Origin of the sequence: Dactylosporangium darangshiense, assembly GCF_039537565.1 — a bacterium.
Classification (GTDB): Bacteria; Actinomycetota; Actinomycetes; order Mycobacteriales; family Micromonosporaceae; genus Dactylosporangium; species Dactylosporangium darangshiense.
Map to the genome: position 1 here is coordinate 338,643 of NZ_BAABAT010000004.1, position 113,315 is coordinate 451,957.

Below are 113,315 nucleotides of genomic sequence, written 5' to 3' on the forward strand. Positions count from 1 at the left end.
CCCTGGCCGCCGAACGGGGAGTGCACGTGCGCGGCGTCGCCGGCGAGCAGGACGCGGCCCTTGCGGTAGGTGGTGGCCTGCCGCGCGTTGTCGGTGAACCGCGTGACCGTGCGGATGCCCGTCACCTCGACGTCGACCCCCGTCACCCGGCGGATTGCGCCCTGCAGCTCCGCCTCGGTGACCGGCGCGTCGCGGTCGGCCGGCCCGCCGCCGAACTCGGCGACGAGCACGCGCCCCGGCACCGGCCCGAAGGAGTACACGCCGGCGTCGGTGGCGTGCCAGCCCGGCCGCAGCCCCGACGTGCCCTCAAGGTCGGCCAGCGCCTGGTACGCCGTGATCTCCGGCTCTGTGCCCGGGAACTCGAATCCGGCGAGCTTGCGCACGAGGCTCCGCCCGCCGTCGCACCCGGCCAGCCAGCCGGCGCGCAGCGTCCCGCCGCTCGTGTGGACCACGACGGCGTCGGCCTCCTCGGCGAAGCCGGTGATCGCGACCCCGCGCCGCAGGTCGACGCCGAGCTCGAGGGCGCGCTCCTGCAGGATGGCCTCCAGCTGCTGCTGGCTCACGATCGCCATCGCACCGAGCCGGCCGGCGGCGGCCAGGCGCTCGTCGGCGGGGTCGAGGTCGGCGGCGTCGAGCATGATCCCCCCGAAGTGCCCGGCGAACTTCCGCTGCTTCGGTGCCCCGCTCTGCGGCTGGGTCTGCTGGAACGGCGGCTGGGTCTTCTGGAACGCGGCGAACGCGGCCATCGTGGTCTCGGCCGCCTCGCGCAGCGCCGGGGTGAGCCCGCGCCGCTCCAGCGCCTCGATGGTGGGCGCGTTGAGCGACCCCGCCTTGATCGTCTGGTCGATGTCCTCGCGCCGCTCCAGGACCACGACCTGCACCCCGCCCAGCGCCAGTTCGCAGGCCAGCATCAGCCCGACCGGCCCCGCGCCCGCCACTACCACGTCCACCATGTGACCCTCCCCGTACCGAAAACTTGCTGTCGCTATAAAAGTACTGCGGCAGTAAGTTTTCATCAACTATAGTTTTTCGCATGGGTGTCGAGCAGGGGCTGCGCGAGCGCAAGAAGCGCGAGACGCGCCGGTTGATCTCCGACGTGGCGACCATGCTGTTCGTCGAGCGGGGCTTCGACGCCGTGACCGTCGCCGAGATCGCGGCGCGCGCGGGCGTCGCGCCGAAGACGGTCTTCAACTACTTCCCGCGCAAGGAGGACCTGTTCCTGGACCGCCTGGAGGAGCTGTCGGCCATGGTCACCGCGGCGGTGCGGGGGAGCGGCCCGGGCGTCGGCGCGCCCGACGCGCTGCTTGCGCTGGTGCTGGACCTGCTGGCGCAGCGGCACCCGCTCAGCGGCTACGCCGAGCCGGGCTACGTCCACTTCTGGCAGGTCATCATCGACTCGCCGCCGCTGCAGGCGCGCGTGCGCGAGTACGTGCAGGAGCTCGAGGACCTGCTGGCGGCCCTGATCGCGGAGCGTTCCGGCGGTGCCGAGCCCGACTTCCGGGCGCGCTTCGCCGCGGCGGCCGCCGTGAGCGCCTATCGCACGGTCTATCTGGACGGCGCGCGCCGCGTCTTCGCCGGCGAGGACCACGAGGCGGTGGCGGCGGCCCTCGCGTCGCAGTACGCCCGCGCCTTCGATGCGGCGCAGCGGTCCATCGCCGCGTTGTAGGCCGGCGTCAGTAGGCGGCCAGGACGATGCCGGCGCCGAGGACCAGGGGCGCCAGGGCGGTCAGGCCCCAGGCGGTGAGGCGGTCGCGCAGCCGGTCGAAGCGCCACCCGCCGGTGAGCCAGGCGAGCACGATGCCGCACAGGACGATGAGGCCGAGCCCGGTCGCCCAGCGCACGCGCAGCCCGGACGGGTTGCCCGCGTATGCGATCCGCCCGCCCGGCACCATCTCGGCGTCGACCGAGGTGCCCGGCGCCGCGTCCAGCCCCATGAGTTGCGCGCCGTCAACCGTCTCGCGGCCCGGCGCGGCGAAGTCGGCGACGCAGCGGCGCAGCACACCGGAGCCCTCGCAGGCGGTGACCTCGGCGGTGCCGCGCACGCCGTGCCCCATGTCCATCCAGAAGGGTTCGGCGCTGGTCCACGCGAAGAAGCCGGCCAGCAGCGCGACGATCATCATCGCGCCCAGCCCGGCGAGCGGGCCGCGCGGTGCCCGGATCACGCGCTTGGCCGGCGGTGGCCACTGCGGCGGGCGCGCCGTTTCCAGCTTCAGCAGCGTGCCGTTCGTCGGCCACAGCGGGAAGTCGTCCCGGGTCTGCGGGAGCGGGCGACCCGGGCGCGGACGCCTCGCGGGCGTCCGGTCCGCAATGGAAATGGCGGTGGACGGCGCCCGGGTGTGGGCCGGCGGGATTCCCGCGGCCTCGCCCCGCCATCCCCGCCGGGCGGGCATTTCAGTCACTTTTGCATTGGACAACGGGCGATCGCCAACGTTTCGGACGTGCGGCGCGTGTCGGGAGAATCCCACCTGTTCGCCGAACCGCGGCGAGGGTCACTACGCTGCAGGTCATGAGTCGTGTTCTTGCCGCGGTCGCCTGGCCCTATGCCAACGGGCCGCGCCACATCGGTCACGTGTCCGGATTCGGGGTGCCCTCCGACGTCTTCAGCCGCTACATGCGGATGGCCGGCCACGACGTGCTGATGGTGTCGGGCACCGACGAGCACGGCACGCCGATCCAGGTGCAGGCCGACGCCGAGGGGGTCACGCCCCGGGAACTGGTCGACCGCTACAACCGGGTCATCGTCGAGGACCTGCACGGGCTCGGGCTGTCCTACGACCTCTTCACGCGGACCACCACCGGCAACCACTACCAGGTCGTGCAGGAGCTCTTCTCCGGGCTCTACGACAACGGGTACATCATCGCGAAGACCACGCTCGGTGCGATCTCGCCGTCGACCGGGCGCACGCTGCCCGACCGGTACATCGAAGGGACGTGCCCGATCTGCGGGTACGACAGCGCGCGCGGCGACCAGTGCGACAACTGCGGCAACCAGCTCGACCCCGACCAGCTGATCAACCCGCGCTCCAAGATCAACGGTGAGACGCCGGAGTTCGTGGAGACGGAGCACTTCTTCCTGGACCTGCCGGCGTTCGCCGAGCAGCTCAACGCCTGGCTCGACACGCGCGAGGGCTGGCGGCCCAACGTGCTGAAGTTCTCCAAGAACCTCATCGACGACCTGCAGCCCCGGGCGATCACGCGGGACCTCGAGTGGGGGGTGCCGATCCCGCTGGAGGCGTGGCGCGAGCGCGACGACAAGCGGATCTACGTGTGGTTCGACGCCGTGATCGGCTACCTGTCGGCGTCGATCGAGTGGGCCCGCCGCACCGGCGACCCCGAGGCGTGGCGGCAGTGGTGGCAGGACCCGCAGGCCGAGGGGTTCTACTTCATGGGCAAGGACAACATCGTCTTCCACTCGGTGATCTGGCCGTCGATCCTGCTCGGCTACTCGGGGCCGAAGCCGCAGGCCCTGGGCGCGCTCAACCTGCCGACCGAGGTGGTCTCCTCGGAGTACCTGACGATGGAGGGGCGCAAGTTCTCCTCGTCCCGCCGGGTCGTGATCTACGTGCGCGACTTCCTGGAGCGCTACGACGCCGACGCCCTGCGGTACTTCATCGCCGTGGCCGGCCCGGAGTCCAACGACACCGACTTCACCTGGTCGGAGTTCCGCCGCCGCAACAACGACGAGCTCGTCGCGGGCTGGGGCAACCTGGTCAACCGCTCGATCTCGATGGCCGCGAAGAACTTCGGCGAGATCCCGGCGGCCGGCGAGCTGACCGCCGAGGACACCGCGCTGCTCGCCTCGGTCCGGGCCGGCTACGACGGCGTCGGGCAGCTGCTCGCCAAGCACCGGCAGAAGGCGGCGATCACCGAGGCCATGCGGGTCGTCGGCGAGGTCAACAAGTACTTCTCCGACCAGGCGCCGTGGAAGCTCAAGGAGGACAAGGCCCGCATGGGCACGGTCCTGCACGTGGCACTGCAGGCGGTCCGGGACTGCAACACGCTGCTCACGCCGTTCCTGCCGCACGCCGCGCAGCGCATCCACGAGCTGCTCGGCGGCACCGGCGTGCACGCCCCGATGCCCGAGATCCGCGAGGTCGAGGACCTGGACACCGGGCGCACGTATCCGGTGCTGATGGGCGACTACACCGTCGGCGCCAAGTGGGAGCACGTCGAGATCGTGGCGGGCACGAAGCTCGAGGCGCCCACCCCGGTGTTCAAGAAGCTGGACGAGTCGATCGTCGAGGAGGAGCTGGCCCGGCTGCAGGGCTAGAGCTGGTACCAGTGATCGCTCTCGTGGGCGTCGACCACCTCGTTGGCCGGCGCCCACGCCTCGTACAGGCCCCGCTCGACGCAGTGGGCGCCGAGGCGGGCGACCTGATCGCCGTCCGGGCGGGACAGGCGCAGCCGCAGCCAGTCGCCCTCCTGCCGGATGACCGTGCAGCGGGCTTCGCGCCAGGTGGCGCGGGGCACGCGGCGGGCCAGGGTCTCCAGTGGGTAGCGCGCGGCGCGGGTCTTCGCCGCCACCCGGAACTCGCCGGGCGGGTCGACGATCGCCTCGAAGACGTTTTCGCGGTACGTGCCGATGTAGCGGGTCAGCGGCGTGTCGACCGGGAAGTACTCCTGGTCGGACTGGCTGGGCAGCAGGTGACGCCACTGCGGGCCGTGCATGCGGCTCCATGCGCGCTGCTCGGGCAGGTACGTGTACAGCGTCACCTCGGTCCCGTCGCCGGTGTAGGCCACGAGCGAGGTGTTCGCCGGCACCGGCAGCTCGGCCAGGTCGGCGGTGACGAACTCGGGCACGATATGCCGGCCGCTGGGCGCGAAGCCCGTGCCGATCACCGGCGGGCCGAGCCGGTCGTGCGGCGGCATCGTGACGAGGCCGCCGTAGTTGCCGGCCAGCGGGACCTCGTAGTCGTGCGCGTCCACGGCGCGCCAGCGCACCGCGAAGACCACCTCGCCGCTCGACTCTCCCGACAGGATCGCCAGGTCCTCGGGGGTGCGCAGGTGGGCAACGTCGAAGGCGCGGTAGCAGAAGCCGCTGATCGGCCAGCCCTTGAGGTACCCGTGCAGCTGCCGCCCGGAGAGAAACTTGATCATCCGGGTGCCCCGGCGCACGACCGCGGTGCGGCGGATCGGCGCCAGCGCGCCCGCGGCTGACGGCGTCTGGCTCAGCCGGTGGATCGTCGCCCAGTCCAGCGCCCGCGTCACCGGCATCAGCAGCGGCTCGTCCTCCAGCCCGTCGAGGGCCGAGGCGACCTCCGTCGCGTGGATGAAGCGGCGGTACGGCCATCGCGCGCCCGGCCGGGGGTTGGGCAGAAAACCGGGTCCCGGCTGGGTCGCATACACCTCGTATGCTGCCCCCTGCGCGATCTCCTCGGCCGGGTAGGCGACCCCATCGATGGTCACGCTGTGGGTCGCGGACCCTTCCGCGTGTCCGATTACCGTCACTTCCGTGACGCTAGGGGCGGGTGGTTGTGTGGAGGTGAACGGCGCGTTAACGGCAAATCGAGGGTGGCATGCTTGAGCCCGATGAGTGCGAGAAAACACAGTCGCCAGGGCGCATTCCCGCCCGCACCCGACCCGTTGCCGGTCGCGGTGCCCGACAGCCACACCCACATCGACATCACCCTCGAGGGTGACAGCGCCGATGGCCCGTCCACTGTCGAGGAGGCCATCGGGCTCGCCGCGGCGGCCGGCATCGACCGGCTGGTGCAGGTCGGCGTCGACGTCGAGTCGTCCCGGTGGGGCGTCGAGGTCGCCGAGCGGCACCCGGCGGTCGTCGCGACCGTCGCGCTGCACCCCAACGACGCGCCGCGGCAGGCCGACCTCGACGCAGCGCTGCGCGAGATCGAGCGGCTGGCCGCACACCCGCGGGTGCGCGGCATCGGCGAGACCGGGCTGGACTACTTCCGCACCGGCGAGGACGGGCGCAAGGCGCAGCACGAGAGCTTCCGGGCGCACATCGCGATCGCCAAGCGGCACGGCAAGACGCTGGTGATCCACGACCGCGACGCGCACGACGACGTGCTGGCTGTGCTCGACGAGGAGGGCACGCCCGACCAGGTCGTCATGCACTGCTTCTCCGGCGACGAGGAGTTCGCCCGCGAGTGCCTCGACCGGGGCTTCCTGCTGAGCTTCGCCGGCACCGTGACCTTCGGCAACGCCGCGCACCTGCGCCGGGCGGCGGCGATCACCCCGCTGGACGGGCTGCTGGTCGAGACCGACGCGCCGTTCCTCACGCCGATGCCGTTCCGCGGCCGCCCCAACGCCTCCTACCTCATCCCGCTGACCGTGCGCGCGCTGGCCGAGGTCACCGGGCACGACCTCGACGCGCTGTGCGCCGCCCTCTCCGCCAACGGCGACCGAGCCTTCGGCGGTTGGGCGTGACCCTGCTGGGCCCGGCCGACGTGCGGCAGCTCGCCGAACGCCTCGGCATCCGGCCCACCAAGCAGCTCGGGCAGAACTTCGTGCATGACCCCAACACGGTGCGCCGGATCGTGCGGGCCGCCGAGCTCGCCCCCGACGACGTGGTGCTCGAGGTCGGGCCCGGGCTGGGCTCGCTCACGCTGGCGCTACTGGAGAACGGCAACCGGGTCTGCGCGGTGGAGATCGACCCGCCGCTGGCCGGGGCGCTGCCGGAGACGGTCGGGAAGTACGCGCCGGAGCACGCCGACCGGCTGACCGTCATCGCCGGGGACGCGCTGCGGGTGGAGCTGTCCGGCGTCGCGCCGACGGCGCTGGTGGCCAACCTGCCGTACAACGTCGCCGTCCCGGTCGTGCTGCACCTCCTGGCGACCGTGCCCTCGCTGCGGCGGGGCCTGGTGATGGTGCAGAAGGAGGTCGCCGATCGGCTCACCGCGGGGCCCGGTTCGCGGGTCTACGGCGTGCCGAGCGTGAAACTTGCGTGGTACGCGACCTCGCGCCAGGCGGGCAAGGTGCCGGCCTCGGTCTTCTGGCCGGTGCCCAACGTCGAGTCCGGCCTGGTCGCATTTACCGTCCTTGGTGACGATAAATCCGACATACCCACGAGGCCGGAGACGTTCGCGGTGGTCGACGCGGCGTTCGCGCAGCGGCGCAAGACGCTGCGGGCCGCCCTTGCCGGGTGGGCCGGCGGGCCCGTCGAGGCCGAACGCATCCTGCGCGCCGCCGGGGTCGACCCCAAGCTGCGCGGCGAACAGCTCACCGTGGAGGACTTCACGCGCATCGCGAGCCAGCGCCGGCGGGCGGCGGCGTCCGGGTAGGGTGCAGCAGTGACCGAGCCGCTCTTCTCCGAGGACGAGGAGTTCGACCGGCCGCGCCTGGCCGCGCACGGACCGGTCCGAGTGCGCGTGCCCGCGAAGATCAACCTCCACCTGCACGTCGGGCCCGTCCGGTCGGACGGGTTCCACGAGCTGACCACGGTGTACCACGCGATCGGCCTCTATGACGAGATCACCGCGCGCCGCGGCGACACGCTGACGCTCACCATGGAGGGCGAGGGCACCGGCGAGCTGTCGCTCGGCGAGGACAACCTCGTCATGCGCGCCGTGCGGGCGCTGGCCGCGGAGACCGGGCACGATGCGCACGCAAGGCTGCACCTGAAGAAGCAGATCCCGATCGCGGCCGGGCTCGCCGGCGGCAGCGCCGATGCGGCCGCCGCGCTCGTGGCCTGCGACCAGCTGTGGGGCACCGGGCTGTCCCGCGACGACCTCGCCGTCATCGCCGCGACGCTCGGCTCGGACATCCCGTTCCTGGTGCTCGGCGGCACCGCGCTCGGCACCGGCCGGGGCGAGCTGGTCAGCCCGATCCTCACCGGCGGGCACACGTGGCACTGGGTGCTCGCGGTCGCAGAGGAGGGGCTGTCCACGCCGGTGGTGTACCGCGCCTTCGACGAGCTCGGCGGGCACACCAGCGCCGGGCCGCCCGACGGGCTCATGGCCGCCCTGCGCCAGCGCAACCCCGAGGTCCTCGCCAACGAGCTCGCCAACGACCTGCAGGCCGCGGCCCTGCATCTGCGCCCCGAGCTGCAGCAGGTCCTCGACGCGGGGCTCGACGCCGGCGCGCTGGCCGGCATGATCTCCGGCTCCGGGCCGACCTGCGTGTTCCTGGCCGAGGACGCGCGCCACGCCGCGCTCATCGCCGCCGATCTGGAGGAAAGCCGCTGCTGCCGCGCCGTGCGCACCGCGGTCGGTCCTGTCCCCGGCGCACGAGTTCTGTAGATGGCGGTTCTTTAAATGGCGAATATCGTCAACCTGGACAAAGTCTCCAAGGCGTACCCGGCCGGCCGCATCTTCGACGAGGTCTCCCTCGGCATCGACGACAGCGACCGGATCGGCATCGTCGGGCTCAACGGCGCCGGCAAGACGACCCTGCTGCGCATGCTCACGAAGGACGAGGAGCCCGACGCCGGCCGCGTCACACACCGGCGCGACCTGCGCGTGGCGGCACTCCCGCAGAGCCTCGACCTGCCGCCCACGGCGTCGGTCCGGGACGTCATCGTCGGTACCGCATGGCTGCCGGCCGGTTTCGCCGCCGAGCACGAGTGGGCGGGCGACGCCGGCGTGCGCATGGTGCTCAACGGGTTGGGCATGCCGCACCTGGGCCTGGACGCGCCCGTCGGGCCGATGTCCGGCGGCGAGCGGCGCCGCGTCGCGCTCGCCGCGCTGCTGGTGCGCCCGGCCGACCTGCTCATCCTCGACGAGCCGACCAACCACCTCGACGTGGCCGGCATCGCCTGGCTGGCCCGGCACCTGCTGCAGCGCCGCGGCGCCCTCATCGTCGTCACACACGACCGGTGGTTCCTCGACGCGGTGTGCACCAGCACGTGGGAGGTCGCCGACGCGACCGTGCGCTCCTACGAGGGCGGCTACGCGGCCTGGACGCTGGCGCGGGCCGAGCGCGTGCGGGTCGCGGCCGAGACCGAGTCCCGCCGGCAGAACCTGCTGCGCAAGGAGATCGCCTGGCTGCGCCGCGGGCCGCCGGCGCGCACCAGCAAGCCGAAGTTCCGCATCGACGCCGCCAACGCGCTCATCGCGGACGTCCCGCCCGCCCGCGACACCGTGTCGCTGCAGCGCCTCGCCGTGACGCGGCTGGGCAAGCAGGTGTACGAGCTGGACGGGGTGCGCCTGCGGGCGGGGGAGCGGACCCTGCTCGAGCGCGCGGACTGGATCGTCGGCCCGGGCGACCGCATCGCCGTGCTGGGCGCCAACGGCGCCGGCAAGACCACGCTGCTGCGCGTGCTCGCCGGCGTGCGCGAGCCCGACGGCGGCCGGGTCGTGCGCGGCACCACCGTCCGCGCCGCGTTCCTGTCGCAGGAGCTGCGCGAGCTGCCCAACAACCTGCGGCTGCTCGAGGCGGTCGAGGAGGTCGCCAAGCGGGTGCGCCTCGGCGACCGCGAGCTCTCCGCGGCCCAGCTGGCCGAGGTCTTCGGCTTCACCGGCGCCCGCGTCTGGACGCCGGTCGCCGACCTCTCCGGCGGCGAGCGGCGCCGGCTGCAGCTGCTGCGGCTGCTGGCGACCGAGCCCAACGTGCTGCTGCTCGACGAGCCGACCAACGACCTGGACATCGACACGCTCGCCGCGCTCGAGGACCTCCTCGACACGTGGCCGGGCACCCTCGTGGTGGCCAGCCACGACCGCTATCTGGTCGAGCGCGTCGCCGAAACCGTCTACGGCATGTACGGCGACGGCCGGTTGGTGCACCTGCCGGGCGGCGTGGACGAGTACCTCGAGCACGTCACGGACTCCGCCGGCTTCGCTCCCGCCGCCGCGGCCAAGCCGGCCACCGCCGCTGCCGCCGCCGAGCGCCCGGCCGACCTGCGGGCCAGCGAGAAGGACCAGCGGGCGGCCAAGAAGGAGCTCGCCAAGCTGGAGCGGACCATGGACCGGCTCTCCCAGAAGGAGGAGGCGCTGCACGCCGAGCTGGCCGAGCACGCCACCGACTACTCCAGGATCACCGCGCTGGACGCCGAGCTGCGGGCGGTACAACAGGAGAAGGCCGAAATCGAGGAGCAATGGCTCGCCCTGGCCGAGATCGCCGGGTGAGCCCGCCTTAGGATTGCCCCATGGCCGCTCACTTTCCGATCAACCACCACCTCCGGCCGCTGTATCGGCTGCTCAGCGCGTTGGCGGGCCTCTACATGCTGGTTTTCGGCGTGGTCGGCTTCGTGCAGACCTCCGGCGCCGAGTTCTTCACGCGCGACGAGGCCGAATGGGTCCTCGGCCTGCGCACCAACCCGGCGTTCTCGTTGCTGTCGCTCGTCGCCGGCGTGGTAGTGCTCGGCGCCAACCTCATCGGCCGCAACGTCGCGCACCACATCAACCAGCTCGCCGGCGTCGTGCTGACCGTGGTCGGCATGTTCTCGCTGGCCGTCATGCAGACCGAGGCGAACGTCCTCGCCTTCTCGATGGTCAACGTGATCGTCACGTTCATCCTCGCCGCCGTCACCGGCATCGCGAGCCTCTACGACCGGGTCGGCTCGTTGACCGCCGCCCGCGCCGAGGAGGCGCACCGCCACAGCGCCCGCGTGGCGTAACACCGCATCCGCGTGAGGGGCGACATATCGGCCGCCGGCCGATGTTCGCCCCTCGTTCGTTATTTCCCCACGCGGGTGACGAGGGTCGGCTTGCCCTCCATGTTGGACAGGCCGTTCCAGGCGAGGTTGACCAGGTGCGCGGCCACGACCTCTTTCTTGGGCTTGCGCACCTCCAGCCACCACCGGCCGGTCAGCGCCACCATGCCGACGAGGGCCTGGGAGTACAGCTCGGCGAGCTTGGGGTCGAAGCCCCGGCGCTTGAACTCCGCGCCGAGGATGTGCTCCGCCTGGTGCGCCACGTCGTTGAGCACGCTCATGAAGTTGCCGGTCGTGGACATCACCGGCGACTCACGCACGAGGACCCGGAAGCCGTCGGTCTCCGACTCGATGTAGTCCAGCAGGGCGAGCGCGGCCTGCTCGAGCAGCTCGTGCGGGTGCCCGGCGGTCAGCGCGTTGGTGATCCGGTCCAGCAGCGAGCGGACCTCCCGGTCGACGACGACCGCGTAGAGGCCCTCCTTGCCGCCGAAGTGCTCGTACACCACCGGCTTGGACACCTTCGCGCGCGACGCCACCTCCTCGATGGAGGTGGCGTCGAAGCCCCGCTCGGCGAACAGCGCCCGCCCGATCGCGATGAGCTGCTCGCGCCGCTGCGCGGAGGACATCCGCACGCGACCCTTGGTCGGGATCGAGGGCGGCGGGACGGGCGGGCGTGGTTGCTCGTCGTCCTCCGGGCGGTCGGTCACCCGTTCATCGTGCCAGTCGCCACGCGCTTGGCGTCGAGGCGGTCTTGGCGGGGCCAGCGGACGTTGGTCGCCCAGCCGAACTTCTCGAAGATCCAGATCAGCCGGGCATTGATGTCGATCTGGCCCTTGTCGACGCCGTGGCGGGCGCTGGTCGGGTCGGAGTGGTGCAGGTTGTGCCAGCTCTCGCCGAAGGACAGGATCGCCAGCGGCCAGAAGTTGCTGGCCCGGTCGCCATCGCGGGTCTCGAAGGGCCGCTCGCCGTAGACGTGGCAGATCGAGTTGATCGACCAGGTGACGTGGTGCAGCAGGCCGATGCGGACCAGGCCGGCCCAGAAGAACGCCGACAGCGCGCCCTGCCACGACCAGGTGACCAGGCCGGCGATGATCGCGGGCAGCGTCGCCGACAGGGTGACGATCAGCGGGAAGGCCTTGTCGATGCGCTGGATGTCCTTGTCGGCCATGAGGTCCGGGGCGAAGCGCTCGCGGTTGGAGAGCTCGCGGAAGAACAGCCAGCCCACGTGGGCGTAGAACAGGCCCTTGACCAGGCCGCCGAAGGACTCGCCGAATCGCCACGGCGAGTGCGGGTCGCCCTCGCGGTCGGAGAACGCGTGGTGGCGGCGGTGGTCGGCGACCCACTGCGTCGGGTTGCCCTCGATCGCGGTGCTGCCGGCGATCGTCAGCGCGATGCGCAGCCCGCGGTTGGCCTTGAAGGAGCCGTGGGTGAGATAGCGGTGGAACCCGGTCCCGATGCCCAGGCCGCCGATGACGTAGAAGACCGTGCCGAGCACGACGTCGAGCCAGTTCAGGCCCCATCCCCACGCGACCGGGACGGCGGCGACGAGCGCGACGAACGGCAGGACCACGAAGGCCCACAGTGCCACGATGATCCAGGGCTGCTGCTTGCCCTCGGTGAGCGGCTTCGGGCTCCGGTCGGGGCTCTCGCTGGGCGCTGGATCAAGGACCGAAACGGACATGGCACCTCTCAAAAGGAATCGTGGCCGGGCGGGGGCTACGCCTACGTCACCGTAACTTACGGAGGCGTAGGTTGGCCATACGAAGCCCGTGTCAAGTCGATTACCGCTCGCTTCGTGTGATCTTCATCCGGTGTTGCCCTCACTCGATCGGCTGATCAGGTCTTCGGGTGAGGGAACGCGCCCCTCGGGCAAAAGGGGATCGACGCGCACGTTAGGCTTTGGGTGCACGGTGATGGGGTGTGGGGTAACGGCAGCCCGCAGGCCTTTGGAGCCTCGCAGTCCTGGTTCGAATCCAGGCACCCCAGCCACCTGACTACGATGAGGCGCACCGACACCGTCGAGGAGCGCTGCGTGAGAAACGTGATCATCCTGGCCGCTGGCGAAGGCAAGCGGATGAAGTCGTCGGTCCCCAAGGTCCTGCACCCCCTGCTCGGCCGCACGCTGCTCGGGCACGTGCTGGCCGCCGCCGAGCCGTTCCTGGATCACGGCACGGTTGCAGTGGTGGTGGGACACGGCGGGGACCAGGTCCGCGAGCACCTCGCCGAGGTCGCGCCCGAGGTGGTGGCGGTGACCCAGGCGGAGCGGCGAGGGACCGGGCACGCCGTGCGCATCGCCCTGGAGGCCGCACCGGAGCTCACCGGCACCGTGGTCGTGCTCAACGGCGACATCCCGCTGCTGCGCCCCGACACGCTGGCCGCGCTCGTGCACACGCACGAGGCCTGGAAGGCGTCCGCCACGGTGCTCACGGCCGAGGTCGCCGACCCGACCGGCTTCGGGCGGATCGTGCGCAACCGGGGCGGCGAGTTCTCCGCGATCGTCGAGGAGCGCGACGCCACGCCGGCGCAGCGGGCGATCCGGGAGATCAACTCGGGGGCGTACGTCTTCGAGGCCGCCGCGCTGCGCGAGATGCTCGGCAAGCTCTCCACGGACAACGAGCAGGGCGAGGAGTACCTCACCGACGTCATCGGCATGCTCGCCGCCGCCGGCGCGCCGATCGTGGCCCACCGCTCGCCCGACGCCACCGAGACCCTCGGCGCCAACGACCGCGCCGAGCTGGCCGGCCTGCGGGCGATCATGCGCGACCGGATCAACGACGAGTGGATGCGCTCCGGCGTGGCCATCATCGACCCGGCCACCACCTGGATCGACGTGACCGTGAGGCTCGAGCGCGACGCGGTCATCGAGCCCAACGTCCACCTGCGAGGCGCCACGAGCATCGGTGAGGGCGCCGTGATCGGCCCGGACACCTCGCTCATCGACGTGGTCGTCGGCCCCGGGGCGGCGGTCGTGCGCACGCACGCCGTCTCCTCCGAGATCGGGCCGCAGGCCTCCGTCGGGCCATTCGCCTACCTGCGTCCCGGCACACAGCTCGGTCGCAAGTCGAAGGTCGGCACGTTCGTAGAGACGAAGGCGGCCACCCTCGGCGAGGGAGCCAAGGTGCCGCACCTGTCCTACGTCGGCGACGCCACCATCGGCGAGCACACCAACATCGGCGCCGCCACCGTCTTCGTCAACTACGACGGCGTGCGCAAACAGCGCTCCGTGATCGGCGCGCACGCCCGCACCGGCGCCGACAACATGTTCGTCGCGCCCGTCCACGTGGGCGACGGGGCCTACACCGCCGCGGGTAGCGTCATCATCAAGGACGTCCCGCCGGGCGCGCTCGGCGTGTCCCGGGCCCCGCAGCGCAACATCGAGGGATGGGTCGAACGTAAGCGGTCCGGCAGTGCCGCCGCACAGGCCGCCAGGGCCGCTCTCGACGCCGCGGGCGGTGAAGAAGAACACGGAGGCGCCGGTCAAGTGGGCGAAACGCTGCCCCGCGACGAACAATGAGCGCAACCACGAGATCGGGAGCGGGCGACCCCAATGGCCAGCATCAGTTCGGAGAACCGCAAGAACCTCATGCTCTTCTCCGGCCGGGGGTATCCCGCGCTGGCCGAGGAGATCGGTGCGGTGCTGGGGGTCGACCCGACCCCCATGGACGCATACGACTTCGCCAGCGGTGAGATTTTCATCCGGTACCGCGAGTCGGTCCGCGGTTCGGACGCGTTCGTCGTGCAGTCGATGGTCCAGCCGATCAACGACTGGCTGATGGAGACGCTGATCATGGTCGACGCGCTCAAGCGCGGCTCGGCCAAGCGCACCACGGTGGTGCTGCCCTTCTACCCGTACGCGCGGCAGGACAAGAAGCACCGCGGCCGGGAGCCGATCTCGGCCCGCCTGGTCGCGGACCTGCTCAAGACCGCGGGCGCCAACCGCATCCTCACCGTCGACCTGCACACCGCGCAGATCCAGGGCTTCTTCGACGGCCCGGTCGACCACCTGTTCGCCATGAACACGCTGGCCGACCACATCGAGGCCAAGTACGCCGGACGCCCGATCACCGTCGTGGCGCCGGACTCCGGCCGGGTGCGGGTCGCCGAGCGCTGGACCGACCGCCTCGGCGGCTGCCCGCTCGCCTTCATCCACAAGACCCGCGACCCCAGCAAGCCCAACCAGGTGGTGGCCAACCGGGTGGTCGGCGAGGTCGAGGGGCGCGTCTGCCTGATCGTCGACGACATGATCGACACCGGCGGCACGATCGTCTCGGCGTCCGACATCCTCTTCAACGAGGGCGCCGCCGAGGTCGTGGTCGCCGCGACCCACCCGGTGCTGTCCGACCCGGCCTGCGAGCGCCTAGACGTCAGCCGGATCAGCGAGGTCGTGGTCACCAACACCCTGCCGCTGCCGCCCGACCGCAAGGTCGAGAAGATCACCCAGCTGTCCATCGCCCCGCTGCTGGCCCGCGCCATCCGCGAGGTCTTCGACGACGGCTCCGTGACGACCCTCTTCGGCGGCCTGTCCTAGTTTTTTCGGCGGCCGGTCCTGGATCCTCTCTTCGGCGGCCGGTCCTGGATCCTCTTTTTCGGCGGCCTGTCCTGATCCGCCGAAAAACCGCCCCGACCTCGCCCGCGACGAACCCGGCGCTCTATGCGACCAGGGTGAGGAAGTGTGCCAGGGGGTGTGGGCGGGCGGAGCCCCCCACTGGGGAGGGAGCGCAGCGACCGCGAAGCACAGCGTGATCTGCACAACCGGGCGGGGAGGGTGTAGGGGCCCGCGACTGCCTCGGGTAAGCTAGTGCGGTTGCCACGGCGAGGGTGCTCCCACGGGCCGGGCGTGCGGTTCTTGTGTGACCGCCGGGTGCTTATCACCCCGGCGGTCACACAAGAACCAGCATGACGGCCGAGCGGGCTCCGTGATCGACGCGGTGCTCCGGGCCCGTGCCCCGTGCGCCTCCTCGCCCGAGCACCGCAGCAGAGACCAAAACGTTCTGGGACAACTGTTACCGGTCGCGCCGGCCGGTGCCCGCCGCACAAACCGCATCAGGAGTTTTGTCGTGTCCGAGGTAAAGATCAGCGCCGAGCCCCGCACCGAGTTCGGCAAGGGTGGTGCCCGCCGCACGCGCCGGGCCGGCAAGGTGCCCGCCGTGCTGTACGGCCACGGCGAGAAGCCCCGCCACATCGCCCTGCCCGCCCGTGAGTTCGCCGCGGCCATTCGCCACGGCGGCATGACCCAGGTCTTCAACATCGAGATCTCCGACGGCAGCGCCGCCCTGGCCCTGCCGAAGGCGATCCAGCGCGACCCGATCAAGGACACCTTCGACCACGTCGACCTGCTGGTCGTGCGCCGCGGCGAGAAGGTCACGGTCGACATCCCGGTCCAGCTGACCGGCGAGGCGGCCCGCGAGACGCTGGTCATGCACGAGAGCACCACGCTCTCGGTCCTGGCCGACGCGACCAAGCTCCCGGAGCACCTCGAGGCCTCGATCGAGGGCCGGGAGGCCGGCAGCCACGTGACCGCCGCCGACGTGACGCTCCCGGCCGGCGTCGAGCTCGCCGCCGACCCCGGGCTGATCATCGCGGTCATCACGGTCGCGCAGGCCCAGGCCGTCGAGGCCGCTGGCGGCGAGGAGGCCGCGGAGGAGCCCGCGGCGGCCGCCGCCGAGGCCTGATCCAGTTTTGCGCAGGGCCGCGGATCGCCGTCATGGTGACCCGCGGCCCTGTCGTGTGTGTGGAGGAGGGTTTTGGTGACTGACCTCGCGCCGTGGCTGGTCGTCGGGCTGGGCAACCCGGGCCCGGAGTACGCCCGCCACCGCCACAACGTCGGCTTCATGGTCGCCGACCTGCTCGCCCAGCGCGCCGGCCTGCGCTTCGGCCGGCACCGCCGGGTGGTCGCCGACGTGGCCGAGGGCCGGCTGCGCGTCGGCGGCCCGCGCCTGGTGCTGATGAAGCCGCTCACGTACATGAACCTGTCCGGCGGCCCCGTCGCCGGCCTGGCGCAGTTCTACAAGGTGCCGCGGGAGCAGGTCATCGCGGTGCACGACGAGCTCGACATCCCGTGGACCCAGCTGCGCCTCAAGCAGGGCGGCGGCGAGGGCGGCCACAACGGCCTGCGCTCGATGTCGAGCTCGCTGGGCGGCAAGGACTACCTGCGGGTGCGCTTCGGCGTCGGCCGCCCGCCGGGCCGGCAGAACCCCGCCGACTTCGTGCTGTCCGACTTCTCGGCGGTCGAGCGCAAGGAGCTCGACTACTTCGTCGACCGGGCCGCGGACGCGGTCGAGATGATCATCGACCAGGGCCTCGAACAGGCCCAGAACCGGTACCACGCCGACTGAACGGCCCTTTGGTCGAGGCCCTCGTCGATCTGGCGCTCGCCCGCCGGATTCTGGCCTTTCTGGCGCTTGTGGTTCGCGTGGACTCCACCGGGCCGGTAATGTTCCGTCAGATAAGAGTCGGCAAGGACGGTCACGAGTTCGTGACCTTCGAGTTCCGCACCATGCACATCGACGCCGAAGCCCGCCTCGCCGAGCCGCGGCACCTCAACGAAGTCGACGGCGCGCTGTTCAAACCGCGCAACGACCCGCGTCCGGCGGCTTCTGCGCAAGTTTTCGCTCGACGGGCTGCCGCAGCTGCTCAGGTGATCGGCGGCAGCATGTCGCTGGTCGGGCCGCGCCCGCCGCTGCCGGAGGAGGTCGCCGTGTATCCGGACGACGCCCGGCGCCGGCTGGCTGTGCGGCCCGGGATGACCGGCCTGTGGCAGATGTCCGGCCGGTCCGACCTATCGTGGGACGAAGCGGTCCGCCTCGACCTGCAGCATGTGGAAGACCCGGTCGCTCTCGCTCGACCTGGTGATCATGCTGCGGACGTTGAGGGCGGTTGCCCGAGGGCTGGAGCGTACTGAATGACCGACCTACCACCCGCCACCGACGGCGGGTTCGCCCGCTGGCTGGCCCAGCGCGCCGGAGACATGCTGCTCAAGCTGCGCGAGGAGATGGGCTACAGCGATCCTGACGCGCTGCGCAAGGCCGGTGACCGGCTGTCACACGAGCTGCTGGTCGAGCAGCTCGAGCGCTGGCGCCCCGCCGACGCCGTGCTGTCGGAGGAGGGCAAGGACAGCCCGGCACGCCTGCGCGCCGAGCGCGTCTGGATCATCGATCCGCTGGACGGCACCCGCGAGTTCGGCGAGGAGGGGCGCGCCGACTGGGCCGTCCACGTGGCGCTGTACGCCGGCCGCCTGGTCGCCGGCGCCGTGGCGCTGCCCGCGCAGCACTGCGTGCTCGGCACCGACGTCCCGCCGCCGTTCCCGCCGATGCCCGGCGTGCAGGGCGAGCCGATCCGGCTGGCCGCCAGCCGCACCCGCCCGCCCGCGCTGCTCGCGGAGCTGGCCCAGAAGCTGCCGATCGAGCTGGTGCCCATGGGCTCGGCCGGCGCCAAGATCGCCGCCGTGATCGACGGGGCCGTCGACGCCTACGTCCACGCCGGCGGGCAGTACGAGTGGGACTCGGCCGCGCCGGTCGCTGTGGCTCTCGCCACGGGGCTGCACGCTTCCCGTATCGACGGGACTACGTTGGAATACAACCAGCCCGATCCCCGCCTGCCCGACCTGGTGGTGTGTCGGAAAGCATTGGCACCGTCACTGCTCGCCGCCATCAACAGCTGAAAGGTCCCGCCGAACCATGAGCCGCGCGCCCTATCGCGTGTCCCATCTGGACGCCCTCGAGGCCGAGAGCCTCTTCATCATGCGCGAGGTGGTCGCCGAGTTCGAGCGACCCGTGCTGCTGTTCTCCGGCGGCAAGGACTCGATCGTGATGCTGCGGCTCGCCGAGAAGGCCTTCGCGCCCGGACGCATCCCGTTCCCGGTCATGCACGTCGACACCGGCCACAACTTCCCGGAGGTGCTCGCCTACCGCGACCGCCGCGTGGCCGACCTCAACGTGCAGCTGATCGTGGCGAGCGTCCAGGAGGCGATCGACTCGGGCATGGTGCGCGAGTCGGCCGACGGGATGCGCAACCGGATCCAGACGCCGGTGCTGCTCGATGCGGTCGAGAAGTACCGCTTCGACTCCCTCTTCGGCGGTGCTCGCCGCGACGAGGAGAAGGCGCGCGCCAAGGAGCGGGTGTTCAGCTTCCGCGACGACTTCGGCCAGTGGGACCCGCGCAACCAGCGGCCCGAGCTCTGGGCGCTGTACAACGCCCGGATCGCGCCCGGCGAGTCGATCCGCGTCTTCCCGCTGTCCAACTGGACCGAGCTCGACGTTTGGCACTACATCGCCCGCGAGGGCATCGACCTGCCGAGCATCTACTACGCGCACGACCGCGAGGTCGTGGACCGGGGCGGGATGCTCTACGCGATCAACGAGTTCCTGCCGCTCAAGGCGGGGGAGACGCCGTTCGTCGAGACCGTGCGCTACCGCACGGTCGGCGACGCCAGCTGCACCGCCGCGGTGCGCAGCGACGCCGACACGATCGAGAAGGTGATCGACGAGGTCGCGGCCACGCGGATCACCGAGCGGGGCGCGACCCGGGGCGATGACAAGGTGAGCGAGGCGGCCATGGAAGACCGCAAGCGTGAGGGGTACTTCTAAACATGACCGCCGTTCTGGAGACGCCGCAGCAGCGGCAGATGGACCTCCTGCGCTTCGCGACCGCCGGCTCGGTCGACGACGGCAAGTCGACGCTGATCGGGCGGCTGCTGTACGACTCGAAGGCGATCTTCGAGGACCAGCTGGAGGCGGTCGAGGCGACCTCGCGCTCGCGCGGCGACGAGTACACCAACCTGGCGCTGCTCACCGACGGCCTGCGCGCCGAGCGCGAGCAGGGCATCACGATCGATGTGGCGTACCGCTACTTCGCCACCCCGCGGCGCAAGTTCATCATCGCCGACACGCCGGGCCACATCCAGTACACCCGCAACATGGTCACCGGCGCCTCGACCGCCGACCTGGCGCTGATCCTGGTCGACGCGCGCAAGGGCCTGGTCGAGCAGTCGCGCCGCCACGCGTTCCTGTGCTCGCTGCTGCGCGTGCCGCACCTGGTGCTCTGCGTGAACAAGATGGACCTCGTCGACTACTCGCAGGAGGTCTTCGAGCGCATCGCCGACGAGTTCACCTCGTTCGCGGCCAAGCTCGAGGCGCCCGACCTGACGGTCATCCCGATCTCGGCGCTGCACGGCGACAACCTCGTCACGCGCAGCGAGAACATGCCGTGGTACGAGGGGCCCTCCCTGCTGCACCACCTCGAGCACGTGCACATCGCCTCCGACCGCAACCTCGTCGACGTGCGGTTCCCGGTGCAGTACGTGATCCGGCCGCAGTCGACCACGGTGTCGGACTACCGCGGCTACGCGGGCCAGATCGCCAGCGGCGTCATGAAGCCCGGCGACGAGGTCATGGTGCTGCCGTCCGGGTTCACCACGAAGATCACGCACATCGAGACGGCCGACGGGGAGCTGCGCGAGGCCTACCCGCCCATGTCGGTGACGATCCGCCTCGCCGACGAGATCGACATCGCCCGCGGCGACATGATCTGCCGGCCCAACAACGCTCCGGCCGTCGCGCAGGACATCGAGGCGATGATCTGCTGGATGGACGAGACCCGCCCGCTGACCGTCGGCGGCAAGTACGCGATCAAGCACACGACCCGCTCGGCGCGCACCGTGGTCCGCGGGCTGCAGTACCGGCTGGACGTCAACACGCTGCACCGGGACGAGTCCGCGACGCAGCTGTCGCTCAACGAGATCGGCCGCGTGAAGCTGCGCACGACGGTGCCGTTGCTGGCCGACGAGTACCGCCGCAACCGCACGACCGGCGGGTTCATCATCATCGACGAGTCGACCAACCGCACGGTCGGCGCCGGGATGATCATCGAGGCCGGCTGAGCGTCCGGCCGCTACGACGGCGAGCGCGGCGGGGGAACCGGCCGCGCCACCGACACCCGGGCGACGCGTCGCCCCTCCACGGTGCTCACCTGCAGGCGCCAGCCGTCGTGGCGCACGTTGTCGCCGACGGCCGGCACCCGGCCCAGCCGCGCCATGAGAAAGCCGGCCACCGTCTCGTAGGGCCCGGCCGGCAGCGTCAGCCCGGTGCGTTCGGCGAGGTCGGCCAGGTTGAGCCGCCCGTCGACCTCGTCCACCCGCGGCGGCGCGGGCGGCGCGTCGTACTCGTCGTGGATCTCCCCGACGAGCTCCTCGATCAGGTCCTCGAGCGTGACGATGCCGGCCGTCCCGCCGTACTCGTCGACGACGACCGCCAGGTGATGGCCCTCGCGGCGCATCTCCGACAGCGCGGCGAGCACCCGCTTGCTGGCCGGCAGGCGCTTCACCTCGCGGGTCAGGTGGCGCAGCGTCAGGGCCGGGTCGACGGCGGGCAGCAGCGTCAGGTCGCGCACGTGCACGAAGCCGAGCACGTCGTCCGGGTCGCCGGCGATGACCGGGAAGCGGGAGTGCCTGGCTCGGCGTACCGCATGGATGGCATCGGCGACCGTGAGCGCCGAGTCGAGGAAGACCACCTCGGTGCGCGGGACCATGACCTCGCGCACGTGCCCGGTCCCCGTGTTCACCGTGATGAGCGTCCGCAGCTCGGCCTCGGATATCCGCGGCCGGACCGGCGTAGCGTGAAGACGCTCCGCCCAGCGGCTCAACAGGGCGGCCACAGCCTGCCGTATGTTTCCGGGGCCAGGCTCCGGCATGACACAAAGTGTAGGCGTCCCGCTCCCGCTCGTTCATGCGCGACGTGTAACTTTGTTTGAACACGTCGACTTTTGGGAGGTTGTAGTGAAGCTGCTCGTCACCGGGGGTGCCGGCTACATCGGCAGCGTCGTCACCGCACTGCTGCTGGACGCCGGCCACGAGGTGGTGGTGCTCGACGATCTCTCCACCGGCCACGCCGAGGCGGTGCCGGCCGGCGCGACGTTCGTGCAGGGCCGCGTGCACGACGCCGCCGGCGACCTGTTGAACCTGGAGGCCGGCTTCGACGGCGTGCTGCACTTCGCCGCCTTCATCGCCGCCGGCGAGAGCGTGCAGCGCCCGGAGAAGTACTGGGACAACAACGCGGTGGGCACCCTGCGCCTGCTCGACGCGATGCTGTCCGCCGGCGTGCGCAAGCTGGTCTTCTCCTCGACCGCCAACGTGTACGGCGACCCGGACGCGGTCCCCATCCCCGAGACGGCCGCGGTGCGCCCCCCGAACCCGTATGCGACCTCGAAGCTGGCCGCGGACCACGCCCTCACGGGTTTCGCCACCGCACACGGCTTCTCCGCGGTGAGCCTGCGGTACTTCAACGTCGCCGGCGCCCTGCGCCGCCCCGACGGCTCGATGATCGGCGAGCGCCACGACCCGGAGACGCACCTGATCCCGATCGCCCTGCAGGTCGCCGCGGGCCGCCGCGAGAAGCTGCAGCTCTTCGGCGACGACTACGACACCTTCGACGGCACGAACATCCGCGACTACATCCACGTCGCCGACCTGGGCGCGGCGCACCTGCTCGCACTGTCGACGATGGACGGCCCGGGCCACCGCGTCTACAACCTGGGCAACGGCACCGGCTTCTCCAACCGCCAGGTCGTCGACGTCGTCCGCGAGGTCACCGGCCACCCGGTCCCGGTCGAGATGGCACCGCGCCGCCCCGGCGACCCGGCCCAGCTGGTCGCGTCGTCCGACAAGGCCAAGCACGAGCTCGCCTGGACGCCGCAGCACCCGGACCTGTCGACGATGGTCGCCGACGCCTGGTCCTTCATGCAGCGCTGACCCACCCACCCGCGCCCCCCGCCGCCTGACCCGCCTCGCCGCAGGCCGCGCACGCGACCCCGGCGCGCCCGCGCCGGTTCGCCGGCCTCGCACGCGGCTCCGGCGCGCCAGCGCCGGTTTGCCGGGCGGCGGGCTCTGACCGGCACGGCCCACAACTTGGGGTCGCGCGCCGCACGCGGCTCCGGCGCCCTGAGCCGGTTCGCCGGCCTCACGCGGCTCCGGCGCGCCCGAGCCGGTTCGCCGGGCGGCCGGCTCCTCGACCGGCGCGGCCCACAAACGTGAGTCGCGCCGGCGGGCTGGATTATCCGACAAGTCGGGCACTCCGTGCCACGACTTGTCGGATATATACCCTGACAGGCGAAAAATCCGATAAGTCGTGGCGCGCCAGCGCCCGACTTATCGGTGTTCAGGGCGCACTCCGCTGCGCACCCGACGAGTACGTCGGCGCCCGCAGGGTGCGCTCCCGGCGGCCAGCGGCGTTTTGTTTCCACGATCATGCGTTTTCGACCCGCCCGTGGGCCGGTTTTGCATGATCGTGGAGAGAAAACGCCGGTCACTGGGCGTTGAGCTTCTGCCAGGTCGCGCCGTCGGCGGAGAATGCGGTGTAGATGGTGGCCATCTCGTACGCCACGTAGCCGGCCTCCGTGCGGGCCAGGCGCATCGTCTTGTGCAGGCCCTCCAGGTGGTGCCACGACACGCCGGAGTCCGACGAGAGCAGCCAGTCACCGTAGCCGTTCACGATCAGCAGGCGCCCGTCGACCAGGGGGACCAGGTCGCCGCCGATCGTGGCCTGGCCCGCCGTCGGGTGCGCCGCGGCGAAGGTCGCGCCGCCGTCGTCCGACGATGCCACGGCCAGCAGGCGGTCGGCGTCGGGCTCGGGCTGTACCACCGTGGCGTAGACCGCGTGGCCCAGCATCGCGGCCCTGGCGTACGCCGTCGACGGGAAGCCGGGGAACGAGCTGACCTGCCAGGATGCGCCGCCGTCGCGGGTGACCGCCAAGGCCGGGCGGCCCTGCGTGTCGCGGCCGCCGACCCACCACGAGCCGTCGCCCGCGCGGACCGGGGACCACCAGCAGGCGGTGATGGGGGGTTGCTGCGGCACGAGGGACAGCGCGGCGCCGGTCACGGCGGCGGTCCGGGAGCCGCAGGCGGGGGAGTCCAGCGGCACGAGGCGGGAGCCGCCGATCAGCGGGGCGGGCTCGGGCGCCGCCGAGCCGCCGGAGGTCCAGTGCTCGCCGTCCGAGCTGGTGGCGCGCGGGTGGTCGGGGCCGGTGCCGATCAGGGTGACCGCGTCCGCGCCGGCGACGAGGGAGGGCATGCCCGGGACCGGGGAGAGGCTCGTGTGCCAGGTCCGGCCGCCGTCGGTGGTTGCGCTGACCCATGCGGTACAACAGTCCGCCGTCACCAGGAAGCCCCGATCGGCGTCGAGGAACTCGGCGTCGCGGACCGTGCCGGGCAGGTCCTGCGGAAGCTGCGGCAGGCCGTCGATCGTGATGCCCTCGGTGGTCCAGGCGCGGGCCGGGTCGGTCGGGGAAGCGGCGACGACCGGCGGCGCGGTGCGGTCGTCGCGCACGGCGGCCACGGCGACGCCGGTCACGGCCAGGGCGGCCAGGGCGGCGACGCCGGCCCGGGCGGCGAGGCGCCGGCGGCGCAGGGCGTCGGCCCGCGCGGCGATGACGGACAGGGGCGGCTGCTCGATGTCGAGCCGGTCGCGCTCCGCCCGGAGCCGGGAATCGAGCTGGTCAGGCACGGGCCACCTCGTAACCGTCGAGGCGGGCCGCCAGCGCCGCGCGGCCGCGGGACAGGCGGGACTTCACGGTGCCGGCGGGAACGTTCAGCGCGGCGGCGATCTCCTCCACGCTGAGGTCGGCGTAGTAGTGCAGCACGATGACCTCCCGGTAGCTGCGTGGGATGGCGTCGAGCGCCTCGGACAGGTCGGTTCGAAGGTCGGTGTGGTCGGGTGCGATGGGCTCGTGCAGCGGGCGTTCGCGCAGGAGGATCACGTCGAGGACCCGGCGCCGCCGCCATCGTCGGCGCACGACGTTGAGTGCGACGGTGCGCAGCCAGGCCTCGGGGTTGTCGATGCCGGCGAACCCGCGCGGGCGCGCCACGGCCCGCGCGAACGCCTCCTGCACGGCGTCCTGGGCCTCGGTCAGGTCCGTGGTGAACGCGAAGAGCTGCACCACGAGCCTGCGGTAGCAGGCGTGGTACACCTCCGCGACGTCGCCCACGCCCTCAACGATCCCTGGGGCGGCCGCGCGGTTCCCGCGATTCGCGGTCAGTTTGGCAGCACGGTGGCGGACAGGTCTGCCTCCTGCCAGGCGTGCGCGTCCGTGGATACCCTGGCCGGTTCGCCCAGGGACGCGAAGCCGTTGTCGACGGGAGCGATGGCACCGCCCGGGCCCGAGCCGGTCACGAAGCTCTCGCCGCCGTCCTTGCTCTCCAGGAACAGCGTGGCGCCGTCGGCCTGGAACCACAGCAGCAGCGAGCGATCGGGCCGGATGAGGACGCCGAATGGGCGGTTCTCCAGCGTCTTCAGCGACGCCGGGAGCTCGATCGACGTGCGGACCTCGCGCCAGTTCGCGCCGCCGTCGCTCGTGCGGAAGAGCCTGATCTGCCGGGTGTACCGCACGAAGGCCCAGGCATTGTGCCCGTCCTGGCTCACCACGGTCGGCACGTCGATGCCGGCCGGTGCGTCGAGGGTGCGCGCCAGCCAGATCTGGCCCTGGTCGGTGCTCACGGCGACGGCCGGTGCGCCGGTGTGCAGGTCGGCGCCGGTCACCCACCAGCCGGCGGCGGACGGCAGCCCGGACACGACGGTGCGCCTGGCCATGGACGGCTGGCCGATGAGGCTCATCGTGCCGTCGCTCTCGCGGACGCCGAAGAGGTCGCCGTACTGCACCAGCTGCACCGCCCGGTCCGCGGTGCCCAGCGGCAGGTGCTCGCTGGGCCCGATGACCGGCTGCCCGCTGCGCGAGGCCTGCGGGTCGTCGGTGAGCCGGAAGCGCACGTTGGAGCGCGACGCGCCGCTGACCTCGCCGCTGAGCATGAACGTGTCGGGCGCGATGCGGATCAGCTGCACCCCGCTGATCTTGTCCAGCGGGCTGGACCGCAGCGCGTCGAGCACGTAGGGCGTGCGCCGCTCGGCCTTGTCGCCGAACGCGGTGACCTGCAGGCTGCAGCGGCGGGCCTGCGGCGACTCCACGCAGACGTCGACGGCGGCGACCAGGTTGGGCAGGTTGCCGGCGGCGGCGAGCACGGTGATCGTCGACGAGTAGCCGGCGGTGGAGCTCGGCGCGACCGACGGCGACGTGGTGTCGGCGAGGTCCGGGTTGGGGCCCAGGACGTTGGGGGCCGGGCGGCCGAAGATCCCGGCGAGCGCGACCGGCGCGAGGACGGCGAGCGTGCCGACGAGGGCGCCGGCCACCGCCATCCGGTCGCGCAGCCGGACCCGGCCGGCGCGGCGGTAGAGCGCGGTGAAGTCGGGGACCCAGGTGGCCGCCTCGATCTGCGCTCGGAGGGTGCGGAAGTCCAGGTCAGGGCGCATCGCGCACCTCCTGCCCCGGATCGGGGCGCACCTGGACCGGCGTGGTGCGCGCGTGCGTGGGCGGCGGCGGCGCCGGCGTGCTCCGGCGCTGGTCGTCCCCGCCGGCCTCGTCGCTGAGCAGGGTGGCGAGCATGGCGCGGCCGCGGGACAGGCGCGCCTTGACCGTGCCGACGGGCACGCCGAGCGCGTCGGCCACCTCGTGCACGGACATGTCGGCCAGATGGTGCAGCACGATCGTCTCCCGCGTGGCCTGCGACAGTTGCTGCAGGGCGGCGACCAGGGCGACCCGGTTGGGGTCGACGCCGGGCACGCTTTCCACCGGACGGGCGACCCGGCCGCTGCGCACCAGTGTGTCGAACAGGCGGCGGCGGCGCCAGCGGGTGCGTGCAAGGTTCATGGCGACGGTGCGCAGCCACGCCTCAGGGTCGGCGACGTCGAGGAACTGCCGGGGCCGGGCCAGCGCCCGCGCGTAGGCCTCCTGGACGAGGTCCTGCGCCTCGGCATGGTCGCCGGTCAGCGCATACAGGGCGGCGACGAGCCGGCGGTAGTGCGCCTGGTATGCGTCGCGCACGGCCTCACGCGCCTCGAGCTCCTCACCCACACGCCACCTCCCTCACCCGTCACGCTATCCAGACAGACGCCTGTGTGGACCCCACGGTTGCGCCTGACAGAATGGCGGCATGTCGTCTCCCGCCCGGCCCCGGGTGCTTTCCGGGATTCAGCCCACCGCCGACTCGTTCCACTTGGGCAACTATCTGGGTGCCTTGCGCAACTGGGTGGCCATGCAGGAGACGCACGACACCTTTTATTGCGTGGTCGATCTGCACGCGATCACCATGGGTCACGACCCGGTGCTGCTGCGTAAGCGCACCCGGGTGAGCGCCGCCCAGCTGCTCGCCGTCGGGCTCGACCCGGAGCAGTGCACGCTGTTCGTGCAGAGCCACGTGCCCGAGCACGCGCAGCTCGGCTGGGTGATGAACTGCATCACCGGCTTCGGCGAGGCCAGCCGGATGACCCAGTTCAAGGACAAGTCGGCCAAGCAGGGCGCCGACCGCACCAGCGTCGGGCTGTTCACCTACCCGGTCCTGCAGGCGGCGGACATCCTGCTGTACCACGCGGACGCCGTGCCGGTCGGCGAGGACCAGCGCCAGCACCTGGAGCTCACGCGCGACCTGGCGCAGCGCTTCAACACCACGTTCGGCCAGACGTTCACGGTCCCCGCGCCCTTCATCATCAAGGACACGGCCAAGATCACCGACCTGCAGGAGCCGACGGCGAAGATGTCGAAGTCGGCCTCGACCGCGAACGGCCTGGTCGAGCTGCTGGAGGAGCCGGCCCGGATCGCCAAGAAGATCAAGTCCGCGGTCACCGACACCGGCCGCGAGATCGTCTTCGACCAGGCGAACAAGCCCGGCGTGTCCAACCTGCTCACCATCTACGCGGCGCTGACCGGGCGGTCGATCGAGGACCTGGTCGCGGCGTACGACGGGCGTGGGTACGGCGACCTCAAGAAGGACCTCGCCGAGGTCGTGGTCGAGTTCGTCAAGCCGATCCAGCAGCGCACCAACGCCTACCTCGACGACCCGGCGCAGCTGGACAAGCTGCTCGCCGTCGGCGCCGAGAAGGCGCGGGCGGTCGCGGCGCCGACGCTGCGCGCGGTGTACGACCGCATCGGCTTCCTGGCACCCGGCGCTGCCGCGCACTGAGGTGGACAAGACCACCATCGGCGTCGCGATCGACATCCCGCAGCCGTGGGGCGGCGAGTTGACCGCCGCCCGCCTGGCTGCCGGTGACCGGGTCGCGGAGTACGTGCCGGCTCATGTCACTCTGCTCGGCCCGACCGAGGTGAACGCGGCGGACCTGCCCGTCATCGACGCGTACCTGTGCCGGGTCGCACGCGAGCACCCGGCCTTCACCGTGCGGCTGCGCGGCACGGGCACGTTCCGGCCGGTCACCCAGGTGGTGTTCGTGGCGGTGGCGGCCGGCATCAGCGAGTGCGAGCAGCTGCACGAGGCGGTGCTCGCCGCCGAGCCGATCCGGGCGGCGGCCCGCTTCCCGTATCACCCGCACGTGACCGTGGCGCACGACGTGCCGCCGGAGCAGCTCGACGCCGCGTTCGCCGAACTGGCCGGCTACGAGGCGTCGTTCGCGGTCGGGGGATTCACGCTGTTCGAGCACGACGACGGGGGCCGCTGGCGCCCGCATGCGGAGTACCGCCTCACAGCGGACCATTGAGGGGTGGGCACCCTCGACCGGCTCGAGGCCGGCTTTGATCGCGCGGTCGCCGCTGCGCGGCGCCGGTCCCGGATGTTCGACCACGTCTGGCGGGCCCAGCAGCGGTACTTCGACGTCGACGCCGTCCGCCTGGCCGCCGCGACGGCCTACTACGGCTTCTTCGCCGTGTTCGCCATGGTGGTCGTGCTGTTCTTCGTCCTCGGCCAGGTGCTCGGCGGCAACAAGCTCGTGGTCGAGCGGGTGCAGGTCTACCTGCAGGCCAACCTGCCGCAGCTGCACTCCGACGAGATCTTCGCCGGCAGCCAGCAGATCGGCCTGCTCGCCCTCGTCGGCCTGGTCATCGCCGGCGTCGGCTGGGTGGAGAACCTGCGCTCCTCGCAGCGTGCGCTGTGGCGGCTGCAGGAGCACCCGGGCAACGCCATCGTGCGCTGGCTGGTCGACCTCGGGGTGCTCGTCGCGCTCGGCCTGCTGCTGCTGATCTCGATCGGCATCTTCGCCGGGGTGCAGGAGCTGCTGTACTGGCTGGCCGGCGACATGGGGCAGGACCCCGTACGGGTCGCGCTGCGGGCGTCCTCGACCCTGCTCTCCGGCGTGGTCGACGTCTTCCTCGGCGCCGCGCTGCTGCTCGGCGTGCCCCGGCTGCGCATGTCGCTGCGCCGGCTGTGGCCCTCGGCGCTGCTGTTCGCCGTCGGGCTCGGCCTGCTCAAGTCGCTGGGGAAGTGGTACATCACCCGCACCGAGCACAACCCGGCCTACCAGCTGGTCGCGGGCACGATCGGGCTGCTGCTGTACATGTACCTGCTGCACCAGCTCCTGCTGTTCGCCGCCGCGCTCGCCGCCACCAGCCCGCACGGCCGGGTCGTCGACCTCGCCGGCGGCGCGCCGCGCTCCGACGTGCAGGCCGCCCGGCGGGCCGCCGAGCTGGTCGAGCAGGCGGCCGAGACGACCGAGCACGCGGCCGAGATCGCCGCGCACGTCGTGCCGTCCGGCGGTTCGGCGGGTGCGGAGCGCCCCGAACCGTCATGATGGGCGCCGTGGGTGCACTCGTGACTTTGGACCTGCCGGCCGACGCGCCGGCGCTGACCCTGCCGTGGATCATCACCTTCGGCCCGATGAACGAGGAGGAGGAGTGGGAGCCGGTCGTCTGCGGCCCCTACGAGCGGGCGCACGCGCTCGCCCTCGCCGAGGCCGTGGTGGCCGATGAGGAGCTGATGGCGGTCGTGGAGCCGCTGCAGCCGCATGTGACCGTCGCGCAGATCCAGGGCGACATCGCCGCCTCGCGCATGGCGGCCGAGACCGAGGACCTGGAGACGGCGGCGCTGGACGCGGAGCTCGCCGGATACGAACACGATCACGACCACGGCGACGACGACCACGCGCACGAGCCGCCGTCGGTCGACGAGATCCGCGCCGGCTTCGCGCGCATCGCCGCCAAGCTCAGCAGCTGACCTTCCCCATGTCCCGGGCCGGCGCGGCGCGCCCGCGATCGGCCCGGCCTCAACCGCACAAACGCTGCCTCAACCGCACAAAACGGTCATGATGCCGCGAGCGTCGAGAACCCGTCCAGCAGGCGCTGGAGGCCGAACTCGAACAGCTCGTCCTCGGGCTCGGCCTCCATCGCGCTGCCGCGCACCAGGCTCGCCGCCGCCGTGACGAGGTCGGGCAGGGCGGACGGCTCCGCGCCGAGGCCCGCCAGCGCCCGCATGGCCCAGTCGGTGTGCGCGGCCACATGCGGGCACAGCTCGGGCCGCTTGAAGGAGACGATCTCGGCGACCCAGGGGTGGCCGCGGTACATCCGCCACTGCGTCCGGCAGAGCAGCTCCAGCTCGGCGCGCCAGTTACCGGCCGGCGAGGCCGGCGGCGGGTGCTCGGCGAAGATCCCGTCCGCCATGAGCAGCTCCAGGTCGGCCTTGTCCCGCACCCATTTGTAGATCGTGTTGGTGACGTAGCCGGCCCGCTGCGCGACGAGCCGCAGCGACGCGGCCTCGCGCCCGCCCGCGTCCGCCAGCTCGATGCCGGCCCGCACCAGCCGGGAACGGGTCAGCTCGCCCTGCGGCGCCGGTGGCTCCCACCCGGTGGCGATCGCGACGGCGTCCTCGGTGACCCGGAAGCCCCAGCTGCCGCTCACCTTCGTGAGCAGGCCCTCCAGCCGCATGATCTTGAAGGTGCTGTAGGCGATCGCCATCGAGACGTCGAACTCGGCCATGACGTCCTTCGCGGTCGGCATGAACTGGCCGGGCCGCAGTTCGCCGGCGATGATGCGCCGGCGCAGCTCCGCGACCACTTCCGCGGCGAACTGCACCCCGCCACCCCCGTCCACGAGATCAACGCTAGCGAAGCCGGCTGCTCTTGAGGGCCGAAAGGAACCACGCCCACCGGTGCATGGTGGCCGGGATCGGCGGCCAGCCGTTGATCGTGGCCATCAGCTGCCAGTAGCGCTCGGCCCGCGGCTCGATCGAGCGGTCGAGGGCGTCGATGACCTCGTCGCGCAGCCCCGGCGAGTCCTCCCGCCCGGCCGTCTCCGCCCAGCGGGCCATCACCTCGTCGACGACCGTCGCCGGATCGGCCTCGCCGCGGTCCTGCGCCTCGCCGACCAGGTCGACGAACCACTTGATCTCCGGCATCTCAGTCGGCACGACCCGCTTGACGCCCGGCGCGAAGCTGCGCCGGCCCATGTCGCGCAGCCGCTCGCGGAAGTCCTCCTGGCGCAGCATCTCGGCCAGCTCGATCCAGGCGTCGACCTGCTCGTCCGTCGGCTCGTCCGGCAGGTCGGCCGACACGCTGCGCATCCCGGCCTGGAAGCTTCGGGCCTCGTCGCTGTCGGTGACGCCGGTGAAGATGCTGTCGAAGAACTCGCCGACGATGCGCCGCCGCTCGTCCGCGCTCGCCTGCGCGATCTTCGTCAGCCGCTCCAGGTCGGCGGGCGTGGTCTCGCGGCCGGCGACCGCGCGCAGGGCCGCCCGGCGCAGCCGCAGCACCCGGATCTGCGCGCCCAGCGCCTCGGCGTGCGCGGCCGCCACCGCGCGCAGGTCCGTGCCGCGCTCGAGCACCTGGCGGATCGTGGCGAGGTCGAAGCCCAGCTCGCGCAGCGTGCGGACGAACTCCAGCCGGACGATCGAGGCGTGGTCGTAGCGGCGGTAGCCGGACCGCGACCGCTCGGCCTCCGGCACCAGGCCGACGTCCGAGTAGTACCGGATCGTCTTGACCGGCAGCCCGGTGAGGCGCGACAGCTCGCCGATGTTCATGCACCCGATCCTGGACCCTCCAGCGGCTGGAGAGTCAACCGAGCGCTACCTTGCGCGGGTGGAACCTTTGCGGCTCACCCTCCTGTTCCTCCATCTGATCGGCTTCGCGATGCTGCTGGGCGGCTCGATCGCGCAGTACCTCACCGGGAAGCTGCGGATCAACCAGGCCATGCTCTGGGGCGCCATCGTCCAGGTGGTCACCGGCCTGGGGCTCGCCGCCCCGCTGCGTGGCGGCGGCGAGCACGAACCGCCCACCGCGAAGCTCGCCGTGAAGCTCGTGATCGGGCTCATGATCTTCGCCATGGCCTTTTTCTCGCGCAAGCGCGACGAGGTCAACCGCGGTCATTTCCTGGCATTGGTCGGGTTAACGATCGCTAACGCCGCGGTTGCCGTGTTTTGGCGGTAACTGGGGTGTTACAAGATCGATCCCACGAGGCGAGAGGGACCCACGACTGGTCACGGCCCTATAACGCACTCCTCCCAACCGTGCAGCGAAGGCGGGAACTGCACCACCGAGGGCGTACGCTCCCGCGGTGGGTTCACCGCGTTGGGGCGGTGCATTGGGAAGGGAGACCGTCTTGCGCCGAGTGCGTGGGATGAAGGTTCTCGCGGCCGCCGCGGTGGCGTTTGTCGCGTTGGGTACGGTCGCCGCTTGCGGTGACGACAAGGGCAGCACGGGCAGTGACAACGGCAGTGCGGCGCCCGCCAAGAAGAACGTCAAGGTCGGCCTCGCCTTCGACATCGGCGGCCGGGGAGACAAGTCCTTCAACGACTCCGCCGCCGCGGGCCTGGACAAGGTCAAGAGCGACCTCAACCTCGAGGTCAAGGACCTGGCCGCGGTCGCCGGCGAGAGCGAGAACGACAAGTACTCGCGGCTGAAGCTGCTGTGCACCAGCGGCTACAACCCGGTCATCGCCGTCGGCTTCGTCTACGACGGCGCCGACGCCAAGAACGGCCCGCTCGCGCGCGCCGCCAAGGACTGCCCGAACACCAAGTTCGCGATCGTCGACGGCGGCACCACGGCCGACAACGTGGCCGACCTGACCTTCGCCGAGGAGCAGGGCTCCTACCTGGTCGGCGTCGCGGCCGCCCTCAAGTCGAAGAAGGGCACCGTCGGCTTCATCGGCGGCTGCCAGGTCGACCTGATCAAGAAGTTCGAGGCCGGCTTCACCGCGGGCGCCAAGGCCACCAAGGCCGACATCAAGGTGCTGACCAACTACCTGTCGACCCCGGCCGAGGCCTGCAAGGGCTTCAACGACCCGGCCGGCGGTAAGACGGCGGCCAGCGGCATGTACGACCAGGGCGCGGACATCGTCTACGCGGCGGCCGGCGGCTCCGGCACCGGCGTCTTCGAGGCCGCGAAGGACAAGAAGGCCCTGGCCATCGGCGTCGACTCGGACCAGTACAACACCGTTACCGACGCGTCGCTCAAGCCGGTCATCATGACCTCGATGCTCAAGCGCGTCGACAACGCGGTGTTCAACTTCGTCAAGGACTTCGCCGCGGGCAACTTCAAGGCCGGCGCCACCATCTTCGACCTCAAGGTCGACGGCGTGGGCTACGCCACCTCCGGTGGCCAGGTCGACGACATCAAGGACAAGCTCGACGCGGCCAAGGCCGACATCGTGTCGGGTAAGGTCACCGTACCTACCAAGTAAGTATCGGATGACTTCAGGCGGGGGGATCGCGAACCGGTCCCCCCGCCATCATCTGTTAGAGGAGCCTGGATGACCGCGGATCCGCCCGCCGTCGAACTGAAGGGGATCACCAAGAGGTTCCCCGGCGTCGTGGCCAACTCCGACGTCAACCTCACCGTCCGCAAGGGCACGATCCACGCGATCGTCGGTGAGAACGGCGCCGGCAAGTCGACCCTGATGAAGATCCTGTACGGCATGCAGCCCCCGGACGAGGGCGAGATCGTCATCGACGGGCGGCCCGTGCGCTTCTCCTCGCCGCAGGGCGCGATCGAGGTCGGCATCGGCATGGTGCACCAGCACTTCATGCTCGCCGACAACTTCACGGTCACCGAGAACGTGGTGCTCGGCGCCGAGAAGCTGCACGGCATCGGTGCCGGGGCAAAAGCCAAGATCCAAGAGATTTCGCAGCGGTACGGCCTGGGCGTGCGCCCCGACGAGCTGGTGGAGAACCTCGGCGTCGGCGACCGCCAGCGCGTGGAGATCCTCAAGGTGCTTTACCGCGGCGCCCGGATCCTCATCCTGGACGAGCCGACCGCGGTGCTCGTGCCGCAGGAGGTCGACGAGCTCTTCGGCAACCTGCGCGAGCTCATCCGCGAGGGCCTGACCGTCCTGTTCATCTCGCACAAGCTCGACGAGGTGCGCGGGGTGGCCGACGACATCACGGTCATCCGCCGCGGCACCACCGTCGCCTCGGTCAAGCCGTCCGACGTGACCGCCCGCCAGCTGGCCACGCTCATGGTCGGCAGCGAGCTGCCCAGCCCGGAGGCGCGCGAGTCGACCGTCACCGACGAGCCCGCCCTGGTCGTGTCGGGGCTGACGGTCCTCGGCGCGGAGGGCCGCCCGGTCGTGGACAACGCGACCTTCACCATCCACCGCGGCGAGGTCGTCGGCATCGCCGGCGTCGAGGGCAACGGCCAGGCCGAGCTCGCCGAGGCCATCCTCGGCGTGCGCCCGGCGACCGGCACGATCCTGCTCGGCGGCGAGGACGTCTCCGCCTGGTCGACCCGCCGCCGCCGCGAGGCCGGCATCGGCTACGTGCCGGAGGACCGCCACCGCCAGGGCCTGCTGCTGGACGCGCCGCTGTGGGAGAACCGGATCCTCGGGCACCAGACCGAGCGGCCCAACGCCCGCGGCTTCCTCATCGACGTCGGCGGGGCCCGCCGCGACACCCAGCGCATCGTCGAGCAGTACGACGTGCGCACACCCAGCATCGACGTGGCCGCGGTGGCGCTGTCCGGCGGCAACCAGCAGAAGCTGATCGTCGGGCGCGAGATGAGCCACGAGCCCAAGGTGCTCATCGCCGCGCACCCGACCCGCGGCGTCGACGTCGGCGCGCAGGCCGCCATCTGGGATCACATCCGCAACGCCCGCATCGCCGGCATGGGCGTGCTGCTGATCTCGGCCGACCTCGACGAGCTCATCGGCCTGTCCGACTCCCTCAAGGTGATCTACGGCGGCCGATTGGTCGCCGAGGCCGACCCGGCGACGGTCACGCCCGAGCAGCTCGGCGTCGCCATGACCGGCGCCTCCATCGATGACTCGACCGAGGAGGCGACCGAGTGACTTCGGCCACCACCACCGCACCGCCGCCGTTCTGGCGGCGCATCGACCCGGCCAAGCTGGTGCCGCAGCTCGTGGCGCCCGTCGCCGCGCTGCTGCTGGCCGCCGCGATCTCCTCCGTCGCGCTGCTCATCAGCGACAAGGACCCGGTGCAGGCCTTCACCGACATGTACCACTTCGGCATCACGCCGGACTCGCAGGTGGAGATCCTGAACAAGGCGAGCGAGTACTACATCGCCGCCGTCGCGGTCGCCATCGGCTTCAAGATGGGCCTGTTCAACATCGGCGTCGAGGGCCAGTCCAAGATCGGCGCGTTCATGGCCGGCGCGCTGGCCAGCGCCTCGTTCATGAGCTGGATGCCCGGCCCGCTGCGCATCGCGCTCATCATCGTGGTGGCGATGCTCGTCGGCGCGGCCTGGGCCTCGATCGCGGCGCTGCTCAAGACCCAGCGCGGGGTCAGCGAGGTGATCTCCACGCTGATGCTCAACTCCATCGGCGCGCTGGTCGTGACCTGGCTGCTCAACGACCATTGGGGCGTGCAGGAGCCGGGCGCGCAGATCAAGACCACCGGCATCCTGCCGGCGAACTCCTGGATGCCCGGCCTGCCGATCATCTCCGGCACCGACCAGAAGGTCCTGGGCTTCCTGGTCATCTCGGTCGTCCTGGGCATCGCGTACTGGTTCACGATCAACCGCACCCGCTTCGGCTTCGACCTGCGGGCCACCGGCTACAACCCGTTCGCGGCCAGTGCCAGCGGCGTCAACGCCAAAAAGATGATCATCACCGCGATGGTCATCTCGGGCGCGATCGCCGGCCTGGTCAACCTGCCCCGGATGCTCGGTGAGAGCCATACGTACACCGAGGGCTTCGGCGGCATCGGCTTCACCGGCATCGCCGTGGCGCTGCTGGGCCGCAACCACCCGGTCGGCATGGCGCTCGGCGCGATCCTCTGGGGCTTCCTGGCCCGCTCCCAGCTGATCCTCGACCTCGACGGCATCCCGAAGGAGATCGTCCTGATCATGCAGGGCGTCGCCGTGCTGTCCGTGGTCATCGCCTACGAGCTGGCCACGCGCATCGGCCGCCGCGCGCAGCAGCAACGCGTCGGCGCGGCCACTGCGGCACCGGCCACCGCGGCACCGCTGGCCACGGCCACTGAGGAGTCCAAGTGAGCACCGACGCCATGCTCTCGACCGCCGCGTCGGGCACGCCCGAGGCGCCCAAACGGCGCCGCCTGGGCACCGCGCGGATCCTGCTGATCATCTCGGGCGTGCTCATCGGCCTGTCGCTGGTGCACCTGCTCACCGGCGCCGACGACGTCACCTCGCAGGGTGCCATCCAGGCCGCGTTGCAGGCGGCCATCCCGCTGGGCCTCGCCGGCCTCGGCGGGCTGTGGGCCGAGCGGGCCGGCGTGGTCAACATCGGCCTCGAGGGGCAGATGATCCTGGGCACCTGGTTCGGCGCCTGGGGCAGCATCGAGTACGGCCCGTGGGCCGGCCTCGCGCTGGGCATCCTCGGCGGCGCGCTCGGCGGGCTCATCCACGCCCTGGCCACCGTGACCTTCGGCGTCGACCACATCATCTCCGGCGTGGCGATGACGATCCTGGCGCCCGGCGTCGCGCGGTACCTCTCCTTCCTGGCGTGGAACGGCACACCCGGCGCCGGGCCGACCCAGTCGCCGACCGTCAAGCCGCTGCCGCGGGTCTCCGTGCCGGGCGTGGACAGCCTGGCCTCCCTGGAGAAGCACCACTGGTTCCTGATCAGCGACCTGGCCGGCATCCTGCGCGGCCTGCTGGTCGACGTGTCGGTGGTGACGATCCTGGCGGTGCTGCTGATCCCGCTGACCTGGCTGCTGCTGTGGCGCACCTCGTTCGGCCTGCGCGTGCGCTCGGTCGGCGAGGACCCGCAGGCGGCGGAGAGCCTCGGCATCAACGTGTACCGGTACAAGTACTACGGCGTCGTGATCTCCGGCGCGATGGCCGGCCTCGGCGGCGTGTTCCTGTCGACGGTCAGCTCGGTGATCTACCGGGAGGGCCAGACCGGCGGCCGCGGCTACATCGGCCTCGCCGCGATGATCTTCGGCAACTGGCGCCCGGGCGGCCTGGCACTGGGCGCCTCGCTGTTCGGCTACACCGACGCCCTGCAGCTGCGCCGCGGCTCCGAGTCGGTGCACGCGCTGCTCATCCTGGTCGGCGCGCTGTTGCTGGCCCTGGCGGTGTGGGAGACGATCCGGCGCAACCGCGTGGTCGCGATCGCCTCGGCGGTGCTGGGCGTCCTGTCGTACGTCATCTTCTTCGCCGTCGACAAGATCCCCACGGCGCTGGTGCAGGCCGCGCCGTACATCACGGTGCTGGTGGTGCTCGCCCTGGCCGCGCAGCGCCTGCGCCCGCCCGCGGCCGACGGCAAGCCCTATCGCCGCGGAGGGTGAGAGGGCTGAGAGGGCAGACTGGAACGGTGAACATCGAATGGGCCGCGCTGCGAAGCGCGGCCATCACCGCTATGGAACGGGCCTACGCCCCCTACTCGAAGTTCCCGGTCGGCGCGGCGGCGCTCGTCGACGACGGCCGGGTCGTGGTCGGCTGCAACGTCGAGAACGCCTCCTACGGCCTCGGCCTGTGCGCCGAGTGCGGCCTGGTTTCCAACCTGCAGGTCACCGGCGGGGGCCGGCTGGTGGCGCTGGCCTGCGTGGACGCCGACGGCCGCCCGCTCATGCCGTGCGGGCGCTGCCGGCAGCTGCTGTGGGAGCACGGCGGCGCGGCGCTGCTCATCGACCACGCAAGCGGCCCGGTGCCGATGTCGGCGCTGCTGCCGCACGCCTTCGACGAGGGCGACCTCGACCGCATCGCCGCCGAGCGCGGCGAGCGGGACCGCCGCCCCGCCGTCCCGGCCGCGCTCGCGCTCAAGGTCGGCAGCGGCACGGTGTTCGTGCACCCGGACATCGCCGACGGCCGGCAGGTCTGGACGTCGTACTGGGAGCGCTCGTCCGGCACCGGCGACGACGAGCCGGCGGGCATCCTGGAGGAGGGACCCACCTTCGCCACCACCGCCGAGGCGGTCGAATGGGGCCGCATCCGCACACCGCGGGTCGTGGTCGTCGACGCGCAAGGCACCGCGAGCTGGGCCGGGGACACCCCCCGCCCGGCCGGCATCGAACGAGACTGGAGCACCCGATGAGCTTCGCGGCCGTGGACGTCATCCGGGCCAAGCGCGACAGGGGCGTGCTGAGCGACGAGCAGATCGACTGGGTCGTCGCCGCGTACACCCGCGGCGAGGTCGCCGACGAGCAGATGTCGGCGCTGGCGATGGCGATCCTGCTCAACGGCATGACGCCGGGTGAGATCGCTCGCTGGACCGCGGCGATGATCGCCTCGGGGGAGCGGCTGGACCTGTCCAAGGTCGGGCGCCCGACGGTCGACAAGCACTCGACCGGCGGCGTCGGCGACAAGATCACGCTGCCGCTGACGCCGCTCGTGGCCGCGTGCGGTGCCGCCGTACCGCAGCTGTCCGGCCGCGGCCTCGGCCACACCGGCGGCACGCTGGACAAGCTGGAGGCGGTGCGCGGCTTCGGCACGCACCTGTCCAACGAGGAGTTCGTCGAGCAGCTGCGCACCGTCGGCGCGGCCATCTGCGCCGCCGGCGAGGGCCTGGCGCCGGCCGACCGCAAGCTCTACGCCCTGCGCGACGTCACCGGCACCGTCGAGGCCATCCCGCTGATCGCCAGCTCCATCATGAGCAAGAAGATCGCCGAGGGCACCTCCGCGCTCGTGCTCGACGTCAAGTTCGGCTCCGGCGCCTTCATGCGCCAGGTCGCCGACGCCCGCGAGCTGGCCCGCACCATGGTCGAGCTCGGCAAGGCGCACGGCGTCACCACGGTCGCCCTGCTCACCGACATGGAGGTCCCGCTGGGCCGGGCCGTCGGGCACTCGATCGAGGTCGAGGAGTCCCTGGAGGTCCTCGCCGGCGGCGGGCCGCAGGACGTCGTCGCGCTCACCCTCGCCCTGGCCCGGGAGATGCTCGACGCCGTCGGCCTCGGCGACGCCGACCCGCAGGACGCGATCGCCGACGGCCGGGCCATGGACTCCTGGCGGGCGCTGGTGCGCGCGCAGGGGGGCGACCCGGACGCGCCCCTGCCCGTCGCCAACGAGGCCGAGACGATCGTCGCGGACGCGGACGGCTTCGTGGCCTCCATGGACGCCTACGCCGTCGGCGTGGCCGCCTGGCGCCTCGGCGCTGGCCGCGCGCGCAAGGAGGACCCGGTGAGCGCCTCGGCCGGCATCATGCTGCGCCGCAAGCCGGGCGAGGCGGTCAAGGCCGGCGACGTGCTCATGGAGCTGCGCGCCGAGGACGCCGCGAAGCTGCCCGCCGCCCTGGAGGTGGCCCGCGGCGCGGTCACCGTCGCCGAGACGCCGCCGCCCAAGCGGCCCTTGATCCTCGACCGGATCTCCTGATGTACGGCCACTGAAGGCGGTTGGCTATTGTGCGCGGGTGAGCGTCACGGCGCCGGATCCGCAGCGGGTGCGGGAGGCGAGCATCGAGCAGCTGCACCGCCTGCGGCTGCCACTACCCCCGCCGGACTTCCCGCTGGTCTGGGAGCCCGGTGACCAGGTCGAGCTGCGCCCCGGCGGCGAGATCGAGGCCCGTGCCGCGTGCCTGAACGTGGTGCTGGCCCGCGCGCACGGCATGCCGCCGGAGCTCGCCGTGCAGTGGCTGGCCGAGGCGCGGCTCATCGATCGGCTTACCCCGCCGGAGTGGCAGTTCGTCGCCGACGGCGTCGGCGACGAGCGCTCCTTCGCGCTGCACGTGGAGGCGCTGTTCGCCCTGTCCTGGCTGCTCGGCATCGCGATGGACCTCGACCCGCTGCTGCGCTGCGCCGCGGACGGCCTGATGGAGCGCCTGCCCAACCTGGTGCAGGGCGAGAGCTTCGACGCCTGGCGCCGCCGCACCCTGGCCGCGCCGCGCTCCGCGGTCGCCGCCGCGCAGCAGCTGGACCTGTATTACTGCCTGGATCGCTCGATCCTGGAGGCCGAGCGCGCCGGCCTGCCGCTTCCGGGCCAGGCCGACTCGAACACGACGGGCCAGCGCCGCTGGGCCCTGGAGTGGGCGGTGGTCTTCGCCGGCCCGTACCACGGCGCCGCGCCCGGCTGGGAGCAGGTGGACCTCTCGACGTAGTCGCGCCCGGATAAGTCAGGATGCTGGCGCATCCCGACTTATCCGACTTATACATTTGGACGGGGCAATTGCCACACCGTCAGGTCCACGTCCAGGGTCGCGGCGATCGGCTCGGGCATCGCCTCGAGTGCGCGGGCGATCGCGGCCGGATCGGTGTGCCACGCGCTCGGGCCCATGCCGACGAGGGCGTGCGCGTCGGCGCGCGTCAGGGCGAGGGCCGTGCGTATGCGGCGGGCTGCCGCGAGTACCAACGCGGGATTCAGGCTTTTGTGCAAACGCTCCCGTTTGGCCGGATCCACCCGGATCAGGCCCAGGGCGTCGACCAGCTCGGCCAGGTGGCCCTCGCCGGGCGTGGCGACGATCAGGCGGCCGTCGGGGCGCAGCACGCGGGCGAACTCCGGACCCGATCGCGGTGCGAAGACGTCCAGGATCGCGGTGGCGGCGCCGTCGGCGATGGGCAGGCCCTGCCAGATGTCGGCCCGGACCGCGCCGATGCGCTCATCGGCCCGGGCCGCGCGGCGCAGGGCGGCCTTCGAGGTGTCGATGGCGAGCCCGACATTTCCGTTCCGGCGAACATATCGCGCCAGATAGTGCGCCGTGCCGGCACCGACCTCCACGACGAGCCCCGGCCCGGCCGCCTCCTCGGCGATCGCCGCGGCCAGGGGCTCGAAATGGCCGGCCGCCAGCAACGACTCGCGGGCCGCCACCATCTCCGGCGTGTCGCCGGTGTGGGCGGCGCGGCCGGCGGTCAGGTCCACGTAACCCTGCCGGGCGATGTCGAACGAGTGCCCCCGCGCGCAGCGCAGTGCCCGCTCGGCGGGCGACAGCGACTCGCGGCATACCGGACAGCGCAGATGTGTGATGACGGACGGGTGCACAGCACTAGTGTCGGTGCATGGCTGTCTCCTCAGTTCCGGCTGGCCCATCTTTCGACGAGATCCGTCGAGCGCCGAAGGCCCTGCTGCACGATCACCTGGACGGGGGGCTGCGGCCCGCCACGATCCTCGACCTCGCCGCCGGGATCGGCCACGAGCTGCCGGCGGCCACGCCGGAGGGTCTCGGCGAGTGGTTCGTCGCCGCGGCCGACTCGGGGTCGCTGGAGCGGTACCTCACCACCTTCGCACACACCGTCGCCGTCATGCAGACCGCGGACGCGCTGCACCGCGTCGCCCGTGAGTGCGCGCTCGACCTGGCGAGGGACGGGGTGGTGTACGCCGAGGTGCGCTTCGCCCCCGAGCAGCACCTGGAGCGGGGCCTGAGCCTGCCCGAGGTGGTGGAGGCGGTGCTGGACGGCTTCCGGGCCGGTTCGGCCGAGGCGGCCGAGCAGGGCACCCCGATCCGGGTCGGCACGCTGCTGACCGCGATGCGCCACGCGGCGCGCTCGATGGAGATCGCCGAGCTTTCCATCCGGTACCGCGACGCCGGCGTCGTCGGCTTCGACATCGCCGGCGCGGAGGCCGGATACCCTCCCACGAGGCACCTGGACGCGTTCGAATACCTCCAGCGCGAGAACTCACATTTCACCATTCACGCCGGTGAGGCGTTCGGCCTGCCGTCGATCTGGCAGGCGCTGCAGTGGTGCGGCGCGGACCGTCTCGGACACGGTGTGCGCATCGTCGACGACATCGGGCCCGACAATGCACTCGGCCGGCTCGCCGCCTACGTGCGGGACAAGCGCATCCCGCTGGAGCTCTGCCCGTCGTCCAACGTGCAGACCGGCGCCGCCGCCTCGATTCGGGAGCACCCGATCGGGCTGCTGCGTGACCTGCGGTTCCGGGTCACGGTGAACACCGACAACCGGCTGATGAGCGGCACGAGCATGAGCCGCGAGATGGCCCTGCTGGTGGAGGCGTTCGGGTACGGGTGGCCGGAGTTGCAGTGGTTCACGGTCAACGCGATGAAGAGTGCCTTCATTCCGTTCGACGAGCGCCTCGCGTTGATCAACGACGTCATCAAGCCGGCGTACGCGAAGTTGACCTGATGTCCGGGTTTGTCACCCGTGATCATCTGGGTGTATCGGGTAAACCGCCCAGCGTAGGCGGATGATCGTCATAAATCCGATCTTTTTGGACATTTTTGTTGTACATGTACATAAGGCGCAGCAGGATACCTGGGCTTTCTTCTTGGCACGGGACATGGTGGAATCTCGGAGGTCTGGCCCAGTAGGGTCGGCCGGTCGCGGGTGCCTACTGTTCCACAAGGCGCCGGTTCGGAGGGCGGTGAAGTGAGCAAACGGCCATCGACGCGGGAGCCGGTCTCGTCGCGTCTGCGTTTCCCGATCGGCCGGCTCCGAGACCTGCCGATCTGGTCGAAGCTCGGCTTGATCATGATCGTTCCCATCATCGCCACGATCGTGGTCGGCACGAACGGTCTGGTCGGCAACATCGGTGAGGCGAACGACGCCGACCGGGCGCGCACCCTCTCCGGGCTGTCGGCGCAGGCGTCGGCGCTGGTCCACGAACTGCAGAGCGAGCGCGCCAACGCGGCGCTGCTGCTCGGCGTGATCAACGACCAGGCCGCCAGCGTCGAGGCCAAGAGCGTCTTCGAGCGGCAGACCCAGAAGACCGACGACGCCGCCAAGCAGTACCGGCTCACCCGGTCCGGCCTGGCCGACCCGCCGGAGGACTTCCGGGCGCAGCTCGCCTCGATCGACACGCAGCTCGGCGACCTCTCGGGCATGCGCAAGCAGATCTCCGACGGCGGCAAGGACGTCCTGGCCAGCACCGTGGTGGGTCGCTACCGCACGCTGATCGACGACCTGCTCGGCATCCGCGACAGCGCGGCCGAGCTGTCGAACAACCCGTCGCTCGGCGCCGACATGCGTGCCGCGGCCGCGATCTCCGAGATGAAGGAGCAGGTCTCGCTCGAGCGCGAGGTCGTGCTCCGGGCGCTCACCTCGAAGCAGTTCACGCCGCAGCTGCGCAAGGAGTTCCAGTCCGCCGTCACCGGGCGCGACCAGGCCGAGGAGCAGTTCCGCGTCAACTCCCAGCCGTGGCACCGCGACCTGTACGACAAGAAGATCTCCGGCTCCGACCTGCGCGAGGCCCAGAAGTTCGAGGGCATGCTTTCCCCGCTGACCACCGAGGACCTGCCCCCCGGCATCTTCAAGCCGGCGGACTGGGACAACGCCATGGTCAACCGGGCCAACCTGCTGCGCGGCATCGAGATCGAGTTCGACGAGCACAACACCGAGGACGCCACCGCGCACCGCAACGACCTGCAGCGCCAGGTGCTCGTCACCGCCGGCGTCCTGCTCGGCATGCTGCTGCTCGCGATCCTCTTCGCCTGGATCGTGGCCCGGTCGATGGCCCGCTCGCTGCGCGAGCTGCGCCACGGCGCGCTGACGGTCGCGCAGTTCGGCCTGCCGCAGGCGGTACAGCGCCTGCGTGACCCGTCGCTGGCCACGCAGATGTCGCCGCACCAGGTCGCCCTGCAGATCGCCGAGCCGCTGCCCATCCGCAGCCGCGACGAGTTCGGGCAGGTGGCCGAGGCGTTCAACGCCGTCCACCTCGAGGCCGTGCGCACCGCGGCCGAGCAGGCCGCACTGCGAGCCAGCGTTGCGACGATGTTCGTCAACCTCGCCCGCCGCTCCCAGATCCTGGTCGACCGGCTCATCGGTCACCTGGACCGGCTGGAGCGCGGCGAGGAGGACCCGGACCGCCTGGCCGAGCTGTTCCAGCTCGACCACCTCGCCACCCGGATGCGCCGTAACGACGAGAACCTCCTGGTCCTCGCCGGCGCCGACTCAACGCGCATCCAGCGCGAGCCGGCGCCGCTGATGGACGTGCTGCGCGCCGCGCAGTCCGAGGTGGAGCACTACACGCGCATCGAGTTCGGCATGATCGACCGGGACATCGAGATCGCGGCGCACGCGGTCAACGACATGGTCCACCTGGTCGCCGAGCTCCTCGACAACGCGACGGCGTTCTCGCCGCCGGACTCGGCCGTCATCGTGGAGGCCCGCCGCGTCGGCGACCGCTCGGTGCTGCTGGTCGAGGACCACGGCATCGGCGTTTCGCCCGAGCAGCTGTCCGAGCTCAACGAGCGCCTCGCCAACCCGCCGATGGTCGACGTGGCCGTCTCCCGGATGATGGGCCTCGTCGTGGTCGCCCGCCTTGCGGCCCGGCACGGCGTCAAGGTCGAGCTGCGGGCGGCCCGCGAGCGCGGCACCGTCGCCGATGTGACTATGCCGGCCGGCGTGCTGGTCCCGCGGGCGCTGTCCGGGCGGGCGACCGCCGGGATGCCGACCGCCGGCATGCCCGCCGTCGGCCCCAACGACGTCGTGCAGGCCCGGCCGATCCCGGCCGCCCCGTCGCCGCGCTCCCCGCTGGCCTCACCGCTGGCGCTGGAGAGCGGCCCGACCCCGGGCGGTCTCGGTGGCGGCGACCTCAGCGGCGCCGGCCGAGGGCCGGGCGGCGGTGGCGGTCCTCGCTTCGGCACCCTCACCAGCAGCGGCCTCTTCGGCGGCGGCAGCCAGGGCAACACCGGCGAGCGCCCGACCGTCAACGGCTTCGCCAACGGCGCCCCGCCGCGCCCGGCACCGCCCGCGCCGCCGTCGCGCCCCTCCCTGCCGCCCAGCGGCGGCGGGTTCGAGCGCGGCGACAGCTTCGCGGGCCAGGGCGGCTACGGCGATCGCGGCGGCAACGGCTTCGGCGACCAGGGCGGCTACGACCGCGGTGGCAGTGGATACGACCGCGGCGGCAGTGGCTACGACCAGAGCGGCTATGACCGGGGCGGCAACGGCTTCGGTCGCGGCGGCAACGGCAACGGCGCCGGCCCCGGTGCGGACCGCGGCGCGCCTCCCGGGCGCAACCTCCCGGCCTGGTCGGACCTCACCGGCGTCGGCAACGACCCGCTCCCGCCGAGCCGCTCGGACCGGGACCGGCTGGACCGCTCCGGCGACCTCGGCTCGCTGCCGCAGCGGCGCGCGAACGAGGCCTGGCCGTCCGACGACGCCGAGGGCGAAGAGGTCAGCGGCCCGATCCCGCGGCAGCGTCCGGGCTTCCCGAGCCCCTACGACGACGCCCCTGCGGGCCCGTCGGCGCCCCCCGCGGCCCCGCCGCTGTCCCAGTGGCCCCCGGCCGAGCCCGAGCCGCCGCGCCCCGCGCCGCAGCCGGACGCATACGCGCCCGTCGACATGACGGCGGAGATCCCGCGGGTCCGCCTGGACTGGGATCCGGCGCCGAACGAGAGTGATGCTCACGACTCTCGCCAGCGCTTCGTGGACGAGACGATGGAGCTGCCGATCTTCCGGGAGCTCGAGTCGGCCTGGTTCACGACGACGCGGCAGCCCCTGGAGGACCCCGCGCCGGCGGCTCCCGCACCTGCTCAGCCTTCGCCCAGCCAACGGCCGGTCGAGGTGACGTACAGCGAAGCGCCGTCCCCATACGTGCCCCCGCAGCGATTTGAAACCCGTAGTCCGGGTGAAGCTTCGCGAGGTTCGGCCGACCGGGCGTCGAGTGGTTCGGCAGTAAACTGGCACACTGCGGCAGACGAAGGATGGCAAGCGGCAGCGGCAATCGCCGAAGCGCAGGAATTCTCGACGACCGACATGGGTTTGCCCAAGCGCGTGCCGATGTCGCAGTTGGTTCCAGGCGGGGTTGAAAAGAACACCGCCGTTGCGCACAAGCGGACGCCGGAGTCCGTGCGCGGTCTGTTGTCGGCGTATCACCGAGGCGTTCAGCGCGGCCGCACGCGGTCCGACGACTCGAAAACCCCGGAGCCGACTTCGGCCGGGCCTCAAAACTCGCAGGTTGGCAAGGAGCAAGAGGCATGACATCTACGCAGGATCTCGGTTGGTTGCTCGCCAACTTCGCGGACCGAGTGCCGGGGGTCGCCCACGCGGTCGCCGTCTCGGCGGACGGTCTGCTGTTGGCTGCTTCTCGCGACCTGCCCCGCGACCGCGGCGATCAGCTCGCGGCGATCGCCTCCGGTCTGGTCAGCCTGACCCAGGGCGCGTCGCGTTGCTTCGAGGGCGGTGCGGTGCTGCAGACTGTCGTCGAAATGGACAACGGCTTCCTGTTCCTCATGTCGATCTCCGACGGTTCGTCGTTCGCGGTCCTCGCGGCCCGCGCCTGCGACGTCGGTCAGGTCGGCTATGAAATGGCGCTGCTGGTCGACCGGGTCGGTGACGCTCTCACGCCGCCGCCACGGCCTACCGCTTCGATGCTCGGCTGAAGCTGAACTTGGTGACAGAGCAATATCCATTAGCTGTATCAAACTCATTGGCTGCTTACGAGGCCCGACGAGTGAGGAGGTGAACGGCGAACATGGCCGAACGCGATGAGCCAACGGGCGCGTTGGTAAGGCCGTACGCCGTCACCCGAGGTCGCACCCGGCCCAAGCTGGAGATTGCGATCGAGGCGCTGGTCGAGACCACCGTGCGTGGCCGGGCGGCCAATACCCGGCCGGGCGGTGCTCACGGCCAGGAGCAGCAATACATTTCCACGCTTTGCGACGGGCGCCTGCAGTCCCTCGCCGAGATCGCGGCCCGCATGCAGCTCCCGCTGGGTGTCGCCCGCGTCATCGTGGCGGACATGGCTGCCGACGGACTGGTCGCGGTGTACGAGCCGACCTCGCTCGACGAAAACGAGTCGGTGGGCACAGAACTGCTTGAGAGGGTGCTGAGTGGACTTCGGAGGCTCTGACGTGGCGCACCGCCCAGGGCGGGTCACGTCAGCGAAGATCGTCATCGCCGGAGGTTTCGGCGTGGGCAAGACCACACTGGTCGGCTCGGTCTCGGAGATCACGCCGCTGACCACCGAGGCCATCATGACCTCCGCCGGGGTCGGTGTGGATGACACCCGCAATGTGCCCGGCAAGACGACGACCACGGTCGCGATGGACTTCGGTCGTATCTCGATCGACCGGGACCTGATCCTGTACCTGTTCGGCACCCCGGGCCAGACCCGTTTCTGGTTCATGTGGGACGAGCTGGTGCGCGGGGCCATCGGGGCGGTCGTGATGGTGGACACGCGGCGTCTCGCCGACTGCTTCGCCGCCATCGACTTCTTCGAGCACCGCCGGCTGCCGTACCTGGTGGCCATCAACTGCTTCGACGGCGTGCAGTACCACAACGCCGACGACGTGCGCGAGGCGCTCGCGATCTCGAGCGACGTGCCCGTCGTGTCGTGTGACGCGCGTTCCCGCGAGTCGACCAAGAACGTACTCATCTCGCTCGTCGAGTACGTCCTGTCGATGCGCCGGACCCGCGCGACCGCGCCCGCGTAAGCAGTCACCGCGCACACAACTGCACAACAGCACGGCACCCCTCAGCCGCAGCCGCGCACCGAGTAGCCCTTCTGGGTCGCCCGGTGCGTGTTTGCGTTGTAGGACCTTCACGCAGCGTGCGCAGCCAATCCCTCTACGGGGTTCGCGCTTTCGATCCGATATGTCCGCCACTCCGTGAGTGGACATATCGGTTTTTCGGTTACGCCCTGATCCGGCGGCTACTGCGGGCCCAGATGGGCTCTCAGAGGCCCGTAGGGCGCTCGACTTCCCAAGGCCGGGTAGGGGAAGCCACCGAGCTCAAAAGGCTCCAGGCATGAACAAGGGCCGCCTCCCGGTGGGAGACGGCCCTTTGTTCAGACGTTGCTAGCGGCGCGCCGAGCGGTACTCGTACTCGCGCTCCTGGTACTCCCGGCTGTTCGCGTCCCGGCTGAAGTCCCAGCCGCCCGCCGACTCGCGGCCCGGGCGGCCGCCGACCGAGAACCCGCCGACCTCCTGGCCGCGGCGCCAGCCGCGGAAGTAGCCGGTGGTGTGCGCGGCGATCTGGGCGGCGTCGCGGACGATCCGCAGCGGCCGCTCCGGGTTGTTGACCGGCGCGCCCGGCACCAGGTTCTGCTGCGGCACGCGCCGCGGCAGGCCCGAGCGGGTCTCGTCGCCGATCTCCGGCGCTGCGGCCCGCTGTGCCGCCTGCCAGGCCGAGTCGTTGGAATTCTCCCAGGCGGGGCGCGCGGGCGGGGCGACGGTCTCGCCGGTCGAGTCCGCGTCCCAGTCGGTGAACCAGGCGGAGCGGGCCGCGGCGAAGATCAGCAGGTCGCCGTCGCCCTCGTCGGCCGGCTTCGGGGCGGCCGCCTCGCGCTCGGCGGCGGCGCGACGGCTGCGACCGGCGCCCGAGCCGCTGCTGCGGGCGGTGGCCCGCTCGGCCGGGCGGTCCGAGTCGACCAGGCGCAGGGCCGGGGGCTCGAAGCGGAACTCGCCGCTGTACTCGCCGCTGAGCTCGTCCGGGTAGCCGCCCTTGAGCGCCGGGTCCTGCACCGGGGCCGGCTCGACCAGGCGCAGGCCTGCGGGCTCGAGCGGCAGCTCGCCGGTCTGCCACGGCGGGGGCACGCGGCCCTCGCGCTGGCGGGGCAGCTCGACGTGGCGCTCGGCGGTGCGGGACCGCTCGCTGCGGGGGATCTCGGTGCGCGACCGCTCGGAGCGGGGGATCTCGGTCCGCGAACGCTCGGAACGCGGGATCTCGGTGCGCGAGTGCTCCGAACTCGCCGGCCGCTCGGGGCTCGTCAGCCGCTCCGAGACCGTCGGCTCGGTGCGCGGGCCGCGGGAACGCTCGGAACGCGGGAGCGCCGTGCTCTCTTCGGCCTCGGCGGGCCGGCCGCGCCGGGACTCCGACCGGGTCGGCTGCTCGGCCGCCCGCTCGCGCTCGACCCGCTCCTCGCGCTCCCGCTCGGCGCGGTTGCGCTCCGAGCGCGACAGCCCCGACAGGGCGGACGCGATCGAGTGCGACGGTGCGGAGGCGGCGGGCTCGGAGCGGGAGAGCTCGGACCGTGACAGGCCGCTGAGTTCGCCGCGGCCGGCGAGGGGCGGGAACTCCCCGGAGGTGGAGCCGGTGCCGGCGGCGGCGAACGAGCCGCGCGAGCCGGTGGTCTCCAGCGGCGACGCCGCGTCGAGCGCGGAGAAGTCCGGGGGCTGCGGGATGTCGCTCAGCTTCGGCAGGCTGCTCAGCTCCGAGGGGGAGGCGAGCGGGTCCGCGCCGAACGCATAGGCCGGCGTCTCCGTGGAAGGCGTCTCCGCCCCGCCCAGCGGCCAGCTGGAGCGCGAACTCGCCCCGGCGGCGGCCGTGTCCAGAGTCGGGGGCTCACCGAGCGCGCTGAGGTCGCTCAGCCGCATCGCGCCGCTGTCGTGCGCGCCGCCCGAGGTGGGCGCGGCGGACACGGACGCGGCCGGCGGGGCCGAGGACGGGCCGGACAGCGGGTCGTAGCCGTAGGGGTCGAAGCGCGGCGGCTCGCCGATCAGCGGCGCGATGCCCGGCGGTGGCGGCGGCATGAGCGAGGCGTACTGCGGCTCGCTCGCCGTCTGCTGCGTCGGCTGCGGCGGGATCACCGGGATCGGCGCGACCGGCGGCGGCGCGACGGGCGCGGGTGCCACCGGCAGCGGCGCGACCGGCACGGGCTGCGGGGGAGCCGGCTGCAGCGGCACCGGGATCGACTGCATCGACGCGGGTGTCGGCGGCTGGTACGTCGGGGGCATCGGCGGCGCGGGCGCGTACATCGGTGCCGGCGGCTGGTAGGCGGCCGGCTGGTACGTCGGCGGCGCGGCGTGCGACGGCGGCGCGTACCCGGGCGGAGTCGACGTCACCGGCGGCGCGGAGGTGACCCCGTACGCCGGCGGCGCCGAGGGAACCTGACCGTAGGCGGCCGGCGGGGCCGAGGGGACCTGCCCGTAGGACGGGCCGCTCGCGGCGGCCGGCGTGTACCCGGGCGGCGTCGAGATGACCGGCGGCGTGGAAGTTACAGCCGGCGGCGCGGAGATGACCGGCGGCTGGGCCTGCGCCGGCACGGCCGGAGCGTTCTGGGCGCGGCGGCGGCCGCCGACGGCACGCGCGGCGTTCGACTCCTCGGCGCGGGCGGCCTCGGCGGCGCGTGACGCGGCGCGGGAGCGGGTCTGCGGGGCCTCGGCCGCGGCGGCCGCCGGGCGGCCGTTGGCGGCGGCGGCGCGCGAGCGCGACGGCGCGTTGTCCAGGGCCGGGGCCTGTGCCTGGGCGGCGGGCCGGAGCGGGCCGGCCGGGGCCAGCGGCGCGGCGGGCGCCAGCGGCGTGGCCGGGCGCTGGCGGCCGGCAGCGACGTGGTGCATCGACGGGCTCATCTTGTCCGCCAGCACCGCGACCAGGGCGGCTGCCGCGGCGTCGCTCGCGCGCACCGCGGCGACCGACTGCCGGATGGTCTCGGCGACGGCGTTGTTCATGACCCGGTTGACGCCGGTGCGGCGGGGCGTCTCGGCGATCGCGACCCGCAGGGCGGTGATCGCCTCGCCGAGGGTGTCGGCGTCGGCGACGCCGGCCTTGGCGAGCTCGGCCACGACGGCCGCGTCGCCCTTGCGCCCGGTGGCGCCGCCGCCGAGGATGCCCGGCTCGGGCAGCGCGTCGAGGATCGCCAGCGGGATGGCCTCGGCCGGGTCCGGGTAGGCGCGCAGCGCGGCCGGGTAGAGCTCGCGGAGGACCTCGCGCAGCGTGGCCGCGGCGCTCTGCCGGCCCGAGACGACCGCGGCGTGCGCGGCGAGGACCGGCTTGAGCGGCAGCATGTCGCGGGGCGGGCTCTGGCCGACCGCGGAGAGCACGCCGGCCTGCAGCGCACGGGCGAGGCCGACGGCGCGGCGCTCGGCCGCGTTGGACTGGATCTCCTCCGGAGACTCGTCGTCGGCGAAGCGCTCGGCGTAGTCGTCGGCCGAGTCGTCGTCGGTGAAGGCGAGGTTGCGGCCCGCCGCGGTGAGCAGCTGGGTGACGACGTGGTCGTCGCTCTCGGCCGCGACCGCCACGGCGGACGTGCCGCCGGAGCGCTGCGCCAGCAGCGCGCTCAGCTCGGCATAGCCACCGGCGTCGTCGCTCACCTCGCAGATGTCGATGAGTCGGCCGGCGTCGTCGACGACCGCGACGGTCAACCAGATGTCGGAACCCGACTGCGGCTCGGCGAGATCAGCCGACGCCAGACCGCAGTACACCCGAACGAGCGCCACCGCGTCGTCCTCCTCTCGGGACATCAGTTGAGCTTTCGTCACGTCGGCGGGGACTGTCCCGAACTCCCCACCGACGTGTTGCCGCAGGTCAAACTGAACGACCTCTAGTGAACAGGTTGACGGCCGGTGACGCGATCAGCCGTTTCGGCTGAATGCCCCGCTGGCTGATCGTCGACCACTGCCGCCACCCGTCCGGCTAGGGGCCGGGTCGGGCCCGCCGTGCCAAAATGCCCACGGCTTAGATCCTGTCGGTCACAAATCAATCACGCCAGTCCACGGCGGCAGAAATCTTGCCAATAATCGTCCGCCAGCCGAGGGCTGCCTGTTGTGCCCCGATTTTCTTGAGCCGGCGCTTCGCGAAGAAGCCCCCGACGCCGCCTGATGCCGCAGCTCGCAGGCCCTCGTCGAGGTCGTCGAGGGGCGAGCCCGCCGAGAGCGCGGTGCGGACCGGCTCGAGCCGCAGGGCGTAAGCAAGGTCACGTGCGGCCTCGCCGGCGCCGAGCAACAGGTCGGTGTCCCACGCGTCCTGGCCACCGCGGAGGTTCTCCACGACGAGGTCCAGCTCGTAGCGGTTCTCGTCCGTGGCCACGACCGACGACGCGGTGATGCGCGACTTGAGGCTGCCCCAGGTGTCGAGCTGGACCATGTCGTGCTCGGCGTCGGACTTCACGAACTCGACGAGGCCCTCGACGCTGCGGAAGAGCAGCAGCTTGCCGTGGTCGCTGAGGAAGACGGGAACCTCCTCGGGCTCCTCCTCTTCCTCCTCTTCTTCTTCCTCGGCCTCTTCCTCTTCCGCCTCGGCCTCTTCGTCCTCAGCGTCTTCGGAGTCTTCGACCTCTTCGACTTCATCCGACTCGTCCGACTCATCGGACTTGTCCGAAATTTCGGAGTCTTCGTCGTCCTTGTCGGAGGACTTCTTCTTGCTCTTGGCGGAACTCTTCGAAGCGGCGACGGGCTCCGGCTCCTCCTCGAACATCTCCGCGTTCTCGAGGATCACGACCCGATCGTCGTCTTCGTCCTCCTCGTGCCGGCGGTGGAGGATCGCGAAGTCGTCCTCCTCCTCGTCGACCTCGGTCGGCGTCAGCTCGTTCGACATCCGGTACGCCCGCAGCGTGTACCCGACGCCCTTCGGCAGCGCCAGCTCGACCGGCTCGATCTTGACGTCGTCCCACATCGCGTCGGCCTGCGCCGAGCGGGTAGCGCCGTCCTCATCCTCGAGGTCGTCATCCTCGAGGTCGTCGTCGTCGACCTCCTCGACCTCGTCGACCTCGTCGGCGTTCTCGTCGACCTCGACGTCCTCGACGGCGTCGAGCTCCTCATCCACCGGCTTGGCCTTTTCCAACGGCTCGGCCTTCTTCAACGGCTCGGCCTTCTTGGCGCTCGGCCGCGACGACGCGGACCGTGAAGACTGGGAAGACTGGCGGGCCACTGTGACCTCCGTAGTCGGGCTCGGCGTGCGGGCACACCAGGGCGTGTGTGGCCTCGCGCACAAAACACCCTAGTGTGCACCGTCTGCGGCGGTCAGACCCCCTTGGGGTGCCAGACCGTCTTGATCTCCAGCAGCGAAAGCATCCGTGACACGCCCGGGTCGGCGGCCCAGTCCGGCGTGCTCGGGCGGATCACCCGCTTCAGGTTCTCGGCCGCGGCGACCTCGAGCTCCCTGCCCAATGTGGGGTCCGTCACACCAGTCAGGTCGATGGCGTTGACGTCCATGTGCGCGGCGAGCCACGGTGCCATCTCGGCGACCGAGCCGGTCAGCACGTTGACGACCCCGCCCGGCAGGTCCGACGTCGCCAGTACCTCGCCCAGCGTGACCGCCGGCAGCGGCCGCTCGGTCGAGGCGAGCACGACGACGGTGTTGCCGGTGACGATGGCCGGCGCGACGACGCTGACCAGCCCCAGCAGCGACGACGCCGCGGGCGCGACGATGCCGACCACCCCGGTCGGCTCGGGCGCGGAGAGGTTGAAGTAGGGGCCGGCGACGGGGTTGGCCCCGCCGAGCACCTGGGCGACCTTGTCGGACCACCCGGCGTACCAGACCCAGCGGTCGATCGCGGCGTCGACGATCGCGGCGGCGTCGCGCTCGCCGGCGCCCTCCGCCGCGGCCACCTCGGCGACGAACTGGTCGCGGCGGCCCTCCAGCATCTCCGCGACGCGATACAGGATCTGCCCGCGGTTGTACGCGGTCGCGCCGGACCACTTGGCAACGGCCGCCCGGGCCGCCTTCACGGCGTCGCGGACGTCCTTGCGGGACCCGAGCGCGGCGTTGGCGAGGAAGTCGCCGGAGGCCGACTGCACCTGGTAGGACCTCCCGGACTCGCTGCGGGGGAACGCGCCGCCGATGTAGAGCTTGTACGTCTTGCGTACGGCCAGGCGGGCGGGGGACTCAGTGCTCAAGGTAGGCCTCCAGCCCGTGCCGGCCGCCTTCGCGGCCGTAGCCCGACTCCTTGTACCCACCGAACGGCGAGGCCGGGTCGAACTTGTTGAACGTGTTGGCCCACACGACCCCGGCCCGCAGCCGGTCCGCGATGTTCAGGATCCGCGAGCCCTTCTCGGTCCACACGCCCGCCGACAGCCCGTAGGGCGTGTTGTTCGCCTTCTCGACCGCCTCGTCCGGCGTGCGGAACGTCAGCACCGACAGCACCGGCCCGAAGATCTCCTCGCGGGCGATGCGGTGCGCCTGGGTCACCCCGGTGAAGATCGTCGGGGCGAACCAGAACCCGCGGTCGGGCAGCTCGCACGGCGCGCTCCAGCGCTCGGCGCCCTCCTGCTCGCCGACCTGCGACAGCTCGCGGATGCGTGCCAGCTGCGCGGCGGAGTTGATCGCGCCGACGTCGGTGTTCTTGTCCAGCGGGTCGCCGACGCGCAGCAGCGCCATCCGCCGCTTGAGCGCCGCCAGGAAGTCCTCGGCGATCGACTCCTGCAGCAGCAGCCGGGAGCCGGCGCAGCACACGTGGCCCTGGTTGAAGAAGATGCCGTTGACGACGCCCTCGACCGCCTGGTCCAGCGCCGCGTCGTCGAAGACGATGTTGGCCGCCTTGCCGCCGAGCTCCAGGGTGAGCCGCTTGCGCGTGCCGGCCACCGCCTTGGCGATCGCGCGGCCGACCTCGGTCGAGCCGGTGAAGGCGACCTTGTCCACGCCCGGGTGCTCGACGAGCGTCCGGCCGGTCTCGCCGGCGCCGGTGATGATGTTGACGACGCCGGGCGGCAGGTCGGCCTGCTGGCAGATCTCGGCGAACAGCAGCGCGGTCAGCGGCGTCGTCTCGGCGGGCTTGAGCACCACCGTGTTGCCGGCCGCGAGCGCGGGCGCGATCTTCCACGCCAGCATCAGCAGCGGAAAGTTCCACGGGATGACCTGGCCGGCGACGCCCAGCGGGCGCGGGTCGGGTCCGAAGCCGGCGTAGGCCAGCTTGTCGGCCCACCCCGCGTAGTAGAAGAAGTGCGCGGCCACGAGCGGCACGTCGACGTCGCGCGACTCGCGGATCGGCTTGCCGTTGTCCAGCGACTCGAGCACGGCCAGCTCGCGGGAGCGCTCCTGGATGATCCGGGCGATCCGGAAGAGGTACTTCGCCCGCTCCCGCCCCGGCATCGGCCCCCAGACCGTGTCGTAGGCGTGCCGGGCGGCGGCGACGGCCGCGTCCACGTCGGCGGCGTCGGCGCAGGCGATCTCGGCGAGGGTCTCCTCGCTGGCCGGGTTGATCGACTTGAACGCCTCGCCCTTGCCGTCGACGAACTCACCGCCGATGAACAGGCCGTAGGACGAGCGGATGTCGACGATCGAGCGCGACTCGGGCGCCGGTGCGTATGAGAAGTCCATGTCGGCTCAGTCCAGGGTGAAGTAGTCGGGGCCGCTGTAACGGCCGGTGGTGAGCTTCGTGCGCTGCATCAGCAGGTCATTGAGCAGCGTGGAGGCCCCGAAGCGGAACCGGTCCGGGTCCAGCCAGTCGGGCCCGGCGGTCTCGTTGACCAGCACGAGGTACTTGATGGCGTCCTTGGCGGTCCGAATGCCGCCGGCGGGCTTCACGCCGATGATCCGGCCCGTCTCGGCCCGGAAGTCGCGCACCGCCTCGAGCATGACCAGCGTCACCGGCAGCGTGGCCGCGGGCTGCACCTTGCCGGTGGAGGTCTTGATGAAATCGGCGCCGGCGAGCATCGCCAGCCAGGAGGCGCGCCGCACGTTGTCGAGCGTCGCGAGCTCGCCGGTCTCGAGGATGACCTTGAGGTGGGCGTCGCCGCAGGCCTGCTTGACCGCGGCGATCTCGTCGTGGACCTCGGCGTAGCGGCCGGCCAGGAACGCGCCGCGGGAGATCACCATGTCGATCTCGTCCGCGCCGTCGGCGACGGCGGCCTTCGTGTCGGCGAGCTTCACCGACAGCGGCGCCTGGCCGGACGGGAACGCGGTGGCGACGCTGGCCAGGTGCACCCCGCTGCCGCGCAGCGCGTCGGCGGCCGCCTCGATCATTGCCGGGTAGACGCAGACGGCGGCGGCGCTCGGGCAGGTGGCATCGGCCGGGTCCGGTCGCACAGCCTTGGCGCACAGGGCGCGCACCTTGCCGGGGGTGTCGGAGCCCTCCAGTGTGGTCAGGTCGACCATCCGGATGGCCAGGTCGAGGGCCTGTGCCTTGGCACTGGTCTTGATCGACCGAGTGCCCAGCATCGCGGCGCGCTGCTCCGCGCCGACCTGGTCGACGCCCGGTAGGCCGTGCAGGAAGGTCCGCAACGCACCTTGTGAGCGCGCGACCTCGGCGGTGAGGGTCATGTCCCAAATATTAGGCTGTCCGTTCGTGGACGTACTCGTGGTGGATCACCCCCTGGCCAAGTCGCGGTTGACCGCGATGCGCGATGAGCGCACTGACAACGGCTCGTTCCGTGCGGCGCTGCACGAGCTGACGACGATGCTGGTGTACGAGGCCGCCCGGTCCTTCGCCACCGAGCGGTTCCCGGTCAAGACGCCGGTCGCGGTCGCCGAGGGCACCCGGCTGGCCAACCCGCCGCTGCTGGTGCCGGTGCTGCGGGCGGGCCTAGGCATGGCCGACTCGGCGCTGGCGCTGCTGCCGGAGTCGTCGATGGGGTTCGTGGGGCTCGCGCGCGACGAGGAGACCTACGAGCCGCGGGCCTACATGGAGTCGCTGCCCCGCGACCTGTCCGGCATCCCGGTGCTGGTGCTCGACCCGATGCTCGCCACCGGCGGCTCGCTGGAGCACTGCGTGCGCCTGCTGGTCGACCGCGGCGCCACCGACATCACCGTGCTGTGCGTGCTGGCCGCGCCGGCCGGCATCGAGCGGCTGGCCAACTCGGGCCTGCCGATGCGCCTGGTCACCGCCGCGATCGACGAGCGCCTCAACGAGCGCATGTTCATCGTCCCGGGCCTCGGCGACGCCGGCGACCGGCAGTTCGGCGGCATGCCCCGCTTCGGCGATTCGTGACGTGACGCTCTGCCGGACGTGACCCACTAGCGCAGGCCGAGGGCCTCCGCCGTCTCCGTGCGCAGCGCCGACAGGGAGGCGGCGGCGCGCTCGCGGGCGCCGGCGATGTCGCCGCCGGCGACCGGCTCGACGACCTCGAGGTAGGCCTTGAGCTTGGGCTCGGTCCCCGACGGGCGCACCACGACCCGGGTGGTGCCGGCGCGCAGGATGAGCACGTCGGACTCCGGCAGCCGGTCCTCGATCGCGGTGACCGGCTCGTCGAGCAGGTCGGCCGGCGGCCGGTCGCGGATCGTGGCCATCATCCGCGCGATCTCGCCGAGGTCTTCGACCCGCACGGAGAGCTGGTCGGTGGCGTGCACCCCGTAGCGCACGGCCAGCTCGTCGAGGCGGTCGCCCAGCGTGCGCAGCTCGGCCTTGAGCCCGGCGGCGAGCTCGCAGACCAGCAGGGCGGCGGTGATGCCGTCCTTGTCGCGGACCATGCCCGGCGCCACGCAGTAGCCGAGCGCCTCCTCGTACCCGTAGACGAGGTCGTCCCCGGCCCGCACGATCCACTTGAAGCCGGTCAGCGTCTCGCCGTAGGGCAGGTCGTGCTCGGCGCACATGCGCGACAGCAGGCTCGAGGAGACGATCGTGGTGGCGTAGCGGCCCCGGACCCCGCGGCGCATCAGGTGGTCGGCGAGCAGCGCGCCGACCTCGTCGCCGCGCAGCTGGTGCCACTGCCCGTCCCGCTCGTAGGCCACCGCGCAGCGGTCGGCGTCCGGGTCGTTGGCGATGGCGATGTCGGCGCCCTCGTGCGCGGCGAGCGCGAGCAGCCGGTCCATCGCGCCCGGTTCCTCCGGGTTGGGGAACGCCACGGTCGGAAAGTCCGGATCCGGCTCGGCCTGCTCGGCGACGACGAACGGCGCGGAGTACCCGGCGGCCTGCAGCGTCGCGGCGAAGACCTCCCGGCCGACGCCGTGCATCGGGGTGTACGCGACGGCGAGCTCCCGCGGCACGTCCGGGTCGATCACGCCGAGGGCGGCGTCGACGTACTCGCGCACGATCGCCTCGTCGAGCACCTCGCCCGGCCCGCCGAGCGACACGGAGGCGAGCGGCCCGACCTCGCGGATGGCTCGTTCGATTTCGGCGTCGGCCGGCGGGACGAGCTGTGCGCCGTCGGCGAGATACACCTTGTAACCGTTGTCCTGCGGAGGGTTGTGGCTGGCGGTGACCATGACGCCGGCCGCGGCGCGGTGGCGGCGCACGGCGAAGGCGAGCACCGGCGTGGGCAGCGGCCGCGGCATCAGCAGCGCGCGCCGCCCGGCACCGGTGACGACCCGGGCGGTCTCCACCGCGAACGCGTGCGACCCGTGCCGGGCGTCGTAGCCGATGACCACCGGCCGCTCGTCGGGCGCGGCCTGCTGCGCGCCGAGCCAGCGCACCAGGCCGGCGGCGGCGCCGCGCACCACGGCGAGGTTCATGCCGTTGGGCCCGGCGCGCAGCGGCCCGCGCAGGCCGGCCGTGCCGAAGCGCAGCGGCCCGGCGAAGCGGTCGGCCAGCTCGGGGGCGTTGTCCAGCACCGCCCGCAGCTCGTCGCGGCTGGCCGGGTCCGGATCGTCGGCCAGCCAGGCCTCGGCCTCGGCCCGAAGGGACAGGTTGGAGGTCATCTGCCCTTCATAACACGGGTCAGGGGCCGCTCGACGGGGTAGTCAGCTTGAACGAGCTGACCATCTCGTCGAAGATCGCCTTGCTCTCCGAGAACCGGGCGTCGGGCACGGTGACGAAGAAGTGATACGCCTTGCCGCCCACGACCACCGCATTCCACAGCGCGTGGCGCAGCTTCTCGCCGGATCCGCAGGTGTACTCCAGGATCGCCGCCGGCTGCCCGTCGAGCTTGTCCTCGCTCATGTTGACGCGGGCGTAGGGCGCCTCACAGCTGGACGGCGTCGACTTGAGCCGGTTCTCGGCCGACTCGAGGAACTGCCGCGGCGACGCCGAGGTCTTCTCGATGTTGACCCGGATGCGGCGGTTGCCGTCGACGGGGTCGACGATGTCGAAATACGGCGCGCTGGCGTTGCCCAGCTTGTTGGTCTTCCAGCCCTTCGGCACGTTGACCGTGATGCCGCCGGGGTGCGAGAACGACTCCACCTCGAAGGCGGGCGTCGCCGGAGCGCTCGACGTGTTGCCGGACGGGCCCTGGCCCTGGTTGTTGCCGTCGCCGCCGGAGAACAGCCCGGTCGCGGCGCCGATGCCGAGGAACAGCACGATCGCCACGCCGGCGGCGACGGCGGCCTTGGCCCAGCCGGGCGCCGCCTTGGCCTTGCCGGCGAGCTGGCGCGCGAGGTCCCCGGTGCCCGGCTTCGGCGCCGGTGGCGGCGGGCCCTGCGTCCAGTCCTCCTGGCCGTAGCCCTGCGCATACGCGTTGTAATGCTCGGCGCCGGTGCGCTCCGCCTCGGGCGCATAGGCGTTGTACTGGTCCGCGCCGGTGCGCTCGAGCTCCGCGCCGTGCGCCCCGCCCGCCTGCGTCGGCGCGCCGGAGTGCATGCGCCGCATCGCGCCGCTGACCGTCTCGCCGGGCGCCATCATCGCCCGGCCGCCGATCTGCCCGGTGGGCTGCTGCTGGTGGACAATCGTCGGCTGGTGCGCCGGGCGGACCACCGCGTAGGGGTCGGTCATGTGCGCCGGAGCGTTGCTGGCCAGCGGGCCGGCGAGCAGGTCGCGCAGCACGGCGCGGCCGGTGTCGACGTTCCAGCGGCGGGCCGGGTCCTTCTCCAGCAGCCCGTAGAGCACGCCGGCCAGCGGTCCCGCGCGCATCGACTGCGCCGGGGGCTCCTCGACGACGGCGCGCATGGTCTCGAACGGGTCCCGCTTGTCGAACGGCGGGCGGCCCTCGACCGCGGTGTAGAGCGTGACGCCGAGGCTGAACAAATCGCTCGGCGGGCCGAACTTCGCGCCGATCGCCCGCTCGGGCGAGATGAAGTGCGGCGAGCCGAGCACCATGCCGGGCGTGGTCAGCTCGCTGTCGGTGGGCATGCGGGCCACGCCGAAGTCGGTGAGCACGCAGCGGCCGTCGCCGCAGATGAGCACGTTGGCCGGCTTCACGTCACGGTGCAGCACTCCGGCGGCGTGCGCCACCTCGAGCGCGCCGAGCAGCGCGATGCCGATCTTGGCGACCGCCCGTGCTGCCAGCGGGCCGTCCTCGACGATCATCTCGGCGAGGCTGCGGGCCTGCAGCAGCTCCATGACGATCCACGGCCGGCCGGCCTCGGTGACGACGTCGTACACCTGAACGACCGCCGGGTGCGACAGCGCGGCGGCCGCGCGTGCCTCGCGCAGGGTCCGCTGGTACATCGCGTCGCGGTCGGTGGGCGCCAGGCCGGGCGGGAGGATCACCTCCTTCACCGCCACGTCGCGGCGCAGCAGCGTGTCGCTGGCGCGCCAGACGGTTCCCATGCCGCCGTGACCGATCGCGGTGCGCAGCGCATACCGCCCGCCGATGACCACGCCGGGTGCCGCCCGCTGCCCCGGAACGGGGGGCGCGGTCGACCCGGGCTCGCGTGGTTCGCGGGTGGGTTGGTTGGAGGGAGAGTCGGAGCCACGCGCAGGTTCGCGCCCGGCTCCGGCCGAGGCCAGAGCACCGGTGGGTGGCAGGGGCTCGCCATGCCACGTCGGAAGCTGAGTCACAGGCAGTAAACCGTCATGGGAGGGGGAGGTTGACTTCTCGCCCCACTATCTTGCGTGCTCGTGCCCAGTTAAGAAAGATGGGGTCCGCTCCTTCACCGTACCGTGACCCGCGGACAACCGACCGTGCCGATCTTGTCGCCCTGCGGACCACTCGAGTTCGTCCTACGACCATTGCAGGATTGAATTCGTTCATCGGGGGAACCTGGACACCCGGGTGGAGCGTCTAGGCAGGTGACGGAAACCTCGGTGGAACATCGGCGGACTAGGTTTCCTGGATTTCCTGCTAGCAGCACCGGTAGTCGGACGAGCGGTGCGTCGCCGGGTCCCTGGGTCGTGCCACCCTGCGACGTCTCTCGTCACTGTGCGTCGAACAGTGGCGACTCTGGTCGCAGTACCGCTGTGAAAAACTTATCGCGACACCACGTGACCGTGGCGCCAGTCACCCGTTAAAGGAGGTGAGGGGTACGTGTCTGGGTCGGAAGCCGCCAACCCGGCCGTGCCTGCTGATTTGTGCCTCCGTGAGGGTTCAAGTGACGCTCAGCTATATCAACATCACGAGAATGATGTTGCGCTCCGTCACCTTGACCCGGTTAGTCTGTCCATGGCACGCATCGGGCGGGCCGTTCCAATAGACCGAAATAGAGAACACACCGTGACGAGAGCGCTGATGCTGCCGGAAGCCGCCGTGACCGCGGCGCGACCGGTCGGCAAGTTGACGTCGTCCGGGTCGTCCAAGGCAGGGCATTTGTCCGAGGGCTGGCCCGAGACGCCGCCGGGGGCCGACCCCCTTCCAGGTCAGCTGGACCGCTGGCTCGCCTCGCGCGGGGCCGAGCTGGTAGCGGTCCGTCGTCACATCCACGCGCACCCCGAGCTGTCCGGCCACGAGTTCGAGACCGCGGCGCTCGTCGCCCGCGAGCTCACTCGCGCCGGCCTCTCGCCACGCGTGCTGCCCAAAGGCAACGGCGTTATGTGTGACATCGGTTACGGCGAGCGCGTCATCGCGCTGCGCGCCGACCTCGACGCGCTGCCGCTGCCCGACACCAAGGACGTGCCCTACCGCTCCACAGTCGACAACGTCTGCCACGCCTGCGGCCACGACGTGCACACGACCGTCCTGCTCGGCGCCGGGCTGGCGCTCGCGCAGCTGGCCGAGCGCGACGAGCTGCCGGGCCGGGTGCGGCTGCTGTTCCAGCCGGCCGAGGAGACCATGCCATCCGGCGCGCCCGAGGTGATCGCCGCCGGCGGGCTCAAGGACGTGGCCGCGATCTTCGCGCTGCACTGCGCGCCGCAGCTGCCCGTCGGCCTCGTCGGCGTGCGCTCGGGGCCCTTCACCGCCGCCGCCGACAAGATCGAGGTCCGGCTCACCGGCCGCGGCGGGCACACCGCTCGCCCGCACCTGACCGCCGACCTCGTCCACGCGCTCGGTCGCATCCTCGTCGACGTGCCGTCGCTGCTGGACCGCAAGCTCGACGCGCGGGCCGGCGTGTCGATGGTGTGGGGCGCGGTGCGCGCCGGTGAGGCCGCCAACGCCATCCCGATCGAGGGCATGGCCCGCGGCACCATCCGCGTGCTGAGCCGCGACGCCTGGCGCGACGTGCCCGAGCTCGTCACCAAGCTGGTCCACGACGTCATCGCGCCGACCGGCGCCGACGTCGAGGTCACCTACACCCGCGGCGTGCCGCCGGTGGTGAACGACCGGCTCGCCACCGCCATCATCGCCGGCGCGGCCGGCGCGGCGCTGGGCCCCGACCGGGTCGTCGAGGCCGAGATCAGCATGGGCGGCGAGGACTTCGCCTTCTACCTCGACGGCATTCCCGGCTCGATGATCCGCCTGGGCGTCGGCGTGCCGGGCGCGGAGACGAAGTTCGACATCCACCAGTCCTCCTTCGACGTCGACGAGCGCGCGATCGGGCACGGCGTGCGGATCATGGTGCACACCGCCCTGGCCGCGCTGAGCGCCGGAGCGTTCTAGCAGCGCTTTTCGGACAGCGGTATCGACGCGCTTCTGGTAATCCGGAGGCGTGGTCACCGAGCTGCGCGTGCACGGCGTCACCGGCTCCCCGGCCGAGGACGTCCTGGACCGGCCCCTGCTGCGGCGGGTCGCCGGCGACACCGACGCGGGCTTCTTCCGCCCGCGCGCCGAGTACGGCGCCGTCACCGGCCCCGGCGGGGCGACCCTCGAGGCGTACCGCTGGGGCAACCTCACCGCCGGCGCCGCCGCCCGTGCGCTGTGGCTGCTGTTGCTGCCGTTCATGCTCGCCAACGTCGCGCTCTGGCTGCGCCCGGCGACCCGCCCCGGCCCGCGGGCGGCGATCCGTGCGCTGACGCGCATCTACGCGCTGAGCATGACCGGCTCGTTCGTGCTGGCCTTCGCCGAGATCTCGATGGACCTCGTCGGCTGGCAGTGCGCGGCGCTGTCGCGCTGCCCGCAGGGGCGCTGGTACCTCGCGCCGCTCGCCGACGGCTTCTTCGCCACGACCTCCCGCCGCCTCGCCCTGACCGCGCTGGTGCCCGCGCTGGCCATCGCGTTCCTGTGGTTTCTCGGGCGGCGCACGTGGTCGCGGTACGAGGCGTTCCCGGTGGCGACCGAGGGCGACGGCGACGGCCTGGCGCACCCCTGCTTCTGGAACGGCGCCCCGCTGGTCGGCCGGCTGCGCTCCCTGCACATCGCGTTCGCCTTCGCGACCCTGGATGCGGTACTGCTAGGGATCCTGGTCCCGCGCGACCGGCACCCGGCCGGCTACGTCCTCGCCGCGGCGACCGCCCTGATCCTGCTGACCTGCATCGTGGCGGTGGCGGTGCGGCCCGTCGTCGACCGGGACAATCCGACCCGCTGGGCGCGCCCGCTCACCCGGCTGCTCAGCCACACCGCGGTCGGACTCACCGTCGTCGTGCTCGGCTACGCGCTGCTGGCCCGCGACCCGTGGACGGCGACCGGGCGGATGCCGGTCCTGGGCGGCACGGTCACCGGGCTCTTCGCCGTGCAGGTCGTGCTCATGCTCGTCCTCGGCGCCGTGGTCCTGGCCAGCCGCCCGCGCGGCACGTTCCTGCAGGGCCTCGCCGGTCCGCTCATCGCCAGCGCCGGGCTCGGCGTCGCGGTCGCGTTCGCCGCCGGTCTCGCCTACCGCGTCGCCGACTTCCTCGACCGCCGCGCGCTGCCGTCCACACCGGACTACGCGGCCGGGCCGGCGCTGGAGCCGCCGCCGGCCTACGAGTGGGCGGCCGCCGGGTTCGTGCTGCTGCTCCTGCTGACCGCGCTCGTCGCGATCGTCGGCGGGCTGCCGCTGGTGCGCCGGCTGCGCCGCTACGCGCGGGTCGTCACCGACGCCGACTTCCGCGGCGGGCGCGAGCGCGACGCCGCCCGGGCGCGGCGTATCGACCGCGCCGTCGCCGACTCGCTCGTCACCGACCACATCGGACGGATGCTGGTCTGGGTGTTCATCCCGTCCGCCGTCGCCGCCATGGCCGCGACCGGCTTCGCCCTCGCCGGGCGGCGCCCGATCCGGCTGGCGGAGTCCGGCTCGGCGGCGGCCGAGGCGCTGTCGTTCGCCGTCAACCTCGGCACGTACCTCATCGGCCTGTCCGCGTTCGCGCTCGTCCTCATCGGCGTGCTCGCGTACCGCTACCAGCGCTTCCGCCGCATCGTCGGCGTGCTGTGGGACCTCGGCACGTTCTGGCCGCGGGCCGCGCATCCGCTCGCACCGCCCTGCTACGCCGAGCGCGTCGTGCCGGAGCTGGCGAAGCGGGCGTCGTGGCTCGCCGCCGAGCAGGGCGGCGTGATCCTGTCCGGGCACAGCCAGGGCAGCGTGCTCGCCGCCGCGACGGTGCTGCAGATGCCGGCGGAGGCGCAGGCACGCACGGCGCTGCTCACCTACGGTTCGCCGTTGCGCCGGTTGTACGCCCGGTTCTTCCCCGCCTACCTCGGCGACCCGATGCTGGAGCAGGTCGGAGCGGTGCTGGCCCGGCCCCGGCAGGAGCCGGGCCAGCACACCCCCCGTTGGGTCAACCTTTGGCGGGACACCGACCCCATCGGCGGACCGGTGGCGTCGCCGACGGCCCGCGACGTGCGGCTCGTCGACCCGCCGGGCTTCGGTATTGCGCCCGGCGACACGGTGTTCCCCAAGGTTGACGGACATTCCGGCTATCAGTTGCGACCGGAGTTCGGTGCGGTGGTCAGCGGGCTTGTTCGGGACCTGACGTCCCCTCCCCCTCGTCCCGAGGCTCCGGCCGATGCGGGGCCGCTGCCTCAGGTGCCCGCGTAGGTTCCGCCTCTGCCCCGTCCCGTGCGTCCGAAACCGGCTCTTTGCCGCCTTGCTCGGCGGTTGTTGGCGCCGGGGGTCCGGACACCGGCGCGGGCTGTGCCGGCGGCGTCCAACGCGGCCCCGGAGCGACCGGGTGGACCGACGGGACCGGGCGCCCCGCGTAGACGGGTGCGGGCGGCGCGGGCACGGGCATGAGGCGGGGCGGGAGCGGGTGCGTCCGGCGGTACCGACGGAAGAGCCAGATGATCAGGTAGACCGGGCCGCCGATGAAGACGACCCACGGCAGCAGCCAGCCGAGCACCGTCAGCGCGACGCGCAGCGAGGCCACGAACGCGTGCCAGCCGTTGCGCAGGCCGACCATGATGCCGGTGTCCTCCTTGGATACCACCGGCGCCTGCGGCCCGTGCAGGAAGACGGTGATGGTGGACAGCGCGGTGAGCCCGTCGAGGCGCCGCTTGCGCGCCTGCAGCGACTCGAGGTCGGACTCGCGCCGCGACAGTTCCGACTCGAGCGCCGTGATCTCGCCGATCGTCTGCGCCCTGGCCATCAGCGCCCGGATGCGGTCCACGCTCGCCTGCGCCGTCTTGATCCGCGAGTCGACGTCGGCGACCTGGTCGGTGACGTCCTGCGCGGACAGCTGCCGGCCCTTCTCCTCGCCGACCGTCTTGACCTGCTCCAGGGTGCTCTGGAACTTCGCCGCCGGCACCCGCAGGGTCAGCGTCGCGGTCGAGCTGTCGCCGTCGATCTGACGGTTGTCGCCGCCGACGAATCCGCCCGCGGCGACCGCGAACGCGATCGCCTTCGTGGCGGCCTCGTTCACGTCCTTCACCTGCACGGTCATCGTGCCGGAGTAGATGATGGCCCGATCGCTCGTGTCGACGCTGTCCGGCGCCTTCTGCTCGGCGCCGGCGTCCCCCTTCTCCTGCCCCTGGGCCTGGTTCAGCGGCTCCTGCTGCGCCTCGCCCGCCGCCTGGCGCTGGTCGGCGGGGCCGGCGCCCGCCGCGCCGTTCGCCGCGGCCGGCTTGTCGGCGGAGGTCGGTGCAGAGTCTTTCTGGCTGTCGCTGCCGCAGCCGCTCAGCGCGAGGACCACGGCGGTGGCGGCCGCCGCGAGGAACACGGTGGTGCGCCTGACTGACATGACGCCTCCTGGGTAGGGTCGATCCGGAAGCCGGAAACACCACCTCCGACGCGGGCCGGTGCGGCTCCGGTTCCATCCGCCTGTGTCACGGTTCTGCCACGAGGAGGTCACCGGATGCGGATCACGAAGTACACCCACGCATGCCTGCGCCTGGAGCACGACGGCGGGGTCCTGGTGATCGATCCCGGCATCTTCAGCGAGCCCGAGGCCCTCGACGGCGCCGATGCCGTGCTCATCACCCACGAGCACATGGACCACATCGACATCGACCGGCTGCGCGGCGCGGCCGCCCGGCAGCCCTCGCTCTTCGTCTTCGCCCACCCCGACGTCGAGGACCAGCTCACCGACGTGGACGCCGACCGCTACGGGGTCAACCCCGGCGACACGTTCGTGGCGGCCGGCATGACGGTGCGCGCGCACGGCGGGCAGCACGCGATCATCCACCCCGACATCCCGCGGATCGTCAACGTCGGCTACGTCATCGACGCCCCCGACGGCCCGATCTACCACCCGGGCGACGCGTTCCACGTGCCGGACGAGGAGATCGCGACGCTGTTCGTGCCCGTCTCCGCTCCGTGGCTCAAGCTCTCCGAGGCCATCGACTTCGCCCGGGCGGTCAAGCCGGAGCGCGCGTTCGCCCTGCACGACAGCCTGCTCGTCGATGTGGGCCAGCAGATGGTCACCGGGCACATGACGCGCCTTTCCGGCACGCACTACGAGCGCCTGGAACCCGGCACCACGATCTAGCGTTGTCCCTATGGATGACGCCATCGCCCGGCTGTACTCGGCACCGCCCGAGGAGTTCATCGCGCTGCGCGGCGAGGAGATCGCCAAGGCACGGCAGGCCCGCGACACCGCGCGGGCGGCGGCGCTGGCCAAGCTGCGCAAGCCGACCGTCGCGGCGTGGCTCGTCAACCGCCTTGCGCACGAGCGGCCCGACCTCGTCGCGGACCTGCTCGCCCTGGCCGAGGAGCTGCGCGCGGCCCAGCGCGAGCTGCGCGGCGCGGACCTGCGCGAGCTGTCGGTGCGCCGCCGCGCGACGGTCACGGCCCTGGCCCGCGAGGCCGCGCGGCTGGCCGGCGACGCGCGCGGCAACCTGCCGACGGCCGAGGTGGAGGCAACCTTCGCCGCGGCGCTCGCGGATGCCGAGGTGGCCGCGGCGGTACGCGAGGGACGCCTGACCAAGGCCCTCGAATACACCGGGTTCGGCGAGACGCCGCGCCCCAACCTGCGGCTCGTGCAGGGCTCCGGTTCGGTCACCCCGATCCGGTCCGCCCCCGACGAGCAGGAGCGGGAGCGGCGGGCCGAGGCGCGCCGCCGCGAGGAGGAGCGGCGCGCCGCCGAGGAGGAGCACGCCCGCGCGGTCAAGCAGGCCCGGCGCGAGCTGATGACGGCGCTGCAGCAGGTCTCCGACGCCGAGAACGCCAAGGCCGAGGCCGAGCGGGCGGTCGCCGCCGCCGACAAGGCGATCCGCCAGGCCGAGAAGCGTGTGAAGCTCGCCCAGGACGCCCTGGCGGATCTCGGCTGAACCTCCGTCTGCGACCTCGGCTGTTGCGTTCGTCCCGGCGCGCACATGGTTCGTACTCGAACGAGTGTCTTCACCGTGATCCGTGCGGGAGGGCAGAATGACCCGGGTGACTCCCGAGCAGGCGGCCGCGGCGGCGAAGCGGGCGGTGCTGGTGCTGGGTGGCGCCTTCAGCGACGACCCGAAGACCATGCGGCGCGCCCGGCAGATCGGCCTGACCGGCTGGGCCTTCTACGTGGCCGGCCGCGGCGGCGCCCTGGGCGACGTGCGCGCCGACACCGTCGCGGCCGCGCTGGGCTTCATCGCACCGGAAGCGGTCCAGGACGGCTGGGACGCCGCGCGCAAGGTCGCCCCGCCGGAGCAGGTCGCCGCCGAGAACCTCGACGAGTGCTGCCGCTGGGGCCGCGAGCACCTGGAGAGCTTCTACGCGCTGCCCAAGCTCGTCGAGCTGGCCGAGCGGGTGGTGGTCAGCGCCGAGACGGCCGGCATGCCGCTGTTCGCGGCCTGGCGCGCGATGCCGCTGCCCGACGACTCGCCCGGCGCCCGTGCCGCCGTCCTGGCTCACCTGCTGCGCGAGCACCGCGGCGCCGCCCACCTCCTGGCGATCCGTGCCAGCGGCCTGACCCCGCTGGAGGCGATCATCGCCGGCCCGGACGGCGAGGCCGAGGCCACGGCGTTCGGCTGGCAGCCGCCGTTTCCGGCGTTCGAGCCCCTGGTACGCCGCCGCAGCTGGGCCGAGGCCCTGACCGACCGCATCGCCGGGGAGGCCTTCCGCGCCCTCGCCCCGGCCGAGCGCACCGAGCTCGTCAACCTCCTCGACGCCGCCGTGCAGTCGGTGCAGGAGGAGCTGCCGGCGTAGCCGATTTTGTCGTACCCCCCGACTAGGTTCTGGGTATGGAGCTGACGGGATTGCCGAGCTGGACGGTGCGGGGGTGCACGCTGCGGGACGTGGCGGCGATCCTGGCCGTCACGCGGGCCAGCGACGAGGCGACCGTCGGCGAGCCGGACTGGACCGAGGACGAGGTGGTGTCGACGCTGACCGCGCCCAACCAGGACCCGGCTGTGGACTCGTGGCTGGCCTTCGACCCGGACGGCTCGCCGTCCGCCTGGGCCTATGTGGACAATCCGGAGCGCGGCCCGCGGGACAACGTCGAGGTCTATGCCGTGCCTGGCCGCGGCGCCGCGGCCTACGGCCCGCTGCTGGACCTGGCGCTGCCGCGGGTGGCCGAGCGGGCCCGGGAGGCCGGCCGGTCGGAGGTCACGCTGCGGGCGGGCGCGGTGGCGAGCGAGGAGGACTACATCGCCGCGCTGAGGGCGCACGGCTTCGTCTTCCGCAAGCGCCACGCACGCATGACCCGCCCGCTGACCGGGGACGACGCGCGGGCGTCTCCCGAGGCGCGGGCGGTGGCCGGGGGCGACGGGACGGTCCCCATGGTGCGCGCCGTCCGGGCCGAGGACGAGGCCGAGATGCGGCGCGTTCACGAGGTCCTGCAGACCGCGTTCGCCGACACGCCCGACTTCCAGCCGATGTCCTACGAAGCGTGGCGCGAATCGCTGGCCGCGCTGCCCTCGATCAGCTGGGACGAGTGGCTCGTGTCCGAGATCTCCGGACAGATCGTCGGCGTGCTGCAGTCCGCCGACCAGGGCCTCGAGCGCGGCGAGGGCTGGGTGAAGAACCTCGCGGTGCTGCGGGGGCACCGCCGGGCGGGCATCGGGGGAGCGCTGCTGCGCGCCGCGTTCGCGATCTACGCCGCCAAGGGGCGCACGAGCGCGGGGCTCGGCGTCGACCTCACCAACCCGACGGGGGCCTACAGCCTCTATGCGGGCGTGGGGATGAGCGTCGCGTTCGCGGCTGACATGTACGAGAGGACGGTGACGGTCCCGCCCTAGGGCATCGCGGTCTTCGTCGGGCGGGCGCGCAGGGCGTCGAGGTAGTCCGCGGGGGCGCCGGCTTTTGCGGCGGCGTTGGCGATCTCGGCCAGGTACCACGCGGTGGGCAGGCCGCCCTCGTAGCCGTTGAAGACGTACACCCAGGCGGTCTCCTCGCCGTCGAGGGTGGCCACGCGCAGGTGCAGCTTGCGGTAGGTGCCGGCCAGGGCGCCCTCGACCTCGTCGAGCTGCTTCTCGTCGTTGGGGTGCACGTCGTAGAGCGCGACGAAGACCCGGTCGCCCGGCGACTCGACGATCGTCGTGACGGAGCCCTCCCAGCCCAGGACGTCCTCCCCGGCGAAGGTCAGCCGCCAGCCCTCGAGCCAGCCGGTCCCGATCATCGGCGAGTACGGACAGTAGGCCCGCATGCGGGCGGGGTCCAGGTTCGAGCCATACGCGGCGTAATGACGCACGGCGATGACGATAGACCCGACCGGGTGTCGAGAGAATACTGCCGAGCGTGTCGGATTCGGATCCACTCGTCGGCGCGCCATGCACCGTTCGGCTGGGGGAGGGCCCCGGTCGCGTGAACTTCGGCCTCGGTCGAGGCTTGGGCGCTCGAAACCTCGGCTCGGGGTGAATCCGGCCGCCACCGAGGGCTCTATCCGGGCTCTACCTGGGCGAACCTCGGGCCACGCGAACTCGGGCCCGGTGTGGCCGGACCGGCGGCCCTTGGCCTGATGGCCTCCAGCCGAAAGGCTGACGGCATTCTGGCCGGTTGGGTCTCGGCGGGGCCGAGGCCGGAGGGCTTGGCCGGGCGAGGGAGAATACGGTGGGAATGCCGAGGAGGGGTGGCTGGCGTGGGCCGGATCGTGATCATCGGAGGTGGACCGGCGGGCTACGAGGCGGCGCTGGTCGCGGCACAGCTGGACGCCCAGGTGACCGTGATCGAGGCCGAAGGCGCAGGTGGCGCCTGCGTGCTGCACGACTGCGTGCCCTCGAAGACGTTCATCGCGAGCTCCTCCGTCGTCACCGCACACCTCGACACCGAGGCGTTCGGGGTCATCGGGCCCGCGGGGCCCGACGTGCGGGTCGACGGGCCCGCGGTGCACCAAAGGGTCAAACGGCTCGCGGCCGCCCAGTCCGGCGATATTCACGCCAAACTGGTCAAGGCCGGTGTCGAGTTCGTCACGGGCACTGCGCGCCTCGGTGAGGACACGCTCGGTCACACTCACGCCGTTCGGGTGACCCCGGCCGACGGTGACGCTCCGTATGACATCGCCGCCTCGATCGTGCTGATCGCCACCGGCGCGACGCCCCGCGTGCTGCCGACCGCGGTGCCCGACGGGGAGCGGATCCTCGACTGGCGGCAGGTGTACGACCTGCCGAAGCTCCCGGAGCGGCTCATCGTCGTCGGGTCGGGTGTGACCGGCGCCGAGTTCGCGTCGGCGTACCTGGCCATGGGCATCGAGGTGACCCTCGTCTCCAGCCGCGACCGGGTCATGCCGCACGAGGACCCCGACGCCGCGATGGCGATCGAGCGGGTCTTCCGCACCCGCGGCATGACGATCCTCAACAACTCGCGCGCGGCCGCGGCTCGGCGCACCGCCGACGGTGTCGTCGTCGAGCTCGCCGACGGGCGTTCCGTCGAGGGCTCCCACGTCCTGATGTGCGTCGGCTCGGTGCCGCAGACGGGGGCGCTCGGGCTCGCGGAGTACGGGGTCGAGGTCGCGCCGGGCGGGTACGTGACGGTGGACCGGGTCTCGCGCACCAACGTGCCCGGCATCTACGCGGCCGGCGACTGCACCGGCCTGCTGCCGCTGGCCAGCGTCGCCGCCATGCAGGGGCGCATCGCGATGTGGCACGCGCTGGGCGAGGCGGTCGCGCCGCTGAAGCTGCGCACCGTCGCGGCCAACGTGTTCACCGACCCCGAGCTCGCCTCGGTCGGCATCACGCAGTCCGACATCGACAGCGGGCGGGTGCCGGCGCGGGCGGTCATGCTGCCGCTGGCCGGCAACGCGCGGGCCAAGATGGACGGGCTCGACGACGGGTTCGTGAAGATCTTCTGCCGGCCGGCGTCCGGGCTGGTCGTCGGCGGCGTCGTGGTGGCGCCGAAGGCGAGCGAGCTCATCATGCCGATCGCGATGGCGGTGGAGAACCACCTCAGCGTCGACCAGCTGGCGCACACGATCACGATCTACCCGTCGATCTCGGGATCGATCTCCGAGGCCGCCCGCCAGCTCATGCAGCACGACGAGGACTGACGGGCGGTCCTACGGGATCTCGCGGAAGATGTCGCGGGCGTAGTCGGCGACGGCCGCCCGCGTCACCGTCGCGTCGATCGGCAGGGACTCCAGGCAGCGGCGCAGCGTGTCGGTCAGCAGCGGCCGCGGCACGCGCATCGACACCGTCGAGTGCGGGACCCACTCGCCGGGCGCGTAGAGCGGCAGCGTCTCCATGCCGGCCGCGTCGAGCAGGCCCCACACGCGGGCCTGGTGCGCGACCAGCTCCGGCGTCGGGGCCGGGCCGAGGAAGACGACGCGGCCGACGAAGACACCGGAGTACTGAAAATTGATCCGCAGCGGCTCGGCGACCCGGATGCCGGCGAGCGCCTCGGCGACCGCCTCCGGATCGAGCTCGCGGGCGACGGCGAGCGTGACGTGCGGGCGGTGGCGGCCCTCGTGCGGGGTGCGCAGCGACTGCACGCCCATCTCCTCGAGCTGGTCCCACAGCACGCGGATGCGGCGGGTCGAGCGCTCGTCCAGGTACATCTCGACCGAGGCGACCATCAGCGGGCCTTCTGGCAGCGCGGGCACCAGTAGGCGTTGCGCGCATTGAGCACCGCGGTGCGCACCGGCGTCTGGCACACCAGGCAGGGCTGGCCGGTGCGCCGGTAGACGTAGACCTCGCCGCCGTGGCGGTCCACGCGCGGCGCACGGCCCATCGCCTCCGGCATGTGTGCACTGTGGACGGTGTCGATGCGGCCCTCGGCCACGCCGGCGCGCATGAGCGTGCGCAGGTCGTGCCAGATGGCGTCCCAGCGGCGCCGGGAGAGCTTGGTGCCGGGCGTCGTCGGCGGCAGGCCCGCGCGGAACAGCGACTCCGTCACATAGATGAGGCCGGCGCCCGCGACCACCGCCTGGTCCATGAGCAGCGCCATGAGCGGACGGGTCGAGCCTTTGATGATTCGGTACGCCAGGAGGCCGTCGCTCGCCTCGTCCAGCGGGTCGGGCCCGAGCCGCGCGTGCAGGGCCTCCAGCTGCGCCGGGTCGAGCCGCTCGCAGGCGGCGGGCCCGCGCAGGTCCAGCCAGTGCTCGCCGCCGGCCATGCGCATCCGCACCTCGCCCACCGGCGCCGGTGCCGGGGCGTCGCCGTCGGCGAACTTGCCGTACAGGCCCAGGTGGACGTGGACGGTCTCGCCGCCCTCGTAGTGGTGGAACAGGTGCTTGCCGCGCGCGGAGGCGTCCTCGAGCACGCGGCCGTCGACGCGCAGCGCGTCCGCGGCGAAGCGCCCCTGCGGGCTCGAGACCGCGACCGGGCGGCCGGCGAACAGCTTGCGGTGCCGCTCGGCGAGGCGGTGGATGGTGTGACCTTCGGGCACCCGAACGTTTATACCCGTAGTCGTCGGCGGGCGGCACGCTATTGTTGGTCGCATGAGTCGCAGCGCACTGTCCACGACGACGCCGGGCCTTCCCCGGCGGCGCTGACCGACGTTCAGCTTCAGCTCCGGGGCGTTGCGCTCCGGAGCTTTTTCGTGTCCCGAGTCGCGCGCTCCCCTTTGTGAGGAGTCGACATGCAGGACCACCGCCGGCTCGGGCGAGAGCTCGAGCTCTTCCACTCCGACCCGCTCGTCGGCGCCGGGCTGCCGCTGTGGCTGCCCCGCGGCGCGGCCGCGCGGCGCGCCGTCGAGGACTATCTGCTCGACCTGGAACGCCGCAACGGCTACCAGCACGTGTACTCGCCGCCGCTGGCCAAGGCGGAGATGTACTACAGATCCGGCCACCTGCCGCACTACGCCGACGACATGTTCCCGCCGATGGCCCTGGACCCGGACAACGCCTTCGTCCTGCGGCCGAGCCTGTGCCCGCACCACGCGGCGGTGTTCGCCTCGCGCGGGCGCTCCTACCGGGAACTGCCGCTGCGCATCGGCGAGATCGGCGGCCAGTACCGGGCCGAGCGCTCGGGCGTGCTGGGCGGGCTGGCACGGGTACGCGCGATATCTCTCAACGACGGGCACGTCTTCTGCGCCGAGGACGAGGTCGAGTCCGAGATCGTCGCGGCGCTCGAGGTGATGCGGGAGGCGCACGCCGCCCTCGGCTTCGAGCCGTCCTCGTGGCGGTTGTCGCTGCGCGGCGAGGGCGCCAAGTACGTCGACGACCCGCCGATGTGGCAACGCGCGACCGCGGTGCTGCGCCGCGCGCTCGAGGCCGCGGGCGTGCCCTACGAGGAGGCGCCGGGCGAGGCGGCGTTCTACGGTCCGAAGATCGACATCCAGCTGCGCGACTACGCCGGCCGGGAGAGCACCCTCGCCACCGTCCAGGTCGACTACTTCATGCCGGCCCGGTTCGACCTGTCCTATGTGGACGCCGGCGGGGCCCGCCGGCGCCCGGTCATGGTGCACCGCAGCGCGGCCGGGAGCATGGAACGGCTGTTCGCGCACCTCATCGAGGTACACGACGGCGCCTTTCCGGCCTGGTATGCCCCCGTGCAGGTGGAGGTGCTCCCGGTCGGCGACGCCGTCGTGCGCGGGTTCGCCGAACACTGTCGTTCCCTGGGCCTGCGCGTCGAGGAGGTGTACGGCGGGAGCCTCGCCGCCCGCATCCGCGACGCGTCGGTGCGCCGCGTGCCGTTCGTGGCCGTGCTCGGCGCGAACGAGCTGGCCGCCGGCACCGTCTCGCTGCGCTCCCGCGACGGCTCCGTCGCGCAGCTGCCGGTGCCGGCGGCGCTGGATCTGCTCGCCGCCGAGTGCCGGCCGCCTAAACGCGCGGCGGTGCCCGGTTCGTCTGTTCCCGTGTGAAGGTACCTCCCATGATCGGCGCGGGGCTCGCGGTGCTGTTGACCGCCGCGTGCTCCGCGCCCTCCGTCGCCGCCTCGCCTCCCGCCCCGTCGCCTTTGGAGAGTTTGGAGAGTTTGGAGAGTGCACCGGCCACCCGCGGACCGGCGACCGTTGCCGTGCCCGAGATCGCCTACCCAGCGGTGGGCGGCCGGACCTACGACTACGCGACCGCAGGCGGCCCGGTCGCCGGCACCGCCGGCAAGCTGCTGGAGTACCGGATCGCGGTCGAACGCGACATCACCGGCATATCCGCCGCCGGCTTCGCCGAGGCCGTCGAGGCCGTCTTCGCCGACCCGCGCAGCTGGCCCGGCACCGGCCAGTGGCGGCTGCGGAGGGCCGGCGCCGGCGAGCACTACGACTTCACCATCTACCTGGTCACCCCGGCGACCCGCGACCGGCTCTGCAACAGCTCCTACGACCGGTACACCAGCTGCCGCAACGGCGACAGCGTCGTCATCAACGTGGCCCGCTGGGCGCACGGCGTGCCCGACTACGGCGCCGACCTGGTCACCTACCGGCAGTACGTGATCAACCACGAAACCGGCCACCGGCTCTATCACGGCCACGAGCTCTGCCCCGGCCCCGGCCGCCCGGCGCCGGTCATGCAGCAGCAGACGCTCGGCCTGCACGGCTGCACGGCCAACGCCTGGCCGATCGTCGACGGCCACGCGTACGCCGGCCGCTCCGGCCAATACAACGACCCGACCCCGCGCGACCCGTAAACGCACCACCCCTCCGGCCTCGTCTACGCAAGTGGGGGAAGGAGGCCCATGCAGGTCGAGTTCACCGAGTTCGTGCTCGGCCGGTCGCATGCGCTGCTGCGTTTTGCGTACCTGCTGACCGCGGACCGGCATCTGGCCGAGGACCTGACGCAGGAGGCGCTGGTGCGCGCGCACCGCCGCTGGTCCGGCATCGTCGGCGCCGAAGGCCCGGAGCCGTACGTGCGCAAGGCGATCCTGCGGCAGTACCTCTCCTGGCGCCGCCGCCGCTCGTTCACCGAACGCCCGGTGGCCGACCTGCCCGACGCGTTGCCCGGAACGATCGCCGAGGACGCCGCCGGCCGGGTCGTCGAGGCCGACGCGATGTGGTCCCTGCTGTCCGCCCTGCCCCGCTCCCAGCGCGCCGTGATGGTCCTGCGCTACTACGAGGACCTCCCTGACGCGGAGATCGCCCGCCTGCTCAACTGCTCCACCTCCACCGTTCGAGTCCACGCGTTCCACGCGCTGAACAAACTTCGGGCAGCCTTGGCCGTACGCCGGGTCGCCCCCGCGCCGGGAGGCCATACATGATCAACGACGACGTCGAGGAGCGCCTGCGCGAGGCCCTCCGCATGCACGCGGCCGAGGCCCCGCCCGGCGCCGCGCTGCTCTCCACAGTCACCACCGAGTCGGTACGCCGAGGCCGCCGCGCCCGCCTGGCAACGCTCTCGACGGCGGCGGCGGTCCTGGTCGCCATCGGCGCCGCGATCCCGTTCGCCCTGCAGGGCACGCCCGCCCCTCAGGCGGCCGCGGGCGGCGCACCTGCGACGCCCATCGCGAGCCCCACGTCGTCCACCACGGCCGCCCCGGCCACGCCGGCCACGGTTGCGCTGGTCGAGTCCACGGTCCCGACCTCGGTGACCTTCCCGTTCTCCCCGCCGGCGGTCTCCGGTTACGGCAAGCCGACGGTCATGCTCACCGCGGGCCGCGCCACGCTGATGCAGCAGCTCGGCCCCGCCGGCAAGGGCACGGCCACGATGACCGAGTACCACACGCGCCCGCCGAGCCCGACGTCGAAGGCAAGGCCCGCATCGGCAACGGTCGGCAAGAAGCCGGCAACGGTCTACGAGTGGCGGTGGTCCGACGACGACCCGACCAACCCGTACACCGACCTCCAGCGCACCCTGGTCTGGCAGCCCGACTCCACAACCTGGCTGACCCTGGACATCACCCCGGCCCGCACCGCGGCAGACTTGGTCACCTACGCCGAGAAGGTCGTCGCGGGCGGCGAGAAGGCCCAGTCCCCCTTCGCCTTCAAACTGATGCCCTCCGGCTGGACGGTGGACAACATCAGCCCCGCCTCGGTCACGTTCTGCCCGCCCGGCGTGGCCCCCGACCCGTCGTACGTCAACAAGATCGCCGTCATGCTCGACGAATCCCCAGGCACCGAGCCAAAGGGCGGCGGCCAGGCGACCCAGGTCCAGATCAACGACCGCAAGGCCTGGCTGACGAGTTCGGACGAGGGCCAGACCCTGCTGATCCCGGTAGCGGGCGGCCGTTCCCTGCTGCTGCAGATCGCCGCGAGGGCTCTCCTACCGACCGACGTCCTGCTCCGTTTCGCGGCGTCGATCACGGTGACGCCTGCCGCCCAGGTCAGCCAGGGCTGACGCCACTCCGTTCTGGTCGCAAACGGCCGCGCACGACGACTCCGGTCGCCGTCCGCGGCCGTGCCCGCCCCGTGCCTCGGCTGTTCGCCGTCCCGGCCGCGCGTCCCGGCGGTTCGGCGTCCCGGGCGCGCGGCCCGGCCCGTGCCTCGGCTGTTCGGCGTCGCGGCCGCGCGGCCGGCCCGTGGCCCCCGGCGGTTCGGCGTCTCGGCTGTGCCCGCGGCGGTTCGGCGTCTCGGCCGCGCGGCCTGGCCGGTGCCGAGCGGTTCGCCGTCCTGGCTGCGCATGGCGTTTTTCGCGGTTCGGCCCCGCGGCCCGGCGCGCGTGCAGCAAGCTCGGAATGAGCCCCGCAGGTTCGGGGGAGCCACCGGGGTCAGAGTCCGGATGATTCGGACTGGATCGCCTCGAAACCCGATATATCTCCATACGATCGCGTCGTGATGGTTGTAACGACTGAGGGCCTCCCCGGCTTCGAGATCACCGCGGTGCTCGGAGAGGTTCTGGGGGTGGTCGCCAGCTCCCGAAACCCGTTCGCGGTAGGCATCAGGTCCACCGAGGGCGGGCCCGGCCAGGACATGTCCCAGTTCCTGGTCCAAACCCGCTCGCGTGCGGTGGGACAGATGGTCCAGGCCGCCGAGCACCGCGGCGCAACCGCCATCGTCGGCATGCGCTTCGACCACCGCGACGTGACCAACACGTGGGTCGAGCTGTGCGCGTACGGCACGGCGGTGGTCGCGGTCCCCATCCACGCCCGAACCGGCGCCCACGCCGCCGCCTAGCCCTGACCCCGCGCACCCCGAGTCGGCCGCCTGGCTTCTGACCCGCGTATCCCGAGCCCGCCGCCTGGCTTCTGGCCCGCGCATCCCGAGTCCGCTGCCTAGCCCTGACCTGCGCATCCCCGACGAGTTGAGGCCGCCGCGCTGTGGGTGTGTCAGGCGAAATCGGGACGAGCTCGGCGGCGGTCACTCCGCTTAATCCACCGTAACATGCGCTATCAAACTGAGACGTTGAGTGACTGCGGAGCGTAATTCTGCGTTGCGCTTGGTTACTTGATTTCGGTGATTGAGGTGCCGGCGGAGACGACCTCGCCGACCTTGGCGGTCAGGCCGGTGATGGTGCCTGACTTATGGGCGTTCAGAGGCTGTTCCATTTTCATGGCCTCCAGGACGACGATCAGGTCGCCCTCGGCTACCGTGTCGCCCTCCGCCACCGCGATCTTCACGATGGTGCCCTGCATGGGGCTGGTCAGCGCGTCGCCGCTGGCTGCGGCCGATTGCTTCTTCGACGCCGAGCGCTTGCGTGGGGTGGCCGCGGGGGAGGACGACGGTGCGGCGGCGGAGAAAGCGGGGAGGGTGACCTCCAGGCGCTTGCCGGAGACCTCGACCACGACCGTGGTGCGGGGTTCCGGGTCGGCCATGGGGCCGGCCGGCGCTGCGAACGGGGGGACGTCGTTCGTCCACTCGGTCTCGATCCAGCGGGTGTGGACGCGGAAGGGCTCGTCCGTGAAGGCCGGGTCGCGGATCACCTTGCGGTGGAAGGTGAGAGCCGTCGCCATGCCCTCCACGACCATCTCGTCCAAGGCGCGGCGGGAGCGCTCCAAGGCCTGCTCGCGGGTTTCGCCCACGACGATGACCTTCGCGAGCAGGGAGTCGAAGTTGCCGCCGATGACGCTGCCGGGCTCGATTCCGGTGTCCACCCGCACGCCGGGGCCGGTGGGGAGGGTCAGGACCGTTACCGTGCCGGGGGCCGGCAGGAAGTTGCGGCCGGGGTCCTCGCCGTTGATGCGGAACTCGATCGCGTGGCCGCGTGGGGTGGGGTCGGCGTCGAAGCGGAGCTTTTCGCCGTCGGCGACCCGGAACTGCTCGCGGACCAGGTCGATGCCGGTGGTTTCCTCGCTGACCGGGTGCTCCACCTGGAGGCGGGTGTTGACCTCCAGGAAAGAGATCGTTCCGTCGTTTCCGACGAGATATTCCACCGTGCCGGCGCCGTGGTAGCCGGCCTCGCGGCAGATGGCCTTGGCCGACTCGTGGATCTGGGTGCGCTGGGCGTCGGTGAGGAACGGCGCGGGGGCCTCTTCGACCAGCTTCTGGTGGCGGCGCTGCAGGGAGCAGTCGCGGGTGCCGACCACGATGACGTTGCCGTGCTGGTCGGCGAGGACCTGGGCCTCCACGTGGCGGGGCTGGTCCAGGTAGCGCTCGACGAAGCACTCGCCGCGGCCGAAGGCCGCCACGGCCTCGCGGGTTGCCGATTCGAACAGGGCGGGGATCTCGTCCATGGTGCGGGCGACCTTCAGGCCGCGGCCGCCGCCGCCGAAAGCGGCCTTGATGGCGACCGGGAGGCCGTGGGCCTCGGCGAAGGCGATGATCTCTGCCGCGTCCTTGACGGGCTCCGGGGTGCCGGGGACGAGCGGGGCGCCGGCGCGCTGGGCTATGTGGCGGGCGGTGACCTTGTCGCCGAGGTCGCGGATGGCCTGTGGGGTGGGGCCGATCCAGGTGAGGCCCGCGTCGATCACTGCCTGTGCGAAGTCCGCGTTTTCCGACAGGAAGCCGTAGCCGGGGTGGACGGCGTCGGCGCCGCAGCGGGTCGCGACGTCGATGAGCTTGTCGATGCGCAGGTAGGACTCGGCCGCGGTGTCGCCGGCCAGGGAGTAGGCCTCGTCGGCCAGGCGCGCGTGCAGGGCGTCGCGGTCGGAGTCCGCGTAGACCGCCACGCTGCCCAGGCCGGCGTCGCGGCAGGCCCGGATGACCCGGACCGCGATCTCGCCCCGGTTGGCGATGAGTACCTTGCGCACTGAACGCTCCCTTTGTTCGGCCCTCGGCGCAGTCTAAGCCCAGCGTCCGACAGTTTCCGTTGCCAACAAAATCACTACAAGGCGTTAGTCAAGTTTTCCTATTACGCTTATGTCGTGTCCACTACGCGTCTGATGATCCTCGGGCTGGTGTCGTACCTCCAGCCGGTGCACGGCTACGACATCCGCAAGGAGCTGGCCAGCTGGAACGTCGAGAGCTGGGCCAACGTCCAGCCGGGGTCGATCTACCACGCCCTGCGCAAGATGACCGAGGAAGGGCTGCTCGAGGAGGCCGGCAGCGGGACCGTGGGCAACCGGCCGGCGCGCACGCAGTACCGGATGACGGCGGCGGGCGCTACGGAGTACCAGACGTTGCTGCGCAAGTACTGGTGGGAGTACCAGGAGCCGACGGATCCGTTCCTGGCGGCGTTCGCGTTCCTGCCAGGGCTGTCGCGCGCGGAGGCCGTCGGGGCGCTGCGGGCGCGGGCGCGGCTGCTCGAAGGCTGGAACGCGGCCTATCGCGACAATGCCGAGGAGTGGACCGCGTACAAGCCGCCACACGTCGGCTGGCAGTTCGAGCTGACCATGGCCCGCTGCGAGGCGGAGGCCCGCTGGTGCCACGACATCGCCGCCCGTATCGAGGCCGGGGAGGGTGTGCACCTCGGCGAGGAGCCGACCGGGCAGAACGCGGAGGAGTGGCGCAAGGCCATCCGGGCCGAGTACGGCGAGCCCGTCGACGACGAGGACGAGTAGTACGCGATATATTCAAGCTTGACCCGCCAAACTATATCGCGTTATGGTCTCCCTGCTCACACACAGACAGGGAGACGGACATGATCGAGACGAGGGGGCTGCGGAAGTCATTCCGCTCCCGCGCCGGTCGGGAGACGAAGGTCGTCGAGGCCGTGCGGGGCGTCGACCTCTCCGTCAAGGAGGGGGAGATCTTCGGGTTCCTCGGGCCGAACGGCGCCGGCAAGACCACCACGCTGCGGATGCTCGCCACGCTCATCACCCCCGACGGCGGTGAGGCGCGCATCGCCGGCGCCGACCTGCTCAAGGACCCGGGCGAGGTGCGCCGGCGCATCGGCTACGTGGCGCAGGGCGGCAGCACCTGGGACGAGAGCACCGCGCGCGAGGAGCTCGTCCTGCAGGCGCGCTACTACGGCATCTCGAAGTCGGAGGCGCGCGTGCGGGCCGCGAAGGCGCTCGACGCGTTCCAGCTGACCGAGTACGCCGACCGCCGCTGCAAGACCTACTCCGGCGGCCAGCGCCGCCGCGTCGACATCGCGCTCGGCATCATCCACGAGCCGAAGATCGTCTTTCTCGACGAGCCGACCACCGGGCTCGACCCGCAGAGCCGCGCGCACATGTGGGACGAGGTGCGCCGCCTGCGCGCCGAAGGCATGACCGTCTTCATCACCACGCACTACCTCGACGAGGCCGACGCGCTCTGCGACCGGATCGCGATCATGGATCACGGGGAGATCGTCACCGAGGGGACCGTCGACGCCCTCAAGCGCGAGGTCGCCGGGGACGTGGTCACCGTCGGCGTCAACGGCAGTATCGACACCGCCGCCGGGTTGCTGACCAACCAGGACTACGTGCGCAACGTCGATCGCGCCGACGGGCGTCTTCGCCTGTACGTCACCGACGGCGCCACCGCCATCCCGCACATCCTGCGGCTGCTGGACCACGCGGGCGTGACGCTCGGCGAGATGGAGCTGCACCGCCCGAGCCTCGACGACGTGTTCCTCACCAAGACCGGCCGTTCCCTGAGGGAGAGCTGAGCGATGAAATTCTTCCGCGACACCTGGCTGGTCTTCCAGCGGCAGATGCAGCTCATGCTGCGCAACCCGGTCTGGCTCATCGTCGGGATCATCCAGCCGCTGTTCTACCTGCTGCTCTTCGCGCCGCTGCTCAAGCCGGCGCTGGGCGTGAGCTCCAACGCCGACGCGTACAAGCTGTTCGTGCCCGGCCTGCTGGTGCTGCTGGCGATGTTCGGCTCGCTGTTCACCGGGTTCGGGTTGATCGCGGAGCTGCGGGCCGGCGTCATCGAGCGCAGCCGGGTCACCCCGGTCAGCCGATTCGCGTTGCTGGTCGGCCGCTCGCTGCGCGACGTCGTGTCGCTGCTGTTCCAGGCGCTGCTCATCGTGGTCATCGCGGTCGCGTTCGGGCTGCGGGTCAACGCGCTGGACGTGACCGCGGCGTTCGGGCTGATGGCCGTCATCTCGCTGATGCTGTCGGCGTTCTCCTACGCCATCTCGCTCAAGCTGCGCAGCGAGGACGCCCTCGCGCCGCTGCTGAACACGATCTCGCAGCCGTTGCTGCTGACCGCCGGCATCCTGCTGCCGCTGACCTTCGCGCCGAAGTGGCTGAAGACCGTCGCCGACTGGAACCCGTTCTCGTGGGCAGTCGACGGCGTGCGTGCGCTCTTCGACGGCCACCCCGGCGCGGACTCGGTGTGGCAGGCGGCGGTGGTCATAGGGGGCCTGACGGTCCTCACCGTGGTCTGGGCGTCGCGAGCGTTCGCCAAGGGCGTCCGGTAGTCCGGCGAGAACATGAAATAGGCGAAAAATCCGATATGTCCGTCACGGAGTGGCGGACATATCGGATCGCCGGCCGGCGGCGAGGGCGGTCGCCGGTAATGACCGTCACCGCTGCGGCCCCTTCCGCCTGTGGGAGGGGCCGTGACAGCGTCTGTGGGTGCCTCGACTCGTCCGCGACCGGCTCACCTGGGTCATGTACGTCCAGCTCGCCCTGTGGGTCTACTTCCTGTACGGCTTCGGGCCGGTCGCACCGCTGCTGCGCGACGAGTTGCACATCAGCCGCACCCTCGCCGGGCTGCACGGCACCGCGTTCGCCGCCGGGGGGATCATCGGCGGCGCGGTCCTGCCGGTGCTGACCCGCAGGCTCGGGCGGCACCGGCTCATCTGGATCGGGCTGGGGTTGGTCTGTGCGGCGGCCGGCGGGATGTACGCCGCGCACCATCTCGCGCTGACGCTGACGTTCACCACGTTGGGGAGCTTCGGCGGGGCGCTCTCGGTCAACGCGATCAACGCGGCGCTCACCGACCACCACGGCAACGCCGCGCCGGCGGCGATCAGCGAGGCCAACGCTGCCGCGGCCGGGGTCGGGCTGGTGGCGCCGCTCATCGTGGGTGCGACGTTCGCCGCCGGGCTGGGGTGGCGGTTCGGGCTCGTGCTCGTCGTCATTCCGGTCGTGGTCGTCGCGCTGTACGCGCGGGCGCGGGCGGTCCGGCCGCCGGAGGCCGCCGGGTTCGGGGGAGAGCGGGCGGCGCACCGGCCGCTGCCGGGTACCTTTCCGCTGGCGCTGACGAGCCTCTTCGCCACCGGGTCGATCGAGATCTGCCTGACGCTGTGGGGCAGCGACGTGCTGCGCGACCACGCGCGCGTGTCGGCCGGCGTGGCCACCGCCGCGCTGTCGACGCTGATCGCCGGGATGGTGGCGGGGCGGCTGGTCGGCGGGCGGCTGCTCCTGCGGTTCCGGCCGACGCGGATGCTGCTCGTCGCGCTCGTGGTGAACGTCGCCGGGTTTGCGCTGTTCTGGTCGGCGACGCTGCCGTGGCTGGCGATGGCGGGGCTCGCCGTGGCCGGGCTGGGCATGGGGCTGCACTATCCGCTCGGGATCGGGCTGGCCCTCGCGCACTCCGACGGCCAGCCCGACCTCGCGGCGGCCCGGGCCTCGTTCGCGGTCGGCATCTCGTTCGCGGTCGCGCCGTTCGCGCTGGGCGCCCTGGCCGACCGGGTGGGACCGCATCCGGCATTTCTTCTGGTACCGCTCTTCGCCGCCGTTTCGGCGGTCGCCATCCTCAGGCTCGACCGGCTGACGCTGCCCGACCTTGGCACCGCGGACGTGGCAGCGGAGGGCCGCTAGGCCCGCAGCGTTGACTGGTGGGAACAACGGTCAGCTACTGACGCGGACCCGAGCCATGAATTATCTACAGCACGCGAGCGATGGTGAGCCCGTCGGCGATCGGCAGCAGGACGGACTCCACGCGCGGGTCCGCCAGGACCCGGCGGTTGAACTCGACCATCGCCACCGTGCCGGCGTCGCCGGGCATGGGGTCGACGATGTGGCCGTGGCGCAGCACGTTGTCGACCAGGATCAGCCCGCCGGGCAGCATGCGCGGCACGAGCGCCTCCCAGTAGCCCAGGTACCCGGTCTTGTCCGCGTCGATGAACGCCAGGTCGAGGTGCGGCTCGCCCGGCAGCGCGGCGAGCGTCTCCGCGGCCGGGCCGATGCGCAGCTCGATGCGGTCGGCTAGGCCGGCCCGCGCCCAGTAGCGCCGCGCGATGGCGGTGAACTCCTCCGACACGTCCAGGCAGGTCAGCCGGCCGCCGTCGGACAGGCCGCGGGCGATCGCGATGCTCGACAGGCCGGTGAACGTGCCGATCTCGAGCGCGTTGCGGGCGCCGTGGATGCGGGTCAGCAAGGTCATGAACGCGGCCTGCTCGCGCGCGATCTGCATGCCCGCGTCGGCCGGCAGCACGCGCGCCGTCTCCTCGATGAGGTCGCGCACCACGTCGTCGGGGGCGCTGCCGTTGGCCACCACGTACGCCTGCAGCGCGTCGTTCAGGGTCAGGGTTTCCTTGGTCATGGGTCCATCCTGCCGCGCGACCACAGCGATGTGATCGGCACGCCGAGCTCCGCCAGGAGCAGCCGCAGCGTCGGTACCGAAAGCCCGACCACGTTCGTGTGGTCGCCCTCGATGCCGGCGACGAACGCGCCGCCCAGGCCGTCGATGGTGAACGCGCCGGCGACTTCCAGCGGCTCGCCCGTCGACACGTAGGCGGCGATCTCGTCGTCGTCGGGCTCGGCGAAGTGCACCGTGGTGGCCACGACGGCCTCGGCGGACCGGCCGGTCGCGGTGTCGATCAGGCAGTGCCCGGTGTACAGCACGCCCGAGCGGCCGCGCATCATCTTCCAGCGCGCGGTCGCGTCGCTGACGGTGGCCGGCTTGCCGAGGATCTCGCCGTCGAACGCGAGGAGCGAGTCGCAGCCCAGGACCAGGGCGTCGGGGGCGAGGACGGCGTCGAGGACCGCGCGGGCCTTGAGGGCGGCGAGCGTGCCGGCCAGTGTCGCGGCGTCGCCGGCCTCCACCGCGGACTCGTCGACGCCGCTCACGACGACCTGCGGATCAATGCCGGCGTGAGTTAGCAGGCGGCGCCGGGCCGGGCTCGCCGAAGCGAGAATGAACGTCTTCACGCAACGGAACGTTAGCGAACTCTTCGTACCATCATGGCCGTGCGCAAGCTCTGGGCGGAGTTCAAGGCCATCGCCATCGGGGGTTCGGTCCTCGACCTGGCGCTCGGGTTCATCATCGGCACCGCGTTCGCGACGCTGATCCAGTCGTTCGTGACCAACCTGTTCCTGCAGGCCGTCGCCGTGCTCGTGCACGAGCCGGACTTCAAGGAAGTGCAGTTCAAGATCCACGGCACGCCGATCAAGTACGGCATGTTCCTCAACGACCTGCTGCAGTTCATGCTGCTGGCGGTGGGGCTGTTCGTGGTCATCAAGCTGATGATGCTCATCGGCGTCGACCGCGGGCGCCCGCTCGAGTTGCGCAGCTGCCCCTACTGCCTGGACCGCATCCCGGTGGCCGCGATGACCTGCCGCTCCTGCGGGCAGCAGCTGGTGTCCGAGCTGCCCCCGCCGGACGAGGCCGAGCGGCTGCAGCGCGAGCGCGAGACCCGCAAGTGGCCGACGTTGCCGCCGATCACGATCCCGCGACGGCGCTCCACTGGCGCGGGCGACCCGGGCGAGCACTCCGGGCCCAGCGGGAGCTCGGAGCCGGAGCCGGAGGGGCAGCGGGCGCGAGACTGAACAGCGCGCCGACGATCGCCGCGACCTCCTCGGCGCTCGGCGTGCCGCGCACCACCCTGAACAGTGGCTCCTCGGTCACGAAACCCTCCCGCACTCGTTCGCGAAACGTTGCCGTCTTGCGAGCATACGCACACCCCGGCGGCGCATACTCGAACGGAACGGGAGTCGATGGCGAGTTGGGGGGCCCATTGACTGACCTCCTGCTTCGCCGAGTCTCTGTCTATATATCGACCAGCTTCGTCGTGCTGATGCTCGCGCCGGCCGTCCCGGCCTCGGCGCGCGAAGGCTCCGCACCCGCATCGGTGTCCGCGTCGGTGCGTTACCAGGTCACGTTCGTGGCCCGGGCCTGCGACAACTACCAGAGCGTCATGGGCGGGCGGGTCCGCGACGACAACGCCGAGAGCGCGGCGCCGACCGGGCGCGACAGCGCCTACCGGGACGGCGAGGCGGTCGACCCGGCCGTCGAGGCGGCCAACTCCGCCGGCTGCGTGCCGCTGAACGGGTGGCAATTTTCACTGGGCGCCGGGCACGAGAAGAAGGGCGCCCTGTCGACCGTGACCGCGCCGGCCACCAGCAGCGGCCCGACCGCCGCGGCCGCGCCGCTGCTGGACCGCACCGGGATCAAGAGCAGCCAGACCATCGACGGCGCCGTGACCGTGACGCTCACCGACGAGCAGGCCAAGGCCGCGGCCCGCCACCAGCTGTGGGCGCAGGGCGGCAGCCCCGCCGACCCGCTGGGCGCGCAGTCGGGCAAGGCCGGCTACGGCTTCGGCGCCCTGCGCTGCGCCATCGACGGGCACACCGGCGGCAACGTGCAGTGGATCGGCTTCCCGGCCGGCACCCGGCACGTGTTCTGCTTCGCCTACTACGTCAAGGGCGCGCCGGCGACCGGCACGCTGATCGTGCGCGCGCGGACCACCCACCCCGTCGGGTATCCGCAGCGCTTCGCCTTCGACGCGAGCCCCAGCTACACCCTCGCCAAGCAGATCAGCATCGACGCGGCCAACGACGCCACGTTCGTGCGCAGCTCCGGCGGGCAGCCGAGCACGATCATCTCGCGCACCCCGCCCGGCTGGACGCTCACCGACCTCGGCTGCACCAAGAGCGGCGCCGGGCAGAGCCTCGCCGCCACCGACGTGCCGACCGGCCAGGCCACGGTGACCATGGCCCCCGGCGAGATCGTCACGTGCACGTTCACCTATGCGCCGCCGCCCTCGCCGGCCGGATTGACGCTCCGGTTGTACTCCGACAGCCCCGGCGGCGCCTTCAACCTCTCCGTCGCCGACCCCGCCGGCGGCCCGCCGCGCCTGCTCAGCGCCACGCCGGCCGGCGACGGCTCGGCGCCGGCCGCGACCGGCGCGGACCTCGGCACGCTGCCGCCCGGCGCCTACGCGGTGACCCTCACCCCGCCGACCGGCGACGCCGCGGCGTGGCGCCTGGCCGGTGCCGGCTGCGGCGACCAGGAGCTCAAGCCGGAGAACCTGACCGTCACCGTGGTCGTCGCGGCCGGCGCGCCGACCGAGTGCGCCCTGCGGGTCAGCCGCAAGGCCGGCTCGCTCGAGCTGCGCGCCGTCACCGTCGGCGGCACCGGTGCCTCTTCCTTCGCCGTCACGCCGCGCGGCCAGGCCGTCGCCGGCTGGTCGGCGGTGGCGACCACGACCGGCGCCGGGATCGGCGCCGTGGCGCAGGGCGACGTGCCCGGCTCGCTGGCGTTCGGCGAGTACGTGGTCACCCCGGTCCCGCCGGTCTCCACCGTGGACGGTGGCTGGCGGCTGAGCTCCTTCGTGTGCGACCCGGGGGAGTCGCAGGACACGCCGAACGTGGGTGCCGATGTGGTACCGCTGAATGCCGCCGACCCCGCCGCGAAGTGCACGGCGACGTACCTCTTCGAGCCCGCCCGCCGGCTGCAGGCCACGGTCCGCTTCGCCGGCAACGTCGACGGGCGCGCGGGCGCCGTCGTGCTCGACATCGCGTGCGAGGACGGCTCGACCGGCCGAGTGGTGCTCGCCGCCGAGGACAACAGCGAGGCCTCGCTGCCGACCCCGCTCGGATTCCTGGGCCCGACCCGGTGCCTGGTGCAGCGCCCGGCGGCGCCGGCGGCGAAGGACGCCCAGGTGTCGGTCGCCGCGACCCTCGACCCCAACCCGGGAAAGGGCCCGCTGGCGATACCCGGCATGGTCGAGATCGGCGCCGACAACGCGGCCGACGGGCAGGAGTACACGGTCGTCGTCACGGTCACGTTCGACACGGTGGACAGCGCGCCCACCCAGCAGAAGGTCCTCGATACCTTCAAGGTCCTCCCGGTCGCCCTCATCGGCTCCGGCCTCGTCGGGATCGGCCTGGTCATCCTGCTGATCATGGTGCTGCGCTCGCGGACCGATTGAGAGGAGATCTTCACCGGAACCGGGGTTATACGGGGTGCGAGCGTTGGGTAACTTTCTTGGTGATGACGCAGCCCCGGGTCCTGATCGCCGAGCGATATCGATTGATCGAGTCGCTCGGCGCGGGTGGCATGGGCCGGGTCTGGCTGGCCCGCGACGAGATGCTGCGCCGGGACGTGGCCATCAAGGAGGTCATCCCGCCGGAGAGCCTGACCCAGGAGGAGCGCGACGAGCTGCGCCTGCGCACCCTGCGCGAGGCCCGCGCGGCGGCCCGGCTCAACGACGCCAACGTGGTGCGCATCTACGACGTCGTGCACACCGAGCAGGCCCCGTGGATCGTCATGGAGTACGTCCCGTCGCGCTCGCTGCATCAGGTGATCACCGACGACGGCCCGCTGCCGCCCGAGCGCGTCGCCCAGATCGGCCTCGACGTCCTCGCCGCGCTCAAGGCCGCCCACGCCGCCGGGGTGCTCCACCGCGACGTCAAGCCCGGCAACGTGCTGCTGGCCGACACCGGGCGGGTCGTGCTCACCGACTTCGGCCTGGCCGTGTTCGAGGGCGGCGACGGCGCCGTCACGCGGCCCGGGCTGATCCTCGGTTCGCCGCAGTACATCTCCCCGGAGCGGGCGCGCGAGGGCACCTCCGGCCCCGAGTCGGACATGTGGTCGCTGGGCGCCACGTTGTACGCCGCAGTCGAGGGCCGGTCGCCGTATGCGCGCTCCACGACGTTCGCGACGCTGACCGCCCTCGCCACCGAGGAGCCCGACCCGCCGGCCCGCGCCGGCGTGCTGAAGCCGGTCCTGACCGCGCTGCTGCGCAAGGACCCGCGCGCCCGCGCCGGCGTCGCCGAGACCGAGCGCCTGCTCCGGCGCGCCGCGATCGGCGCCGGCCGCGGCTGGCTGTTCGGCATGCCCGCGCTCCCGCGCTCGCGCCGCTCCCGCGAGGTCGCGCCGCCCGCCCCGTCCGCATCGGCCGGCGCCATGCGCGGCTACTCGCGCAGCGCCTCCACACACTCCGGCGCCTCCGACCGTTTCCCGCACGAGCTCGAGGCCGCGGCCCCCGAGCCGATCGCCCCGGTCAGCGCTGCCCCAGCCGCGGCGTCGGACCGTTCGCCCGAGCCGGTCTCGTTGTTTCCCGGAAAGCCCCATATCCGGTACCCCGGCCGCGTCCTCGGCAGCGCCACCGTGGCCCCGGAGCCACCGCTCGTCGCGCTCAACTCGGTCGACGACGACCTGGACCGCACCGTCCCTCGTGCCCAGCGCTGGCGCTGGGTCGCCGCCGGCGTGGCCCTCCTGCTGCTGGTGGTGGCCTCGGCGCTGTACTTCTCGGACTCCGGCTCGGGCACTCGGCCCACCGGCCAGGGCGCGGCACCCGCCCCGTCGCCGTCCTCGGCCTCCTCGTCGCCCAGCCCCACCCCGTCGCCGATCGTCCGGGGCTCGATCGGCAACGCCGTGATCCAGCTGCCCGACGGGTACGAGTGGATCACCGACCAGCGGCTCGGCTGGCGGGTCGCCCTGCCGATCGGCTGGATCCCCACGAAGACGGACGACTACCCGTCGATGGTCTTCTACCGCAGTAACACCGACCCGCGCATGCGCATCGGCTTCGACACCACGAGCACCCCGCCCCAGGGCGACCCGAAGGCCGACTGGGAGGACCAGGAGCGCACCCGCATCCGCAAGGGCATGTACACGAACTACCAGCGCATCGGGATCGTGGACGTCCCGAACTACCTGGGCGCGTGCGCCGACTGGCAGTGGTTCTACGACTCCTCGCAGGGCCACATGCACGTGTCGAACCTGGGCTGCCGCGTCCGCCCGAACCTCGGCGTGGCCATCTACTGGGAGTGCCCGGCCGACATGTGGTCGTCGGCGCCGGTCCAGCAGATCTACAACATCATCAAGGTCTCGTTCCAGCCGCCGCCGCCCTGACCCCGCGCCGCTCTCCCCGCCGTTGCTCCACTCTCGCCGCCGTTGCCCCACCGAGGACACTGCGTGCGCCCTTGCCCCCCGCACCTCTTTCGTCGCCGTTGCCCCACCGAGGACACTGCGTGCGCCCTTGACCCCGCGCCTCTCTCGCCGCCGATGCCCTGCCACGGACACTGCGTGCGCTCGTGACGCCGCGCCGCTCTCGTCGCCGTTGCGCCACCACGGACACTGCGTGTCCGACTTTTCGCCCGACAGGCGATTTGCGGGGCGAACTCATCGAGCGCCGTGGTGCCTGGCGGGTGCGCTCAGGGGCGTCGGGGGCGTTTGCTCTCCACGATCATGAAAAACCGGCTCGTTCGGGCATTGAAAATGCATGATCGTGGAGAGGAAAGCGTCGCCTCGCCGCTTTGCCAACGAAATGTCGGTCGGCGGGGTATAAATCCGACAAGTCGTGGCACGGAGTGCCCGACTTGTCGGGAAAACCACGCCGCGAGAAGAGTCAGAGGGGGATGTTGCCGTGCTTCTTCGGGGGGAGGGTCTCGCGCTTGGTGCGGAGCAGGCGCAGGGCGCGCACGATCTCGATGCGGGTCGTCGACGGGGGGATGACGCCGTCGATGTAGCCGCGCTCGGCCGCGACGTACGGGTTGGCGAGCGTGTCCTCGTACTCCTGCACGAGGTCGGCGCGCAGCGACGTCGGGTCCTTGGCCTCGCGTAGCTCCTGGCGGTACAGGATGTTGACGGCGCCCTGTGCGCCCATCACGGCGATCTGCGCGGTCGGCCAGGCGAAGTTCAGGTCGGCGCCGAGGTGCTTGGAGCCCATGACGTCGTACGCGCCGCCGTAGGCCTTGCGGGTGATGACCGTGACCTTCGGTACCGTCGCCTCGGCGTAGGCGTAGATCAGCTTTGCGCCGCGGCGGATGATGCCGTCCCACTCCTGGCTGGCGCCGGGCAGGAAGCCGGGGACGTCGACGAACGTCAGGATTGGGATGTTGAAGGCGTCGCAGGTGCGCACGAAGCGGGCCGCCTTCTCCGAGGCGTCGATGTCCAGGCAGCCGGCGAAGTGCATCGGCTGGTTGGCTACGACGCCCACCGGGTGGCCCTCGACGCGGCCGAAGCCGACCACGATGTTCTGCGCGAACAGCGGCTGCACCTCGAGGAAGTCCTCGACGACCGCCTCGATGACCGTGTGGATGTCGTACGGCTGGTTCGCCGAGTCCGGGATCACGGAGTCGAGCGCCAGGTCCTCGTCGGTGACTTCGAGCGGCGCGGGCGCCGGGACGACGGGAGCGTCGTCCATGTTGTTCGACGGCAGGTAGGACAGCAGCGCGCGCACGTAGTCGATCGCGTCGTCCTCGTCGGCGGCGAGGTAGTGCGCGTTGCCCGACTTGGTGTTGTGCGTGCGCGCGCCGCCGAGCTCCTCGAACTCAATGTCCTCGCCGGTGACGGTCTTGATCACGTCGGGGCCGGTGATGAACATGTGCGACGTCTGGTCGACCATGACGGTGAAGTCGGTGACGGCCGGCGAGTAGACGGCGCCGCCGGCGCACGGGCCCATGATCAGCGAGATCTGCGGGATGACGCCCGAGGCGCGGACGTTGCGGAAGAAGATCTCGCCGTACAACCCGAGGCTGACCACACCCTCCTGGATGCGGGCGCCGCCGGAGTCGTTGATGCCGACGACCGGGCAGCCGATCTTCATCGCCAGGTCCATGACCTTGACGATCTTCTCGCCGAAGACCTCGCCGAGGGAGCCGCCGAAGACGGTGAAGTCCTGCGCGAAGACGCACACCTGGCGGCCGTCGACGGTGCCGTAGCCGGTGACGACGCCGTCGCCGTACGGGCGGGTGCGCTCCAGGCCGAAGTTCGTGGACCGGTGCCGGGCGAGCTCGTCGAGCTCGACGAACGTGCCGGGGTCGAGCAGCAGGTCGATGCGCTCGCGGGCGGTCTTCTTGCCGCGGGAGTGCTGCTTCTCGACGGCGCGGGCCGAGCCGGCGTGGACCGCTTCCTCCGTGCGGCGCACGAGATCCGCGAGTTTTCCGGCCGTCGTGTGGATGTCAGCGCCGACACCAGCCTGCTCAATGGTCACGCTCGGCATCCTATTCGCGCCGACATAGGGTCGACCTGTGAACATTTCCACCGGGGGCGCATACTCCGACCTCGACCGCCCGCCCCTGCACCCGGCGGCGTTGCGCCGCGCGCTGCTGGTGCCCGGCGGCTTCTGGACCGACCTGCGGGTCGTGGAGGAGACCGGCTCGACGAACGCGGACGTGGCCGCGGCCGCGCGTGACGGCGCGCTCGAGGGGCTGGTGATCGTCGCCGAGCGGCAGAGCGCTGGCCGCGGGCGCCTGGGGCGGCAGTGGCAGTCGCCGCCGCGGGCCGGGCTCGCCCTCAGCGTGCTGCTGCGTCCGGCCCTCCCTCCGGGGCGGCTGGGCTGGCTGCCCCTGCTCGCCGGTGTCGCGCTGGCCGAGTCGGTACGCCGGGTCGCCCGCATCGACGCCTACCTCAAGTGGCCCAACGACCTGCTGCTGCGGGGCGACCGCAAGACCGCCGGCATCCTGGCCGAGGCGGCCGACGGCGCCGTGGTCCTCGGCATCGGCCTCAACACCACCCTGCGGGAGGACGAGCTGCCCCGCCCGGACGCCACGTCCCTGGCGCTCGGCGGCGCGATGAGCACCGACCGGGACCCGCTGCTGCGGGCGCTGCTGCGCTCGATCGCCGACTGGTACACCCGCTTCACCGAGCACGGCGGCGACCCGGAGGCCTCGGGCCTGCGCGAGGAGTACGTCCTGCACTGCGGCACGCTCGGCCGGCGCGTGCGGGTCGACCTGCCCGGCGGCGGCACGCTGGAGGGCGTCGCCTCCGGCATCGACGGCGACGGCCGCCTGCAGGTCACCGACCGGTTCGGCGCTGGGCAGGCGGTCGCGGCCGGGGATGTCGTTCATGCCCGGTTGGATTAGCCCGGTTGATACGACCGGTTAAGTACGACCGGGTAGGCAATGCCGCCGGGTGGCGGTCAGGGTCTAGCCTCACCTCCGACATTCATGAATGAGGAGGGGTTGGCGTGGGGTTCCCGGAAAGCGTCCTGACCAAGGACGAGCAGGTGGTGCTGCACCTGCACCCCCACTGGAAGGCGCTGTTCCTGCCGGTGGTCTGGTTCGTGCTGGCCCTGGCTGCGGTCATCGCGCTCGCAATCTTCACGAGCTGGGGCCTGATCCCGATGCTCATCGTGGCCGGCGTGGCCCTGGTGGTCGTGCTCGTGGTCACCGTGTGGCCGTGGATCAAGTGGCGGACCACGCACTATGTCTTCACCAACGAGCGGGTGATCATGCGCAGCGGCGTCTTCTCGCGCAGCGGCCGGGACATCCCGCTCGGGCGCGTCAACGACGTGTCGTTCTCGCACTCGCTGTTCGAGCGGATGCTCGGCTGCGGCACGCTGACGATCGAGTCGGCCGGTGAGCGCGGCCAGGTGCAGCTCAACGGCCTGCCGAAGGTCGAGAAGACGCAGAGCGTGCTCTACGAGCTGGTCGACGCGGACCGGCAGAAGCACACCTTCGGTGACGACGACCGCGAGGCGCTCGTCAACGAGATCAAGAACGACTGAACAGGTACCGAACGAGTCTCCGGCCCCCGCGTCAGCGCTTCGCGGCGGGGGTCGCCGGCTCCTCGGCCGGCTGGCGGGGCGTGGGCGCCGGCGCGTCCGCGTCGGAGAAGGCCGCCTCGAGCGCCTCCATCTGACGCGCGTCGGCCGCGACCGGCGCGGTGCCGGAGAACGCCACCTCGAGGGCCTCGATCTCGCGCTCCTCGGCCGTGGCCGTCTCGGCGGGGGCGGTGAAGACCCAGGTGCGGTACGCCCAGAAGCGGAAGATCATGGCGAGCGCGATGCCGGCGGCGTTGGCGATGTTGAACGCCAGGCGGTCGCCCGGGTTGGACTCGCTGAAGTGCAGCCCGTACTTTGCAACGCCCAGCACGGCCTCCTGGATGAGCAGGCCGACGCCGTTGAGGGCGAAGAAGAGGATGTACTCGCGGCGAACGCCGCTGCGGTCACGCTCCGCGTAGGTCCACTGGCGGTTGAGCACGTAGGACACGGTGGTGGCGACGACGGCCGCGACGACCTTGGCCTTCAGCGGGCCGATGAACAGCAGGGCGTTGACCAGAGCGAAGTCGATGACGGTGTTGACCCCGCCGACCGCCGCGAACTTGAACAGTTCGGTCGCGAGGGATCGGTATCGCTCGGGGACGTACCGGTCACGGAGACTGCTGGCAAAGCGCACCGGCCAACCTTACGGTAAGCGACCAAATGCCGCTCGGCCTCGCGGGCCGAGTGCAAGACAGCTCACCCTGCGCTGTCACCCGCCGTCTCCACGGCGTTACCCGCCGCCTCCGCCGGGTGCTTCCGGAAGACGATCTGGCGGTACGACCAGAAGCGGAACGTGGTGCCCAGGACGAGCCCGACGCCGTTCTTGGCGATGTTGTCGGCCAGCTGCGAGGTGAAGTCGAGCGCGTAGTGGCTCACCCACAGGCAGCCGAGCGCGATGCCCAGCCCGCAGAGGTTGAACAGGAAGTACAGAGCGTATTCCCGGCGCAGGTCCGTGCGGGCCCGGTCGCGCCACGTCCAGAACCGGTTGCCGATGAAGGCGACGGTCGCCGCCACCGTCATCGAGATCGCGCCGGCGGCCAGCGTCGGCATGGCGTGCCACAGCGCGTTGAACACGGCCGTGTCGACGGCGAAGGAGATGACGCCGATGGTGCCGAACTTGCCGAGCTCGTGAACGAGGCCCTGGAAGCGATCGAAGAGGCGCGCCAGGAACGAGGAGGTCGGCTTGGACTGCAGGTCGGTCACGTTCGTCAGGGTAAGGCACGAGACGGATTGCGCAGTGCTGCGCGCTGAACGAAAAGTTCGCGCGAATTTCTGCGTTCGGGCGCAAAGTTCTCCGGCGTTTGTGCAGCGTTTCACAAGCTCTCACGGTGCCGGGCCCAGGATGCGGGCTTAGTCTGAGGTCAAATCGGCCGGAGTACCACGACGCGCTTGTCCCATCGCGCGCCGCGCTGACGCGCACCCTCCGGCCGCCGAGAGGTCAATGCCGACCACGAGGAGTCAACGCATGTCTGCCCCGGTTACCGTGCCCGGCCTGGATCAGGCGCCGACCCCCCATACCAGGCTGATCGCCTGGGTCCGTGAGGTCGCCGAGCTCACCCGACCCGAACGAGTGGTCTGGTGCGACGGCTCCGAGGGGGAATGGCGCCGCATGACCGACGAGCTGGTCGAGAGCGGGGCGCTGGTCCGCCTGGCCGCGCGCCCGAACTCGTTCTGGGCCCGCACCGACCCGTCGGACGTGGCCCGCGTCGAGGAACGCACGTTCATCTGCTCGGTCGACGAGGCCGACGCGGGGCCGACCAACAACTGGATGGCGCCCGACGAGATGAAGCGGCGAATGACCGAGCTGTACGACGGGTCCATGCGCGGCAGGACGATGTACGTCATCCCGTTCTGCATGGGCTCGCTCGACTCGCCGCAGCCGATGTTCGGCGTCGAGGTCACCGACTCGCCCTACGTGGTCGCCTCCATGCGGATCATGACCAGGATGGGTTCGGCGGTGCTCGAGCGCATGGGCGCCGACGCCCCGTTCGTGCCCTGCCTGCACTCCGTCGGCGCGCCCCTGGAGCACGGCCAGCAGGACGTTGCGTGGCCGTGCAACGAGATCAAGTACATCTCCCACTTCCCGCAGACGCGCGAGATCTGGAGCTTCGGGTCCGGCTACGGCGGCAACTCGCTGCTGGGCAAGAAGTGCTTCTCGCTGCGCATCGCGAGCGTCATCGGGCGCGACGAGGGCTGGCTCGCCGAGCACATGCTCATCCTGAAGCTCACCTCGCCGGCGGGCGTGGTCAAGTACGTCGCGGCGGCGTTCCCGAGCGCCTGCGGCAAGACCAACCTCGCCATGCTCGAGCCGACCGTGCCCGGCTGGAAGGTCGAGACACTCGGCGACGACATCGCCTGGATGCGCTTCGGCGAGGACGGCCGGCTCTACGCCGTCAACCCCGAGTTCGGCCTGTTCGGCGTCGCGCCCGGCACCGACTGGAAGACCAACCCCAACGCGATGCGCACGCTCGCGCGGGGCAACTCGGTCTTCACCAACGTGGCGCTCACCGACGACGGCGACATCTGGTGGGAGGGCATGGGCGAGCCGCCCGCGCACCTGACCGACTGGCGCGGCCACGACTGGACGCCGGAGTCCGACGAGCCGTCCTCGCACCCGAACTCGCGCTTCTGCACGCCGATCTCGCAGTGCCCGATCCTGGCGCCGGAGTACGACGACCCGCGCGGCGTGCCGATCGACGCCATCCTCTTCGGCGGGCGCCGCAAGACGACGATTCCGCTGGTCACCGAGGCGCGCGACTGGGTGCACGGTGTATACCTGGGCGCGACGCTGTCCAGCGAGACCACCGCCGCGGCGGTCGGCCAGGTGGGCGTCGTGCGCCGTGATCCGATGGCCATGCTGCCGTTCATCGGGTACCACGGCGGCGACTACTTCGCGCACTGGATCAACATGGGCAAGGGCAACGGCGCTGCCGGTGACGCCAAGCTGCCGCGGATCTTCTACGTGAACTGGTTCCGCCGCGGCGCCGACGGCCGCTTCCTGTGGCCCGGCTTCGGCGAGAACTCGCGCGTGCTCAAGTGGGTCGTCGAGCGGATCGAGGGCACCGCGGCGGCCGTGGAGACCCCGATCGGCGCGGTGCCGGCGCCCGGCTCGCTGGACGTGTCCGGCCTCGACCTGAGCGAGGAGGACCTGGCCGCGGTGCTGCGCGTCGACCCGGACGAGTGGCGCGAGGAACTGCCCCAGATCGCGGCCTGGTTCGAGAAGTTCGGCGAGAAGTTGCCCGGTGTTCTCTGGGCCGAACTCGACGCCCTGCGCGCCCGCCTCGGCGCCGCGTAGCCCCTATAACCGCAGCTGAGCGGCCGGTCCGTCAGCGGGCCGGCCGCTCCTGCGTTTACAGATTCGGTACTGTCCAGTGCCCGGGTAGCGGTGTTGTTTCGCCCTTTAGGTCGCTACTCTTCTCTGCCGTGGGCCTGCGTGACGTGGTTTATGCGCTGTACGAGAAGCGTCTCGCCCGGAGGCTGCTCGGCAAGCCGAAGCCGCACCACGTCGGGGTGATCGTCGACGGCAACCGCCGCTGGGCACGCGAGATGGGCTACGTCGATCCGAACGACGGGCATCGGGTCGGCGCGGAGCGCATCAAGGAGCTCCTGCGCTGGTGCGACGGCTCCGGCGTCAAGCACGTGACGCTCTGGCTGCTGTCCACCGACAACCTCTCCCGCCCCGCGCAGGAGCTCGACCCCCTGCTGCAGATCATCGAGAACCTCGCCGCCGACCTGGCCGCCGCCGGCAACCCGTGGCAGCTTCGGATCGTCGGCGCGCTCGACCTGCTGCCGAACGCCAGCGCCCAGGCGCTGAAGGCCGCACAGGAGAAGACCGTCGAGCGCACCGGCGGCGCCCAGGTCAGCCTGGCCGTCGGCTACGGAGGCCGCCGCGAGATCGCCGACGCCGTGCGCTCCCTGCTGCACGAGCACGCGAAGGCCGGCACGACGATCGAGGAGCTCGCCGAGATCCTGGACGTCGACCACATCTCCGACCACCTGTACACGCGCGGCCTCCCCGACCCGGACCTGGTCATCCGCACGTCGGGCGAGCAGCGCCTGTCCGGCTTCCTGCTCTGGCAGAGCGCCCACTCGGAGTTCTACTTCTGCGACGTGCACTGGCCGAGCTTCCGCCGCACCGACTTCCTCCGCGCCCTGCGCTCCTACGCCAACCGCCAGCGCCGCTTCGGCGCCTGAGGCCGGCTTTTGCGACAAGTCGGGCGCTGGCGCGCCACGACTTGTCGGATTTATACCCTGACAGCCGACAAATCCGGTTCGGCGCTCAAGACGCCCCTGAGCTGGCACTTCGCGTCACCGTCCGCACATTCGAGCGCGGAACGGTCGGCGTTGCGCTGCTCCCGGACGTCGACGGCTCCTGACACACGCCACCGAACGAGAACAGAGCAGCTCCACCGGGCGAGCGGAGCGAGCCAGATGTACAGCCCGCGATCTAGTGGATTTTGCTGCCACCGGATAGCGTCATTGGCGTGACGGGGGTTTTCCCCGGCATCCGAGGCCCGGACCGAGCGAACGCATGTGAAGCCACGGGGCCAAGCACCCGACCCCGTGCGGGCGTCGGAGGACGCGAGTGCGGGCGGCGAGGTGCCCGCCCCCGGAGATCCCGTGACCGTTCGCCGTAGTCCCTCAGCAAGCTCCTCTACGAACTCCTCGGAGCCGGCGCCAGCGCCCGTGAAGGCCGTGCGCCGCACTCGTAAGAAGGCCGAGGAGGCCCCCGTTCCCGTGCGACGCACCTTTGTGCTCGACACGTCCGTGCTGCTCTCCGATCCGGGCGCGTTCCTGCGCTTCGGCGAGCACGACGTGGTCCTGCCGCTGGTCGTCATCTCCGAGTTGGAGGGCAAGCGGCACCACCCCGAGCTGGGGTACTTCGCGCGGCGCTCGCTGCGCTTCCTCGACGAGCTTCGGGCCAAGCACGGGCGGCTGGACAAGCCGCTGCCGCTGACCGACGCCGGAGGGACGCTGTGGGTCGAGCTCAACCACGCCGATCAGCACGTGCTGCCGGCCGGGTTCCGGGCCGACACCGACGATGCGCGAATCCTGGCGGTTGCGCTCGCGCTGCAGGCCGAAGGCAAGGACGTCCTGCTCGTCACGAAGGACATGCCGCTGCGCGTGAAGGCCGGGTCCGTCGGGCTCGCGGCCGACGAGTACCAGCCGGGGCCGACCGCCGATCACAGCTGGACCGGCATGGTCGAGCTCGGGATCAGCGAGGCCGAGGTCAAGCGGCTGTACGCGGGGGAGGCCCTCGACCTGGACGGGGCCGGGGACCTGCCGGTGCACACCGGGCTGGTGCTCTCCTCGCCCAACGGGTCGGCGCTCGGCCGGGTCGGCGTGGACAAGTCGGTGCGGCTGGTGCGCGGGGACCGGGAGGCGTTCGGCGTGCGCGGGCGCTCGGCGGAGCAGCGCGTCGCCCTCGACCTGCTGATGGACGACTCGGTCGGCATCGTGTCGCTCGGCGGGCGGGCCGGCACCGGCAAGTCGGCGCTCGCGCTGTGCGCCGGGCTCGAAGCGGTGATGGAGCGGCGCAAGCACAAGAAGGTCATCGTCTTCCGGCCCCTGTACGCGGTCGGCGGGCAGGAGCTGGGCTACCTGCCGGGCAGCGAGTCCGAGAAGATGTCGCCGTGGGCGCAGGCCGTCTTCGACACGCTCGGGGCGCTCGTGCACGACAACGTGATGGAGGAGGTCGCGGCCCGGGGCATGCTCGAGGTCCTGCCGCTGACCCACATCCGCGGGCGCAGCCTGCACGACGCCTTCGTGATCGTGGACGAGGCGCAGTCGCTCGAGCGGGGCGTCCTGCTGACCGTGCTGTCGCGCATCGGCAGCAACTCGCGGGTGGTGCTCACCCACGATGTTGCGCAGCGTGACAACCTCCGGGTGGGTCGTCACGACGGTATCGCCGCGGTGATCGAGGCCCTCAAGGGCCATCCCCTCTTCGCACACGTCACCCTCACCCGTTCGGAGCGTTCTCCGATCGCGGAGGTCGTGACGGATCTGCTGGAGGACCTGCCGTTCGAGCGCTGATGAGCGTCCAAGTTGCGCGAATGTATCCGAATTGTGGCGTGATTAGAATCACAAGCTCTACCGTTTGGGTTCTCATCATCGAATGCGCTAGGCGATGGTGGGTCTCGAGCGCATGACGCCACGCTAGTCGGCATCAGGCGCTCACGGTGCGTAAGGGCCCGGGCGGAACGCTCCGGCCGGGCCCGACCCACCGTGTCCCTGTCCCCGACGAATGGATGACTCCGTGATCCGGCTGTGGCAGCGGGTCGGCACTCTTCGAGCCGTGTTCGCCCTCGTGATCCTCGCGGGGCTGGCGGGCGGGCTCGTGATCGCCAACCGAATGACCCAGCACGATGCGTCCGCGAGCGAGCCCAAGGCCGTCGGCGCCTTCTCTTCTTCTTCGGCGACCCCCTCCGTGTCGCGGTCGCCGTACACGCTCGACGAGGCCGACGCATTGGCGAAGGCCAAGGACGCCGCGTCCGACGCTTCGGCAGAGGCCAAGGCCGCCGACGACGAGGCGCGTCGCAAGGCCGAGGAGGCGAGCCGGGCCAACCAGCGCACCACGACCGCGCCGCCGACGAACTCGGCGCCGAAGTACCCCGCGCCGAGCTCCTGCAACGTGTACTCGGGCAACAAGAAGGTCGGCTGCGCGGTGCTCGTCGGCTACGGCTTCGGCCTCGACCAGATGCCGTGCCTGGAGAAGCTCTGGGACCGCGAGAGCCACTGGACGACCACCGCGTCGAACAAGAGCAGCGGCGCCTACGGCATCCCGCAGGCCCTGCCCGGCAGCAAGATGGCCTCGGTCGGCGCGGACTGGAAGACCAACCCGGAGACGCAGATCCGCTGGGGCCTGAACTACATCAAGGGCAGGTACAAGACGCCCTGCGGTGCCTGGTCCCACAGTCAGTCGACCGGTTGGTACTAAAGATGTAGATCGTGCCGGCGCCGCCACGGGACTCGTGTGGCGGCGCTGGCGTGGACCTGTTACCACAATGTTGTGGCGAACGATTCTGACCGGCAGTCCGACCCGACACGCTTCGGCACCGACGCCTTCTACGCCTCCATCGGGCGGGCTTTCGTCGCCATGTGCGCGTTCGTGCCCGTGCTGTTCCTCATCGAGTTCTTCGACAAGCTCTCCGGGCACCGCCTGGCCCGCGACGGCGGCATCGAGCCGCACCGCATCGAGGGGCTCGACGGCATCGTCTTCGCGCCGTTCCTGCACGCGAGCTTCGAGCACGTCCTGGCCAACAGCATCCCGCTGATCCTGCTCGGCACGTTCGTGCTGGCCGACGGGGGCGCCCGCTTCTGGCTCACCACGATCTTCATCGCGGTCGTGTCGGGCGTCGGGGTGTGGTTCCTCGGCGACGGGCTCACGGTCGGCGCCAGCGGGGTCATCTTCGGGTACCTCGGCGTCATCCTCATGCGCGGCGTGGTCGGGCGCAGCCTGTGGCACATCGCCGTCGGCCTGCTGATCGGGCTCCTCTACGGCTGGCAGATCATCGGCGTGCTGCCCAACGACCCGGACGTGTCGTGGCAGGGGCACCTGTTCGGGTTCATCGGCGGGCTCGTCGCGGCGATCCTGTTCCGCCGCCGTCGCCCCAAGCCCGTCGAGCGCACCGAACCTCTGGCCCTCGGGCCGGACCTGACGTAGCGTTCGGCGCATGCGGGAAGTTGACCTCGCCATTGTCGGCGCGGGACCGGCGGGTCTGTTCGCCGCCTACTACGCGGGGTTCCGGGGCCTGTCCACCACGATCATCGACGCGCTGCCGGAGCCCGGTGGGCAGGTCACGGCGATGTACCCGGAAAAGATGATCTTCGACGTTGCGGGCTTCCCCGGCATCCGCGGCCGCGACCTCGTCGCCAACCTGGTGGAGCAGGCCGCCCAGTTCAACCCGGAGTACATCCTCGGGGTGCGCGCCGAGGGGCTGTCCTATGTGGACGAGCGCCCGGTGCTCACGCTGTCCGACGGCCAGCAGGTGCGCTGCGGCGCGGTGCTCATCACGGGCGGCCTGGGCAGCTTCACCGCCCGCCCGCTGCCCGCCGCCAACGGGTTCGCCGGCGAGGGGCTCGTCTTCTTCGTACCCCACCTGGCCGACCTGGCCGGGCACGACGTGGTCATCGTCGGCGGCGGCGACTCCGCCTTCGACTGGGCGCTGGCCCTCGAGCCGATCGCCAAGTCGGTGACCCTGGTGCACCGGCGCGACAAGTTCCGCGCGCACGCGCACACCGTGGCCCGCGTCCAGGCCCTGCCGGTCGAGATCGTGGTCAACGCCGAGGTGACCCGCCTGCACGGCGAGGGCCGTGTGTCGGGAGTCGAGGTGGCGGTCAGCGGCGCGGAGCCCCGCACTGTGCCGGCCGACACGGTCGTGGCCGCGCTCGGCTTCACCGCCGACCTCGGCCCGCTCGCCGACTGGGGTCTCGAGCTCGACAAGCGCCACATCCGCGTCGACTCGACGACCGCCACCAACCTGCCGCGGGTCTTCGCGGCCGGGGACATCAGCGAGTACAGCGGAAAGGTCCGCCTCATCGCGGTCGGCTTCGGGGAGGCGGCCACCGCCGTCAACAACGCCGCCGTGATCATCGACCCGGCGGCACACCTGTTCCCCGGGCACTCCTCGGACAACGGTTGAGCGGCGAGCCTACGCCGTAAGGCCTTCCGCCAGCTGCCTGAACTGCGCGTCCTTCGCCTGGCCGACGATGATCACGGTGCGCGGGTCCGTCGTCTGCACGAGCGCCGTCTCGCCCGGGCGGCCCTGGGTGTACCGCTGCCAGGTGATGTTCTTGATGGTGATCTCGTCGCCGGCCTTGGCGCCCGGTCCCACGATCGCCGGCACGAGCTCGGCCCGCGGCTTGGCGCTCTCGACGATCTGCAGCGCCCCGTCGTCGGGCGCCGTCACCCCGAGGCGCAGCACGCCGTCGGTGAAGGTCGCCGAGACGATCCGCCAACCGTCCGGCAGGCTCTCCGGCCGCAGCGGCTGGAACTGCCCCGCGCGCTGGACCGACCCGTACACCTCGGTGGTGTCGATCTGCGGCGGCGTCTCGTGACCGAGGTAGCGGTAGAACCCGACGATCAGGAACACCGGAATGATCAGGACGAGCATCGACAGCGCCATGTCCCGCGGACGGCGCGCCTTCGGCTCCCGGGTCGGCTGTGTCGCAGTCACCACGTGTCCATCTTGACAGGCCATGGCGGCCGGGTCCCTGTCAGGATTACTTGAGACGCACCACACCCACGCAACGACGCGCGAGGAGTGCACGAATGAGTCGTGAGATGGACCGGAACCTGGCCCTCGACCTCGTCCGGGTCACCGAGGCGGCGGCGATGGCCGCCGGCCGCTGGGTGGGCCGGGGCGACAAGAACGGCGGCGACGGCGCGGCCGTCGACGCCATGCGCCTGCTGATCAACTCGCTGCCCATGCGCGGCACGGTGGTGATCGGCGAGGGTGAGAAGGACAACGCGCCGATGCTCTACAACGGCGAGAGCGTTGGCGACGGCACCGGCCCCGAGGTCGACGTCGCGGTCGACCCGGTCGACGGCACCACCCTGATGAGTAAGGGCATGCCCAACGCCCTCGCGGTGCTCGCCGTCGCCGAGCGGGGCGCGATGTTCGACCCGTCCGCGGTGTTCTACATGGAGAAGCTCGCCGTCGGCCCCGACTGTGCCGACGTGATCGACATCGACGCCGGCGTCGAGGAGAACCTGCGCCGCATCGCGAAGGTCAAGCGCTCCAGCGTCTCCGAGCTCACCGTCTGCATCCTGGACCGCCCGCGCCACCAGGAGCTCGTCCACACGGTCCGCCAGACCGGCGCGCGCATCCGCTTCATCTCCGACGGCGACATCGCCGGCGCGATCAGCGCCGCCCGCGACGTCAGCGAGACGGACGTGCTGATGGGCATCGGCGGCACCCCCGAGGGCATCGTCGCCGCCGTGGCGCTGAAGTGCATGGGCGGCGCGATCCAGGCCAAGCTGTGGCCGCGCGACGACGCCGAGCGCGAAAAGGCCCTGGCCGCGGGCCACGACCTCGGGCGGGTCCTGCACACCGACGACCTGGTGAGCGGCGACAACATGTTCTTCTGCGCGACGGGGGTGACGAGCGGCGACCTGCTGAAGGGCGTGCGCTACCGCTCGGGCGGCGCCTACACCCAGTCGATCGTGATGCGGTCGCGGTCGGGCACGATCCGCTGGATCGACTCGTTCCACCGGCTGGAGAAGCTGCGCGCGTACTCCCTCGTCGACTTCTCCTGACGCGGCCGGCACGGCCCTGAGGCGTTTCCGGACGCCTCAGGGCTCCTGCCTTCCCGGGGTCCTTCGGGCCCTCGTGCTTCCCCGGCCTCGTGCTTCCCCGGCCTCGTGCTTCCCCGGCCTCGTGCTTCCCCGGCCTCGTGCTTCCCCGGCCTCGTGCTTCCCCGGCCTCGTGCTTCCCCGGCCTCGTGCTTCCCCGGCCTCGTGCCGAAATGTCGGGCGCTTCGCGCCGCGACATTTCGGATTTTTCGCCTGACGGGGTATATGTCGCTTTCGAAGCTCACATCTGGCGCAGGGTCGCGCGGATCGCGTCGTCCAGCGGCGTCGCCGTCAGCCCGAACTCGGCCGTCGCCCGCGAGGAGTCCATGATGAACGGCCGCGCGTGCTGGTACCGGACCTCCAGGAACTCCTTGGCGAACTTGTCGTAGAGCCCGGCCATCCGGACCGCCGCCTTCGGGTACGTCCGCAGCCGCGGCGCCGGCAGCCCGGCCAGCTCCGCGACCCGCCCGAGCAACTGCCGCGCGGTCATCGGCGCCGGCGACGGCGTGTGCCAGGCGTGGCCCCAGGCGCGCTCCTGCCCCGCCAGCTCGACCAGCGTGCGGGCGGCGTCGGCCGTGTACGTGTAGGTGTGCGGCACGTCGAGCGGCGCCGGCATCCAGGCGGTCCTGTTGCGCCGCATGGCAGGCATGGCCTGGTCGATCAGGGAGTACTTCGGGCTGATCCAGTCCGACGAGCGCACCTCGATCGCGCGCACCCCCGAGGCGAGCGCGTCCTGCCACATCTTCGCCCGCACGCGGCCCTTCACCGTGGTGGCGGCCAGCGGCATGTCCTCGGTCATCGGGCGGTCGACGGGGCCGTACGCGTACAGGTTCCCGGTGATCGCCAGCACCGCGTCGCTGGCCTCGGCGGCCCGCAGCATGGCGTTCGCGAGCGGCGGCCAGGCGGTCGGCCACTCGTAGTACAGCGGATTGGCGCAGTTGTAGATCACCGTGGCGCCCTTGGCGATGCGGGCGAGCGCGGCCGCGTCCCCGGCGTCCGCCTTCACCCGGCTGATCTGCGGGTGCTCCGGGCCGCTGCCGCTGCGCGTGACCACGCGCACCTCCTCGCCGGCGCTCGCGAGCTGGAGCGCGATGGCCGTACCGACCGAACCCGACCCGACGACGACCTGCATGACAGAGCCTCCTTGTGTCGCCCGCTCAACTTTGTGAGCAGTGCTCTCGCTTCAGAGCATAGGACTACGGCGCTCGCAAATGCAAGAGCAGTGCTCTCGAATTGGAGCGTGTGTCATGATGGGTCGATGAGAGCGAACTCGATCAGGGCGCGCGTCCGGGCGGAGATGACCGACGAGATCAAGGAGATCGCCCGCCGCCACCTGGCCACCGACGGCGCGAACCTCTCGCTGCGCGCCGTGGCCCGCGACCTGGGCGTGGTGAGCTCGGCGATCTACCGGTACTTCGCGAGCCGCGACGAGCTGCTGACCGCCCTGATCCTGGACGCTTACAACGCGCTGGGCGGCTCCGCCGAAGAGGCCGAGTCAGCGGTACCGCGAAATGCCTACACCGACCGATGGCTGGCCGTAGCCGGGTCGGTGCGCGGCTGGGCCTTGCAGCGACCGCACGAGTACGCGCTCATCTACGGAAGCCCCGTCCCCGGGTACCAGGCCCCGGAGGACACGGTGATCGCGGCCACCCGCGCGGTCCGGGTGCTCGGCGGCATCCTCCAGGACGCGGCCCTCGCCGGCGCGCTGCGCCCGAACGACGACCCGCCGCCCCCGCCGGATGCGGCCCAGGACGTGGAGCGCATCCTCGCCGCCCTCGCCCCCGACGTCCCGGTCACCACGATGGCCCGGGGCCTGTCGTCGTGGGTGACCCTGTTCGGCCAGGTGAGCTTCGAGATCTTCGGTCAGCTGCGCAACACCATCAACCACCGCGACGAGTTCTTCGAGCACCAGATGCGCGCGCAGGCCCGCTACATCGGCCTGACGGTATAAACGACCGCGGCCCGGTCATGACTCCGGCGGTGTGAGCCGGGCGCGGGCGGCGTCCAGCCAGCGCTGACAGATCGCGGCCAGCTCCTCGCCGCGCTCCCACAGGGCCAGGGACTCCTCGAGCGTCGAGCCGCCCGACTCGAGCCGCTCGACGACGGTTGCCAGTTCGGCCCGCGCCTGCTCGTACGTCAGGGCGGGCGCGGTCTCGCTCTTCGGATCGCTCACGCGGTCGCTTCCCCCTCGGAGTTGTACGACAGGAACAGCACGGAGTCGGTGCGACGGTAGCCGACGCGCGCGTAGACCCGCTCCTGCGCCTCGCCGGCCGGCGTCAGGTAGACCAGCGTCGCCCCGGCCGCGAACGCCGCGCGCGTCAGGTGCAGGGTGAGGGCGGCGCCGAGGCCGCGCCGCTCGTACCGCGGCCGCACCGCGATCCCGGCGACCTCGGAGATGCCGTCGCGCACCGCGATCGCCACGCCGCCGCCGGCCGGCTCTCCCGTCGCGATCTCGCGCGCGAGCAGCTGCAGCTGCCCGCCCTTGGCCTTGGCGCGCGTGTTCGCCACGTGCTCCGGCGACGGCGGCGGTTCGCCGAACGCCTCGTGCTGCGCGCCGAGCATCGCCGCGACGTCCTCGTTGGACTCGGGCACGACGAGCTCGAACCCGTCCGGCACCGGGCAGTCGGCGTCGGCACCCGGCGAGCACTGCATGAGCGGCAGCCGCTCGGCGACGGTGAACCCGGCGGCGAGCAGCGCGGGTTCGACGGCGGGGGCGAGGCCCGGCAGGTACTCCAGCCGCGGCGTCCGACCTCGGCTCGTGAACGCCTCGACGAGTTCCGCAACGTCGGCCGGCGACGGCTCGGCGCCCTCGTCGGGGATCGCGTAGTTGAGGTAGACGTTCGCGTCGTGCCCGCTGATCGTCACCGTGAACGGCCCGGCCCGCACGACCTCGCGGCCGCTGCAGGCGCTGGCCAGCATGTACTCCTGCAGTCGCTTCGACATCCTCATCCTTCCGTCGCGACGGTCGCGGCGATCGTGCTGTCGGCCGGCCTGGTGCGCGGCCGTTCCCCGGCGGCGACGTCCTCGGGCGCACGCCCGGTCGCGGCGAGCGTGCCGTCGGCCGGCCGTTCCTTGGCGGCGACTTCCTCGGGCGCGCGCAATCCTCATCCCTCCGTCGAGTCCGGCGAGACGGTCGCGGCGAGCGTGCCGTCGGCGAGCCTGATGCGCAGCCGTTCCCCGGCGGCGACGTCCTCGGGCGCGCGCACCACCGCCCCGTCCGCGCGCTGCACGATCGCGTACCCGCGCTGCAGCGTGGCCTTGGGCGACAGCGTGCGCAGCCGCGCGAGCGTGTGCTCGAGCGCGGTGCCGGCCCGGTCGAGCCGGTGCAGCAGGTTGCGCCTGGCGCGCTCGCGCACGGCGGCCACGTCCGCCTCGCGCACGTCGACCATCGTCAACGGCCGCGCGATCGAGGGCCGCGAGCGCAGCGCGTCGAGGCGGTGCTGCTCGCGGTCGAGCAGGCCGCGCAGCGAGCGGTCGAGCCGCTGCTTGGCCTGCCCGATGAGCCGCACCTCGTCGCCGAGGTCGGGCACGATGCGCTTGGCGGCGTCGGTGGGCGTCGAGGCGCGCACGTCGGCGACGAAGTCCACCAGCGGCGCGTCCGGCTCGTGCCCGATCGCGGACACGACCGGCGTCCGGCACGCGAACACGGCCCGGCACAGCGCCTCGTCGGAGAACGGCAGCAGGTCCTCGACCGACCCGCCCCCGCGCGCGAGCACGATCACGTCGATCGACTCGTCGCGGTCGAGGATGTTGAGCGCGTCGATGATCTGCGGCACGGCGGAGGGCCCCTGCACCGCCACGTTGATGACCCGGAAGTCGATCGCCGGCCACCGCCGCCGCGCGTTGGTCAGCACGTCGCGCTCGGCGGCGCTGGCCCGCCCGGTGACGAGCCCGACCCGGCGCGGCAGGAACGGCAGCCGGCGCTTGCGCTCGCGGGCGAAGAGCCCCTCGGCCTGCAGCAGCCGCTTCACCTGCTCCAGCCGGGCGAGCAGCTCGCCGAGCCCGACCTGGCGGATCTCGTCGGCGCGCAGGCTGAGCGAGCCGCGGGCGGCGTAGAACTCCGGGCGGGCGTGCACCACGATCCGGGCGCCCTCGGCCAGCGTCGGGGCGCCGAGGTCGACCACGTCGCGGTTGGTCGTCACGCTCAGGCTCAGGTCGGCGGACGGGTCGCGCAGCGTGATGAACACCGTGTTGGTGCCCGGCCGCCGGACGACCTGCGTGACCTGCCCGTCGATCCAGATCCAGCCGAGGCGGCCGATCCACTGGCTGATCTTCTGGCTGACCACGCGCACGGGCCAGGGCTTCTCGCTGGTGGACTTGTCACCCGCGGCGTCTTCGGTCACGCGCGCGACCACACGGCGCTCGAGCCCACGCCGGCGCGGCCGTGCACGCTGTCACCCAAAGACCAACGCGCTGCGAGCCCACGCGCCGGAAGCTCGCGCGAGCGACCGCATGCCGAAAACCTCATGTCCGCCACCCTAATGCCGAGTCCGCCGACGCCCGGCGAGTGAGGCGATGACACGGGTGCGCGGTTGCGGCGGCGCCCCCTCGTTCCTGCACCTAAACGCTACCATCCACCAAAAATCGCGGCCCTCATCGATTACTCGGAGCGACATTCAGTCACGCACCGCGCAGGTACGCGAGGACGGCGCGGACGCGGCGGTGTACGTCGTCGTCCGGTGGGAGGTCGAGCTTCGCCAGCAGGCCGTTGATGTGCTTCGCCACCGCGGCCTCGCTCACCACCAGGGCGCGGGCGATCGCGGCGTTCGAGCGGCCCTCGGCCATGAGCGCGAGCACCTCGCGCTCGCGCGGGGTGAGGCGGGTCAGGGGGTCGCGGCGGCGGCCGAGCAGCTGGGCGACCACGTCCGGGTCGACGACGGTGTGGCCGGCGGCGACCCGGGACACCGCGTCGGCGAACTCGGCCACGTCGCCGATGCGGTCCTTGAGCAGGTAGCCGACGCCGGCGCGGCGGCCGGACTCGAGCAGCTCGGCGGCGTACGTCTGCTCGATGTACTGGCTGAGCACCAGCACCGGCAGGGCGGGGTCCTCGGCGCGCAGCGCGATCGCGGCCTGCAGGCCCTCGTCGCTGAAGCCCGGCGGCATGCGCACGTCGGTCACCACCAGGTCGGGGCGTTGCTCGCGCACCGCGGCGACGAGCGCCGGCGCGTCGCCGACGGCCGCGACGACCTCGTGCCCGAAGCGCCGCAGCAGGCCGGCGATGCCCTCCCGGATGAGCACGCCGTCCTCGGCGATCACGACCCGCAAGGCAGCTCCACGTGTACCACCGTAGGGCCTCCCACCGGGCTCGCCAGCGCCACGGTCCCGCCCGCGGCCGCGACCCGGTCGGCGAGGCCGGACAGGCCGGTGCCGCGCGCGGGGTCGGCGCCGCCGCGGCCGTCGTCGCGCACCTGCACCGTGAGCCGGCCGGCCGACGCCGAGGCGACCACGCGCGCCCGGGTCGCGTCGCTGTGCTTGGCGACGTTGGCGAGGGCCTCGACGACCACGAAGTACGCGCACGCCTCCACCCCGCCGGGCAGGCGCTGCGGCAGGGCGGCGTCGACGTCGACCGGCAGCGGGGCGCGGTCGGCGACCTCGCGCAGGGCGGCATGCAGTCCACGGTCCGCCAGGATTTTCGGGTGTACCCCGCGAATCAGCTCCCGCAGCTCCGCCAGCGCCTCCTTGGCCAGCTCGTGCGCCCGCGCCACCGGCTCGGCGCCCGGCGAGTCCGGCGGCAGCTCCAGGCGGGCCAGGCCGAGCTGCATGCTGAGCGCGAGGAGCCGCTGCTGCGCGCCGTCGTGCAGGTCGCGCTCGATGCGCCGCCGTTCGACCTCGAAGGCGTCGACGAGGCGGGCGCGCGACCGGGCGACCTCGGTCAGCCGGGCGTCGGACTCCATCCGCGGGCCGAGCACGGCCTGGGTGATCGCCGCGCGGGCGGCCGCCCAGGCGCTCATCGGGTACAGCAGCACGATCCCGAGCGCCACGCCGAACACGGAGCCGGTCAGGGTCAGCGACAGCGGGGTGTCGTGGATGTACAGCGGACCGCAGACCAACGCCGTCACGGCCCAGCCCCACAGGGCGACCACGAGGCCGTCGAGCCAGCACAGGGCGGTGGTCATCAGCATCGTGTACCCGAGCTCGCGCCACGTCGCCGGCTCCGACAGCCGGGTCGTCACCCAGGCGCGCAGGCCGCGCCGCTCGGGCGTGCGGTGCGGGTCGGTGAGGCGGATGTCCTCGACGATGCGCAGCCGGCGCCGCTCGATGCGGGCCACCACGATGCCGGACAGCGCCGCGGCGAGGAAGCCGGCCAGGCCGATCACCACCAGGCTCAGCGCCGCGCCGGCCAGCAGCAGCCCGAGCAGCACGCCGCCGGCCACCATGCCCACCAGGGCGCCGGTCGTGAGGTACGCCAGCGACCGCCACGGCCACCGCGAGGTCAGGAACCGCGCCGGCGGCAGCCGCAGCGCCTCCATGACAGATCGGGGCCGCATGCAGCGACCGTACCGGCGGGCCGGGCCGCGCGCGGTAGTGCTGGCGTTACCGGAAGGTCTCACCACCACGCGACTGTGCGGGGCGCCCCGCGCCGGTGAGATCGATTGCGTGACGACGACGCTGCAGACACACCAGGCCGTCGAGCTGTGGTCCGTGACCCGCCGCTACGGGGCGGGCGAGCACGCGGTGACCGCGCTCGACGAGGTTTCGGTCCGCTTCTCACCGGCCAGCTTCACCGCCGTGATGGGCCCGTCCGGCTCGGGCAAGTCGACCCTGCTGCACTGCGCGGCCGGGCTCGACCGGGTCGACGGCGGCCGTGTGCTCATCGACGGAGTGGACCTCACGCCCCTGTCGGAGCGGGCGCTGACCCGGCTGCGCCGCGAGCGCGTCGGGTTCGTGTTCCAGTCCTTCAACCTCGTCGCGGCGCTGAGCGCCGAGCAGAACGTCGAGCTGCCGCTGCGCCTGGCCGGCCGGCGCGCCGCACCCGGGCAGGTCCGCGCGGTGCTCGCCGAGGTCGGGCTCGCCGACCGGGCGCGGCACCGGCCGGGCGAGCTGTCCGGCGGTCAGCAGCAGCGGGTGGCGATCGCCCGCGCGTTGGTCACCGCGCCCGCCGTGCTCTTTGCCGACGAGCCGACCGGCGCGCTGGACAACACCGCGTCGCGCGAGGTGCTGCGGCTGCTGCGCGCCGCCGTCGACCGGCACGCGCAGACGGTCGTCATGGTCACGCACGACCCGCTCGCCGCCGCGCACGCCGACCGGGTGCTGTTCCTCGCCGACGGCGCCATCCTCGACGAGCTGCGCGAGCCCCGGGGCGCCGAGCAGATCGCGGCGCGCATGGCCCAGGTGGAGACGCGATGAGCCTCGCGATGCTGCGGTACCGCTGGGCCTCCTTCGCCGGCACTTTCGTGGCCCTGCTGCTGGGCGTGGCGGTGCTGTCCGGCAGCCTGTCGCTGTGGGCGGCGGCGCGTCCGCGCGTCCCGGCGGAGCTTTCCGCGGCCGGGGTCGTCGTCGCCGCGCCCCGATACGACCCGCCCGGCGGCGGCTTCCCGACGTACCGGCCCTGGTCGGCCGGCGAGACCGACGGTCTTGTGACGCGGCTCGCGGCCGTGCCCGGCGTGGCCGCCGCCGTTGCCGACCGCCCGTTCTACGTGCAACGGGTCGTCGACGGCCGGCCGGTCGGGGACCGGCGCGACTCCATCCACAGTGGACGGGGGTGGGCGTCGGCCGGGCTCATGGGGTACACCATGAAAAACGGAACGGCACCCCAGAACCCTGGCGAAGTCGTGGTGGACGCGGCACTGGGCATGCCCGTCGGCGCGGCGCTGCCGGTGCTGACGGCGGCCGGCCCGGCGACGTGGACCGTCTCCGGCACGATCGAGCGCCCCGGTTTCTACGTCGACGACGCCACCGCGCGCTCGCTGGCCGGCGGCGTGCGGTTCATCGGCCTGCGGCTGGACCCCGGCGCCCGCCCGGCCGACGTCGCCGCGCGGCTGCCCGACGTCCTCGGCGGCCTCGGCACCGCGCTCACCGGCGACGAGCGCGCCGCCGCCGAGCCCGAGGGCGACCGCGGCACCCGCTGGATCGGCGCCCAGCTGATCATCGCCACGGTGCTCGTCGGCGGGTTCGTCGCCGTGTTCGTCGTCGCCTCGACCTGCGCGTTCGCCGCCGCGCAGCGCCGCCGCGAGCTCGGCCTGCTGCGCGCCGTCGGCGCCACGCCCGGCCAGGTCCGGCGGATGCTGCTCGCCGAGGTCGTGCTCGTCGCGATCGGCGCCGGGGTCCCGGGCTCGCTGCTCGGCGCCGCGCTGGCGCCGCTGCTGGCCGGCCCGTTCGTGGCCGTGGGGCTGGAGCCGACCGGCTTCCGGGTGGGCTTCACCTGGTGGGCGCCGCTCGCCGCGATCGGCGCCGGGCTGGTCGTCGGCGCGCTGGGCGTGTGGCTCTCGGCCCGCCGCGCCTCGCGGGTGCCGGCCCTGGACGCGCTGCGGGTCGCCGCCGCCGAGCCGCGCCCGATGACGCTGTCGCGCTGGATCACCGGCCTGGCCGGCCTGGCGCTGGGCGGCGGCCTGGCCCTGCTGCTGCCCGGCTCGACGGCGGAGCAGAAGCCGACGATCGTGCTGGGTTCCGCGATGGTACTGCTGGTCGCCGCCGCCCTGCTCGCCCCCGTGTTCGTGGTGCCGATCGTCAGGCTCGTCACCTGGCCGGCCCGCCGGGGCGCGACCGGCCTGCTTGTGCGCGAGGGCGCGCGGGTGGCCGCCCGCCGCACGGCGTCGACGGCCGCACCCGTGCTGGCCGCGGTCGGGTTCGCGGTGCTGCTCGTCGGCACGTTCCAGACTGCCGACGTCGCGGTCGGCATCGAGGACACCGCGAAGATCCCCGAGTCCGCCGTCGCCGTGGCGTCCACGGCGGTGCCCGGCCTGTCCGAGGCCGCGGTGCGCGCCCAGCCGGGCCGCTCGGAGCTGGTCAGCACGGTGTACCTCGACTCGGGCCGCCCGCTGGACGCCGTCGGCTCGGCGGTCGACGGCCTGGTGGCCGCCCCGAACCTTGGCTGGACGGCGGGTCAGGCGATCTCATTGCGCTTCGTGGACGGCTCGGTGCACAGCGTCACGGTGGCTTCCGTTTCGGCAAAAGTGCCGGAGGATTCGGTACAGCTACCGCGCGATCTGGTGCGCGCACACGATCCGGCGGCGCTGACCGACGTCGTGTACCTGGCCGGCGACTTCGCCCCTGCTGCCGGTGCCGAGCGGATGACCGCCCGCGCCTACGTGGAGCGCACGGCGGCGGAGGAGGGCGACCTCATCGACCTGTTCCTGGCCGTCCTGCTGGGCATCTCCGTCGGGTACACCGCGCTGGCGGTCGCCAACACCCTGCTCATGGCCACGTACGCGCGCCGCCCCGAGTTCGCCACCCTGCACCGCGCCGGCGCGACCGCGGCCCAGGCGGCGCGGGTCGTGGTGAGCGAGGCGCTGCTCTGCGTGCTCGTCGGCACCCTGCTCGGCCTGGCCGTCGCCGTGCCGGCGCTGTTCGAGTCCCGCGCGGGCCTGCAGGACGAGATCGGCGCGCCTGTGGCGCTGGTCATGCCGTGGTCGACCCTGGCCGCGGTGGTGAGCGTGTGTGCGGCCCTGGCGACGCTGGCGGCGCTGATCCCGTTCCGCCGCCGCGCGCGGCCAGGGGAGGGCTCGGCGTGGGCACGTACGATGGCGGTGTGACTGCTTCGAAGCGCGTCCTGCTCGCCAAGCCCCGCGGCTACTGCGCCGGTGTGGACCGTGCGGTCCAGACTGTGGAGGAGGCGCTGAAGCTGTACGGCGCTCCGATCTACGTCCGCAAGGAGATCGTGCACAACAAGCACGTCGTCAGCACCCTGCAGGCCAAGGGCGCGATCTTCGTCGAGGAGAACGACGAGGTCCCCGAGGGCGCGATCGTCGTCTTCTCCGCACACGGCGTCGCACCCGAGGTCCACGACCAGGCGAAGGGCCGCAACCTGCGCGCGATCGACGCCACCTGCCCGCTGGTCACGAAGGTCCACCAGGAGGCCCGCCGCTTCGCCGCCGACGACTACGACATCCTGCTCATCGGCCACGAGGGCCACGAGGAGGTCATCGGCACCACTGGCGAGGCGCCGGCGCACATCCAGCTGGTCGACGGCCCCGACGGCGTGGACAAGGTCACGGTCCGCGACCCGAGCAAGGTGGTCTGGCTGTCGCAGACCACCCTGTCGGTCGACGAGACCCTGGAGACCGTCTCCCGCCTGAAGCAGCGCCTGCCGCTGCTGATGTCGCCCCCGAGCGACGACATTTGCTACGCCACGTCGAACCGCCAGGACGCCGTGAAGGCCATGGCCCCCAACTGCGACATCGTCCTGGTCGTCGGCTCCCAGAACTCGTCCAACTCGCAGCGCCTGCGCGAGGTGGCGGTAGACGCCGGCGCCCGCGCCGGCTACCTGATCGACTACGCCACCGAGATC

Annotated in this window: 104 protein-coding genes, 1 tRNA gene and 1 pseudogene (2 of these 106 cut by a window edge); 67 read left to right on the forward strand and 39 right to left on the reverse strand. The window is 71.9% G+C overall.

The window, feature by feature from the left end; translation table 11 throughout:
- Positions 1-953, reverse strand: the 5' portion of a protein-coding gene (locus tag ABD901_RS11430) for an FAD-dependent oxidoreductase (RefSeq protein WP_345124220.1). The gene continues 538 nt to the left of window position 1, outside the view; the window shows 953 of its 1,491 coding nt (coding positions 1-953); it begins with the start codon at positions 951-953; its stop codon lies off the left edge, out of view.
- An 80-nt stretch (positions 954-1,033) separates the two neighbouring features.
- Here ABD901_RS11430 and ABD901_RS11435 point away from each other — a divergent pair, with 80 nt between their 5' ends.
- Positions 1,034-1,666, forward strand: coding sequence for a TetR/AcrR family transcriptional regulator (locus tag ABD901_RS11435; RefSeq protein ID WP_345124222.1), 633 nt, complete (start codon positions 1,034-1,036; stop codon positions 1,664-1,666).
- 7 nt (positions 1,667-1,673) lie between these two features.
- On the opposite strand, the gene ABD901_RS11440 is transcribed toward ABD901_RS11435, so the two are convergent.
- The gene (locus ABD901_RS11440; RefSeq protein WP_345124224.1) at positions 1,674-2,399 is read right to left on the reverse strand and encodes a hypothetical protein; all 726 of its coding nucleotides are present in this window, start codon (positions 2,397-2,399) and stop codon (positions 1,674-1,676) included.
- 107 nt (positions 2,400-2,506) lie between these two features.
- Between ABD901_RS11440 and metG the strand changes: the two genes are divergently transcribed.
- Positions 2,507-4,270 (forward strand): methionine--tRNA ligase, encoded by a 1,764-nt coding sequence (metG, locus tag ABD901_RS11445; RefSeq protein ID WP_345124226.1) that lies wholly within the window; start codon positions 2,507-2,509, stop codon positions 4,268-4,270.
- Here metG and ABD901_RS11450 read toward each other — a convergent pair.
- A complete protein-coding gene (locus ABD901_RS11450) occupies positions 4,267-5,448 on the reverse strand; it encodes a hypothetical protein (RefSeq protein WP_345124229.1) in 1,182 nt (393 codons plus the stop codon). The genes metG and ABD901_RS11450 overlap by 4 nt on opposite strands.
- Before the next feature lie 81 nt (positions 5,449-5,529).
- Between ABD901_RS11450 and ABD901_RS11455 the strand changes: the two genes are divergently transcribed.
- Genes ABD901_RS11455 through ABD901_RS11475 form a run of 5 tightly spaced genes read left to right on the forward strand, consistent with a single transcriptional unit; the run spans position 5,530 to position 10,513 of the window.
- Positions 5,530-6,387, forward strand: a complete 858-nt coding sequence (locus tag ABD901_RS11455; RefSeq protein ID WP_345124231.1) for a TatD family hydrolase — start codon at positions 5,530-5,532, stop codon at positions 6,385-6,387.
- Positions 6,378-7,241, forward strand: coding sequence for a 16S rRNA (adenine(1518)-N(6)/adenine(1519)-N(6))-dimethyltransferase RsmA (gene rsmA, locus ABD901_RS11460; protein WP_345124233.1), 864 nt, complete (start codon positions 6,378-6,380; stop codon positions 7,239-7,241). Before ABD901_RS11455 ends, rsmA begins: the two co-directional genes overlap by 10 nt.
- A 9-nt stretch (positions 7,242-7,250) precedes the next feature.
- A complete protein-coding gene (locus tag ABD901_RS11465) occupies positions 7,251-8,198 on the forward strand; it encodes a 4-(cytidine 5'-diphospho)-2-C-methyl-D-erythritol kinase (RefSeq protein WP_345124236.1) in 948 nt (315 codons plus the stop codon).
- Positions 8,199-8,213: 15 nt separating this feature from the next.
- A complete protein-coding gene (locus ABD901_RS11470) occupies positions 8,214-10,022 on the forward strand; it encodes an ABC-F family ATP-binding cassette domain-containing protein (protein WP_345124239.1) in 1,809 nt (602 codons plus the stop codon).
- Positions 10,023-10,042: 20 nt separating this feature from the next.
- A complete protein-coding gene (locus tag ABD901_RS11475) occupies positions 10,043-10,513 on the forward strand; it encodes a DUF4383 domain-containing protein (RefSeq protein WP_345124241.1) in 471 nt (156 codons plus the stop codon).
- 59 nt (positions 10,514-10,572) lie between these two features.
- Here ABD901_RS11475 and ABD901_RS11480 read toward each other — a convergent pair whose 3' ends face one another.
- On the reverse strand, positions 10,573-11,175 hold the full coding sequence (locus ABD901_RS11480) for a TetR family transcriptional regulator (RefSeq protein WP_345124601.1): 603 nt from the start codon (positions 11,173-11,175) through the stop codon (positions 10,573-10,575).
- A gap of 77 nt (positions 11,176-11,252) precedes the next feature.
- Positions 11,253-12,230 carry an acyl-CoA desaturase gene (locus ABD901_RS11485; RefSeq protein WP_345124244.1) on the reverse strand — a complete coding sequence of 326 codons (978 nt, stop codon included), beginning with the start codon at positions 12,228-12,230 and terminating at the stop codon, positions 11,253-11,255.
- Between the two features lie 233 nt (positions 12,231-12,463).
- Between ABD901_RS11485 and ABD901_RS11490 the strand changes: the two genes are divergently transcribed.
- From ABD901_RS11490 to cysN, 9 genes are all read left to right on the forward strand, one after another.
- A tRNA-Gln gene (locus ABD901_RS11490) sits at positions 12,464-12,538 on the forward strand.
- 43 nt (positions 12,539-12,581) lie between these two features.
- Positions 12,582-14,063 (forward strand): bifunctional UDP-N-acetylglucosamine diphosphorylase/glucosamine-1-phosphate N-acetyltransferase GlmU, encoded by a 1,482-nt coding sequence (glmU, locus tag ABD901_RS11495; RefSeq protein ID WP_380136974.1) that lies wholly within the window; start codon positions 12,582-12,584, stop codon positions 14,061-14,063.
- Positions 14,064-14,096: 33 nt separating this feature from the next.
- The gene (locus ABD901_RS11500; protein ID WP_345124249.1) at positions 14,097-15,077 is read left to right on the forward strand and encodes a ribose-phosphate diphosphokinase; all 981 of its coding nucleotides are present in this window, start codon (positions 14,097-14,099) and stop codon (positions 15,075-15,077) included.
- A 529-nt stretch (positions 15,078-15,606) separates the two neighbouring features.
- Positions 15,607-16,221 carry a 50S ribosomal protein L25/general stress protein Ctc gene (locus ABD901_RS11505; RefSeq protein ID WP_345124251.1) on the forward strand — a complete coding sequence of 205 codons (615 nt, stop codon included), beginning with the start codon at positions 15,607-15,609 and terminating at the stop codon, positions 16,219-16,221.
- A 75-nt stretch (positions 16,222-16,296) separates the two neighbouring features.
- Positions 16,297-16,884, forward strand: a complete 588-nt coding sequence (gene pth / locus ABD901_RS11510) for an aminoacyl-tRNA hydrolase (protein ID WP_345124253.1) — start codon at positions 16,297-16,299, stop codon at positions 16,882-16,884.
- An 8-nt stretch (positions 16,885-16,892) separates the two neighbouring features.
- A complete protein-coding gene (locus tag ABD901_RS11515; protein ID WP_345124255.1) occupies positions 16,893-17,450 on the forward strand; it encodes a sugar transferase in 558 nt (185 codons plus the stop codon).
- Complete coding sequence (locus ABD901_RS11520; protein ID WP_345124257.1) at positions 17,451-18,209, forward strand: 3'(2'),5'-bisphosphate nucleotidase CysQ; 759 nt, start codon at positions 17,451-17,453, stop codon at positions 18,207-18,209.
- Between the two features lie 16 nt (positions 18,210-18,225).
- Positions 18,226-19,134 carry a sulfate adenylyltransferase subunit CysD gene (gene cysD, locus ABD901_RS11525; RefSeq protein WP_345124260.1) on the forward strand — a complete coding sequence of 303 codons (909 nt, stop codon included), beginning with the start codon at positions 18,226-18,228 and terminating at the stop codon, positions 19,132-19,134.
- A 2-nt stretch (positions 19,135-19,136) separates the two neighbouring features.
- Positions 19,137-20,426 carry a sulfate adenylyltransferase subunit CysN gene (gene cysN / locus ABD901_RS11530; protein WP_345124262.1) on the forward strand — a complete coding sequence of 430 codons (1,290 nt, stop codon included), beginning with the start codon at positions 19,137-19,139 and terminating at the stop codon, positions 20,424-20,426.
- A gap of 11 nt (positions 20,427-20,437) precedes the next feature.
- Here the strand turns inward: cysN and ABD901_RS11535 are convergent, their stop codons facing one another.
- Positions 20,438-21,235: a hemolysin family protein gene (locus ABD901_RS11535; protein WP_345124265.1), complete on the reverse strand. Its 798-nt coding sequence runs from the start codon at positions 21,233-21,235 to the stop codon at positions 20,438-20,440.
- 85 nt (positions 21,236-21,320) lie between these two features.
- On the opposite strand from ABD901_RS11535, the gene galE reads away from it, so the two are divergent.
- Positions 21,321-22,292, forward strand: a complete 972-nt coding sequence (gene galE / locus ABD901_RS11540; protein ID WP_345124267.1) for a UDP-glucose 4-epimerase GalE — start codon at positions 21,321-21,323, stop codon at positions 22,290-22,292.
- Positions 22,293-22,845: 553 nt separating this feature from the next.
- Here galE and ABD901_RS11545 read toward each other — a convergent pair.
- From ABD901_RS11545 to ABD901_RS11560, 4 genes are read right to left on the reverse strand one after another with little or no spacing between them, the layout of a single operon-like run.
- Positions 22,846-24,042 (reverse strand): hypothetical protein, encoded by a 1,197-nt coding sequence (locus ABD901_RS11545; RefSeq protein ID WP_345124269.1) that lies wholly within the window; start codon positions 24,040-24,042, stop codon positions 22,846-22,848.
- Positions 24,035-24,523, reverse strand: a complete 489-nt coding sequence (locus tag ABD901_RS11550; protein ID WP_345124272.1) for an RNA polymerase sigma factor — start codon at positions 24,521-24,523, stop codon at positions 24,035-24,037. Before ABD901_RS11550 ends, ABD901_RS11545 begins: the two co-directional genes overlap by 8 nt.
- Before the next feature lie 47 nt (positions 24,524-24,570).
- On the reverse strand, positions 24,571-25,839 hold the full coding sequence (locus ABD901_RS11555) for a beta propeller repeat protein (RefSeq protein ID WP_345124275.1): 1,269 nt from the start codon (positions 25,837-25,839) through the stop codon (positions 24,571-24,573).
- Positions 25,829-26,440, reverse strand: a complete 612-nt coding sequence (locus ABD901_RS11560; protein ID WP_345124277.1) for an RNA polymerase sigma factor — start codon at positions 26,438-26,440, stop codon at positions 25,829-25,831. Before ABD901_RS11560 ends, ABD901_RS11555 begins: the two co-directional genes overlap by 11 nt.
- A 79-nt stretch (positions 26,441-26,519) precedes the next feature.
- On the opposite strand from ABD901_RS11560, the gene trpS reads away from it, so the two are divergent.
- Genes trpS through ABD901_RS11580 form a run of 4 tightly spaced genes read left to right on the forward strand, consistent with a single transcriptional unit; the run spans position 26,520 to position 29,522 of the window.
- Positions 26,520-27,545: a tryptophan--tRNA ligase gene (trpS, locus tag ABD901_RS11565; RefSeq protein WP_345124279.1), complete on the forward strand. Its 1,026-nt coding sequence runs from the start codon at positions 26,520-26,522 to the stop codon at positions 27,543-27,545.
- 1 nt (position 27,546) lies between these two features.
- Positions 27,547-28,074, forward strand: coding sequence for a 2'-5' RNA ligase family protein (locus tag ABD901_RS11570; RefSeq protein ID WP_345124281.1), 528 nt, complete (start codon positions 27,547-27,549; stop codon positions 28,072-28,074).
- 3 nt (positions 28,075-28,077) lie between these two features.
- On the forward strand, positions 28,078-29,100 hold the full coding sequence (locus ABD901_RS11575) for a YihY/virulence factor BrkB family protein (RefSeq protein ID WP_345124283.1): 1,023 nt from the start codon (positions 28,078-28,080) through the stop codon (positions 29,098-29,100).
- 8 nt (positions 29,101-29,108) lie between these two features.
- Complete coding sequence (locus tag ABD901_RS11580; protein WP_345124286.1) at positions 29,109-29,522, forward strand: hypothetical protein; 414 nt, start codon at positions 29,109-29,111, stop codon at positions 29,520-29,522.
- An 86-nt stretch (positions 29,523-29,608) separates the two neighbouring features.
- Here ABD901_RS11580 and ABD901_RS11585 read toward each other — a convergent pair whose 3' ends face one another.
- On the reverse strand, positions 29,609-30,394 hold the full coding sequence (locus ABD901_RS11585) for a GntR family transcriptional regulator (protein ID WP_345124288.1): 786 nt from the start codon (positions 30,392-30,394) through the stop codon (positions 29,609-29,611).
- Between the two features lie 10 nt (positions 30,395-30,404).
- Positions 30,405-31,319: a MerR family transcriptional regulator gene (locus tag ABD901_RS11590; RefSeq protein WP_345124290.1), complete on the reverse strand. Its 915-nt coding sequence runs from the start codon at positions 31,317-31,319 to the stop codon at positions 30,405-30,407.
- 58 nt (positions 31,320-31,377) lie between these two features.
- Between ABD901_RS11590 and ABD901_RS11595 the strand changes: the two genes are divergently transcribed.
- From ABD901_RS11595 to ABD901_RS11630, 8 genes are all read left to right on the forward strand, one after another.
- Positions 31,378-31,725: a hypothetical protein gene (locus ABD901_RS11595; RefSeq protein ID WP_345124292.1), complete on the forward strand. Its 348-nt coding sequence runs from the start codon at positions 31,378-31,380 to the stop codon at positions 31,723-31,725.
- 190 nt (positions 31,726-31,915) lie between these two features.
- Positions 31,916-32,977, forward strand: coding sequence for a BMP family lipoprotein (locus tag ABD901_RS11600; protein WP_345124294.1), 1,062 nt, complete (start codon positions 31,916-31,918; stop codon positions 32,975-32,977).
- 69 nt (positions 32,978-33,046) lie between these two features.
- Positions 33,047-34,579: an ABC transporter ATP-binding protein gene (locus tag ABD901_RS11605; RefSeq protein WP_345124297.1), complete on the forward strand. Its 1,533-nt coding sequence runs from the start codon at positions 33,047-33,049 to the stop codon at positions 34,577-34,579.
- Positions 34,576-35,745: an ABC transporter permease gene (locus ABD901_RS11610; RefSeq protein ID WP_345124299.1), complete on the forward strand. Its 1,170-nt coding sequence runs from the start codon at positions 34,576-34,578 to the stop codon at positions 35,743-35,745. The genes ABD901_RS11605 and ABD901_RS11610 overlap by 4 nt, the downstream gene beginning before the upstream one ends.
- Entirely contained in the window at positions 35,742-37,001 is a 1,260-nt protein-coding gene (locus ABD901_RS11615; RefSeq protein WP_345124302.1) for an ABC transporter permease, read from the forward strand. Before ABD901_RS11610 ends, ABD901_RS11615 begins: the two co-directional genes overlap by 4 nt.
- A 26-nt stretch (positions 37,002-37,027) precedes the next feature.
- Positions 37,028-37,747: a cytidine deaminase gene (locus tag ABD901_RS11620; RefSeq protein WP_345124304.1), complete on the forward strand. Its 720-nt coding sequence runs from the start codon at positions 37,028-37,030 to the stop codon at positions 37,745-37,747.
- Positions 37,744-39,021 carry a thymidine phosphorylase gene (locus ABD901_RS11625; RefSeq protein ID WP_345124307.1) on the forward strand — a complete coding sequence of 426 codons (1,278 nt, stop codon included), beginning with the start codon at positions 37,744-37,746 and terminating at the stop codon, positions 39,019-39,021. The genes ABD901_RS11620 and ABD901_RS11625 overlap by 4 nt, the downstream gene beginning before the upstream one ends.
- 37 nt (positions 39,022-39,058) lie before the next feature.
- The gene (locus ABD901_RS11630; protein ID WP_345124309.1) at positions 39,059-39,742 is read left to right on the forward strand and encodes a DUF4272 domain-containing protein; all 684 of its coding nucleotides are present in this window, start codon (positions 39,059-39,061) and stop codon (positions 39,740-39,742) included.
- 47 nt (positions 39,743-39,789) lie between these two features.
- Here ABD901_RS11630 and ABD901_RS11635 read toward each other — a convergent pair whose 3' ends face one another.
- Positions 39,790-40,620, reverse strand: a complete 831-nt coding sequence (locus tag ABD901_RS11635; RefSeq protein ID WP_345124314.1) for a putative RNA methyltransferase — start codon at positions 40,618-40,620, stop codon at positions 39,790-39,792.
- A gap of 17 nt (positions 40,621-40,637) precedes the next feature.
- On the opposite strand from ABD901_RS11635, the gene ABD901_RS11640 reads away from it, so the two are divergent.
- The 5 genes from ABD901_RS11640 (at position 40,638) to ABD901_RS11660 (ending at position 46,972) form a co-directional block, all read left to right on the forward strand.
- Positions 40,638-41,723 (forward strand): adenosine deaminase, encoded by a 1,086-nt coding sequence (locus ABD901_RS11640; protein WP_345124318.1) that lies wholly within the window; start codon positions 40,638-40,640, stop codon positions 41,721-41,723.
- Between the two features lie 345 nt (positions 41,724-42,068).
- Entirely contained in the window at positions 42,069-45,518 is a 3,450-nt protein-coding gene (locus tag ABD901_RS11645) for a sensor histidine kinase (RefSeq protein ID WP_345124321.1), read from the forward strand.
- Positions 45,515-45,919, forward strand: coding sequence for a roadblock/LC7 domain-containing protein (locus ABD901_RS11650; RefSeq protein ID WP_033358336.1), 405 nt, complete (start codon positions 45,515-45,517; stop codon positions 45,917-45,919). Before ABD901_RS11645 ends, ABD901_RS11650 begins: the two co-directional genes overlap by 4 nt.
- Positions 45,920-46,011: 92 nt before the next feature.
- The gene (locus ABD901_RS11655) at positions 46,012-46,389 is read left to right on the forward strand and encodes a DUF742 domain-containing protein (RefSeq protein WP_345124324.1); all 378 of its coding nucleotides are present in this window, start codon (positions 46,012-46,014) and stop codon (positions 46,387-46,389) included.
- On the forward strand, positions 46,370-46,972 hold the full coding sequence (locus tag ABD901_RS11660) for a GTP-binding protein (RefSeq protein ID WP_345124326.1): 603 nt from the start codon (positions 46,370-46,372) through the stop codon (positions 46,970-46,972). The genes ABD901_RS11655 and ABD901_RS11660 overlap by 20 nt, the downstream gene beginning before the upstream one ends.
- Positions 46,973-47,335: 363 nt before the next feature.
- On the opposite strand, the gene ABD901_RS11665 is transcribed toward ABD901_RS11660, so the two are convergent.
- The 5 genes from ABD901_RS11665 to deoC all read right to left on the reverse strand — a co-directional run bounded on the left by ABD901_RS11665 (position 47,336) and on the right by deoC (position 55,454).
- Positions 47,336-50,719, reverse strand: coding sequence for a hypothetical protein (locus tag ABD901_RS11665; protein ID WP_345124329.1), 3,384 nt, complete (start codon positions 50,717-50,719; stop codon positions 47,336-47,338).
- A gap of 235 nt (positions 50,720-50,954) precedes the next feature.
- Positions 50,955-52,055: a DNA primase gene (locus ABD901_RS11670; protein ID WP_345124331.1), complete on the reverse strand. Its 1,101-nt coding sequence runs from the start codon at positions 52,053-52,055 to the stop codon at positions 50,955-50,957.
- Positions 52,056-52,216: 161 nt separating this feature from the next.
- On the reverse strand, positions 52,217-53,092 hold the full coding sequence (locus tag ABD901_RS11675; protein WP_345124334.1) for an aldehyde dehydrogenase family protein: 876 nt from the start codon (positions 53,090-53,092) through the stop codon (positions 52,217-52,219).
- Positions 53,082-54,512, reverse strand: coding sequence for an aldehyde dehydrogenase family protein (locus ABD901_RS11680; protein WP_345124336.1), 1,431 nt, complete (start codon positions 54,510-54,512; stop codon positions 53,082-53,084). The genes ABD901_RS11675 and ABD901_RS11680 overlap by 11 nt, the downstream gene beginning before the upstream one ends.
- A 6-nt stretch (positions 54,513-54,518) precedes the next feature.
- Positions 54,519-55,454, reverse strand: coding sequence for a deoxyribose-phosphate aldolase (gene deoC, locus ABD901_RS11685; RefSeq protein ID WP_345124338.1), 936 nt, complete (start codon positions 55,452-55,454; stop codon positions 54,519-54,521).
- Positions 55,455-55,479: 25 nt separating this feature from the next.
- Between deoC and upp the strand changes: the two genes are divergently transcribed.
- Positions 55,480-56,121: a uracil phosphoribosyltransferase gene (upp, locus tag ABD901_RS11690; protein ID WP_345124341.1), complete on the forward strand. Its 642-nt coding sequence runs from the start codon at positions 55,480-55,482 to the stop codon at positions 56,119-56,121.
- A 26-nt stretch (positions 56,122-56,147) separates the two neighbouring features.
- Here upp and ABD901_RS11695 read toward each other — a convergent pair whose 3' ends face one another.
- Both ABD901_RS11695 and ABD901_RS11700 read right to left on the reverse strand, forming a co-directional pair.
- Entirely contained in the window at positions 56,148-57,767 is a 1,620-nt protein-coding gene (locus tag ABD901_RS11695) for a phospho-sugar mutase (RefSeq protein WP_345124343.1), read from the reverse strand.
- A gap of 19 nt (positions 57,768-57,786) precedes the next feature.
- Positions 57,787-59,733: a serine/threonine-protein kinase gene (locus ABD901_RS11700; protein ID WP_425556684.1), complete on the reverse strand. Its 1,947-nt coding sequence runs from the start codon at positions 59,731-59,733 to the stop codon at positions 57,787-57,789.
- 517 nt (positions 59,734-60,250) lie between these two features.
- On the opposite strand from ABD901_RS11700, the gene ABD901_RS11705 reads away from it, so the two are divergent.
- Both ABD901_RS11705 and ABD901_RS11710 read left to right on the forward strand, forming a co-directional pair.
- Positions 60,251-61,756 carry an amidohydrolase gene (locus ABD901_RS11705; protein WP_425556681.1) on the forward strand — a complete coding sequence of 502 codons (1,506 nt, stop codon included), beginning with the start codon at positions 60,251-60,253 and terminating at the stop codon, positions 61,754-61,756.
- 49 nt (positions 61,757-61,805) lie between these two features.
- Positions 61,806-64,046, forward strand: coding sequence for a hypothetical protein (locus ABD901_RS11710; RefSeq protein WP_345124345.1), 2,241 nt, complete (start codon positions 61,806-61,808; stop codon positions 64,044-64,046).
- Here ABD901_RS11710 and ABD901_RS11715 read toward each other — a convergent pair.
- The gene (locus ABD901_RS11715; RefSeq protein WP_345124347.1) at positions 63,958-65,184 is read right to left on the reverse strand and encodes a DUF4349 domain-containing protein; all 1,227 of its coding nucleotides are present in this window, start codon (positions 65,182-65,184) and stop codon (positions 63,958-63,960) included. The two genes, ABD901_RS11710 and ABD901_RS11715, sit on opposite strands and share 89 nt — an antisense overlap.
- 114 nt (positions 65,185-65,298) lie before the next feature.
- Between ABD901_RS11715 and ABD901_RS11720 the strand changes: the two genes are divergently transcribed.
- From ABD901_RS11720 to ABD901_RS11735, 4 genes are all read left to right on the forward strand, one after another.
- Positions 65,299-65,931 carry an MBL fold metallo-hydrolase gene (locus ABD901_RS11720; RefSeq protein ID WP_345124349.1) on the forward strand — a complete coding sequence of 211 codons (633 nt, stop codon included), beginning with the start codon at positions 65,299-65,301 and terminating at the stop codon, positions 65,929-65,931.
- Positions 65,932-65,941: 10 nt separating this feature from the next.
- A complete protein-coding gene (locus ABD901_RS11725; RefSeq protein WP_345124352.1) occupies positions 65,942-66,712 on the forward strand; it encodes a hypothetical protein in 771 nt (256 codons plus the stop codon).
- Between the two features lie 106 nt (positions 66,713-66,818).
- A complete protein-coding gene (locus ABD901_RS11730; RefSeq protein ID WP_345124606.1) occupies positions 66,819-67,568 on the forward strand; it encodes an SCO6745 family protein in 750 nt (249 codons plus the stop codon).
- Between the two features lie 35 nt (positions 67,569-67,603).
- Positions 67,604-68,599, forward strand: coding sequence for a GNAT family N-acetyltransferase (locus ABD901_RS11735; protein WP_345124355.1), 996 nt, complete (start codon positions 67,604-67,606; stop codon positions 68,597-68,599).
- On the opposite strand, the gene ABD901_RS11740 is transcribed toward ABD901_RS11735, so the two are convergent.
- Positions 68,596-69,051 (reverse strand): gamma-glutamylcyclotransferase family protein, encoded by a 456-nt coding sequence (locus tag ABD901_RS11740; protein WP_345124357.1) that lies wholly within the window; start codon positions 69,049-69,051, stop codon positions 68,596-68,598. The two genes, ABD901_RS11735 and ABD901_RS11740, sit on opposite strands and share 4 nt — an antisense overlap.
- Positions 69,052-69,429: 378 nt before the next feature.
- Here ABD901_RS11740 and ABD901_RS11745 point away from each other — a divergent pair, with 378 nt between their 5' ends.
- Positions 69,430-70,842, forward strand: coding sequence for an NAD(P)H-quinone dehydrogenase (locus ABD901_RS11745; protein WP_345124359.1), 1,413 nt, complete (start codon positions 69,430-69,432; stop codon positions 70,840-70,842).
- Between the two features lie 9 nt (positions 70,843-70,851).
- On the opposite strand, the gene ABD901_RS11750 is transcribed toward ABD901_RS11745, so the two are convergent.
- Complete coding sequence (locus ABD901_RS11750; RefSeq protein ID WP_345124361.1) at positions 70,852-71,367, reverse strand: 2'-5' RNA ligase family protein; 516 nt, start codon at positions 71,365-71,367, stop codon at positions 70,852-70,854.
- The gene (locus ABD901_RS11755) at positions 71,367-72,179 is read right to left on the reverse strand and encodes an Fpg/Nei family DNA glycosylase (RefSeq protein WP_345124363.1); all 813 of its coding nucleotides are present in this window, start codon (positions 72,177-72,179) and stop codon (positions 71,367-71,369) included. Before ABD901_RS11755 ends, ABD901_RS11750 begins: the two co-directional genes overlap by 1 nt.
- A 192-nt stretch (positions 72,180-72,371) precedes the next feature.
- Here ABD901_RS11755 and thrS point away from each other — a divergent pair, with 192 nt between their 5' ends.
- The 5 genes from thrS (at position 72,372) to ABD901_RS11780 (ending at position 76,775) form a co-directional block, all read left to right on the forward strand.
- Positions 72,372-73,595, forward strand: coding sequence for a threonine--tRNA ligase (gene thrS / locus ABD901_RS11760; protein ID WP_345124365.1), 1,224 nt, complete (start codon positions 72,372-72,374; stop codon positions 73,593-73,595).
- Positions 73,596-73,606: 11 nt separating this feature from the next.
- Entirely contained in the window at positions 73,607-74,356 is a 750-nt protein-coding gene (locus ABD901_RS11765) for a DUF3152 domain-containing protein (protein WP_345124367.1), read from the forward strand.
- Positions 74,357-74,404: 48 nt separating this feature from the next.
- Positions 74,405-74,923: a SigE family RNA polymerase sigma factor gene (locus ABD901_RS11770; protein ID WP_345124369.1), complete on the forward strand. Its 519-nt coding sequence runs from the start codon at positions 74,405-74,407 to the stop codon at positions 74,921-74,923.
- Complete coding sequence (locus ABD901_RS11775) at positions 74,920-75,999, forward strand: hypothetical protein (RefSeq protein WP_345124371.1); 1,080 nt, start codon at positions 74,920-74,922, stop codon at positions 75,997-75,999. Before ABD901_RS11770 ends, ABD901_RS11775 begins: the two co-directional genes overlap by 4 nt.
- A 437-nt stretch (positions 76,000-76,436) precedes the next feature.
- The gene (locus ABD901_RS11780; RefSeq protein WP_345124607.1) at positions 76,437-76,775 is read left to right on the forward strand and encodes a YbjQ family protein; all 339 of its coding nucleotides are present in this window, start codon (positions 76,437-76,439) and stop codon (positions 76,773-76,775) included.
- A 266-nt stretch (positions 76,776-77,041) separates the two neighbouring features.
- Here the strand turns inward: ABD901_RS11780 and ABD901_RS11785 are convergent, their stop codons facing one another.
- Positions 77,042-78,787: an acetyl/propionyl/methylcrotonyl-CoA carboxylase subunit alpha gene (locus ABD901_RS11785; RefSeq protein ID WP_345124374.1), complete on the reverse strand. Its 1,746-nt coding sequence runs from the start codon at positions 78,785-78,787 to the stop codon at positions 77,042-77,044.
- A 114-nt stretch (positions 78,788-78,901) separates the two neighbouring features.
- On the opposite strand from ABD901_RS11785, the gene ABD901_RS11790 reads away from it, so the two are divergent.
- From ABD901_RS11790 to ABD901_RS11805, 4 genes are all read left to right on the forward strand, one after another.
- Entirely contained in the window at positions 78,902-79,537 is a 636-nt protein-coding gene (locus ABD901_RS11790) for a PadR family transcriptional regulator (protein ID WP_345124377.1), read from the forward strand.
- Positions 79,538-79,617: 80 nt separating this feature from the next.
- The gene (locus tag ABD901_RS11795) at positions 79,618-80,571 is read left to right on the forward strand and encodes an ATP-binding cassette domain-containing protein (protein WP_345124380.1); all 954 of its coding nucleotides are present in this window, start codon (positions 79,618-79,620) and stop codon (positions 80,569-80,571) included.
- Between the two features lie 3 nt (positions 80,572-80,574).
- Entirely contained in the window at positions 80,575-81,330 is a 756-nt protein-coding gene (locus ABD901_RS11800) for an ABC transporter permease (RefSeq protein WP_345124382.1), read from the forward strand.
- A 157-nt stretch (positions 81,331-81,487) separates the two neighbouring features.
- Positions 81,488-82,678 (forward strand): MFS transporter, encoded by a 1,191-nt coding sequence (locus tag ABD901_RS11805; protein WP_345124384.1) that lies wholly within the window; start codon positions 81,488-81,490, stop codon positions 82,676-82,678.
- 64 nt (positions 82,679-82,742) lie between these two features.
- Here ABD901_RS11805 and ABD901_RS11810 read toward each other — a convergent pair whose 3' ends face one another.
- Together ABD901_RS11810 and ABD901_RS11815 are read right to left on the reverse strand one after the other, a co-directional pair.
- A complete protein-coding gene (locus ABD901_RS11810) occupies positions 82,743-83,402 on the reverse strand; it encodes an O-methyltransferase (RefSeq protein ID WP_345124386.1) in 660 nt (219 codons plus the stop codon).
- Positions 83,399-84,010 carry a Maf family protein gene (locus ABD901_RS11815; protein ID WP_345124388.1) on the reverse strand — a complete coding sequence of 204 codons (612 nt, stop codon included), beginning with the start codon at positions 84,008-84,010 and terminating at the stop codon, positions 83,399-83,401. Before ABD901_RS11815 ends, ABD901_RS11810 begins: the two co-directional genes overlap by 4 nt.
- A gap of 33 nt (positions 84,011-84,043) precedes the next feature.
- Between ABD901_RS11815 and ABD901_RS11820 the strand changes: the two are divergent.
- Positions 84,044-84,319 (forward strand): annotated as a pseudogene (locus ABD901_RS11820) (MscL family protein); the annotation flags it as partial.
- Between the two features lie 202 nt (positions 84,320-84,521).
- Here the strand turns inward: ABD901_RS11820 and ABD901_RS11825 are convergent.
- Positions 84,522-84,707, reverse strand: a complete 186-nt coding sequence (locus ABD901_RS11825) for an acyl-CoA carboxylase subunit epsilon (RefSeq protein WP_345124392.1) — start codon at positions 84,705-84,707, stop codon at positions 84,522-84,524.
- A gap of 169 nt (positions 84,708-84,876) precedes the next feature.
- On the opposite strand from ABD901_RS11825, the gene ABD901_RS11830 reads away from it, so the two are divergent.
- On the forward strand, positions 84,877-87,012 hold the full coding sequence (locus ABD901_RS11830) for a prealbumin-like fold domain-containing protein (RefSeq protein ID WP_425556685.1): 2,136 nt from the start codon (positions 84,877-84,879) through the stop codon (positions 87,010-87,012).
- A gap of 62 nt (positions 87,013-87,074) precedes the next feature.
- Positions 87,075-88,940, forward strand: a complete 1,866-nt coding sequence (locus ABD901_RS11835; protein WP_345124398.1) for a serine/threonine-protein kinase — start codon at positions 87,075-87,077, stop codon at positions 88,938-88,940.
- 496 nt (positions 88,941-89,436) lie between these two features.
- Here the strand turns inward: ABD901_RS11835 and ABD901_RS11840 are convergent, their stop codons facing one another.
- Entirely contained in the window at positions 89,437-91,032 is a 1,596-nt protein-coding gene (locus ABD901_RS11840) for an acyl-CoA carboxylase subunit beta (protein WP_425556682.1), read from the reverse strand.
- Positions 91,033-91,066: 34 nt separating this feature from the next.
- Between ABD901_RS11840 and ABD901_RS11845 the strand changes: the two genes are divergently transcribed.
- Both ABD901_RS11845 and ABD901_RS11850 read left to right on the forward strand, forming a co-directional pair.
- The gene (locus tag ABD901_RS11845) at positions 91,067-91,894 is read left to right on the forward strand and encodes a biotin--[acetyl-CoA-carboxylase] ligase (protein ID WP_345124610.1); all 828 of its coding nucleotides are present in this window, start codon (positions 91,067-91,069) and stop codon (positions 91,892-91,894) included.
- Positions 91,895-91,998: 104 nt separating this feature from the next.
- The gene (locus tag ABD901_RS11850; RefSeq protein ID WP_345124401.1) at positions 91,999-92,538 is read left to right on the forward strand and encodes a PH domain-containing protein; all 540 of its coding nucleotides are present in this window, start codon (positions 91,999-92,001) and stop codon (positions 92,536-92,538) included.
- Between the two features lie 31 nt (positions 92,539-92,569).
- Here ABD901_RS11850 and ABD901_RS11855 read toward each other — a convergent pair whose 3' ends face one another.
- Together ABD901_RS11855 and ABD901_RS11860 are read right to left on the reverse strand one after the other, a co-directional pair.
- Positions 92,570-93,208 carry a GtrA family protein gene (locus ABD901_RS11855; RefSeq protein ID WP_345124403.1) on the reverse strand — a complete coding sequence of 213 codons (639 nt, stop codon included), beginning with the start codon at positions 93,206-93,208 and terminating at the stop codon, positions 92,570-92,572.
- A 62-nt stretch (positions 93,209-93,270) separates the two neighbouring features.
- Positions 93,271-93,777, reverse strand: a complete 507-nt coding sequence (locus tag ABD901_RS11860) for a GtrA family protein (RefSeq protein WP_345124406.1) — start codon at positions 93,775-93,777, stop codon at positions 93,271-93,273.
- A gap of 262 nt (positions 93,778-94,039) precedes the next feature.
- On the opposite strand from ABD901_RS11860, the gene ABD901_RS11865 reads away from it, so the two are divergent.
- From ABD901_RS11865 to ABD901_RS11890, 6 genes are all read left to right on the forward strand, one after another.
- Entirely contained in the window at positions 94,040-95,869 is a 1,830-nt protein-coding gene (locus tag ABD901_RS11865; RefSeq protein ID WP_345124408.1) for a phosphoenolpyruvate carboxykinase (GTP), read from the forward strand.
- A 128-nt stretch (positions 95,870-95,997) separates the two neighbouring features.
- Positions 95,998-96,768 (forward strand): isoprenyl transferase, encoded by a 771-nt coding sequence (locus ABD901_RS11870; RefSeq protein WP_345124411.1) that lies wholly within the window; start codon positions 95,998-96,000, stop codon positions 96,766-96,768.
- Between the two features lie 426 nt (positions 96,769-97,194).
- A complete protein-coding gene (gene phoH2, locus ABD901_RS11875) occupies positions 97,195-98,607 on the forward strand; it encodes an RNA 5'-3' helicase PhoH2 (protein WP_345124413.1) in 1,413 nt (470 codons plus the stop codon).
- 211 nt (positions 98,608-98,818) lie between these two features.
- On the forward strand, positions 98,819-99,511 hold the full coding sequence (locus ABD901_RS11880) for an aggregation-promoting factor C-terminal-like domain-containing protein (RefSeq protein WP_345124416.1): 693 nt from the start codon (positions 98,819-98,821) through the stop codon (positions 99,509-99,511).
- Between the two features lie 72 nt (positions 99,512-99,583).
- Entirely contained in the window at positions 99,584-100,237 is a 654-nt protein-coding gene (locus ABD901_RS11885; protein ID WP_345124419.1) for a rhomboid family intramembrane serine protease, read from the forward strand.
- 10 nt (positions 100,238-100,247) lie between these two features.
- Positions 100,248-101,216, forward strand: coding sequence for an NAD(P)/FAD-dependent oxidoreductase (locus ABD901_RS11890; protein WP_345124421.1), 969 nt, complete (start codon positions 100,248-100,250; stop codon positions 101,214-101,216).
- Between the two features lie 9 nt (positions 101,217-101,225).
- Here the strand turns inward: ABD901_RS11890 and ABD901_RS11895 are convergent, their stop codons facing one another.
- On the reverse strand, positions 101,226-101,753 hold the full coding sequence (locus ABD901_RS11895; RefSeq protein ID WP_345124423.1) for a DUF4245 domain-containing protein: 528 nt from the start codon (positions 101,751-101,753) through the stop codon (positions 101,226-101,228).
- A gap of 92 nt (positions 101,754-101,845) precedes the next feature.
- Between ABD901_RS11895 and glpX the strand changes: the two genes are divergently transcribed.
- Entirely contained in the window at positions 101,846-102,832 is a 987-nt protein-coding gene (gene glpX / locus ABD901_RS11900) for a class II fructose-bisphosphatase (protein ID WP_345124425.1), read from the forward strand.
- A gap of 277 nt (positions 102,833-103,109) precedes the next feature.
- Here glpX and ABD901_RS11905 read toward each other — a convergent pair whose 3' ends face one another.
- Positions 103,110-104,000, reverse strand: a complete 891-nt coding sequence (locus tag ABD901_RS11905; protein WP_345124426.1) for an NAD-dependent epimerase/dehydratase family protein — start codon at positions 103,998-104,000, stop codon at positions 103,110-103,112.
- Between the two features lie 126 nt (positions 104,001-104,126).
- On the opposite strand from ABD901_RS11905, the gene ABD901_RS11910 reads away from it, so the two are divergent.
- Positions 104,127-104,819, forward strand: a complete 693-nt coding sequence (locus tag ABD901_RS11910) for a TetR/AcrR family transcriptional regulator (protein ID WP_345124427.1) — start codon at positions 104,127-104,129, stop codon at positions 104,817-104,819.
- Between the two features lie 15 nt (positions 104,820-104,834).
- Here the strand turns inward: ABD901_RS11910 and ABD901_RS11915 are convergent, their stop codons facing one another.
- From ABD901_RS11915 to ABD901_RS11940, 6 genes are all read right to left on the reverse strand, one after another.
- Positions 104,835-105,041 (reverse strand): exodeoxyribonuclease VII small subunit, encoded by a 207-nt coding sequence (locus ABD901_RS11915; protein WP_345124430.1) that lies wholly within the window; start codon positions 105,039-105,041, stop codon positions 104,835-104,837.
- A complete protein-coding gene (locus tag ABD901_RS11920; RefSeq protein WP_345124432.1) occupies positions 105,038-105,811 on the reverse strand; it encodes a GNAT family N-acetyltransferase in 774 nt (257 codons plus the stop codon). The genes ABD901_RS11915 and ABD901_RS11920 overlap by 4 nt, the downstream gene beginning before the upstream one ends.
- A 2-nt stretch (positions 105,812-105,813) precedes the next feature.
- The gene (locus ABD901_RS11925) at positions 105,814-105,969 is read right to left on the reverse strand and encodes a hypothetical protein (protein ID WP_345124434.1); all 156 of its coding nucleotides are present in this window, start codon (positions 105,967-105,969) and stop codon (positions 105,814-105,816) included.
- 3 nt (positions 105,970-105,972) lie between these two features.
- The gene (gene xseA, locus ABD901_RS11930) at positions 105,973-107,211 is read right to left on the reverse strand and encodes an exodeoxyribonuclease VII large subunit (RefSeq protein WP_345124436.1); all 1,239 of its coding nucleotides are present in this window, start codon (positions 107,209-107,211) and stop codon (positions 105,973-105,975) included.
- A gap of 277 nt (positions 107,212-107,488) precedes the next feature.
- Positions 107,489-108,133, reverse strand: coding sequence for a response regulator (locus ABD901_RS11935; protein WP_345124438.1), 645 nt, complete (start codon positions 108,131-108,133; stop codon positions 107,489-107,491).
- On the reverse strand, positions 108,121-109,356 hold the full coding sequence (locus ABD901_RS11940) for a sensor histidine kinase (protein ID WP_345124439.1): 1,236 nt from the start codon (positions 109,354-109,356) through the stop codon (positions 108,121-108,123). The genes ABD901_RS11935 and ABD901_RS11940 overlap by 13 nt, the downstream gene beginning before the upstream one ends.
- A 109-nt stretch (positions 109,357-109,465) precedes the next feature.
- Between ABD901_RS11940 and ABD901_RS11945 the strand changes: the two genes are divergently transcribed.
- The 3 genes in view from ABD901_RS11945 to ABD901_RS11955 are tightly spaced (each overlapping or abutting the next) and all read left to right on the forward strand, a layout consistent with a single transcriptional unit that may run on beyond the window.
- Positions 109,466-110,215, forward strand: coding sequence for an ABC transporter ATP-binding protein (locus ABD901_RS11945; RefSeq protein WP_345124442.1), 750 nt, complete (start codon positions 109,466-109,468; stop codon positions 110,213-110,215).
- On the forward strand, positions 110,212-112,560 hold the full coding sequence (locus ABD901_RS11950) for an FtsX-like permease family protein (protein WP_345124443.1): 2,349 nt from the start codon (positions 110,212-110,214) through the stop codon (positions 112,558-112,560). The genes ABD901_RS11945 and ABD901_RS11950 overlap by 4 nt, the downstream gene beginning before the upstream one ends.
- Positions 112,536-113,315, forward strand: partial view of a 4-hydroxy-3-methylbut-2-enyl diphosphate reductase gene (locus ABD901_RS11955; protein ID WP_345124446.1) — the 5' portion only. 234 nt of this gene lie beyond the right edge of the window; only the first 780 of its 1,014 coding nucleotides appear in the window; it begins with the start codon at positions 112,536-112,538; its stop codon lies beyond the right edge, outside the window. The genes ABD901_RS11950 and ABD901_RS11955 overlap by 25 nt, the downstream gene beginning before the upstream one ends.

What these genes read in the sequence shown, in the direction of transcription:
- ABD901_RS11435 (WP_345124222.1), top strand. Translation starts at nt 1,034, where the DNA reads ATGGGTGTCGAGCAGGGGCTGCGCGAGCGCAAGAAGCGCGAGACGCGC.
- metG (WP_345124226.1), top strand. Translation starts at nt 2,507, where the DNA reads ATGAGTCGTGTTCTTGCCGCGGTCGCCTGGCCCTATGCCAACGGGCCG.
- ABD901_RS11455 (WP_345124231.1), top strand. Translation starts at nt 5,530, where the DNA reads ATGAGTGCGAGAAAACACAGTCGCCAGGGCGCATTCCCGCCCGCACCC.
- ABD901_RS11470 (WP_345124239.1), top strand. Translation starts at nt 8,214, where the DNA reads ATGGCGAATATCGTCAACCTGGACAAAGTCTCCAAGGCGTACCCGGCC.
- ABD901_RS11475 (WP_345124241.1), top strand. Translation starts at nt 10,043, where the DNA reads ATGGCCGCTCACTTTCCGATCAACCACCACCTCCGGCCGCTGTATCGG.
- ABD901_RS11480 (WP_345124601.1), bottom strand. Translation starts at nt 11,175, where the DNA reads ATGTCCTCCGCGCAGCGGCGCGAGCAGCTCATCGCGATCGGGCGGGCG.
- ABD901_RS11485 (WP_345124244.1), bottom strand. Translation starts at nt 12,230, where the DNA reads ATGTCCGTTTCGGTCCTTGATCCAGCGCCCAGCGAGAGCCCCGACCGG.
- ABD901_RS11500 (WP_345124249.1), top strand. Translation starts at nt 14,097, where the DNA reads ATGGCCAGCATCAGTTCGGAGAACCGCAAGAACCTCATGCTCTTCTCC.
- ABD901_RS11520 (WP_345124257.1), top strand. Translation starts at nt 17,451, where the DNA reads ATGACCGACCTACCACCCGCCACCGACGGCGGGTTCGCCCGCTGGCTG.
- cysD (WP_345124260.1), top strand. Translation starts at nt 18,226, where the DNA reads ATGAGCCGCGCGCCCTATCGCGTGTCCCATCTGGACGCCCTCGAGGCC.
- cysN (WP_345124262.1), top strand. Translation starts at nt 19,137, where the DNA reads ATGACCGCCGTTCTGGAGACGCCGCAGCAGCGGCAGATGGACCTCCTG.
- ABD901_RS11535 (WP_345124265.1), bottom strand. Translation starts at nt 21,235, where the DNA reads ATGCCGGAGCCTGGCCCCGGAAACATACGGCAGGCTGTGGCCGCCCTG.
- ABD901_RS11555 (WP_345124275.1), bottom strand. Translation starts at nt 25,839, where the DNA reads ATGCGCCCTGACCTGGACTTCCGCACCCTCCGAGCGCAGATCGAGGCG.
- trpS (WP_345124279.1), top strand. Translation starts at nt 26,520, where the DNA reads ATGTCGTCTCCCGCCCGGCCCCGGGTGCTTTCCGGGATTCAGCCCACC.
- ABD901_RS11590 (WP_345124290.1), bottom strand. Translation starts at nt 31,319, where the DNA reads ATGAACATCGGCGAGCTGTCGCGCCTCACCGGGCTGCCGGTCAAGACG.
- ABD901_RS11600 (WP_345124294.1), top strand. Translation starts at nt 31,916, where the DNA reads ATGAAGGTTCTCGCGGCCGCCGCGGTGGCGTTTGTCGCGTTGGGTACG.
- ABD901_RS11605 (WP_345124297.1), top strand. Translation starts at nt 33,047, where the DNA reads ATGACCGCGGATCCGCCCGCCGTCGAACTGAAGGGGATCACCAAGAGG.
- ABD901_RS11625 (WP_345124307.1), top strand. Translation starts at nt 37,744, where the DNA reads ATGAGCTTCGCGGCCGTGGACGTCATCCGGGCCAAGCGCGACAGGGGC.
- ABD901_RS11640 (WP_345124318.1), top strand. Translation starts at nt 40,638, where the DNA reads ATGGCTGTCTCCTCAGTTCCGGCTGGCCCATCTTTCGACGAGATCCGT.
- ABD901_RS11645 (WP_345124321.1), top strand. Translation starts at nt 42,069, where the DNA reads ATGATCGTTCCCATCATCGCCACGATCGTGGTCGGCACGAACGGTCTG.
- ABD901_RS11650 (WP_033358336.1), top strand. Translation starts at nt 45,515, where the DNA reads ATGACATCTACGCAGGATCTCGGTTGGTTGCTCGCCAACTTCGCGGAC.
- ABD901_RS11655 (WP_345124324.1), top strand. Translation starts at nt 46,012, where the DNA reads ATGGCCGAACGCGATGAGCCAACGGGCGCGTTGGTAAGGCCGTACGCC.
- ABD901_RS11665 (WP_345124329.1), bottom strand. Translation starts at nt 50,719, where the DNA reads ATGTCCCGAGAGGAGGACGACGCGGTGGCGCTCGTTCGGGTGTACTGC.
- ABD901_RS11680 (WP_345124336.1), bottom strand. Translation starts at nt 54,512, where the DNA reads ATGGACTTCTCATACGCACCGGCGCCCGAGTCGCGCTCGATCGTCGAC.
- deoC (WP_345124338.1), bottom strand. Translation starts at nt 55,454, where the DNA reads ATGACCCTCACCGCCGAGGTCGCGCGCTCACAAGGTGCGTTGCGGACC.
- ABD901_RS11695 (WP_345124343.1), bottom strand. Translation starts at nt 57,767, where the DNA reads ATGACCTCCAACCTGTCCCTTCGGGCCGAGGCCGAGGCCTGGCTGGCC.
- ABD901_RS11715 (WP_345124347.1), bottom strand. Translation starts at nt 65,184, where the DNA reads ATGTCAGTCAGGCGCACCACCGTGTTCCTCGCGGCGGCCGCCACCGCC.
- ABD901_RS11720 (WP_345124349.1), top strand. Translation starts at nt 65,299, where the DNA reads ATGCGGATCACGAAGTACACCCACGCATGCCTGCGCCTGGAGCACGAC.
- ABD901_RS11725 (WP_345124352.1), top strand. Translation starts at nt 65,942, where the DNA reads ATGGATGACGCCATCGCCCGGCTGTACTCGGCACCGCCCGAGGAGTTC.
- ABD901_RS11735 (WP_345124355.1), top strand. Translation starts at nt 67,604, where the DNA reads ATGGAGCTGACGGGATTGCCGAGCTGGACGGTGCGGGGGTGCACGCTG.
- ABD901_RS11750 (WP_345124361.1), bottom strand. Translation starts at nt 71,367, where the DNA reads ATGGTCGCCTCGGTCGAGATGTACCTGGACGAGCGCTCGACCCGCCGC.
- thrS (WP_345124365.1), top strand. Translation starts at nt 72,372, where the DNA reads ATGCAGGACCACCGCCGGCTCGGGCGAGAGCTCGAGCTCTTCCACTCC.
- ABD901_RS11765 (WP_345124367.1), top strand. Translation starts at nt 73,607, where the DNA reads ATGATCGGCGCGGGGCTCGCGGTGCTGTTGACCGCCGCGTGCTCCGCG.
- ABD901_RS11770 (WP_345124369.1), top strand. Translation starts at nt 74,405, where the DNA reads ATGCAGGTCGAGTTCACCGAGTTCGTGCTCGGCCGGTCGCATGCGCTG.
- ABD901_RS11775 (WP_345124371.1), top strand. Translation starts at nt 74,920, where the DNA reads ATGATCAACGACGACGTCGAGGAGCGCCTGCGCGAGGCCCTCCGCATG.
- ABD901_RS11780 (WP_345124607.1), top strand. Translation starts at nt 76,437, where the DNA reads ATGGTTGTAACGACTGAGGGCCTCCCCGGCTTCGAGATCACCGCGGTG.
- ABD901_RS11795 (WP_345124380.1), top strand. Translation starts at nt 79,618, where the DNA reads ATGATCGAGACGAGGGGGCTGCGGAAGTCATTCCGCTCCCGCGCCGGT.
- ABD901_RS11800 (WP_345124382.1), top strand. Translation starts at nt 80,575, where the DNA reads ATGAAATTCTTCCGCGACACCTGGCTGGTCTTCCAGCGGCAGATGCAG.
- ABD901_RS11810 (WP_345124386.1), bottom strand. Translation starts at nt 83,402, where the DNA reads ATGACCAAGGAAACCCTGACCCTGAACGACGCGCTGCAGGCGTACGTG.
- ABD901_RS11830 (WP_425556685.1), top strand. Translation starts at nt 84,877, where the DNA reads ATGCTCGCGCCGGCCGTCCCGGCCTCGGCGCGCGAAGGCTCCGCACCC.
- ABD901_RS11835 (WP_345124398.1), top strand. Translation starts at nt 87,075, where the DNA reads ATGACGCAGCCCCGGGTCCTGATCGCCGAGCGATATCGATTGATCGAG.
- ABD901_RS11840 (WP_425556682.1), bottom strand. Translation starts at nt 91,032, where the DNA reads ATGCCGAGCGTGACCATTGAGCAGGCTGGTGTCGGCGCTGACATCCAC.
- ABD901_RS11865 (WP_345124408.1), top strand. Translation starts at nt 94,040, where the DNA reads ATGTCTGCCCCGGTTACCGTGCCCGGCCTGGATCAGGCGCCGACCCCC.
- ABD901_RS11880 (WP_345124416.1), top strand. Translation starts at nt 98,819, where the DNA reads ATGGATGACTCCGTGATCCGGCTGTGGCAGCGGGTCGGCACTCTTCGA.
- ABD901_RS11890 (WP_345124421.1), top strand. Translation starts at nt 100,248, where the DNA reads ATGCGGGAAGTTGACCTCGCCATTGTCGGCGCGGGACCGGCGGGTCTG.
- glpX (WP_345124425.1), top strand. Translation starts at nt 101,846, where the DNA reads ATGAGTCGTGAGATGGACCGGAACCTGGCCCTCGACCTCGTCCGGGTC.
- ABD901_RS11905 (WP_345124426.1), bottom strand. Translation starts at nt 104,000, where the DNA reads ATGCAGGTCGTCGTCGGGTCGGGTTCGGTCGGTACGGCCATCGCGCTC.
- ABD901_RS11910 (WP_345124427.1), top strand. Translation starts at nt 104,127, where the DNA reads ATGAGAGCGAACTCGATCAGGGCGCGCGTCCGGGCGGAGATGACCGAC.
- ABD901_RS11920 (WP_345124432.1), bottom strand. Translation starts at nt 105,811, where the DNA reads ATGTCGAAGCGACTGCAGGAGTACATGCTGGCCAGCGCCTGCAGCGGC.
- ABD901_RS11940 (WP_345124439.1), bottom strand. Translation starts at nt 109,356, where the DNA reads ATGCGGCCCCGATCTGTCATGGAGGCGCTGCGGCTGCCGCCGGCGCGG.
- ABD901_RS11950 (WP_345124443.1), top strand. Translation starts at nt 110,212, where the DNA reads ATGAGCCTCGCGATGCTGCGGTACCGCTGGGCCTCCTTCGCCGGCACT.